Origin of the sequence: Neisseria lactamica (assembly GCF_901482445.1) — a bacterium.
In the GTDB taxonomy this organism is placed as follows: domain Bacteria; phylum Pseudomonadota; class Gammaproteobacteria; order Burkholderiales; family Neisseriaceae; genus Neisseria; species Neisseria lactamica.
Genome location: NZ_LR590477.1, coordinates 1,435,495 through 1,546,481, shown reverse-complemented (window position 1 = coordinate 1,546,481; position 110,987 = coordinate 1,435,495). Strand labels below are relative to the sequence as shown.

115 protein-coding genes, 4 tRNA genes, 1 other RNA gene, 13 pseudogenes and 2 riboswitches are annotated in these 110,987 nt (G+C 51.2%); of the genes and pseudogenes, 63 read left to right on the top strand and 70 right to left on the bottom strand.

Annotated elements, in window-relative coordinates:
* Positions 1–256: 256 nt before the first annotated feature.
* A complete protein-coding gene (locus FGL10_RS12120; RefSeq protein WP_155270588.1) occupies positions 257–421 on the top strand; it encodes a hypothetical protein in 165 nt (54 codons plus the stop codon).
* Positions 422–725: 304 nt separating this feature from the next.
* Here the strand turns inward: FGL10_RS12120 and FGL10_RS12115 are convergent, their stop codons facing one another.
* Together FGL10_RS12115 and katA are read right to left on the bottom strand one after the other, a co-directional pair.
* Entirely contained in the window at positions 726–914 is a 189-nt protein-coding gene (locus FGL10_RS12115; RefSeq protein WP_003709286.1) for a hypothetical protein, read from the bottom strand.
* A 75-nt stretch (positions 915–989) separates the two neighbouring features.
* Positions 990–2,504 carry a catalase KatA gene (gene katA / locus FGL10_RS08310; RefSeq protein WP_036469787.1) on the bottom strand — a complete coding sequence of 505 codons (1,515 nt, stop codon included), beginning with the start codon at positions 2,502–2,504 and terminating at the stop codon, positions 990–992.
* Positions 2,505–2,851: 347 nt separating this feature from the next.
* Between katA and rpoN the strand changes: the two genes are divergently transcribed.
* The gene (gene rpoN / locus FGL10_RS08305) at positions 2,852–4,195 is read left to right on the top strand and encodes an RNA polymerase factor sigma-54 (protein ID WP_003709281.1); all 1,344 of its coding nucleotides are present in this window, start codon (positions 2,852–2,854) and stop codon (positions 4,193–4,195) included.
* A 593-nt stretch (positions 4,196–4,788) separates the two neighbouring features.
* Here the strand turns inward: rpoN and FGL10_RS12940 are convergent.
* The 5 genes from FGL10_RS12940 to acpP form a co-directional block, all read right to left on the bottom strand.
* Positions 4,789–5,124, bottom strand: a complete 336-nt coding sequence (locus tag FGL10_RS12940) for a glycosyltransferase (protein WP_332000812.1) — start codon at positions 5,122–5,124, stop codon at positions 4,789–4,791.
* Positions 5,103–5,918: a glycosyltransferase family 4 protein gene (locus tag FGL10_RS08300; RefSeq protein ID WP_003709275.1), complete on the bottom strand. Its 816-nt coding sequence runs from the start codon at positions 5,916–5,918 to the stop codon at positions 5,103–5,105. Before FGL10_RS08300 ends, FGL10_RS12940 begins: the two co-directional genes overlap by 22 nt.
* 328 nt (positions 5,919–6,246) lie before the next feature.
* Positions 6,247–7,461, bottom strand: coding sequence for an MFS transporter (locus FGL10_RS08295; RefSeq protein WP_003709273.1), 1,215 nt, complete (start codon positions 7,459–7,461; stop codon positions 6,247–6,249).
* Between the two features lie 199 nt (positions 7,462–7,660).
* The gene (gene fabF / locus FGL10_RS08290; protein WP_003709269.1) at positions 7,661–8,908 is read right to left on the bottom strand and encodes a beta-ketoacyl-ACP synthase II; all 1,248 of its coding nucleotides are present in this window, start codon (positions 8,906–8,908) and stop codon (positions 7,661–7,663) included.
* Positions 8,909–9,074: 166 nt separating this feature from the next.
* Positions 9,075–9,311 (bottom strand): acyl carrier protein, encoded by a 237-nt coding sequence (gene acpP / locus FGL10_RS08285; protein ID WP_002215574.1) that lies wholly within the window; start codon positions 9,309–9,311, stop codon positions 9,075–9,077.
* A gap of 230 nt (positions 9,312–9,541) precedes the next feature.
* On the opposite strand from acpP, the gene FGL10_RS08280 reads away from it, so the two are divergent.
* Complete coding sequence (locus tag FGL10_RS08280) at positions 9,542–10,549, top strand: quinone-dependent dihydroorotate dehydrogenase (RefSeq protein WP_003709267.1); 1,008 nt, start codon at positions 9,542–9,544, stop codon at positions 10,547–10,549.
* Positions 10,550–10,564: 15 nt separating this feature from the next.
* Positions 10,565–10,744, top strand: coding sequence for a hypothetical protein (locus tag FGL10_RS08275; protein WP_003709266.1), 180 nt, complete (start codon positions 10,565–10,567; stop codon positions 10,742–10,744).
* 132 nt (positions 10,745–10,876) lie between these two features.
* Here FGL10_RS08275 and FGL10_RS08270 read toward each other — a convergent pair.
* The 3 genes and pseudogenes from FGL10_RS08270 to FGL10_RS08260 all read right to left on the bottom strand — a co-directional run.
* Positions 10,877–11,389, bottom strand: a pseudogene (locus FGL10_RS08270) (IS1595 family transposase); the annotation flags it as partial.
* Between the two features lie 153 nt (positions 11,390–11,542).
* Positions 11,543–12,376, bottom strand: coding sequence for a DUF4198 domain-containing protein (locus tag FGL10_RS08265; RefSeq protein WP_003709262.1), 834 nt, complete (start codon positions 12,374–12,376; stop codon positions 11,543–11,545).
* 87 nt (positions 12,377–12,463) lie between these two features.
* Positions 12,464–12,610 (bottom strand): annotated as a pseudogene (locus FGL10_RS08260) (IS1595 family transposase); the annotation flags it as partial.
* Positions 12,611–12,689: 79 nt separating this feature from the next.
* Here FGL10_RS08260 and FGL10_RS08255 point away from each other — a divergent pair.
* The 7 genes from FGL10_RS08255 (at position 12,690) to FGL10_RS08225 (ending at position 20,642) form a co-directional block, all read left to right on the top strand.
* Positions 12,690–13,013: a hypothetical protein gene (locus tag FGL10_RS08255; RefSeq protein WP_003709257.1), complete on the top strand. Its 324-nt coding sequence runs from the start codon at positions 12,690–12,692 to the stop codon at positions 13,011–13,013.
* 86 nt (positions 13,014–13,099) lie between these two features.
* A complete protein-coding gene (locus tag FGL10_RS08250) occupies positions 13,100–13,381 on the top strand; it encodes a hypothetical protein (RefSeq protein WP_003709255.1) in 282 nt (93 codons plus the stop codon).
* A 78-nt stretch (positions 13,382–13,459) separates the two neighbouring features.
* A complete protein-coding gene (locus tag FGL10_RS08245) occupies positions 13,460–13,933 on the top strand; it encodes a DUF2247 family protein (protein WP_003709253.1) in 474 nt (157 codons plus the stop codon).
* Between the two features lie 248 nt (positions 13,934–14,181).
* A complete protein-coding gene (locus FGL10_RS08240; RefSeq protein ID WP_003709251.1) occupies positions 14,182–14,517 on the top strand; it encodes a hypothetical protein in 336 nt (111 codons plus the stop codon).
* A gap of 174 nt (positions 14,518–14,691) precedes the next feature.
* Complete coding sequence (gene glnE / locus FGL10_RS08235; protein ID WP_036469807.1) at positions 14,692–17,382, top strand: bifunctional [glutamate--ammonia ligase]-adenylyl-L-tyrosine phosphorylase/[glutamate--ammonia-ligase] adenylyltransferase; 2,691 nt, start codon at positions 14,692–14,694, stop codon at positions 17,380–17,382.
* 281 nt (positions 17,383–17,663) lie between these two features.
* On the top strand, positions 17,664–19,871 hold the full coding sequence (uvrD, locus tag FGL10_RS08230) for a DNA helicase II (protein WP_003709242.1): 2,208 nt from the start codon (positions 17,664–17,666) through the stop codon (positions 19,869–19,871).
* 231 nt (positions 19,872–20,102) lie between these two features.
* The gene (locus tag FGL10_RS08225; RefSeq protein WP_003709240.1) at positions 20,103–20,642 is read left to right on the top strand and encodes an SMI1/KNR4 family protein; all 540 of its coding nucleotides are present in this window, start codon (positions 20,103–20,105) and stop codon (positions 20,640–20,642) included.
* A gap of 189 nt (positions 20,643–20,831) precedes the next feature.
* Here FGL10_RS08225 and FGL10_RS08220 read toward each other — a convergent pair whose 3' ends face one another.
* The gene (locus FGL10_RS08220; protein ID WP_003709236.1) at positions 20,832–21,047 is read right to left on the bottom strand and encodes a hypothetical protein; all 216 of its coding nucleotides are present in this window, start codon (positions 21,045–21,047) and stop codon (positions 20,832–20,834) included.
* A 105-nt stretch (positions 21,048–21,152) separates the two neighbouring features.
* Between FGL10_RS08220 and FGL10_RS12935 the strand changes: the two are divergent.
* Positions 21,153–21,260 (top strand): annotated as a pseudogene (locus FGL10_RS12935) (IS5/IS1182 family transposase); the annotation flags it as partial.
* A gap of 15 nt (positions 21,261–21,275) precedes the next feature.
* Here FGL10_RS12935 and FGL10_RS08205 read toward each other — a convergent pair.
* Positions 21,276–21,634 (bottom strand): annotated as a pseudogene (locus tag FGL10_RS08205) (immunity 8 family protein).
* Between the two features lie 52 nt (positions 21,635–21,686).
* Here FGL10_RS08205 and FGL10_RS08200 point away from each other — a divergent pair.
* A pseudogene (locus tag FGL10_RS08200) lies at positions 21,687–21,854 on the top strand (IS1595 family transposase); the annotation flags it as partial.
* A 16-nt stretch (positions 21,855–21,870) separates the two neighbouring features.
* Here the strand turns inward: FGL10_RS08200 and FGL10_RS08195 are convergent.
* The 30 genes and pseudogenes from FGL10_RS08195 to FGL10_RS08050 form a co-directional block, all read right to left on the bottom strand.
* Positions 21,871–22,245, bottom strand: a complete 375-nt coding sequence (locus tag FGL10_RS08195; RefSeq protein ID WP_003709227.1) for an SMI1/KNR4 family protein — start codon at positions 22,243–22,245, stop codon at positions 21,871–21,873.
* A 47-nt stretch (positions 22,246–22,292) separates the two neighbouring features.
* Positions 22,293–22,649 (bottom strand): DNA mimic protein DMP12, encoded by a 357-nt coding sequence (locus tag FGL10_RS08190; RefSeq protein ID WP_003709225.1) that lies wholly within the window; start codon positions 22,647–22,649, stop codon positions 22,293–22,295.
* Positions 22,646–23,317: pseudogene (mafB, locus tag FGL10_RS13120) on the bottom strand (polymorphic toxin MafB class 3); the annotation flags it as partial. The pseudogene mafB (FGL10_RS13120) and the gene FGL10_RS08190, both read right to left, overlap by 4 nt.
* 69 nt (positions 23,318–23,386) lie before the next feature.
* On the bottom strand, positions 23,387–23,704 hold the full coding sequence (locus FGL10_RS08180) for a hypothetical protein (protein WP_036475214.1): 318 nt from the start codon (positions 23,702–23,704) through the stop codon (positions 23,387–23,389).
* A pseudogene (locus FGL10_RS13115) lies at positions 23,701–24,312 on the bottom strand (MafB family polymorphic toxin); the annotation flags it as partial. The pseudogene FGL10_RS13115 and the gene FGL10_RS08180, both read right to left, overlap by 4 nt.
* Positions 24,313–24,533: 221 nt before the next feature.
* Positions 24,534–24,689, bottom strand: coding sequence for a MafI2 family immunity protein (locus tag FGL10_RS13110; RefSeq protein ID WP_476737678.1), 156 nt, complete (start codon positions 24,687–24,689; stop codon positions 24,534–24,536).
* A gap of 39 nt (positions 24,690–24,728) precedes the next feature.
* Positions 24,729–25,073 carry a hypothetical protein gene (locus tag FGL10_RS08170; protein ID WP_003709218.1) on the bottom strand — a complete coding sequence of 115 codons (345 nt, stop codon included), beginning with the start codon at positions 25,071–25,073 and terminating at the stop codon, positions 24,729–24,731.
* A 37-nt stretch (positions 25,074–25,110) separates the two neighbouring features.
* Positions 25,111–25,434, bottom strand: coding sequence for a hypothetical protein (locus tag FGL10_RS08165; protein ID WP_003709215.1), 324 nt, complete (start codon positions 25,432–25,434; stop codon positions 25,111–25,113).
* Positions 25,435–25,436: 2 nt separating this feature from the next.
* Positions 25,437–25,613, bottom strand: coding sequence for a hypothetical protein (locus tag FGL10_RS08160; protein ID WP_003709213.1), 177 nt, complete (start codon positions 25,611–25,613; stop codon positions 25,437–25,439).
* A gap of 223 nt (positions 25,614–25,836) precedes the next feature.
* The gene (locus FGL10_RS08155; RefSeq protein ID WP_003709211.1) at positions 25,837–26,238 is read right to left on the bottom strand and encodes a hypothetical protein; all 402 of its coding nucleotides are present in this window, start codon (positions 26,236–26,238) and stop codon (positions 25,837–25,839) included.
* 3 nt (positions 26,239–26,241) lie between these two features.
* Positions 26,242–27,762 carry a MafB family polymorphic toxin gene (locus FGL10_RS08150; RefSeq protein ID WP_080718819.1) on the bottom strand — a complete coding sequence of 507 codons (1,521 nt, stop codon included), beginning with the start codon at positions 27,760–27,762 and terminating at the stop codon, positions 26,242–26,244.
* 39 nt (positions 27,763–27,801) lie between these two features.
* A pseudogene (locus tag FGL10_RS08145) lies at positions 27,802–27,921 on the bottom strand (adhesin); the annotation flags it as partial.
* Positions 27,922–28,255: 334 nt separating this feature from the next.
* The gene (locus FGL10_RS08140; protein WP_002224186.1) at positions 28,256–28,666 is read right to left on the bottom strand and encodes a hypothetical protein; all 411 of its coding nucleotides are present in this window, start codon (positions 28,664–28,666) and stop codon (positions 28,256–28,258) included.
* 3 nt (positions 28,667–28,669) lie between these two features.
* A pseudogene (locus tag FGL10_RS13030) lies at positions 28,670–29,434 on the bottom strand (MafB family polymorphic toxin); the annotation flags it as partial.
* Between the two features lie 96 nt (positions 29,435–29,530).
* Positions 29,531–29,902 carry an SMI1/KNR4 family protein gene (locus FGL10_RS08130; RefSeq protein ID WP_002218307.1) on the bottom strand — a complete coding sequence of 124 codons (372 nt, stop codon included), beginning with the start codon at positions 29,900–29,902 and terminating at the stop codon, positions 29,531–29,533.
* On the bottom strand, positions 29,899–30,150 hold the full coding sequence (locus FGL10_RS12630) for a hypothetical protein (protein WP_003690197.1): 252 nt from the start codon (positions 30,148–30,150) through the stop codon (positions 29,899–29,901). The genes FGL10_RS08130 and FGL10_RS12630 overlap by 4 nt, the downstream gene beginning before the upstream one ends.
* A gap of 203 nt (positions 30,151–30,353) precedes the next feature.
* Positions 30,354–30,692 (bottom strand): annotated as a pseudogene (locus FGL10_RS12625) (MafB family polymorphic toxin); the annotation flags it as partial.
* Positions 30,693–30,775: 83 nt separating this feature from the next.
* A complete protein-coding gene (gene imm40 / locus FGL10_RS08120) occupies positions 30,776–31,078 on the bottom strand; it encodes an Imm40 family immunity protein (protein ID WP_002215106.1) in 303 nt (100 codons plus the stop codon).
* Between the two features lie 25 nt (positions 31,079–31,103).
* Positions 31,104–31,370, bottom strand: a pseudogene (locus FGL10_RS08115) (hypothetical protein); the annotation flags it as partial.
* A 20-nt stretch (positions 31,371–31,390) separates the two neighbouring features.
* The gene (locus tag FGL10_RS08110; protein ID WP_002235294.1) at positions 31,391–31,597 is read right to left on the bottom strand and encodes a CPCC family cysteine-rich protein; all 207 of its coding nucleotides are present in this window, start codon (positions 31,595–31,597) and stop codon (positions 31,391–31,393) included.
* Positions 31,563–32,489: pseudogene (gene mafB, locus FGL10_RS08105) on the bottom strand (polymorphic toxin MafB class 3); the annotation flags it as partial. The gene FGL10_RS08110 and the pseudogene mafB (FGL10_RS08105), both read right to left, overlap by 35 nt.
* 104 nt (positions 32,490–32,593) lie before the next feature.
* Complete coding sequence (locus tag FGL10_RS08100) at positions 32,594–32,809, bottom strand: hypothetical protein (protein ID WP_002215102.1); 216 nt, start codon at positions 32,807–32,809, stop codon at positions 32,594–32,596.
* A gap of 123 nt (positions 32,810–32,932) precedes the next feature.
* Positions 32,933–33,292, bottom strand: a complete 360-nt coding sequence (locus tag FGL10_RS08090) for an immunity 8 family protein (RefSeq protein ID WP_013448295.1) — start codon at positions 33,290–33,292, stop codon at positions 32,933–32,935.
* Positions 33,289–34,821 carry a MafB family polymorphic toxin gene (locus tag FGL10_RS08085; protein ID WP_036475211.1) on the bottom strand — a complete coding sequence of 511 codons (1,533 nt, stop codon included), beginning with the start codon at positions 34,819–34,821 and terminating at the stop codon, positions 33,289–33,291. The genes FGL10_RS08090 and FGL10_RS08085 overlap by 4 nt, the downstream gene beginning before the upstream one ends.
* A 39-nt stretch (positions 34,822–34,860) precedes the next feature.
* Positions 34,861–35,823 carry an adhesin MafA gene (mafA, locus tag FGL10_RS08080; RefSeq protein WP_003708808.1) on the bottom strand — a complete coding sequence of 321 codons (963 nt, stop codon included), beginning with the start codon at positions 35,821–35,823 and terminating at the stop codon, positions 34,861–34,863.
* Between the two features lie 257 nt (positions 35,824–36,080).
* Positions 36,081–36,233 (bottom strand): annotated as a pseudogene (locus FGL10_RS08075) (IS5/IS1182 family transposase); the annotation flags it as partial.
* A 232-nt stretch (positions 36,234–36,465) separates the two neighbouring features.
* Complete coding sequence (gene pyrH, locus FGL10_RS08070) at positions 36,466–37,185, bottom strand: UMP kinase (protein WP_003708812.1); 720 nt, start codon at positions 37,183–37,185, stop codon at positions 36,466–36,468.
* A gap of 425 nt (positions 37,186–37,610) precedes the next feature.
* The gene (tsf, locus tag FGL10_RS08065) at positions 37,611–38,465 is read right to left on the bottom strand and encodes a translation elongation factor Ts (protein ID WP_003708813.1); all 855 of its coding nucleotides are present in this window, start codon (positions 38,463–38,465) and stop codon (positions 37,611–37,613) included.
* Positions 38,466–38,593: 128 nt separating this feature from the next.
* Complete coding sequence (gene rpsB, locus FGL10_RS08055; RefSeq protein WP_036469634.1) at positions 38,594–39,322, bottom strand: 30S ribosomal protein S2; 729 nt, start codon at positions 39,320–39,322, stop codon at positions 38,594–38,596.
* A gap of 172 nt (positions 39,323–39,494) precedes the next feature.
* A complete protein-coding gene (locus FGL10_RS08050; protein ID WP_003708815.1) occupies positions 39,495–39,728 on the bottom strand; it encodes a hypothetical protein in 234 nt (77 codons plus the stop codon).
* 77 nt (positions 39,729–39,805) lie between these two features.
* On the opposite strand from FGL10_RS08050, the gene FGL10_RS08045 reads away from it, so the two are divergent.
* The 3 genes from FGL10_RS08045 (at position 39,806) to FGL10_RS08030 (ending at position 42,888) form a co-directional block, all read left to right on the top strand.
* Positions 39,806–40,387: a 5-formyltetrahydrofolate cyclo-ligase gene (locus FGL10_RS08045; protein ID WP_003708816.1), complete on the top strand. Its 582-nt coding sequence runs from the start codon at positions 39,806–39,808 to the stop codon at positions 40,385–40,387.
* Positions 40,388–40,447: 60 nt separating this feature from the next.
* Positions 40,448–41,038 carry a GNAT family N-acetyltransferase gene (locus tag FGL10_RS08040; protein ID WP_003708817.1) on the top strand — a complete coding sequence of 197 codons (591 nt, stop codon included), beginning with the start codon at positions 40,448–40,450 and terminating at the stop codon, positions 41,036–41,038.
* 383 nt (positions 41,039–41,421) lie between these two features.
* Entirely contained in the window at positions 41,422–42,888 is a 1,467-nt protein-coding gene (locus FGL10_RS08030; protein WP_003708819.1) for a malate:quinone oxidoreductase, read from the top strand.
* A gap of 187 nt (positions 42,889–43,075) precedes the next feature.
* Here FGL10_RS08030 and FGL10_RS08025 read toward each other — a convergent pair whose 3' ends face one another.
* The 7 genes from FGL10_RS08025 to FGL10_RS07995 all read right to left on the bottom strand — a co-directional run bounded on the left by FGL10_RS08025 (position 43,076) and on the right by FGL10_RS07995 (position 47,153).
* Complete coding sequence (locus FGL10_RS08025) at positions 43,076–43,450, bottom strand: ACP-like domain-containing protein (protein WP_002225721.1); 375 nt, start codon at positions 43,448–43,450, stop codon at positions 43,076–43,078.
* 183 nt (positions 43,451–43,633) lie between these two features.
* Complete coding sequence (locus FGL10_RS08020) at positions 43,634–43,933, bottom strand: helix-turn-helix domain-containing protein (RefSeq protein ID WP_003712989.1); 300 nt, start codon at positions 43,931–43,933, stop codon at positions 43,634–43,636.
* A gap of 143 nt (positions 43,934–44,076) precedes the next feature.
* Positions 44,077–44,856 (bottom strand): type I methionyl aminopeptidase, encoded by a 780-nt coding sequence (map, locus tag FGL10_RS08015; protein WP_036469638.1) that lies wholly within the window; start codon positions 44,854–44,856, stop codon positions 44,077–44,079.
* Positions 44,857–44,895: 39 nt separating this feature from the next.
* Positions 44,896–45,537, bottom strand: a complete 642-nt coding sequence (locus FGL10_RS08010; protein WP_036475207.1) for a prolipoprotein diacylglyceryl transferase — start codon at positions 45,535–45,537, stop codon at positions 44,896–44,898.
* Positions 45,538–45,544: 7 nt separating this feature from the next.
* Positions 45,545–46,153, bottom strand: coding sequence for a BON domain-containing protein (locus tag FGL10_RS08005; RefSeq protein WP_003712986.1), 609 nt, complete (start codon positions 46,151–46,153; stop codon positions 45,545–45,547).
* A 54-nt stretch (positions 46,154–46,207) separates the two neighbouring features.
* A complete protein-coding gene (locus FGL10_RS08000) occupies positions 46,208–46,801 on the bottom strand; it encodes a phosphoheptose isomerase (RefSeq protein WP_003708827.1) in 594 nt (197 codons plus the stop codon).
* Between the two features lie 4 nt (positions 46,802–46,805).
* Positions 46,806–47,153 (bottom strand): YraN family protein, encoded by a 348-nt coding sequence (locus tag FGL10_RS07995; RefSeq protein WP_003708828.1) that lies wholly within the window; start codon positions 47,151–47,153, stop codon positions 46,806–46,808.
* A gap of 45 nt (positions 47,154–47,198) precedes the next feature.
* Between FGL10_RS07995 and rsmI the strand changes: the two genes are divergently transcribed.
* The 8 genes from rsmI to FGL10_RS07955 all read left to right on the top strand — a co-directional run bounded on the left by rsmI (position 47,199) and on the right by FGL10_RS07955 (position 54,333).
* Positions 47,199–48,083 carry a 16S rRNA (cytidine(1402)-2'-O)-methyltransferase gene (rsmI, locus tag FGL10_RS07990; protein WP_003708829.1) on the top strand — a complete coding sequence of 295 codons (885 nt, stop codon included), beginning with the start codon at positions 47,199–47,201 and terminating at the stop codon, positions 48,081–48,083.
* 286 nt (positions 48,084–48,369) lie between these two features.
* The gene (obgE, locus tag FGL10_RS07985; protein WP_003708831.1) at positions 48,370–49,524 is read left to right on the top strand and encodes a GTPase ObgE; all 1,155 of its coding nucleotides are present in this window, start codon (positions 48,370–48,372) and stop codon (positions 49,522–49,524) included.
* An 83-nt stretch (positions 49,525–49,607) separates the two neighbouring features.
* Positions 49,608–50,654 (top strand): AAA family ATPase, encoded by a 1,047-nt coding sequence (locus FGL10_RS07980; RefSeq protein WP_003708832.1) that lies wholly within the window; start codon positions 49,608–49,610, stop codon positions 50,652–50,654.
* Positions 50,655–50,664: 10 nt separating this feature from the next.
* A complete protein-coding gene (locus FGL10_RS07975; protein ID WP_003708833.1) occupies positions 50,665–51,180 on the top strand; it encodes a hypothetical protein in 516 nt (171 codons plus the stop codon).
* A complete protein-coding gene (gene cysS / locus FGL10_RS07970; protein WP_003708834.1) occupies positions 51,177–52,598 on the top strand; it encodes a cysteine--tRNA ligase in 1,422 nt (473 codons plus the stop codon). Before FGL10_RS07975 ends, cysS begins: the two co-directional genes overlap by 4 nt.
* Positions 52,599–52,681: 83 nt before the next feature.
* The gene (locus tag FGL10_RS07965) at positions 52,682–53,461 is read left to right on the top strand and encodes an exodeoxyribonuclease III (RefSeq protein ID WP_003708836.1); all 780 of its coding nucleotides are present in this window, start codon (positions 52,682–52,684) and stop codon (positions 53,459–53,461) included.
* Entirely contained in the window at positions 53,448–53,792 is a 345-nt protein-coding gene (locus FGL10_RS07960; RefSeq protein WP_003708838.1) for a hypothetical protein, read from the top strand. The genes FGL10_RS07965 and FGL10_RS07960 overlap by 14 nt, the downstream gene beginning before the upstream one ends.
* 10 nt (positions 53,793–53,802) lie before the next feature.
* On the top strand, positions 53,803–54,333 hold the full coding sequence (locus FGL10_RS07955; protein ID WP_003708839.1) for an alpha/beta hydrolase: 531 nt from the start codon (positions 53,803–53,805) through the stop codon (positions 54,331–54,333).
* 93 nt (positions 54,334–54,426) lie between these two features.
* Here the strand turns inward: FGL10_RS07955 and asd are convergent, their stop codons facing one another.
* Positions 54,427–55,542 (bottom strand): aspartate-semialdehyde dehydrogenase, encoded by a 1,116-nt coding sequence (gene asd, locus FGL10_RS07950; RefSeq protein ID WP_003708840.1) that lies wholly within the window; start codon positions 55,540–55,542, stop codon positions 54,427–54,429.
* A gap of 176 nt (positions 55,543–55,718) precedes the next feature.
* Between asd and FGL10_RS07945 the strand changes: the two genes are divergently transcribed.
* Positions 55,719–56,300 carry an RDD family protein gene (locus FGL10_RS07945; RefSeq protein WP_003708841.1) on the top strand — a complete coding sequence of 194 codons (582 nt, stop codon included), beginning with the start codon at positions 55,719–55,721 and terminating at the stop codon, positions 56,298–56,300.
* Positions 56,301–56,360: 60 nt separating this feature from the next.
* Here FGL10_RS07945 and folD read toward each other — a convergent pair whose 3' ends face one another.
* Positions 56,361–57,215: a bifunctional methylenetetrahydrofolate dehydrogenase/methenyltetrahydrofolate cyclohydrolase FolD gene (gene folD / locus FGL10_RS07940; RefSeq protein ID WP_003708842.1), complete on the bottom strand. Its 855-nt coding sequence runs from the start codon at positions 57,213–57,215 to the stop codon at positions 56,361–56,363.
* A gap of 222 nt (positions 57,216–57,437) precedes the next feature.
* On the opposite strand from folD, the gene FGL10_RS07935 reads away from it, so the two are divergent.
* The 8 genes from FGL10_RS07935 (at position 57,438) to FGL10_RS12620 (ending at position 61,815) form a co-directional block, all read left to right on the top strand.
* A tRNA-Pro gene (locus FGL10_RS07935) sits at positions 57,438–57,515 on the top strand.
* A 24-nt stretch (positions 57,516–57,539) separates the two neighbouring features.
* Positions 57,540–57,616: transfer RNA gene (locus tag FGL10_RS07930), tRNA-Arg, on the top strand.
* A gap of 27 nt (positions 57,617–57,643) precedes the next feature.
* Positions 57,644–57,720: transfer RNA gene (locus FGL10_RS07925), tRNA-His, on the top strand.
* Positions 57,721–57,798: 78 nt separating this feature from the next.
* Positions 57,799–57,939, top strand: coding sequence for a hypothetical protein (locus FGL10_RS07920; protein WP_231844353.1), 141 nt, complete (start codon positions 57,799–57,801; stop codon positions 57,937–57,939).
* Entirely contained in the window at positions 57,932–58,438 is a 507-nt protein-coding gene (rfaE2, locus tag FGL10_RS07915; RefSeq protein ID WP_036469642.1) for a D-glycero-beta-D-manno-heptose 1-phosphate adenylyltransferase, read from the top strand. The genes FGL10_RS07920 and rfaE2 overlap by 8 nt, the downstream gene beginning before the upstream one ends.
* A complete protein-coding gene (locus FGL10_RS07910; RefSeq protein ID WP_003708845.1) occupies positions 58,435–60,210 on the top strand; it encodes a bifunctional biotin--[acetyl-CoA-carboxylase] ligase/type III pantothenate kinase in 1,776 nt (591 codons plus the stop codon). Before rfaE2 ends, FGL10_RS07910 begins: the two co-directional genes overlap by 4 nt.
* Before the next feature lie 112 nt (positions 60,211–60,322).
* Entirely contained in the window at positions 60,323–61,147 is an 825-nt protein-coding gene (locus FGL10_RS07905) for an SPOR domain-containing protein (RefSeq protein ID WP_036469645.1), read from the top strand.
* Positions 61,148–61,635: 488 nt separating this feature from the next.
* Positions 61,636–61,815 (top strand): hypothetical protein, encoded by a 180-nt coding sequence (locus FGL10_RS12620; protein ID WP_232043737.1) that lies wholly within the window; start codon positions 61,636–61,638, stop codon positions 61,813–61,815.
* A 93-nt stretch (positions 61,816–61,908) separates the two neighbouring features.
* Here FGL10_RS12620 and FGL10_RS07890 read toward each other — a convergent pair whose 3' ends face one another.
* The 5 genes from FGL10_RS07890 to FGL10_RS07870 all read right to left on the bottom strand — a co-directional run bounded on the left by FGL10_RS07890 (position 61,909) and on the right by FGL10_RS07870 (position 64,976).
* A complete protein-coding gene (locus FGL10_RS07890; RefSeq protein ID WP_036469647.1) occupies positions 61,909–62,697 on the bottom strand; it encodes a thiazole synthase in 789 nt (262 codons plus the stop codon).
* Between the two features lie 75 nt (positions 62,698–62,772).
* Positions 62,773–62,967, bottom strand: a complete 195-nt coding sequence (thiS, locus tag FGL10_RS07885; protein WP_003708858.1) for a sulfur carrier protein ThiS — start codon at positions 62,965–62,967, stop codon at positions 62,773–62,775.
* Between the two features lie 70 nt (positions 62,968–63,037).
* Positions 63,038–63,244: a hypothetical protein gene (locus FGL10_RS12615; RefSeq protein WP_003708860.1), complete on the bottom strand. Its 207-nt coding sequence runs from the start codon at positions 63,242–63,244 to the stop codon at positions 63,038–63,040.
* Positions 63,237–63,854, bottom strand: a complete 618-nt coding sequence (gene thiE, locus FGL10_RS07875) for a thiamine phosphate synthase (RefSeq protein WP_003708862.1) — start codon at positions 63,852–63,854, stop codon at positions 63,237–63,239. Before thiE ends, FGL10_RS12615 begins: the two co-directional genes overlap by 8 nt.
* A 21-nt stretch (positions 63,855–63,875) precedes the next feature.
* The gene (locus tag FGL10_RS07870) at positions 63,876–64,976 is read right to left on the bottom strand and encodes an FAD-dependent oxidoreductase (RefSeq protein WP_003708864.1); all 1,101 of its coding nucleotides are present in this window, start codon (positions 64,974–64,976) and stop codon (positions 63,876–63,878) included.
* Positions 64,977–65,134: 158 nt separating this feature from the next.
* Positions 65,135–65,238: riboswitch (TPP riboswitch) on the bottom strand.
* 74 nt (positions 65,239–65,312) lie between these two features.
* Here FGL10_RS07870 and tldD point away from each other — a divergent pair.
* The 8 genes from tldD to FGL10_RS07830 all read left to right on the top strand — a co-directional run bounded on the left by tldD (position 65,313) and on the right by FGL10_RS07830 (position 72,756).
* Positions 65,313–66,797, top strand: coding sequence for a metalloprotease TldD (gene tldD, locus FGL10_RS07865; RefSeq protein WP_003708866.1), 1,485 nt, complete (start codon positions 65,313–65,315; stop codon positions 66,795–66,797).
* Positions 66,798–66,947: 150 nt separating this feature from the next.
* Entirely contained in the window at positions 66,948–67,607 is a 660-nt protein-coding gene (locus FGL10_RS07860; protein ID WP_003708870.1) for an amino acid ABC transporter permease, read from the top strand.
* Positions 67,597–68,265: an amino acid ABC transporter permease gene (locus FGL10_RS07855; protein ID WP_003708872.1), complete on the top strand. Its 669-nt coding sequence runs from the start codon at positions 67,597–67,599 to the stop codon at positions 68,263–68,265. The genes FGL10_RS07860 and FGL10_RS07855 overlap by 11 nt, the downstream gene beginning before the upstream one ends.
* 1 nt (position 68,266) lies before the next feature.
* Positions 68,267–68,998: an amino acid ABC transporter ATP-binding protein gene (locus tag FGL10_RS07850; protein ID WP_003708873.1), complete on the top strand. Its 732-nt coding sequence runs from the start codon at positions 68,267–68,269 to the stop codon at positions 68,996–68,998.
* A 73-nt stretch (positions 68,999–69,071) separates the two neighbouring features.
* Positions 69,072–69,926 (top strand): amino acid ABC transporter substrate-binding protein, encoded by an 855-nt coding sequence (locus FGL10_RS07845; RefSeq protein ID WP_003708875.1) that lies wholly within the window; start codon positions 69,072–69,074, stop codon positions 69,924–69,926.
* 309 nt (positions 69,927–70,235) lie between these two features.
* Positions 70,236–71,057, top strand: a complete 822-nt coding sequence (gene prmC / locus FGL10_RS07840) for a peptide chain release factor N(5)-glutamine methyltransferase (RefSeq protein ID WP_003708879.1) — start codon at positions 70,236–70,238, stop codon at positions 71,055–71,057.
* An 85-nt stretch (positions 71,058–71,142) separates the two neighbouring features.
* Complete coding sequence (locus FGL10_RS07835) at positions 71,143–72,531, top strand: Na+/H+ antiporter family protein (RefSeq protein ID WP_003708880.1); 1,389 nt, start codon at positions 71,143–71,145, stop codon at positions 72,529–72,531.
* On the top strand, positions 72,532–72,756 hold the full coding sequence (locus tag FGL10_RS07830) for a SlyX family protein (RefSeq protein WP_002219958.1): 225 nt from the start codon (positions 72,532–72,534) through the stop codon (positions 72,754–72,756).
* Between the two features lie 406 nt (positions 72,757–73,162).
* Here FGL10_RS07830 and FGL10_RS07815 read toward each other — a convergent pair whose 3' ends face one another.
* The gene (locus FGL10_RS07815) at positions 73,163–74,056 is read right to left on the bottom strand and encodes a HesA/MoeB/ThiF family protein (RefSeq protein ID WP_036469665.1); all 894 of its coding nucleotides are present in this window, start codon (positions 74,054–74,056) and stop codon (positions 73,163–73,165) included.
* Positions 74,057–74,101: 45 nt separating this feature from the next.
* Between FGL10_RS07815 and ppc the strand changes: the two genes are divergently transcribed.
* From ppc to rpsI, 7 genes are all read left to right on the top strand, one after another.
* The gene (gene ppc / locus FGL10_RS07810) at positions 74,102–76,804 is read left to right on the top strand and encodes a phosphoenolpyruvate carboxylase (RefSeq protein WP_036469652.1); all 2,703 of its coding nucleotides are present in this window, start codon (positions 74,102–74,104) and stop codon (positions 76,802–76,804) included.
* Positions 76,805–76,926: 122 nt separating this feature from the next.
* On the top strand, positions 76,927–77,916 hold the full coding sequence (locus FGL10_RS07805) for an NAD(P)H-dependent glycerol-3-phosphate dehydrogenase (protein WP_003708892.1): 990 nt from the start codon (positions 76,927–76,929) through the stop codon (positions 77,914–77,916).
* A 54-nt stretch (positions 77,917–77,970) separates the two neighbouring features.
* Positions 77,971–78,300: a hypothetical protein gene (locus FGL10_RS07800; RefSeq protein WP_003708894.1), complete on the top strand. Its 330-nt coding sequence runs from the start codon at positions 77,971–77,973 to the stop codon at positions 78,298–78,300.
* A 10-nt stretch (positions 78,301–78,310) separates the two neighbouring features.
* Entirely contained in the window at positions 78,311–78,616 is a 306-nt protein-coding gene (locus tag FGL10_RS07795) for a cell division protein ZapA (protein WP_003708896.1), read from the top strand.
* A 4-nt stretch (positions 78,617–78,620) separates the two neighbouring features.
* Positions 78,621–78,800, top strand: a non-coding RNA gene (gene ssrS, locus FGL10_RS07790) — 6S RNA.
* Positions 78,801–78,978: 178 nt separating this feature from the next.
* Positions 78,979–79,410, top strand: a complete 432-nt coding sequence (gene rplM / locus FGL10_RS07785; RefSeq protein WP_002215010.1) for a 50S ribosomal protein L13 — start codon at positions 78,979–78,981, stop codon at positions 79,408–79,410.
* A 9-nt stretch (positions 79,411–79,419) separates the two neighbouring features.
* Entirely contained in the window at positions 79,420–79,812 is a 393-nt protein-coding gene (gene rpsI, locus FGL10_RS07780) for a 30S ribosomal protein S9 (protein WP_002227789.1), read from the top strand.
* Between the two features lie 155 nt (positions 79,813–79,967).
* Here the strand turns inward: rpsI and FGL10_RS07775 are convergent, their stop codons facing one another.
* The gene (locus FGL10_RS07775) at positions 79,968–80,897 is read right to left on the bottom strand and encodes a LysR family transcriptional regulator (RefSeq protein ID WP_003712924.1); all 930 of its coding nucleotides are present in this window, start codon (positions 80,895–80,897) and stop codon (positions 79,968–79,970) included.
* 130 nt (positions 80,898–81,027) lie between these two features.
* Between FGL10_RS07775 and FGL10_RS07770 the strand changes: the two genes are divergently transcribed.
* From FGL10_RS07770 to FGL10_RS07745, 6 genes are all read left to right on the top strand, one after another.
* A complete protein-coding gene (locus tag FGL10_RS07770) occupies positions 81,028–81,777 on the top strand; it encodes a Nif3-like dinuclear metal center hexameric protein (protein WP_036469657.1) in 750 nt (249 codons plus the stop codon).
* Between the two features lie 121 nt (positions 81,778–81,898).
* Complete coding sequence (gene petA / locus FGL10_RS07765; RefSeq protein WP_003708902.1) at positions 81,899–82,480, top strand: ubiquinol-cytochrome c reductase iron-sulfur subunit; 582 nt, start codon at positions 81,899–81,901, stop codon at positions 82,478–82,480.
* A gap of 18 nt (positions 82,481–82,498) precedes the next feature.
* Positions 82,499–83,848, top strand: a complete 1,350-nt coding sequence (locus FGL10_RS07760; protein ID WP_003708903.1) for a cytochrome b — start codon at positions 82,499–82,501, stop codon at positions 83,846–83,848.
* Positions 83,849–83,862: 14 nt separating this feature from the next.
* Positions 83,863–84,648, top strand: coding sequence for a cytochrome c1 (locus tag FGL10_RS07755; protein ID WP_003712920.1), 786 nt, complete (start codon positions 83,863–83,865; stop codon positions 84,646–84,648).
* Entirely contained in the window at positions 84,630–84,992 is a 363-nt protein-coding gene (locus tag FGL10_RS12100; RefSeq protein ID WP_147278193.1) for a hypothetical protein, read from the top strand. The genes FGL10_RS07755 and FGL10_RS12100 overlap by 19 nt, the downstream gene beginning before the upstream one ends.
* Positions 84,993–85,451: 459 nt before the next feature.
* A complete protein-coding gene (locus tag FGL10_RS07745) occupies positions 85,452–87,242 on the top strand; it encodes a DNA recombination protein RmuC (protein WP_036475204.1) in 1,791 nt (596 codons plus the stop codon).
* A gap of 67 nt (positions 87,243–87,309) precedes the next feature.
* Here the strand turns inward: FGL10_RS07745 and FGL10_RS07740 are convergent, their stop codons facing one another.
* Positions 87,310–87,942 (bottom strand): MBL fold metallo-hydrolase, encoded by a 633-nt coding sequence (locus FGL10_RS07740; protein WP_003708910.1) that lies wholly within the window; start codon positions 87,940–87,942, stop codon positions 87,310–87,312.
* A gap of 89 nt (positions 87,943–88,031) precedes the next feature.
* Here FGL10_RS07740 and FGL10_RS07735 point away from each other — a divergent pair, with 89 nt between their 5' ends.
* From FGL10_RS07735 to ptsP, 5 genes are all read left to right on the top strand, one after another.
* The gene (locus tag FGL10_RS07735) at positions 88,032–88,856 is read left to right on the top strand and encodes a DNA ligase (protein WP_003708911.1); all 825 of its coding nucleotides are present in this window, start codon (positions 88,032–88,034) and stop codon (positions 88,854–88,856) included.
* A 68-nt stretch (positions 88,857–88,924) separates the two neighbouring features.
* Complete coding sequence (locus FGL10_RS07730) at positions 88,925–89,488, top strand: hypoxanthine-guanine phosphoribosyltransferase (RefSeq protein WP_003708912.1); 564 nt, start codon at positions 88,925–88,927, stop codon at positions 89,486–89,488.
* An 81-nt stretch (positions 89,489–89,569) separates the two neighbouring features.
* The gene (locus FGL10_RS07725) at positions 89,570–90,007 is read left to right on the top strand and encodes a PTS sugar transporter subunit IIA (protein WP_003708914.1); all 438 of its coding nucleotides are present in this window, start codon (positions 89,570–89,572) and stop codon (positions 90,005–90,007) included.
* Positions 90,008–90,075: 68 nt separating this feature from the next.
* Positions 90,076–90,345 (top strand): HPr family phosphocarrier protein, encoded by a 270-nt coding sequence (locus tag FGL10_RS07720; protein WP_003708916.1) that lies wholly within the window; start codon positions 90,076–90,078, stop codon positions 90,343–90,345.
* On the top strand, positions 90,345–92,120 hold the full coding sequence (ptsP, locus tag FGL10_RS07715; RefSeq protein ID WP_003708917.1) for a phosphoenolpyruvate--protein phosphotransferase: 1,776 nt from the start codon (positions 90,345–90,347) through the stop codon (positions 92,118–92,120). Before FGL10_RS07720 ends, ptsP begins: the two co-directional genes overlap by 1 nt.
* Before the next feature lie 443 nt (positions 92,121–92,563).
* Here ptsP and FGL10_RS07705 read toward each other — a convergent pair whose 3' ends face one another.
* The 3 genes from FGL10_RS07705 to FGL10_RS07690 all read right to left on the bottom strand — a co-directional run bounded on the left by FGL10_RS07705 (position 92,564) and on the right by FGL10_RS07690 (position 94,644).
* Complete coding sequence (locus FGL10_RS07705; protein WP_003708921.1) at positions 92,564–93,502, bottom strand: ABC transporter ATP-binding protein; 939 nt, start codon at positions 93,500–93,502, stop codon at positions 92,564–92,566.
* An 8-nt stretch (positions 93,503–93,510) separates the two neighbouring features.
* Positions 93,511–94,386 (bottom strand): NUDIX hydrolase, encoded by an 876-nt coding sequence (locus tag FGL10_RS07700; protein ID WP_003708923.1) that lies wholly within the window; start codon positions 94,384–94,386, stop codon positions 93,511–93,513.
* Positions 94,387–94,567: 181 nt separating this feature from the next.
* Positions 94,568–94,644 (bottom strand) — tRNA-Met (locus FGL10_RS07690).
* A 149-nt stretch (positions 94,645–94,793) separates the two neighbouring features.
* Positions 94,794–94,893, top strand: a riboswitch (TPP riboswitch).
* Positions 94,894–94,983: 90 nt separating this feature from the next.
* Here FGL10_RS07690 and thiC point away from each other — a divergent pair.
* The gene (gene thiC, locus FGL10_RS07685; RefSeq protein ID WP_036475325.1) at positions 94,984–96,885 is read left to right on the top strand and encodes a phosphomethylpyrimidine synthase ThiC; all 1,902 of its coding nucleotides are present in this window, start codon (positions 94,984–94,986) and stop codon (positions 96,883–96,885) included.
* A 265-nt stretch (positions 96,886–97,150) separates the two neighbouring features.
* Here thiC and FGL10_RS07680 read toward each other — a convergent pair whose 3' ends face one another.
* The gene (locus FGL10_RS07680; RefSeq protein ID WP_003708931.1) at positions 97,151–97,495 is read right to left on the bottom strand and encodes a hypothetical protein; all 345 of its coding nucleotides are present in this window, start codon (positions 97,493–97,495) and stop codon (positions 97,151–97,153) included.
* A 469-nt stretch (positions 97,496–97,964) separates the two neighbouring features.
* Here FGL10_RS07680 and FGL10_RS07665 point away from each other — a divergent pair, with 469 nt between their 5' ends.
* Positions 97,965–98,921, top strand: coding sequence for an IS110 family RNA-guided transposase (locus FGL10_RS07665; protein ID WP_003711642.1), 957 nt, complete (start codon positions 97,965–97,967; stop codon positions 98,919–98,921).
* 209 nt (positions 98,922–99,130) lie between these two features.
* On the opposite strand, the gene FGL10_RS07660 is transcribed toward FGL10_RS07665, so the two are convergent.
* The 6 genes from FGL10_RS07660 to ribF all read right to left on the bottom strand — a co-directional run bounded on the left by FGL10_RS07660 (position 99,131) and on the right by ribF (position 108,259).
* The gene (locus FGL10_RS07660) at positions 99,131–100,093 is read right to left on the bottom strand and encodes an IS110 family transposase (RefSeq protein ID WP_003711255.1); all 963 of its coding nucleotides are present in this window, start codon (positions 100,091–100,093) and stop codon (positions 99,131–99,133) included.
* Positions 100,094–100,954: 861 nt separating this feature from the next.
* Positions 100,955–102,067: a zonular occludens toxin domain-containing protein gene (locus tag FGL10_RS07655; RefSeq protein WP_003711253.1), complete on the bottom strand. Its 1,113-nt coding sequence runs from the start codon at positions 102,065–102,067 to the stop codon at positions 100,955–100,957.
* Between the two features lie 9 nt (positions 102,068–102,076).
* Positions 102,077–102,367, bottom strand: a complete 291-nt coding sequence (locus FGL10_RS07650; protein ID WP_003711252.1) for a DUF2523 domain-containing protein — start codon at positions 102,365–102,367, stop codon at positions 102,077–102,079.
* The gene (locus FGL10_RS07645) at positions 102,368–103,714 is read right to left on the bottom strand and encodes an IgG-binding virulence factor TspB family protein (RefSeq protein ID WP_232043758.1); all 1,347 of its coding nucleotides are present in this window, start codon (positions 103,712–103,714) and stop codon (positions 102,368–102,370) included. It abuts the gene before it with no gap.
* Between the two features lie 692 nt (positions 103,715–104,406).
* Positions 104,407–107,196, bottom strand: coding sequence for an isoleucine--tRNA ligase (gene ileS / locus FGL10_RS07640; RefSeq protein WP_003711249.1), 2,790 nt, complete (start codon positions 107,194–107,196; stop codon positions 104,407–104,409).
* Positions 107,197–107,338: 142 nt separating this feature from the next.
* Positions 107,339–108,259 (bottom strand): bifunctional riboflavin kinase/FAD synthetase, encoded by a 921-nt coding sequence (gene ribF, locus FGL10_RS07635; RefSeq protein WP_036470573.1) that lies wholly within the window; start codon positions 108,257–108,259, stop codon positions 107,339–107,341.
* 554 nt (positions 108,260–108,813) lie between these two features.
* Here ribF and FGL10_RS07620 point away from each other — a divergent pair.
* Positions 108,814–109,449, top strand: coding sequence for an opacity family porin (locus tag FGL10_RS07620; RefSeq protein WP_036470799.1), 636 nt, complete (start codon positions 108,814–108,816; stop codon positions 109,447–109,449).
* A gap of 44 nt (positions 109,450–109,493) precedes the next feature.
* On the top strand, positions 109,494–109,676 hold the full coding sequence (locus tag FGL10_RS12610; RefSeq protein ID WP_080549691.1) for a hypothetical protein: 183 nt from the start codon (positions 109,494–109,496) through the stop codon (positions 109,674–109,676).
* Positions 109,677–109,832: 156 nt separating this feature from the next.
* Here the strand turns inward: FGL10_RS12610 and FGL10_RS07600 are convergent, their stop codons facing one another.
* Positions 109,833–110,789: an IS110 family RNA-guided transposase gene (locus FGL10_RS07600; RefSeq protein ID WP_003711642.1), complete on the bottom strand. Its 957-nt coding sequence runs from the start codon at positions 110,787–110,789 to the stop codon at positions 109,833–109,835.
* Positions 110,790–110,987 lie beyond the last annotated feature (198 nt).

Here is a 110,987-nt window from a genome sequence, read left to right as displayed (position 1 = left end):
GCGCGGTAATGACGCGGAAAAGTGGGTTGTGGGCGGGAATGGCGGAATGGTGGGGTTGGTTTGGTTGGATTGGTAGGAATGGTGGGATGACGAAAATATAAGTTTCCGTGCGGACGGGTCCGGATTCCCGCCTGCGCGGGAATGACGCGGAAAAGTGGGTTGTAGGGCAGGTTGTAGGGTGGGCTTCAGCCCACCAATCCGACAAATCCGACAATCTTACCTGTGCCGTTACGCGCCGCCTTGTACCGACAAACCGATGCCGTCTGAAAACGGCGGAAATGATGGGATTGGCGGATTGGCTTGTTTGGGTTGGGTTCGGTTGGTGGAATGGTGGGGTTGGTGGGCTGAAGCCCACCCTACGTCCACCCTATCGCCCGTCCTATGCATCTACCTTACACATCCGCCTTATGTGAATACCTAAACCGTCATTCCCGCGCAGGCGGGAATCTAGACCTGTCGGCACGGAAACTTATCGGGGAAAAAGGTTTCTTTAGATTTTACGTTCTGGATTCCCACTTTCGTGGGAATGAAGCGGAAAAGTGGGTTGGTGGGGTTGGTGGGAGTGGTGGAGTTGGTGGGCTGAAGCCCACCCTACGCCCACCTTACAGCCCATTCTACAGTCCGATACGGCTTATTGAATCGTCAGAAATACCTAAACCGTCATTCCCGCGCAGGCGGGAATCTAGGTCTGTCGGTGCGGAAACTTATGGGGAAAAACGGTTTCTTTAGATTTGACGTTCTAGATTCCCACTTTCGTGGGAATGACGCGGAAAAGTTTTCGTGCCGGTTTGAACCGGTGGGGATGGCGCGGGAATGACGGGATATTTTGCGTTTAATAAAAAACGCCCGCTGAAACGGCGGGGCGGGATGGGGGAATGCCGTCTGAAGCGGTCAAACGACGTTTCAGACGGCATTTTTATGCCCGGTTATTTCTGGTAGCGGACGGCGCGGGACAGGATTTCTTCAATTTCCATCCACATAATGCCTCCTTACAGCAAACCGGGCTGACCCAGTGCGGGGTCGGTCGCGCGGGCGGCTTGTGCGTCTTCGACAGTCAGTCCGAGGGCTTTGGCCACGCCTTCACCGTATGCCGGATCGCAACGGTAGCAGTTGCGGATATGGCGGTATTTGATGAAGTCGGGCGCGTCGCCCATTGCGGCGGCGGTGTTGCCGAACAAAGCCTGTTTCTGCGCGTCGTTCATCAGGTTGAACAGGGCGCGCGGTTGGCTGAAATAGTCGTCATCGTCTTGGCGGTAGTCCCAGTGTGCCGCGTCGCCGTTGATTTTCAGAGGCGGTTCGGCGAAGTCGGGCTGCTGCTGCCATTGTCCGAAGCTGTTGGGTTCGTAGTGCGGCAGGCTGCCGTAGTTGCCGTCGGCGCGTCCTTGTCCGTCGCGCTGGTTGCTGTGTACGGGGCAGCGCGGGCGGTTGACGGGGATTTGGCGGAAGTTTACGCCCAAGCGGTAGCGTTGCGCGTCGGCGTAGTTGAACAAACGGGCTTGCAGCATTTTATCCGGGCTCGCGCCGATACCGGGCACAAGGTTGCTCGGTGCGAAGGCGGATTGTTCCACATCGGCGAAGAAGTTTTCGGGATTGCGGTTCAACTCGAATTCGCCCACTTCAATCAGCGGATAGTCTTTTTTCGGCCAAACTTTGGTCAAGTCAAACGGATGATACGGCACTTTTTCGGCATCGGCTTCGGGCATCACTTGGATGTACATCGTCCATTTCGGGAAGTCGCCGCGTTCGATGGCTTCGTACAGGTCGCGCTGATGGCTTTCGCGGTCTTCGGCGATGATTTTGGCGGCTTCTTCGTTGGTCAGGTTTTTAATGCCTTGTTGGGTGCGGAAGTGGAATTTCACCCAGAAACGCTCGCCTGCTTCGTTCCAGAAGCTGTAGGTATGCGAACCGAAGCCGTGCATATGGCGGTAGCCGGCGGGAATACCGCGGTCGCTCATCACGATGGTAACTTGGTGCAACGCTTCAGGCAGCAGCGTCCAGAAGTCCCAGTTGTTTGTGGCAGAGCGCATATTGGTACGCGGATCGCGTTTGACGGCTTTGTTCAGGTCGGGGAACTTACGCGGGTCGCGCAGGAAGAACACGGGCGTGTTGTTGCCGACCACATCCCAGTTGCCTTCTTCGGTATAGAATTTCAACGCAAAACCGCGGATGTCGCGTTCTGCATCGGCTGCGCCGCGTTCGCCTGCCACGGTGGTAAAACGGGCGAACATCTCGGTTTTTTTGCCGACTTCGCTGAAGATTTTGGCGCGGGTGTATTGGGTGATGTCGTGCGTTACGGTAAACGTGCCGAACGCGCCCGAACCTTTGGCGTGCATACGGCGTTCGGGGATGACTTCGCGCACGAAGTCGGCGAGTTTTTCATTCAGCCACAAATCTTGCGCCAGCAGAGGACCGCGCGGGCCGGCGGTCAGGCTGTTTTGATTGTCGGCAACGGGCGCGCCGTTGTTCATAGTCAGATGGGTGACGGGGCATTTGGAGGTAGTCATCGCTCTTGTTCCTTTTTTCGGGTTGGTCAAATGGGGGTAAACGGCTTACAGTACGATTTGGCGGAAAGCGTATTCGTAACCGGTTTCTTGATTGCAATAAATTTCTTGAATCGACATTTTGTTTTCCTTTTGTAAAAACTATGGGTGCGACTATACGCCAAGATTTTCGCTATTAAAACTATGAAATCGATTTAATATTGTTATAAGCAATCGGTTTTTGATTTTCGTTTGTTTTTTGTTATCGAACGGAATCCGAACCCGCTCATTAAAACCATTTATAATGCAATGACGCTTTGCGGCATTTTTTGCACCGACAGACTGAAAATAACAATTTCCCCCACATTATCATGACCTTACTCGGAATAAAGCTCAAACAGACCCAGCAGCTCGACCGGCGGCTGCAACAATCTTTGCGCGTATTGCAGATGTCGGGTATCGAACTTGAACGCGAGGTCGAGGACTGGCTGTCGGACAATCCTCTGCTCGAACGCAAAGACACGGATGAATTTTCCGATGCCGGGTTTTCCCATTACACCGCGCCCGCGCGCCAAATCGGCGGGGACGAAGGCGAAGATATGCTGTCCAACATCGCCGGCGAACAGGACTTCAAGCAATACCTGCACGCGCAAGTGTGCGAACACCCCCTTTCCGACCAAGAATCCGCCTGCGTCCACATCCTTATCGATTTCCTTGACGAGCAGGGTTACCTGACCGACAGCATCGAAGACATCCTCGACCATACGCCCTTGGAGTGGATGTTGGACGAGGCAATGCTGAAACAAGCCCTGACCGCATTGAAAAAATTCGACCCGGCAGGCGTGGCCGCCGCCGATTTGAACGAATCGCTGATACTGCAGATAGAAAGATTGGGCGAATGTGCCGCCAAATCCGCCGCCCTGCATATCGTCCGAAACGCCCTCGACAGCATTGACGGCAACCGCAGCCAAACCCTCGCGCGAATAAAAAAACGCCTGCCCCAAACCGACGGCGGTACACTCGAAGCCGCACTCGACCTCATTGCTTCGCTCAATCCCTTTCCCGCCGCCGGTTTTGCCTCGTCCACGCTCACGCCGTATATCCGACCGGATGTCCGGGTTGAGGAAAGTAAAGACGGATGGACGGTCAGTTTCAACGAAGATGCCCAGCCCGCCTTGCAGCTCAACCGCGAATATTGCGGACTGATGCCGTCTGAAGGCGTTTCGCCCGAATGGAAGGAAAAAATCGGCGAAGCCCGGCAATACCTCGACGCGCTCGAATTGAGGAAGGCGACCGTTGTCCGCCTTGCCGAATACATCGTCAAACATCAGGCGGATTTTTTCACTTTCGGCGAAATCGGACTCGTCCCCCTGCTGATGAAGGATGCCGCCGCCGAATTGGGCGTGGCGGAAAGCACCGTTTCACGAGCCGCCAACCAAAAATATCTGTCTTGCCCGCGCGGAGTGTTTCCCCTGCACCATTTTTTCACGTCTGCCGTTCAAACAGGAGGCAGTGGCGAAATATTCAGCCAAACCGCCGCCAAAGCCGTCCTTTCGCAACTTATCGATAATGAAGACCGGCACAAACCCCATACCGATGAAACGATAGTCCGCCTTTTGAAACTTCGCGGTATAGAGGTTTCACGCCGCACCGTTGCCAAATACAGAGAATCCCTCGGGATTCCGGCGGCACACAGGCGCAAAACCGCAGAATGATTGCCGGATAATCCCACAATAAAGACGACAAACCAAAAGCCGCCATTCCCGCGAAAGCGGGAATGGCGGCTCAACGTTTCGTAGGGTGGCGTAGGGTGGGCTTCAGCCCACCAATTCCGCCATTCCAACCAAATCCGCCATTCCCCGCCGAAAACCGAAACCGCCGAATCCCGCCGGTTCGCCAAAACCCTTGATGCGGAGGGATTGGTGGAGGTGGTGGGCTGAAGCCCACCCTACGTCCCACCCTGCACAACACCTGACGACCGCTGAAAAAATTTCAGGCGGCATTTTTATCAAATGCAAAAATATTCCGTCATTCCCGCGAAAGCGGGAATCCGGAAACTTAACGCTGCGGCAATTTGTCGGAAACGGCTGAAACTCAAAGAGCCAGATTCCCGCATGCGCGGGAATGACGGGATTTAGCGGGAATGACGGCGGGGGCGGTTTGGTGGTTTGGATTGGTTTCGGTGGGCTGAAGCCCACCCTACAGCCCGCCCTACACATCTGAAACTCAACGAACCTGGATTCCCGCTTTCACGGGAATGACGGGGGTTTATCAGAAATGACCGAAACTCAAAAGCGGGCAGCCTTGTTTACGCCTTCAAAATATCGAGTAATTTCAAATCGACTTTTTCGGCATCGAATTTATCTTTGGCAATCGCATAACTTGCATTCCCCATCAGGCGGACGGCTTCCCTGTTTTCGATAAAATAAATCATTTTTTCGGCCAAGATGCGGGGATTCCAAGGCTCGATCAGGAAGCCGTTGACCTTGTCGGCGACCGTTTCCCTGCAGCCGGGTACATCTGTTGTAATCACCGCCCTGCCGACGGCCATTGCCTCCTGAGTGCTTCGGGGAACGCCTTCCCTATAATAAGACGGCAATACGAATATATGATGCGCCTTTATCACTTCGGAAACATTGTCCACAAAACCGGGGAAACGGATAATATCGCGGGCGGCAAGGCGTTCCAAATCGCGCCCCCCCCGCGTGATTTGTCGATTGCGCCCAAAGCGGTAAAAACCGTATCGGGGTATTTGTCCTTAACCTGTTCCGCCGCCCGAATAAAATCATCAATCCCCTTTTCTTTCAACAATCTGCCGATAAAGAGAAATTTTACGGGTTCTTTTTCATCGGGAATATCCGCCTCGGAATAAGGATATTGCCGCAAATCCAGACCGATTCCGCCCAAAATATGGATGTTTTTTATTTTGATGCCGTATTGATGCAGCAGATCGTCTTTGTCGTCGGGGTTTAATACAATCAGGCTTTCCAACATCGGCAGGGCAATGCGGTACAAGGCAATCAAAATCCCCTTTATGATTTTTGTTTTTAACGGTATGCCTTCCGGCTGCGGGGTAAATGCGAATCCCAAACCTTCCAGCATCCCGACGATTCTGGGCACGCCTGCCAGTTTTGCGGCAAAAGTGCCGAAAATCACGGGTTTTGCGAAATAAGGGAAAACCAAATCCGGCGATATTTTTTTGAGTTCTTTGAATATGAGGAAGGTGGATTTTATATCGGAAAACGGGTTCAGCCCGCTGCGGTTTGAACGGTAGGTAACGGGTGTAACCCCCATTTCCCTGATAATGTCCAACTCATTGTCGGAAAACTCCGATACAAAGGCATACACCTGATGGTTTTTGCCGATTAATTTTTTAATGATGGGGGCGCGGAAACCGTAAATGCTGGATGCGACTGTTGTGATAAAAACGATTTTCATCGTGTTTCCTTTTCGGTTGAACCCCGCCACTCGGACATCTGTCCTTCGGGGCGGTAGAATCAGACTCTATTTGGGAGGGGCGTAACCCCTTCCAAATCAGGGCGGCACATAGGGCGGTGCTTTATGTGTCGTCCCGTGTGTTGAAACATAAGGCGGATACCTTGAATATAGGATTGGAAATGCGGTCTGCTACGGCAGGGCTTGGGTTTGCCTGCGTATTATAAGGCGGTTGTCTGCGGTTTGATAAGGCTGCCTTTCGTGCAGCGGGGTGCCGGAAACGGGTGGGTGTTTGGAAAATGCCGTCTGAAGGTTTCAGACGGCATTTTTATCAGGCGGTTCGGGATTCTCGGATGGGGAGGTTGAGGAGGGCGGCGGTTCCCGCCAGCAGTGCGTCGGCATACCACATCCAGCCGTAGTCGCCGAATTGTGTCATCACGATGCCGCCTATGTATGAACCGAGGAATCCGCCGATTTGGTGGCTGAGCATCGTCAGTCCGAACAGGGTGGCGAGGTAGCGCGTGCCGAAGAGTTTGCCGGTAATGGAGGCGGTCGGCGTGACGGTGGCGAGCCAGGTAAATCCGAGTGCGGCGGCAAAAATATAGAAATTGGAATCGGTCTTGGGCGAAAAAATGTAGATGAGTACCATCGCGGCGCGCGAGGCGTACAGCCAGAACAGGACGTATTTGCCCCGAATGCGGCTTGTGCACCAGCCGGAAAAAATGCAGCCGGCGATGTTTGCCAGTCCGATAATGGCGATGGATGTCGAGGCGACGGTGGCGGGCAGTCCGCAGAGTGCGATTTCGGTGGGCAGGTGGGTAACGAGGAAGGCGATGTGGAAGCCGCAGGTAAAGAAGCCCAAGTGCAGCAAGAGGTAGCCCGGGTTTTTAAAGGCGGCTGCCAGGGCTTGCCGGAGCGTCTGTCCGCTTCCGGCGTGCGTACGGGGTGTGCCGCAGGCGGGGGTTTTGCCGGCAAGCAGCAGGGCGGCGGGCAGAATCAGCAGTGCGATTGCGCCCCAAACGTAAAATGTGCCCGTCCAGCCGACTTGGGGCAGGACAACGAGTCCTTGAACCAGCGGTGCGAACAGGAATTGTCCTGCCGAACCGCCGGCGTTGACCAGCCCGGATGCCAAACCGCGCCTGTGTGCGGGGACTTGGGCGGCAACCTGCCCCATAATGATGGAAAACCCTCCGGAACCGGTGCCGAATGCGAGCAGCAGCCCGACGGCAATCATCAGCCCCCAATAAGTCGGGATGTTGGGGGCAATCAGGCAGGCGCAGACGAGCAGGACGGCGCCGCCGCTTAATACCCTGAACGCGCCGAAACGGTCGGCAAGCGCGCCGGACAATGGTTGCGATACGCCCCACATCAGTTGGAAAACGGCGATGATGAGGCTGAATTGTGCAATGCTCAATTCGGTGGTGTTGACGACGGGTTGGACGAACAGTCCGAGCGTCATCCTCATCCCGATGGTAATCAGCAGGATGAATGCGGCGGCGGCAATGACCGCCCAAAGTTTGGGTGTTTTCGATGCGGTGTGCGTCATAATGTGTATTTTGAGTCGGTTAGGTTTGCGGATTTTAACAAGCCGGATGATGCGGGCTAAATAATTCCTGATTCTTTGGATATAGCAAACGGTATGCCTGCAGATGCCGTCTGAAAGGTTGGAACTTGGACGGACAATAGAAAATGCCGTCTGAAACGGTTTCAGACGGCATTTCGATGTCGGCGGCGGCTTTGCGGAATCAGCCTTTGAAGCGTTTGAAGACCAGCGTGCCGTTGGTACCGCCGAAGCCGAAGGAGTTGGAAATGGCAACGTCGATTTCCGCGTCGCGCGCTTCGTTGGCGCAGTAGTCCAAATCGCAGCCGGCCTCAACGTCTTGTTCAAAAATGTTGATGGTCGGCGGGATTTTGCCGTCGTGTATCGCCAAAATGCTGTACACGGCCTCCACGCCGCCCGCCGCGCCGAGCAGGTGGCCGGTCATGGATTTGGTCGAGCTGACGACGGTTTTGTAGGCGTGTTCGCCGAACGCGCGTTTGAGGGCTTTGGTTTCGTTGGCATCGCCCAAGGGGGTGGACGTGCCGTGTGCGTTGACGTAATCCACATCTTCGGGATTGATGCCGGCATCTTTCAGGGCGCGGATAACGGCAAGGGCGGGACCTTCTTCGTTCGGCGCGGTGATGTGGTAGGCATCGGAACTCATCCCGAAGCCGATGATTTCGGCGTAGATTTTCGCGCCGCGTTTTTTGGCGTGTTCCAATTCTTCCAACACCAATATGCCCGCGCCTTCGCCGATAACGAAGCCGTCGCGGCCTTTGTCCCACGGGCGGGAAGCGGTGGCGGGATCGTCGTTGCGGGTGGAGAGGGCTTTCATCGCCGCGAAGCCGCCCACGCCCAAGGTGCTGATCGCGCCTTCCGCGCCGCCGGCAACCATTATGTCCGCGTCGCCGTATTTGATCAGTCGGGCGGAATCGCCGATGGCGTGCGCGCCGGTGGTACAGGCGGAAACCATCCCATAGCTGGGGCCGCGGTAGCCTTTGAGGATGGTAACGTGTCCGGAAATCAGGTTAATCAGCGAACCGGGGATAAAGAAAGGGTTGATTTTGCGCGCGCCGCCTTCGATTACGGCTTTGCCGGTGGCCTCGATGCTGGGCAGTCCGCCGATGCCGGAACCGATGTTTACGCCGACGCGGTCTTTGTCGAGGTTTTCCACATCGTCCAAGCCCGAATCGGCGATTGCCTGCAATGCGGCGGCAATGCCGTAGTGGATAAATACGTCCATGCGGCGTGCTTCTTTCGCGCTGATGTATTGTCCGATGTCGAAACCGCGCACTTCGCCGGCGACACGGCTGTTGATGTCGGATGCGTCAAAGCGGGTAATCGCGCCGATGCCGCTTTTGCCTGCGAGCAGGTTGTCCCAAGCCTCTGCGACAGTGTTGCCGACAGGGGAAACCTGACCTAAGCCTGTAATGACTACTCTTCTCTGACTCATGATAATCTCGCTGTTGGTTGTCGGAATGGGGGCATATGCGGCTGTCGTGCAGATGCCGTTTGGAATTTGCGGCAGGTATTTAAACGGAGTTTAAGCAGTTTGCCATATAAGGGAAAAGCCTCTATTGCGCGGTGCAGCAGAGGCTGTTGTGTCGGGCGACGACCGGTTAGCCGTTGTGGGCATTGATGTAGTCGATGGCCAGTTGGACGGTGGTGATTTTTTCGGCATCTTCGTCGGGGATTTCGCAGCCGAAGGCTTCTTCCAGAGCCATAACCAGTTCTACGGTGTCCAGAGAGTCCGCGCCCAAGTCGTCTTGGAAGGAAGATTCGTTTTTCACGTCGGCTTCGTTTACGCCCAGTTGTTCAGCAACAATTTTTTTAACTTGTTGTTCGATGTTTGACATATCAGTCGTTCCTTTATGCCTTGCGGCAGGTTGTTTAAGGGAAATAAATCGGTGGTATTGTACCGACTTTTAATAGAGTTTTCTATCTAATGCCTATTATATCAATATTTGCCGATTTGTACATTTTCGGGCGGTACCGGTTTTGCCGTTCAAATTTGATATATGTGCCGTGTCCGGCCGGCGATTTCGGTTAAAATGGCGGCATTTCTATTTGGAACAGAAAGCCCGCTATGTATCCGCTTGCCCGCCGTATCATGTTTGCGCTCGATGCCGAAAAGGCACACCATTTCACGCTCAATGCCCTCAACACGGTTTATAAGCTCGGTCTGATTCCGGTGACCGACAACCGTACCAAACCTGTAAAATTGATGGGCTTGGATTTGCCCAACCCTGTCGGGCTTGCCGCCGGACTCGATAAAAACGGCGAATATATAGACGCATTGGGCGCGCTCGGCTTCGGTTTCATCGAAATCGGCACGGTAACGCCCAAACCTCAGCCCGGCAACCCTCAGCCGCGTCTCTTCCGCGTTCCCGAACACCGGGGCATCATCAATCGCATGGGTTTCAACAACCACGGTATCGATGCGATGATACGCAACATCGAAAAAAGCAAATTCAGCGGCGTGTTGGGCATCAACATCGGCAAAAATGCAGTTACGCCGATCGAAAACGCTGCCGATGATTATTTAATCTGCCTTGAAAAAGCCTACGCGCACGCAAGTTACATCACCGTCAATATTTCCTCGCCCAACACCAAAAACCTCCGCGCCCTGCAAGGCGGCGACGAGTTGGGCGCATTGCTTGGGGCTTTGAAAAACAAACAGGCACAGCTTGCCTCTGCACACGGGAAATACGTTCCGCTCGCCGTAAAAATCGCCCCCGATTTGGACGAAGCGCAAATCGAAGACATCGCCCACGTTGTCAAATCCGTCGAAATGGACGGCATCATCGCCACCAATACCACCATCGACAAATCAAGTCTCGGCAGCCATCCGCTTGCAGGCGAGCAGGGCGGTTTGAGCGGGCTGCCCGTTCATGAAAAAAGTAATCGGGTGTTGAAGCTGTTGGCAGACCACATCGACGGCAAGCTGCCGATTATCGGCGTAGGCGGCATTATGGAAGGCAGGGACGCGGCAGAGAAAATCCGCTTGGGCGCAACTGCCGTCCAGGTGTACAGCGGATTGATATACAAAGGTCCGGCATTGGTCAAAGAATGTTTGAAGGCGTTGGCGCGATGACGCGATCCGCTCAAAATGCCGTCTGAACGCACGTTTTGCCGTTCAGACGGTATTTTCATTTCCTTTTTCCGCCTGCCGCCCCTTGAAAATCCCAAACGCGCTGCCCTGTTTGAAACAAAGCAAACGCCCGCCGCGAACCGGACAATCTTGATACGCAGCCAAAGCAAGTCCGGCGGTAAGTTGTTAAACATATAAATAATTGATATAAAAAATAATTTTATACTGTGGCGGACAGCTTGGGGAAACGCAAAATATGAACGGCGTTGAAATTCATTATGTGGAAAATAAGGATATGGAGATAAAAATAGATGGGACTGTCCTAGATGACTAGGATAAACTCGATTTTACTAATTGTTTTAAGATGGAAATTTGAACTTTTATCTCACTGTTGTTAAAACGCTATTCGCACTCCTTTAAATACAGCCCAAAATGCTCTTTGGGAATGCCGTTAAACTTGCGTAAATGACGTTTTGCCCGGTTCCAAAAGTTCTCAATTCCATTGATATGGTTTTGTCGTTCAGCAAAATGTGTGCTGTGATTGATACGAAAACGAAGTTTCAGCGAAGCTAAAATGGCTAAATTCGCCCACATCTAATACATCATAGCTACGATAACAATCCGTATAAATAATGCTGTCAGGTTTCACTTGTTCACGGATAATAGGAAATAAAGCAGCGGTTTGAGTATTCTATAAACCGTACCATTTTGCTTCAAAAGACCGGATACGGCGACTTTACCGGCAGCACCGCGACCGCGTTTGCCTTTGCGTTGTCCGCCAAAATAACTTTCATCTGCTTCTACTTCGCCATCAAACATTTCTAAATGTGGACTGTTTTGATAAAAGTGTGGTTTTGATCGGCTGCAACCGTGTCCGTTTTGCCCAATTAAATGGTGATGAGTTGGAAACATTCTCCCGTTTTTTTAGAAATTTGGGTTATGAATTAGAATAAACGAAGGCCGTCTGAAAGTTCAGACGGCCTTTTTTAATGGTTGTTAATGATGATGGTGGGCATGGCGTGCGGCTGCGCGTTTGGTACCGACAGGCACAATCAGCGTTGCGTAAGTATTGTCTTTCTGACATACGCTTTTATCGCCGTAATCGGTCTCGTTCACGACTTTGATTTTCCACAAACCGTCAATCAGAGTAATCACATTGACCACGCCGTTTTTATCGGTTTTGCCGGAGAAGCCTTGAGGTTCGCGGTGGTCATGGGTTGATTCCAAGTCCATTTCCGCCAAAGTGTCCGAGCTGGCGGTAACGGTGGCTTTAACCAAAGGCTCGCCTTTGTACAGGACTTTGACGGGCAAAATACCGCCGGCTTTGACTTCGTTCGGATTTTTCAGCGGAACCAGTTCCAGCTCTTGGCCGATAGGGCGGGTCAATACAGCTTCATCAACTGCGCCGTTGCCCACTTGGACAAAGCTCTTTCCGAACATTTGCGCCTGTTCGCAATAGGTTGAACCGGCCAGCTGTTTCAAGGTTTGCTGTTTCCAGCCGTCTTGGTTTTTCGACCAGAAAGTCGGTTTGTAGGTTGCGCTGACCCAGTAGGAGCCTTCAGGCAAAGCGGCTTTGGAAACGTATTGATAGTTTTCGCCTTTATTTACCAAATCAACGGTTTTCTTTGAGCTGCCGGTCAATTGCAGCGGTTTGAAAATATGTACGCGGTCGTCGGCGATTTTTTCGACATTGGGGAAGTCATGGCTGTAACCCAAATCCGCATGCAGGATTTTGCCGGCTGGCTGATGTGTCGGTGCAGCCACCCAAACATCGTGCGCCTGCGCCACTGCGCCCAATCCCAGCAATCCTAAAAGCATCCATTGTTTCATAGTTTCTACACTCCATTTTGTTGTTGAATGAAAGGCTTTGTATTTTGGCGAGTGGAAACATTACTCTTATTTGCATTTTTTGTAAATAATAAGTAATCGTAAACGATGAGAATAATAGGCTGCGGTATTTTTATTAACGCCTACTAACTCTGCTGCTGTTCTTGCAGTTACACCTGCGACAAATAGCTCAATGAGTTTATTTTGTTTATACCGGCTTAGACGACTTTTTCTCATAGGGATAATTCTAACTTAATTTGAATTTCCCTAGTTATCTAGGACAGCCCCAAATAGATTTTAAGTTTAAGGATTCGATATGTTTAAGGACGAACTAAATGAATTTATCCGACTCATATCTGACCCGGAAAGTGAATTGGATGAATGGTATTTGAGTGATTTTAAAGATGAACATATATGGAAAATGCAAAGTTACGAAGCATTTTCATGTTTGCGTGAAGCAGTCCCCTATTTGTTTGCTTATCCCCAACACGGGTATGAACTATTGGAGATAATTTCCGCGTTAAAAGAAACATCTGATACGACAGAATTATTTTATGAGCCGGGTATCGTGCCTTTGCTGATTGATTTATATAAAGAAGATAGTTATCTGATAAATATGGTCAAACGGATATTCAAATGATGAAAGGGGCGCGGGCGTTTGCTTGGCGGAAGGCAGGTAATCCAATTTGAAGGACGCGGAAGCCGATACGTTAAAAAGGATGAAAAATGGAAAACGGGCAACGGAATAACTGGTTTCCTTTGGAAAAACGAATTTTTTATCTGGAGCATTCGGGGCGGTATCTGATGATTTGCGCCTTATCGGATTATTCCCAAAACAAACATACTGTCGTTATGGCAAATTTCATCTATCCGGATGAAAAAACGGATTGGCGGAATTTGGATGATTTATTCAATGAGTTGGTTTTGGAGGAATTGCAGGCTTCATTTATGGATTGGTATCCGACTGTTGAAGAGGCAATCGGCCGTCATTTGGAAGACTTTTCGTAACAGGCATAATCGGAAGGGTCGGAACGACGGGGCAGGAAAACCGACGTGTGAACACGAAGCAGGCAACCGGAGTAAAAAATGAACCTTGATTTAACCGCTCAAAAAGTCCGCCTTTCTTGGAAGGATATTCTGTGGGGGTATGAGAATAAATACTTGGGTTGGACTGATGTGGCAGCTTATGCCCGAAAAATGACGCTTTCAGATTGTGACGAACGCGTGTTCAAGCTATCTTTAACCAACAAATCCAATATTTTTGAATTAAAACCTGTTCTGGAAGATTTGGCTTCAGAAATGAGGGATTATTCCCCTAAAAATTGGCTGTACATCCTCCTAAATGACGTATTCCATAGAAAAGAAGAATTTGACGACCCTCTGGGGGAAGTTGAAAAAATTTATGCGGATTTTGATTACCCGGAAGAAATAGAGTCATTTGTCAGATATATGCCGCCCAAAGACGGTTATATTCCTTCTGCCCACAGCAATGAAGAAAATATTGCCCGGTTATATGTTCATTGGGAACGATATTTGCACAACGGCGGCGGGCAGGATTAAACCGGCAAATGCCGTCTGAAGCGTTATCCGGCTTTCAGACGGCAAACGGATTAGAGCGGAAGATTTGAAAGCGGGGGCGGGCTGCATTCCGGAAGCGGCAAAACCCGAACCGCCCGCATCGTTGCCGATAAACCGATAAGGAAATCGTTTTGCCGGACCGGGTGCAAATGTTTGATAACAATCCTGCCGCCCGGCAAAAATGCTTTAAAGAAAGCAGGATTGGTTCATTCAAAAGAAAAAATTAAAAAATGACGGTTGATAAGGAACAAGTAGAAAAGATGATTTATTCTGAAAATAAACAGAGTGTTATTGACGGTATGCTCGGTATGACCTTTAGTTCGGAAGAGGATGAAATCCCCTGGATTTCCGAGAAGTTGACGGAGTTGTCGAAACATAAAGACTTGGATATTGCCAGCTTGTCATTAACCTGTTTCGGACATCTCGCCAGGATGCATGAAAATATCGGCGATTGCGATAAAGTGGTTGCTTTATTGCGCTCAAAACAAGGTAATCCGGATTTTCAAGGTTTTGCCGAAGATGCGTTAGACGAGATTTCCTTCTTTATATTTAAAAAGCGTCCGTAAGCGCGGATTAAACCTGTCAATCCGATGCCGTCTGAAGCGTTATCCGGCTTTCAGACGGCATCGGAGGTTGCTATGATATAGTGGCGTGACTTTGAACTGGTGCGGCTCCGCCTTGTCCTGATTTGAAGTGAATCCGCCATCCCGTTCCCGCCATTTTTTCAAATGGAATCCGAAATGTCCGACAACCGCCTCGACACCGCCCGCCGTTATTCCCTTTTTCTCGCCCGCAACCTTGATTCCGGCAAACTCAAGCCCGAAATTTTCCTGCCTATGCTGGACAAGGTTTTGACCGAAGCGGATTTCCAAGCCTTTGCCGACTGGGACACAATCCGCACGGAAGAAAACGAGGAGGAATTGGCGCGGCAGTTGCGCGGGTTGCGCCGTTATGTGGTGTCGCAGATTATCGTGCGCGATATCAACCGCATCAGCGATTTGAACGAAGTAACCCGCACGATTACGCTGTTTGCCGATTTTGCCGTCAATACCGCGCTGGATTTCGCCTACGCCTATTATCGGGATATGTACGGCACGCCGATCGGGCGTGGTACGAAATCGCCGCAGCATTTGAGTGTGGTGGCGATGGGCAAGGCGGGCGGCTATGAGTTGAACGTGTCTTCCGACATCGATTTGATTTTCGTCTATCCCGAATCGGGCGACACCGACGGCAGGCGCGAACGCGGCAATCAGGAGTTTTTCACCAAAGTCGGGCAGAAACTGATTGCGCTGCTGAACGACATTACCGCCGACGGGCAAGTGTTCCGCGTCGATATGCGGCTGCGGCCGGACGGCGATTCCGGCGCGCTGGTATTGAGCGAAACCGCGCTGGAGCAATACCTGATTACGCAGGGGCGCGAATGGGAACGCTATGCGTGGTGCAAAGGCCGCGTGGTTACGCCGTATCTGAACGGCATCAAATCGCTGGTGCGCCCCTTCGTGTTCCGCAAATATCTGGATTACGGCGCGTATGAGGCGATGCGTAAGCTGCACCGCCAAATCCGCAGCGAAGTCAGCAAAAAAGGGATGGCGGACAACATCAAACTCGGCGCGGGCGGCATCCGCGAAGTCGAATTTATCGCCCAGATTTTCCAGATGATACGCGGCGGACAAATGCGCGCGCTGCAACTGAAAGGCACGCAGGAAACGCTGGAGAAACTTGCCGAAACCGGGATTATGCCGTCTGAAAACGTCGAAACCCTGCTTGCCGCCTACCGCTTTTTGCGCGATGTCGAACATCGCTTGCAATACTGGGACGACCGGCAAACCCAATCCCTGCCGGATTCGCCCGAACAGCGGCAACTGCTTGCCGAAAGTATGGGATTTGATGATTACGCCGATTTTTTGAACGCTTTAAATCAACATCGAAACCAAGTCAACCGGTTGTTCAACGAAATTTTGAGCGAACCCGGAGAACAAACGCAAAGCAGCGGCGAATGGCAGTGGGTTTGGCAGGAAAAGCCCGACGAAGAAGGGCGGCAATGCCGTCTGAAAGAACACGGGTTCGATGCCGAAACCATCGCCGCAAGGCTCGACCAAATCCGCAACGGGCATAAATACCGCCGCCTTTCCGCCCACGCCCAGCCGCGTTTCGACGCGCTTGTGCCGTTGCTGGTACGGGCGGCGGCAGCGCAAACCAACCCGACCGATACATTGATGCGGCTGTTGGATTTCCTCGAAAACATCAGCCGCCGTTCCGCCTATCTCGCCTTCCTCAACGAACATCCGCAAACCCTGGCGCAACTGGCAGAGATTATGGGCCAAAGTTCTTGGGTGGCGGCGTATCTGAACAAATATCCGATTTTGTTGGACGAACTCATCAGCGCGCAATTATTAGATACGGCGTTTGATTGGGACAAACTCGCCGCCGAGCTTTCAGACGGCATCAAAGCCTGCGGCGGCGACACCGAAGCGCAAATGGACACCCTGCGCCATTTCCAACACGCCCAAGTCTTCCGCCTCGCCGTCCAAGACCTCGCCGGATTGTGGACGGTAGAATCCCTCTCCGACCAGCTCTCCGCCCTTGCCGACACCGTCATTGCCGCCGCCCTTTCGTGCGCGTGGGCGGATATGCCCAAAAAACACCGCGACACGCCGCAATTCGCCGTCATCGGCTACGGCAAACTTGGCGGCAAAGAACTCGGCTACGCCTCCGATTTGGATTTGGTTTACCTCTATGACGACCCGCATCCCGATGCAGGCGACGTGTACAGCCGCCTCGCCCGCCGCCTGACCAGCCGGCTTTCCGCCGCCACCGGCGCAGGCAGCCTCTACGAAACCGACCTGCGCCTGCGCCCCAACGGCGACGCAGGTTTCCTCGCGCACAGCATCACCGCCTTTGAAAAATACCAGCGCGAAAACGCGTGGACGTGGGAACACCAGTCCCTCACCCGCGCCCGTTTTATCTGCGGAACACCCGAAATTCAGACAGCCTTCGACCGCATCCGCACCGAAATCCTCACCGCCGAACGCGACCAAACCGCCTTGGTAGGCGAAATCATCGAAATGCGCGAAAAAATGTTCCCCACCCACCCGCCGGTTGACGGCAACGTCAAATACGCGCGCGGCGGCGTGGTCGATGTCGAATTTATCGTCCAATACCTCATCCTTGCCCACGCCCGCCAATATCCGCAACTTCTCGACAACTACGGCAACATCGCCCTCTTGAACATCGCCGCCGACTGCGGTTTGATTGATAAAACCCTTGCCGGACAAAGCCGCACCGCCTACCGCTTCTACCGCCGGCAGCAGCACAACACCAAACTGCGCGATGCGGAAAAAACCGAAGTAAGCGACGAATTGCTGTCCCATTACGGCAATGTCAGGAAATTGTGGAAGGAAGTGTTCGGCGAGGAAGCGGCAACCGCCTGAACGAAGAATGCCGTCTGAAGCCCGACGATTCGGGTTTCAGACGGTATTTTCGTACCGTGCCGTTTTAAGGTTGCGGCAGAGCTAAAGCGATTTATCGGGAATGGCTGAAACCCAAAAACCAGATTCCCCTTTCGCGGGAATGACGGGATTTCAGGCTTTTGTTTTTGTGGGAATGATGGGATTTGTTACCCAAGCAAAAATCAAAACAAACAAATAAGAACCGTTTAAAACCCCGCTGTTTCCATTAAAATAGCGCATTCCACTTTTCAGACGGCATCCCTATGTTTCCCGACCAATCCGCCCCCAACCTGCTGCAAGGCTTGAACCCTGAACAACTTTCCGCCGTAACCTGGCCGCCGCAATCCGCCCTTGTGCTGGCAGGCGCGGGCAGCGGCAAAACGCGCGTGCTGACCACGCGTATCGCATGGCTTTTGCAAACCGGTCAGGCAAGCGTGCACAGCATTATGGCGGTAACGTTTACCAATAAAGCCGCTAAAGAAATGCAGACCCGTCTAGGCGCGATGATTCCCGTCAACGTCCGCGCCATGTGGCTTGGCACGTTCCACGGACTCTGCCACCGTTTTCTACGGCTGCACCACCGCGACGCAGGCCTGCCGTCTTCCTTTCAAATTCTCGACAGCGGCGACCAACTTTCCCTGATTAAACGCCTGCTCAAAAGCCTCAACATCGCCGAAGAAATCATCGCACCGCGTTCGCTGCAAGGCTTTATCAACGCGCAAAAAGAATCCGGCTTGCGCGCTTCCGTCTTGAGTGCGCCCGATCCGCACACGCGCCGTATGATTGAGTGCTACGCCGAATACGACAAAATTTGCCAACGCGAAGGTGTGGTCGATTTTGCCGAACTCATGCTCCGCAGCTACGAAATGCTGCAAAGCAACGAAATGCTGCGCCAACACTACCAAAACCGCTTCAACCACATTCTGGTCGACGAGTTCCAAGACACCAACAAACTGCAATACGCCTGGCTGAAACTGATTGCCGGCAACCACGCAGCAGTGTTTGCCGTCGGCGACGACGACCAAAGTATTTACCGTTTCCGTGGCGCGAACGTCGGCAATATGACCGCGCTGATGGAAGAGTTCCACATCGACGCGCCCGTCAAACTCGAACAAAACTACCGCTCCGTCGGCAACATCCTCGCCGCCGCCAACGCCGTTATCGAAAACAACGACGAACGCCTCGGCAAAAACCTGCGTACCGATGCCGAAGCAGGCGACAAAATCCGCTACTACTCCGCCTTTACCGACCTCGAAGAAGCCCAATTCATCGTGGACGAAACCAAAGCCCTCGAACGCGAAGGCCGGAATTTGGACGAAATCGCCGTCCTCTACCGCAGCAACGCCCAATCCCGCGTTATCGAACAAAGCCTGTTCCGCAGCGGCATCCCCTACAAAATCTACGGCGGGCTGCGCTTTTACGAACGCCAAGAAATCAAACACGCGCTCGCCTACCTGCGCCTTGCCGTCAATCCCGACGACGACAACGCCCTTTTGCGCGTCATCAACTTCCCGCCGCGCGGCATCGGCGCACGCACCGTCGAGAACCTTCAGACGGCATCGCAAGAGCAAGGCGTTTCACTTTGGCAGGCAGCCTGCAATGCCGGCGCGAAAGCCGCCAAAGTCGCCGCCTTCGTCCGCCTGATTGAAGCATTCCGCAACCAAGTCGGACAAATGCCCCTACCCGAAATCATCGTCGGCATCCTCAAAGACAGCGGCCTGACCGAATACTACAAAACCCAAAAAGGCGACAACCAAGACCGCCTCGACAACCTCGACGAACTCGTCAACGCCGCCATCGAGTTCAAACCCGAAGACAGCAACTTCGAAATCCTGCCCGACAATATTTCAGACGACCCCGCCTTCCCCATCCTCGCCTTCCTCAGCAACGCCGCCCTCGAATCCGGCGAAAACCAGGCAGGCGCAGGCGAAAAAGCCGTCCAACTGATGACCGTCCACGCCGCCAAAGGCTTGGAATTCAACGCCGTCTTCCTCACCGGTATGGAAGAAGGCCGTTTCCCCAGCGAAATGAGCCTTGCCGAACGCGGCGGCCTCGAAGAAGAACGCCGCCTGATGTACGTCGCCATTACCCGCGCCCGCAAACGCCTCTACATTACGATGGCGCAACAACGAATGCTGCACGGACAAACCCAATTCGGCATCGTCTCCCGCTTCGTCGAAGAAATCCCACCCGAAGTATTGCACTACCTGTCGGTCAAAAAGCCCGCCTACGACCGCTACGGCAATACGCGCCAAACCGCCGCGCCCAAAGACAAAATCATCGACGACTACAAACAGCCGCAAACCTACGCAGGCTTCCGCATCGGACAAAACGTCCGCCACGCCAAATTCGGCACCGGTGTCATCATCGATGCCGTGGACCAAGGCGAATCCGCCCGACTGACCATCAACTTCGGCAAACAGGGCGTGAAAGAGCTGGACACCAAGTTTGCGAAATTGGAAGAGATGTAGAAGGGAGATGGCATAGGCCGTCTGAATCTGGTAACAGCAAATTTTGCCCAAACCTCCGCCGTCATTCCCGCGCAGGCGGGAATCCGGACCTCGGTATTTTGGGAACATTTCAAGGCTGCTACAATTTCAAGCTTCTAGATTCCCACCTGTGCGGGAATGACGGGCGGTAAAAACCGGGTATGAATACCCAACCCCCCCTGTTTATAGCTGAAATCAATAAGGAAGAACATTATGTCCCAAGTTTTTAAAGATTTTGATTTGTCCTCTGTATGGGAATCCGACAGTTGGGCGGATGAAAATTACAAAGAAGCCCCGTTTACCCCTGAAATTTTGGCTGCCGTAGAAAGTGAACTGGGCTATAAATTGCCGCAAAGTTTTATTGAATTGATGGCAGTACAAAACGGCGGGATATTTGTCAAAAACTGCTTTCCGACCACGCAGAGAAATTCGTGGGCGGAAAATCATGTGCAAATTTGCGAGGTATCGGGAATCGGTTTTGAAAAAGAAGGGAGTTTGTGCGGCGAAACAGGGCAAAAACTTTGGCTGGAAGAATGGGAATATCCGCCCATCGGCGTGTATTTTGCCAACGACCCGTCAGGCGGTCATGCCCTGTTTGCCTTAGACTATCGGGCGTGCGGCAAAGACGGCGAGCCGAAAGTGGTGTTTGTCGAACAAGAATCGGATTTTGAAATCGTCGAACTTGCCCCCGATTTTGAAACCTTTATCCGCAGTTTGCGGCATGAAGATGAGTTTATTGACGAGGAAATATAAAACGGCGGTTGAAAAACCGGAATCATCAAGGAAAAACGGGCAGAATAACGGGTAACTGTTTGAATCCTTAAGGGAAACAATTTGGTGGAACGTGCCATCCAAGATCTTTGCAAAGAAAAACTGTCCCCGACAGCATTGACATTATTAACAGAATTTATCAAATTTGGAGCTATCTCAAATATAATGCGGTTATCCTTTTGTATCCATTAAATCATATGCTTCAATTAATTGTTGTTCTAGCTCTTGCACTAATTGAGGATTGCGAATTCCTGACACAATCTCAAATTCTTCTGCATCTATGCAAACACCTGCATAAATTTCAATAATAAGGGAACGCAATAATTGAAGCTCTTCTCTTGTTAAAGAAATAATAATGTCATCACCTGTGTAATTGATTATATTCATAATAATTTTATTTTTGCTTGTCAAAGTAAGTTTTGCCTAAGGTTGGTCTAAATGCTCTTCCACCATCTTTTGAATTTAGGTCTCTGATTACAATTGTTCCAGACTTATAGTGGATTAAATTTAAATCAGGACAAGGCGACGAAGCCGCAGACAGTATAGATAGTACGGCAAGGCGAGGCAACGCTGTACTGGTTTAAATTTAATCCACTATATCATCTCAAATTGCTCTTATGTGTTTGGATTGTAATCTTCGAATTCCCAAGAAAAAAATCGTAATAAGTTTGAAAGTGTCAAATCCCAAGTTTCTTTTGAGCAATATTCTAATATTTTATCAATTTCACTTTTAATCATCTTATGATCAAACTGTTCTAATATTAATGCATTAGACCAAAAAAACCTTCTTTATTACAATGATGGGAAATCCATTTAGGAGAACAAATGCAAAGTGAAAAAATAGATGAGCCTTGTTCTCCTTCGATTCCGATATCCAAATCTATCCATCTATGAAAATTATCTGGAATTTCGGGGGTAAATTTTTCAAAATCAATATCATATAAATTTATGCTTTTTAAATCCAATTTAATCATTAGGGCTGTCCTAGATAACTAGGGAAATTCAAATTAAGTTAGAATTATCCCTATGAGAAAAAGTCGTCTAAGCCGGTATAAACAAAATAAACTCATTGAGCTATTTGTCGCAGGTGTAACTGCAAAAACAGCAGCAGAGTCAGCAGGTGTTAATAAAAATATCGCAGCCTATTATTTTCATCGCTTACGATTACTTATTTATCTAGGACAGCCCCATATCTTTTATAGATAGCTGCTTACCAAGTATCCTTAATTGCTAATTCAAGCCACTCTTCAAAACTATTAAAAAATTCATGGTTTTCTATATTATCTAAATTAATGACAATAACCCTAGGATTTCCTGTTGCATCATTACCATCAAAATAAGCTTCCCATTCTCCATTACTAGCGAATGGGATAAGATTTAAATCAGGCAGGATAGAATTTCTAAATATATAAGCTACTTCTGCCCCTTCTGTTCCATAATTCTCAAACCACCAGTGAAAATTATGTGGCTGAATATAAGGTATTAAAGATGTATCGTTAGAGATACGAACATACTTTTCAGGATAACAAAACCCTTCAGGAAGCATATTACTAGGATATAAATTAAATTCATTTTGAATAATCATTTAATGCTGCTTGCTCTGTATCAATATTACTAAAAATTAGATTAGTTTCAAAAATGAAAAATCACTGTTTTTTCATTTTTTATAGCATATTCAAGTACATGAATAATATTTTTCACTAAGGACTCTGTAGAAAAATCTGAATTTTGTAATTTTTCTTTTACAGCCAAAATACTTTCCTTATCTATTAGCCAATCCCCCTCACTTGGTCCAAATAACCAATTATCGGTAATTTCAGAAACAAGCCTCCATAATCCACGATTTTGATATTCAATAATTTGATTTTCCGTAATTTCTACAACTGTTTCAGATTGAATGTTTTTATAAGCCCAATCAACCATTTCAGTATATTCACTAATTGAAACATTGTCTTTTAAACAGAAAATTAACAGGTTGTGTTCATTCATTTGTCTAAGTTCCTGATATGAGTTTGTTGTTGTAAATAATCTTTTGCTTGCTTACCTTGTAAATTACCGGTTTTCACAACATTACCATTTGAATCAAGATACTGTTTTCGTGAATTATCATGGATTCTAAAATAGTTGTTTTCGTTATCTTTTATAATTGTAATTTTTCCATCTAAACTAGTGTATCGAGTTTTAACTTTATCAGGACTTAAAATACAAGGTGCATTGGGAGTTAGTGTTTTGTGCACTGAATCAAAACTTGCTGAACTCCAGTTACTATTAAACTTCTCAAAATTTTGTTTTCTTTTTTCAGCGGCACTGTTTGGTAAAGATTTAATAGGTTTATTCCCACCTGCCATCTCCCCATCTAAAGTCTGCATATGGCGGGCAGCAGGTTTTTTATAACCGGTATTTTTAACCCAATCCCATTTGGTCGGGTTAAGTTCTACTTTTTTACCTCTCCAAACCGTACCTGCGGCCTCTGCTGCGGCAAGGGCAGTTTGGGCTGTTGCAGTTATATTCGGATGGGCATCAGCCCATTGTCTGGCGGAATTGATACCGTCTTTTATCGCAAAAGCACTGTCCTGTAATAGGCTCGCGGCAGCAAGTTGTGCTTCCGGGCTTAATTTTCCTGAATTATTAATACCTTGTAGAGTCTGCTGCGCAGAGATGTAGCAACTGTATTTTTACCCCGTCGGGTAAAAATACAGTTGCTACGGCTGCTGGGAAAGCAGTTACTATTTTCCCAGTGGCTCAAAATTAATTGTTTCAGCAGATATTTTTATAATAATCCCTACATCAATAATAATTTCACTATAAAATTGGTATTTATATAGCTCTATTTCGGGTATAAACAAGGGAAACAAGCTATCTTCCTTATCCTTATAATCTACGAAATTATTTGTATCTAATTTAAAATTCAAAATATTACTGCATTTGATATATCCGAAATAATTACCTTCAATTGTATCTGTAAAAGATAATGTAAGGGTATTTCCATTATCGGAAAAGATTATTTCATAAAGGCTTACATTGTGAAAAATATTTTTTTTCATTTGACAAAATATCCAGAATGATGATGATTATTTGGCAATGGATTGCCTTCATAATCTTGTCGTTGCGGATATTTTCCCTGTACACCATCGGTTCGCGGCACTCTTTGGGTTCTTATAACCTCTCTATTTGGACGAATATCTATTTTCACGCCATCAGGACCTTTCCATGTTTCATATTGAGCCGCATCTGAACCAGTACGTCTAAAACCTTGTTCTTGCAATGCTTGACGTAATTCATCTCGCGTAGTTGGTTTGATAGATTTAACAACTGGCTTGTTTCCTCCTGCCATCTCACCGTCCAACGTCTGCATATGGCGGGCAGCAGGTTTTTTATAACCGGTATTTTTAACCCAATCCCATTTGGTCGGGTTAAGTTCTACTTTTTTACCGCTCCAAACCGTACCTGCGGCCTCTGCTACGGCAAGGGCAGTTTGGGCTGTTGCAGTGATATTCGGATGGGCATCAGCCCATTGTCTGGCGGAATCAATGCCGTCTTTTACCGCAAAAGCACTGTCCTGTAATAGGCTCGCGGCGGCAAGTTGTGCTTCCGGACTTAATTTTCCTAAATCATTAATATCTTGTAAAGTTTGCTGCGCAGAGATGTAGGTCGGATATTTGTATCCGACAAAAATATTTGACGCATCTATCGTTTCCGAAATACCGCTGTTGGAAAATGTCGGATTCGAGAATCCGACCTACGGCTATTTCGTTTAAGTCATAAATAGTCATTCATGTTCCTTCTGAATTTGCTTTTGCTATCCTTAGAACCAATCATATAAACATTATCATCATTAATTAATGTTCTAAGTTTATGAAGCGGTCAAATCTGTCAAACTACCAGAGATGAAGCATATCCTCTTGGAAGTAATTCTGTTCGTGCTGTTTCCATATCTTCTTTGCCATCATCAGTTACTTCTCTGTCTAAATAAAATCTTACGATAAGTTTTTGTCTAATTTCATCAAATTCTGCCGTAATTAATCTTATATTGATATGAATACACGGTTCATACCTGCTATTAGCCAGTCAGGTGTAGTTGGATGGGGATTCATTTTTAATAATATCTTCAAGCAAGTGAAATGTAAGAAAAGCGTAGATACTTGAAAGCCGGCTATCTGATTGGCAAAAAGAAATTTCGGAGATAAAGAATTTCCGTTTATATTTTTCATAAATTAAATCAACACCTTGTTTTACATAAAAACTAACTTCCTCAGGAAGGATATTTATAACATTCTCTCCTTTTACTTTTATAGTTAATGGTTTGATTTTTATATTTTCATGAATATCTGATAGGATTATTTCTAAAAAATTATTTTTATTTCCAGTCATTCTGGCTATTTTATGTATATTTCCATTGTGTTCGATTATCATTTTATTTTTTCCAAGGATTTCCTTCTATATTGATAGTTTATCTAAAGATTTCATTTAAAATATCCTGACTAATTTCTTGTTTATATAATTCTACAATTTTCTGTTTCTGTGAATTTGTATAAAATTTTTCGTTGGTATCTGCTTGATATTTTAATTGTCTCAATATTTCCATGATTTCATATTCTGACTTTTCATCATATTCTTCAATCATGTAATCAACAAATTGTTTTAGAATATCAAAGGCTTCGTAACTTTCCAAAATTTTAATATGTTTATCGGCAAAATTGGACATATACCATTCGTCAGTGATTGGATTAGTATTTAAATCATCTAAAAAAACATTTACATCATCTAAAAACATGACTAATCCTTAAACTTAAAATCTGTTTTCTCACCGGTTCTTGTGTTTTCAATAAACTTAAAATCTGTTTTTTCACCGGTTCTTGTGTTTTCAATGTAATGTATCTCAATTTTGTTTACGTTTTGAACACGCTTAACCCAACCGTCTTTTGCTAACCAACCATTTTTAGTATCGGACATAGGAGGTATTCTCGCAGGAGTTTTGCCCTGTGGGTTTGCCTTAACTTCTGTTCAATGCGGAAGGCGAGAATATTGCGGACGGAATGTAGAAACCAATATACTTAATTGCCATACCATTCTCATCAAAATATCTGTGCTGTTTAAAGTGCGTGGTGCATTACACGAGTAGTTTTATTTTCAGGCTGCCTGAAAGAAAGATAGGCAACTTATTACTCATCTTACGCTAGCTCTCAATAATTGAATACGTTGCACTAGAACCAATTATTTCTATGAATGTTTGCTCAAACATAAAAATATAGTGTTTAAAGAATTCTCTATTCAAAGGAAAATAACTTTCTTTCAATATCCATTCCACATAACGCTCATCAAGAAGTTCAAAAAAAGATTGACCACCATTTTCATGAAGTAAAGCTCTATCTGCATCTTCCGAAATTAAATCCATAAAAGTATCTATAAAATACGATTCATCAACAACCCTAAAATGAATAACATCTTCAATAGAAATTTTTATGGTTTTATCCGTATTTCTATAACCAACTGCTATAACTTCTACTTTATCAAAGTTTATTGCTGCATTATCAAAATAGAAATAGCCAGTTGGGAAATCTAAGCTTTTTAATTTCATAATTTATCGTGTATTTCCATATCTGATTTTTATTTTTCGGTTATTACTAATTGTTATTTCAAGTGTTGGTTCTCCACCACTACTATCATTACGAACATTAACCGCACGCCCATCAGGCAAATTGCCCGTTATCGTTCCATTAGGACGTGTTTGTACATTTCGAACATTCAGACTATTAAAATCATTTAGTGCGTCATTGTAATCTCCCACTTTATCATACTGAACAGCGGAACCTTTTGTTTTACTCCTTTGAGTAGTATTGCTCAAAATGTCTTTGATTTGTAAATCACTGCGCACCTTACCGGCTTCTATGCGAGCTGCCACACTACTCGGGCTATAAGGGTCGCTATCAATCGCAGGATTACCACCGCTGGTTTTTTGTCCGCTAGTCTGTTTCCCAACCTGCTGTACTGTATCGCCAATTTCATCTACCGTACCTAACGCCTTAGTCTGCATAGGGCGAACAGCAGGTTTTTTATAACCGGTATTTTTAACCCAATCCCATTTGGTCGGGTTAAGTTTTACTTTTTTACCTCTCCAAACCGTACCTGCGGCCTCTGCTGCGGAAAGGGCAGTTTGGGCTGTTGCAGTTATATTCGGATGGGCATCAGCCCATTGTCTGGCAGAGTTGATACTGTCTTTTACCGCAAAAGCACTGTCTTGTAATGCGGTTGCGGCCGCAAGTTGTGCTTCCGGACTTAAATTTCCTAAATTGTGAATACCCTGTAAAGTTTTCCGTGCTGCCGCATAGGTTACCGGGTTTACCGCACTGTCTGTAATTGCCCCAACTCCCAATCCCTGAAAACCCGTTAGAAAAGGATTGGCTGCACCTTGGATGATGCCGCGAATATCATCCATACGGTTAGCCCACCAATTTTGATGGGGGTCGTTTTCCCATATCAGTTTTCCTGCTTCATCAGCACGGCTGAAAAAACCGGAAGCGGCACCGGCATTTTCTTTTAGCCAGCGGTCTGAAAAAGGGGCTTGCGGAACAGTGTTTATCTTTGTTTTTGTAGAAGTTCCTTTGACATAGTAGCTGTATATATCCCTTGCCCCTCCGGGGGGCGGATAATCGCTGCCTTGCGGTCCGTCATATCCATCCTCCGGATGGATTTCCGACCCTGTTCGATGAAGTTGGTAAACGGTAAAACCGCCGTCTACACCGCCGCTGAAATCAGAAGTGCTTTTTGAATCATGATGATCGAACGGACTGTGTACTTCATGTCCGTGTCCTGAAAAATGGGTTTCATAGCCGATAACACCTTCAAATCCTGTCCGTTCGTGTGTAATAGGCAGTATGGGGCCGACCGCAGTTGCATCAAATGTTTGGACGGCGTAAACCCGATTTTTAACACTGCCGCGACCATCGCCGAACAGATGGTATTTACCACCCGGTTCGTAGTGTTTTGCCTGCATATCATCGCGCAAACGGGCATCCAAACCGTTCGCATGACTAATGGGGATTTGCAGCAACGATATTGCTGCTGCAAACAGCATCATGAATTTTTGAATAGGCAATTTCATTTTGTTTTCCTTGGTAGCAAGCGGTTATGGTAGTGTGAATTAAGGTTGCCCTTGTCTATGTTGTCGCACTGCTTCATCGCTGTATCCATACCCCTCATGACTGTTATCAGCCTCTACGGATGGGGCAGAGTTACCCGTATGATTGCCGTATGGTCGGATACTTGTATCCGACAAAAATATTTGACGCGTCTATCGTTTCCGAAATGCCGCTGTTGGAAAATGTCGGATTCGAGAATCCGACCTACGGTTGCTGAACAATGTTTTGTAGAACTTGCTCAAAATCCATGTTTCGCCATTTTCCTTTATATATACCTAATGCAGCACGGGTTACGATTTCGTTTAAGTCATAAATAGCCATTTACGTCCTCTGCTAATTTTCAGCGAGTAGATTGGGTTACCAAACCCAACAAAAAAGCAGCCTGAAAAATTTCAGGATGCTTGTTTTATGTTTTTTATCAATGAATTAGGTTTTAATCCAGCCTGCGCTTGCTAGTTAAACAGTATTTACATAAAAATCTTGCACTGAACAAACAAGCGTATCATGTTCATCATGAAATGATGGGCATAACGTTAATCTACAAATGTTTACATTTAAAGATATTTTTTCAGTTTCAATATTTTTAATTTGTAAGGTTAATACATGAGGATATTTGTGATATAGCTGATTTTTTAATTGTTCGTTGTCTAATATAGCAAAAGGTAATTTTGCACACAAATAACCAATAACTTTGTTTTTATGAAAAAAAACTATCCAATTTTCAATTCCTTCATCCCAATCAAAAGTAAAATCCGTTCCTTCTATGATAAATTTAGCACAAGATATTAAATCTAACTTAACCCAAGTGGATTTATACAGACTCAATGCTGATGAAGTTATAATATTATCTAAATTATAAATTTTCATAAATCAACGTTCCTTACTTGGTGTTCCATGCACAGGTCTAATCCCATCTTTATTCGGTTTTCTACGATAAATGTTAATTATATGTGTCGGTTTTCCGTCTGTATAGCCAACTACGTCGTTCGTTGGAACTTTTGCCTTATTTTGACTATCCCATAAATTATGTTTATCTGCATATCTAGCAGCATCTAATGTAGCTTTTTCCGCATCAACATCTGATTTAAATAAACTTTTGCTATCTATCTTGTCTAGACTAGATGCATCAGGTTTGTGTCGTACCATACTGAGAGGGTCAGTAATATATTTGCCATCCGTAATAGCTGATCCACTATTATAGGTAGTATGCGTATAATTTTTTTGTGGAACGAGACTATTTTGCAAAGATTGTTGTGTAGAAACGCCAGCTTTGCCATTAGGAGTAGCTTGCTTCGCTGGCTTATTCCCACCTGCCATCTCCCCATCTAAAGTCTGCATATGGCGGGCAGCAGGTTTTTTATAACCGGTATTTTTAACCCAATCCCATTTGGTCGGGTTAAGTTTTACTTTTTTACCTCTCCAAACCGTACCTGCGGCCTCTGCTACGGCAAGAGCAGTTTGGGCTGTTGCAGTTATATTCGGATGGGCATCAGCCCATTGTCTGGCGGAATCAATGCCGTCTTTTACCGCAAAAGCACTGTCCTGTAATAGGCTCGCGGCGGCAAGTTGTGCTTCCGGACTTAATTTTCCTAAATCATTAATATCTTGTAAAGTTTGCTGCGCAGAGATGTAGGTCGGATATTTGTATCCGACAAAAATATTTGACGCATCTATCGTTTCCGAAATGCCGCTGTTGGAAAATGTCGGATTCGAGAATCTGACCTACGGCTGCTACCAACCATCATTTTCAGCTTCTTTTAGCCAAGTATCAAAATTTTCAAAAGTCTCGTAATATTTTGTATTATCTAAATTAACTACTATAATTTTAGGATTACCTGATTTATCTGAAATATCAAAACAGGCAGCCCACTCTTGGTTTCTAGCAAAAGGTAATAGGTTTGGAATGCCAGTTATTTCAAAATAAATGTCAATTACTTCTGATATATTGCTTTCTGCATTTTCAAACCACCAAGGAAAAGAATATTGTTCATCGTAGTTAATGGCATGAGTGGATTGAGCTAATTTTAAATAACTTTGCGGATATTTAAATCCTTTAGGAAGCATTGCTTCAGGATACGGAACAAAACTATTTTGTTTTATCATTTCCTAAGTACCTTTACATCATAAATACTTCCGTTAGGAAATCTTTTGCTCCACCCTTCTGGAACTCCTTTTTGTGTTTCTTGCTTTCTAATTCGTAGCTGGATAGCTTCTCCCCAAGTTTGAGGCTCAATACCATCATGCTTAAACCTGATTCTCTCTTTTGATGATAATCGGTCATTAAAATTATGAACATTCGCTTCCACTTTTACCCCTGCTTCACGTGCTGCCATAATACGCGTGTTATCCATACTAGTAGGTGCTCCATCAGGCATATTAACAACATCAACCCTGTCGCCAACCCATGATTTTTTTCGTTCATTGCAGCTACAAGAGAATCATAGTTGTAATTTGCACCACGCTTCTGATAGCTAACTGTAGCTTGTGAAAAAGATGTACGAGTAGGATCTATGATTTGTCTGCCTACCGGCAAGACATAATCTCCTGAAGAAGGTTTAATAGGCTTGTTCTTGCCAGCTATTTGCCCATCTAAAGTCTTTCGGGTAACAGTTGTTTCATAGCCGGTATTTTTAACCCAATCCCATTTGGTCGGGTTAAGTTCTACTTTTTTACCTCTCCAAACCGTACCTGCGGCCTCTGCTGCGGAAAGGGCAGTTTGGGCAGTAGCTGTTATATTCGGATGGGCATCAGCCCATTGTCTGGCGGAATTGATACCGTCTTTTACCGCAAAAGCACTGTCTTGTAATAGGCTCGCGGCGGCAAGTTGTGCTTCCGGACTTAATTTTCCTAAATCATTAATACCTTGTAGAGTCTGCTGAGCGGCTGTATCTGAGCCGGTCAGTGTAGGTTGGATTAAAACCCAGCATTTTCAACATCTTGATGTTTTACTATAAATCTATTCTTGTGCTTCCTTTGTTAGATAAATTTCAACACAAAAGATACGTATGCATTCTCTAATTTTATTTGAGATAAATAATGCATTGCTTTGTCGATACTGTTAAATAAATTACTTCCCTCGTAATACCAATTATCATATGTTTGATAAAAATAATTATCTTTCTTGATATAAATATCTCCCCCCAATACAAGTATTCTCTCATTGATAAATAAATTTAATATATCTATTGCAATGGGGACGGGTAATGCGGCTTCTCTAATTCCAATTCCTATCAAAGATTCTCCTTGTCTCGAATAAATTTCAAAAATTTCATTTAACATATTAATCTCTATCTACTATTTTTCAATCGGTATAAACCCTATTCACAGTTTCATCTTGTATTTCTTTATGAATACTTAATATATTGAGATAACTTAGGAATTTTATTTTCTCAGATTGAGGCAACTCATCAAAACCAAGCCAACAATAAAAATTGTTATATGATTTTAAAAAATCAACAATTTTTATTTTTCCTAAAACCAAATCTTCGACTAACTGGGTTGCATAAATAATATCATTTATGATTTTAACAGGTAAATTATTTGATAGGTAACCATGGGATTCCGTCATCATTGATTTCTCTAGGTGCTTATTTATCTGATTGGTAAGCCTTTTGCGTAAGCTTCTTTCGCCTCCGCAAGTGTCATTTCATTAGGGCCACCATCTATATTAGTTTCTCCTGTATTTTGCCACTGACAAACGTCACAGATATCATAGTCCATAACTTCAGTTCCGCAAACAGGACAATGTAGCCATATTTCTCCGTCAATTTCCCATGTCTTTTTTGAATTCTCCATCATAATACTTCTTTCCTAAGTTTGGTTTAAACATTGTTTTGATTTTGAATGTTTTTGGATTGGCCAAAACATAGATATTGTTATTGATATCATAGCGCACTCGTCTATGTTCCGTCTGATAACCTAATATCTTGTCCGATGTCTGTTTTGATAACAAATCAGACGCCATTTTTTGGTAGTCTTCAATGGTTATATCGCCAAATTCTTTTCCATGAGCTTTGAAATGTCCATTTAAAGATTTCTCAGTAGGAAACTTGGACTTTGTCCATCTGATGCGGTCTTGAATTGTTCCTGTCGGAGAAATAGATGTATCAGGTTTAACATATGAGGCAGGTAAGCCGATATTGTTATCAGAGTGTGTAGGGTGTTGCTGCGTACTTGGTTTTGGTGGCTTATTCCCACCTGCCATCTCCCCATCTAAAGTCTGCATAGGGCGGGCAGTAGGTGTTTTATAGCCGGTATTTTTAACCCAATCCCATTTGGTCGGGTTAAGTTTTACTTTTTTACCTCTCCAAACCGTACCTGCGGCCTCTGCTGCGGAAAGGGCAGTTTGGGCTGTTGCAGTTATATTCGGATGGGCATCAGCCCATTGTCTGGCAGAGTTGATACTGTCTTTTACCGCAAAAGCACTGTCTTGTAATGCGGTTGCGGCCGCAAGTTGTGCTTCCGGACTTAAATTTCCTAAATTGTGAATACCCTGTAAAGTTTTCCGTGCTGCCGCATAGGTTACCGGGTTTACCGCACTGTCTGTAATTGCCCCAACTCCCAATCCCTGAAAACCCGTTAAAAAAGGATTAACCGCACCTTGGACGATGCCGCGAATATCATCCATACGGTTAGCCCACCAATTTTTATTGGGGTCGTTTTCCCATATCAGTTTTCCTGCTTCATCAGCACAGTTAGGATTGGCATTGATGCCCACCCAGTTTCAGGCAGCCTGAAAAGGATTTTTAAGATACGGCTAGGTGGGCTGCGAGAACCCACACTCTGCATAACCATTTAGTTAGATGTATCCATTAGATTATATGCTTCAATTAAATGTTGTTCTAGCTCTTGCACTAATTGAGGATTGCGAATTCCTGACACAATCTCAAATTCTTCTGCATCTATGCAAACACCTGCATAAATTTCAATAACAAGGGAACGCAATAATTGAAGCTCTTCTCTTGTTAAAGAAATAATAATGTCATCACCTGTGTAATTGATTATATTCATAATAATTTTATTTTTGCTTGTCAAAGTAAGTTTTACCTAAGGTTGGTCTAAATGCAGTCCCACCATCTTTTGAATTTGGGTCTCTAATTACAATTGCTCCAGACTTATCATCCCAAATTGCTCTTATGTGTTTGGATTGTAATCTTCGAATTCCCAAGAAAAAAATCGTAATAAGTTTGAAAGTGTCAAATCCCAAGTTTCTTTTGAGCAATATTCTAATATTTTATCAATTTCACTTTTAATAATCTTATGATCAAACTGTTCTAATATTAATGCATTAGCCCAAAAAAAACCTTCTTTATTACAATGATGGGAAATCCATTTAGGAGAACAAATGCAAAGTGAAAAAATAGATGAGCCTTGTTCTCCTTCGATTCCGATATCCAAATCTATCCATCTATGAAAATTATCTGGAATTTCGGGGGTAAATTTTTCAAAGTCAATATCATATAAATTTATGCTTTTTAAATCCAATTTAATCATTTTATATTCAAATGTCCATTAGTTAAGGTTTTTCCATCAACACTTCTAGTAACAAAATTAGCTTGCACTCCCGTTGGGTTAAGTGATTCAGGGGTGTTTGGTTTTGTAGTTGGAGGACGATATAGCCTTGTGCCATCTGCACTTAACATACATCCTTGACAAGATGGACTATTAACTGGTTTAGCTCCGTCTCCAACCCAAATTTTTCCTAACTGTTCAGCCTCTTGACGAGTTGCAGAACCAATACCAAAATTAATTTCTCCCTTTTTATTTGGTTGTATTGTTTTCCAATCATTTACAGCACTTGCTAACCTTGAATCTTGTGCAGCAATGTTTTTTAAGTTTTGCTCAGTTAATTGATTAACTAATTGAGGATAAGTTGCAGCATTGGCTTTTCCTTCCGACGTTATAGATTTAGGCGGTCTATTCCCACTTGCCATCTCCCCATCTAAAGTCTGCATATGGCGGGCAGCAGGTTTTTTATAGCCGGTATTTTTAACCCAATCCCATTTGGTCGGGTTAAGTTTTACTTTTTTACCTCTCCAAACCGTACCTGCGGCCTCTGCTGCGGAAAGGGCAGTTTGGGCTGTTGCAGTTATATTCGGATGGGCATCAGCCCATTGTCTGGCAGAGTTGATACTGTCTTTTACCGCAAAAGCACTGTCTTGTAATGCGGTTGCGGCCGCAAGTTGTGCTTCCGGACTTAAATTTCCTAAATTGTGAATACCCTGTAAAGTTTTCCGTGCTGCCGCATAGGTTACCGGGTTTACCGCACTGTCTGTAATTGCCCCAACTCCCAATCCCTGAAAACCCGTTAGAAAAGGATTGGCTGCACCTTGGATGATGCCGCGAATATCATCCATACGGTTAGCCCACCAATTTTGATGGGGGTCGTTTTCCCATATCAGTTTTCCTGCTTCATCAGCACGGCTGAAAAAACCGGAAGCGGCACCGGCATTTTCTTTTAGCCAGCGGTCTGAAAAAGGGGCTTGCGGAACAGTGTTTATCTTTGTTTTTGTAGAAGTTCCTTTGACATAGTAGCTGTATATATCCCTTGCCCCTCCGGGGGGCGGATAATCGCTGCCTTGCGGTCCGTCATATCCATCCTCCGGATGGATTTCCGACCCTGTTCGATGAAGTTGGTAAACGGTAAAACCGCCGTCTACACCGCCGCTGAAATCAGAAGTGCTTTTTGAATCATGATGATCGAACGGACTGTGTACTTCATGTCCGTGTCCTGAAAAATGGGTTTCATAGCCGATAACACCTTCAAATCCTGTCCGTTCGTGTGTAATAGGCAGTATGGGGCCGACCGCAGTTGCATCAAATGTTTGGACGGCGTAAACCCGATTTTTAACACTGCCGCGACCATCGCCGAACAGATGGTATTTACCACCCGGTTCGTAGTGTTTTGCCTGCATATCATCGCGCAAACGGGCATCCAAACCGTTCGCATGACTAATGGGGATTTGCAGCAACGATATTGCTGCTGCAAACAGCATCATGAATTTTTGAATAGGCAATTTCATTTTGTTTTCCTTGGTAGCAAGCGGTTATGGTAGTGTGAATTAAGGTTGCCCTTGTCTATGTTGTCGCACTGCTTCATCGCTGTATCCATACCCCTCATGACTGTTATCAGCCTCTACGGATGGGGCAGAGTTACCCGTATGATTGCCGTATGGTCGGATATCGGAGAAATCGACCATCAATCCTTCCGTTGGTTTGATTTCCTTGCTTACTTTATACGGCCCCATCCACAATGCGTAATTTTCTTTATAGGCAGCTTCAAACGCATTGGTTTTTGGTTTGATGAGCAATTTTTTATTGGTTCTGTCTACTGCGAAATATTCCAGTTTTGTTTGGGCTTTCAGTGTTTCGGCATTGTATAGGTGCATTTCGGTTCTGTTGCGTATCGTTCCGAATACGTCGATGTTAATAAACACATCTGTATCGGCATTGGCAGGAGAAACAACGTCTATGCCGCGCAGGAAAAATACGGTCTGTACCAAGTGGGAAAGAAAGGCAGTGTCGCGCGGGTTAGTCGTCAAGGTTTCATTTCGATAATCCCCCATCCCGCCAATATTTAAGCCTAGACTGCTCCTACTTCCGCTACCGTCTGATTGGGTGCGCGAGAGTGCAGGGGCATTAAGTGTAGATAAAGAAGTGGTTAAACCTGTCAAACCACCTGATGTTGTTTCAGCGGTGGTTTCGTAACGTGGATAGGTGTAATCGGTACGGACGGCAGGGCTGTTTATGTATTCGCCGCGAAGCAGTGCATCAATGGAGTAACGCCCTCCCGTCAAACTGCCTGAACCTTGGTCGCCCATAGTGGCAATGTACAATGCAACTTTTCGTCCGTGTAATGCCTGTAAATCCATGTCTTTAACAGCAGCTCTGGCAGAAGCGGCCACAAGTTCTTGTTCGACCGCAAAGCGTTTGCCTCCGCCATGCGATGGAATACCTGTCAGTGTCCCGCAGGCAGATAAAATAAAAACTGAAAAAAGAATAGGTATCAGCAGCCGTGCTTGCATAGATTTTCTCCTTTGATGAAAGACAAATTGTATCAAAATTGTAAATAAATTATAAATTAAATAAAATATTTCTTTACTGGTTTTGTGGTTTGGTTTTCAATAGGTTGCCCGCACATAGCGGGATTTGCGGTTGCAATGGCGGCGGTGTATTTTATAGTGGATTAAATTTAAATCAGGACAAGGCGACGAAGCCGCAGACAGTACAAATAGTACGGCAAGGCGAGGCAACGCTGTACTGGTTTAAATTTAATCCACTATAGGCTTTTTTCGGTCAGTTGCCGGTTAATCAGTCCCGGCAGTTCGGACAGGGTGTCGCCTTGCGCCAACCGGTTGCGGCATAAGGTGCTGTAATCGGGGATGCTTGGTTTGTCAAAACGGTAAAACAGGTTGAAATCGGTGCGGATGATGAGTACGGTGTTGCCCTTATGCCGATTTTGTCCGCCTGCTGCAAAGCGGTTTGCCCACTGAAAGGCAAAATGCCGTCTGAACATCGTTCAGACGGCATTTTCAAATGGAAGGCAATATAGTCGGCATATGAAAAATTGATGCGTGAGGCAGGATGGGTTTAGGCTTGTTAATCTCCATATAATAAATGGTTGTCTGACACCTATATGCGACTATATCTGCCGACCCTATGGGCAATCAGCAGTGAACCAGCGTGCCTTCGTTTTCACCCGTTACTACACGTTTGAGCGAGCCTTCTTTGGCGATGCCGAAGACGACAATATTGAGCTTGCGTTCTCGGCAGAGGGCAAAGGCGGTCGCGTCCATCACTTTGAGGTTTTTCAACAAGGCTTCGTCAAAAGTAATGGTTTCGTAGCGCGTGGCGGACGGGTCTTTTTTCGGGTCTGCGGTGTACACGCCGTCAACGTTGGTGGCTTTGAGCATCACGTCGCAGTTCATTTCCGCACCGCGCAATGCGGCGGCAGTGTCGGTCGTGAAGAACGGGTTACCGGTACCGGCGGCGAAAATCACGACTTTGCCTTCTTCCAAATATTGAATGGCTTTAGGACGGGCGTAAGTTTCAGCGATTTGCTGCATAGACAGTGCGGATTGTACGCGCGCTTTGATGCCCAAGGTTTCAAATGCGTCTTTGAGTGCCAAGGCGTTCATCACGGTCGCCATCATACCCATGTAGTCGGCAGTGGCGCGGTCCATACTGCCTGCTTGGGCGGATACGCCCCGGAAAATATTGCCGCCGCCGACAACGATGCCGACTTGCACGCCCATTCTCACGATTTCGGCAATTTCGCCGACAGTTTGAACGATGGTATCGTGATTGATACCGAACGGATCGGAACCCATCAGGGATTCGCCGGAGAGTTTCAGTAATACGCGTTTGTATTTGATTTGCTGTGTCATGGGATACCTTGCTTTCTTTGGGTTGGTTAGTGCCGAGTGTTTAGAGCACTGCTTCAATTTGGGGAAAGGGCGTTTGATTTTTCAGACGACCTTTCGGGATGTTTGGCTGACAGGGTAACGCGTTTTCCGTGGGCGTATGGGGTTGGATAAATTATTATTGGTTGGTTATGATGAAATATTTTCTGTTCGACAGTATAGTGGATTAACTTTAAACCAGTACGGCGTTGCCTCGCCTTAGCTCAAAGAGAACGATTCTCTAAGGTGCTGAAGCACCAAGTGAATCGGTTCCGTACTATCTGTACTGTTTGCGGCTTTGTCGCCTTGTCCTGATTTTTGTTAATCCACTATATTTTAAACAGTGTAACTCTCAAAAAAAAGCACCCTGATTCGTTTGGAATCCAGGTGCTTTCTTTTTCATAAGTGCCTTACACTTTAGCAGCGGCGGCTACTTCTGCCGCGTAATCGACGGTTTTTTTCTCGATACCGTCGCCTACTTTGTAGCGTACGAAGCTGACCACTTCAGTGCCGTTTTCTTTAGCGAATTGGGCAACGGTTTGATCGGGATTCATCACGAATGCTTGGCCGTTCAGAGTGATTTCAGCCAAGAATTTGCGGATGCGGCCTTCAACCATTTTCGCGGCGATGTCGGCAGGTTTGCCGGAAGCGATGGCTTGTTCGGTGTAGATGTGGCGTTCTTTTTCAACGGTTTCGGCATCTACTTCGGCTTCGCTTACGCATTGCGGTTTGGCGGCAACGATGTGCATACCGATTTTGCGCGCTACGTCTTCAGAGCCTTTGAACTCGACCAATACGCCTTCGGTCGCCAATGCGCCGTGGATGTAGGCAACCAGTTGGTTGGCAGTGTCGATCACTTGGAAGCGGCGGACAGACATGTTCTCGCCCAATTTGGCGATGATGGCTTTGCGTTCTGCTTCGACCAGTTCGCTCAGTTCTTCAACGGTAGCCGGTTTTTTCTCGGCAGCAGTTTTGGCAACGAAGTTGGCAAATTCTACGAAGCCGGCATCTTTGGCAACGAAGTCGGTTTCGCAGTTTACTTCAACCAATGCGCCGACATTGCCGTTGATCGCGTAAGCCAATACGCCTTCGGCAGCGGTACGGCCGGCGAGTTTACCGGCTTTCGCACCGGATTTGATACGCAGGATTTCTTCGGCTTTGTCGAAGTTGCCTTCGGCTTCAACCAAGGCTTTTTTGCATTCCATCATGCCCAAGCCGGTAGCGGCGCGCAGGTCGGCAACCATTTTTGCAGTAATTTCTGCCATTTTGAATCTCCTAGATTTTTGGGAAATACGGAAAGGATTTTCCGCATTCGGGAATCGTGTGCCGCGAACGGACGTTCAGACGGCATATTTGAGAAAAGGGGCATAACGCCCCTCTTCTGTACACCGAATTACTCGGCAGCAGCTTCTTGGGCAGCTGCTACAGTTTCTTGCAGCGCTTGGTTTTTGCCTTCCAAAACTGCGTCAGCGATGCCACGGCAGTACAGGCGGATGGCTTTGGCGGAGTCGTCGTTGCCGGGGATGACGTATTTCACGCCGTCGGGGCTGTTGTTGGTATCAACTACGGCGATAACGGGGATGCCCAGTTTTTCAGCTTCAACCAAAGTACCTTTTTGGTAGCCGGTATCGATAACGAAAATCGCGTCGGGCAGGCCTTTCATGTTTTTGATACCGCCCAAAGAACGTTCCAGTTTTTCAACGTCGCGTTGCATTTCCAGAATTTCTTTTTTGCTGAAACCGCTTTCGGCAGCGTTTTCCAAAGCGGCAGTTTTTTCTTCCAGGCGTTTGATGGATTGCTTAACGGTTTTGTAGTTGGTCAGCATACCGCCCAACCAACGGTGATCGACGAAAGGCATACCGGCGCGGGTAGCTTCTTCGCGGATGATGTCGCGGGCTTGGCGTTTGGTACCTACGAACAATACTGTACCTTTGTTGGCAACCAGACGGCGTACGGCTTCTTGCGCCTCTTGGAACATCGGCAGGGTTTTTTCTAGGTTGACGATGTGGATTTTGTTGCGCGCACCGAAAATGTATTGTGCCATTTTCGGGTTCCAGAAACGGGTTTGGTGGCCGAAGTGGACACCGGCTTCAATCATCTGACGCATAGTAATTTGAGACATTTTGATTTCCTTGAAAGGGTTAAGGGCACACATTCAATCGCATAGAACTTGATAGGCGATGCCTATTGTCAAGCACCCTTCGGCGAAAGTGGGCATAAGTTTTAAAAATAGTGTGTTTCCGAAATGGAAAACTGACGGATTATAGCGGATAAGATGCCGTCTGAAAAGGGATTCAGGGTTTTGTGCCGCTGTCTTTTTGCCGTTGTGCGCGCTGCTGTTCGAATTCTGCCTGTTCCTGCTGTCTCATCAGGCGGTTGCGGCGGCGGACGGTGATGGTGCAAACCGTGAACACGGTGGGCAGAACCGCCCAGAAAACCAAATAAATCAAGGCGCGCGCAATACTCGGCTGCGCGGCGGAATACATAACGGCAACAAAAAGATAGCCGATGGCGACGATGTGCCACATTGTGTGCGTCCTGTTTGAATGTTAACAAAATCGTTATAATCGCAACATTCTACCGCAATCCCGAAAGGCCGTCTGAAATGAGAAACGAGGAAAAACGCGCCCTGCGCCGCGAATTACGCGGGCGGCGTTCGCAAATGGGGTGGGACGTGCGGGCGGCGGCAACGGTAAAAATTAACCGCCTGCTCAAACGTTATATCAAGCACGGTCGGAAAATCGGCGTGTATTGGCCGATGGGCAAGGAATTGCGTTTGGACGGCTTTGTCCGCGCGGCGCAAAAACGCGGCGCAAAACTTTATCTGCCTTATATCGAACCGCGTTCGCGGCGGATGTGGTTTACGCCGTATCCTGAAAGCGGAATGGAACGGGAGCGCATACGGGGCAGGGCGAAGTTGAACGTGCCGCAGTTTGCAGGGCGCAAAATCCGCGTGCACGGTTTGTCGGTATTGCTCGTCCCGCTTGTCGGCATAGACCGCGAAGGCTACCGCTTGGGGCAGGCAGGCGGCTATTACGATGCGACGCTTGCAGCGATGAAATACCGTTTGCAGGCAAAAACCGTGGGCGTGGGCTTTGCCTGCCAACTGGTCGGCACGCTGCCGCGCGAACCGCACGACCTGCCGCTGGACGGTTTTGTGTCGGAGGCGGGGATATTGTGTTTTTAGCCGTTCAGACGGCATTTCGGGCGGGAATGCCGTCTGAAGGCGGAATATCGGGAGAAAAGGATGTCGGAAAAGATAATACTGCCGGTCTTGTCGTTGGGCGGCGTTCGTCTCGAACCGTTGGATGGGCATCATGAAACGGGTTTGCGCGAGGCGGTTTGCGATGGGGAGGTTTGGAAGCTGAGGGTAACGTCCGCACCTCATCCGGATAGGGTGGCAGACTATATCGGAACAGCATTGGCAACGCGTTTGGCGTTTGCTGTTATCGATGAAGAGGCAGGCAGAGTAGTTGGGACAACGGCGTATTATCATTTTGAACCGCAGATTCCGCGTTTGGATATTGGGTTTACATGGTATGCGGCATCGGCACAGCGGACACGGATAAACACCTGTTGCAAAATCATGCTGTTGGATTACGCGTTCGATGTTTTGGCTTGCTGTTGCGTGGGATGGCGCACGGATATTCTGAACCTTGCCTCGCAACGTGCCATCGAACGGCTGGGCGCAGAAAAAGACGGCGTGCTGCGTATGCATATGCTCCGTAAAGACGGCAGTGTGCGCGATACGGTTGTGTACAGTATGCTGAGGGAAGATTGGCGCAAAAACAGGGAAATCCTGACCGGTAGGTTGGCGGGGTATGGCGTGCAGGTGTGAGGCAGTATTTTCAAATTTAAAAAACTTAACGCAATATGCTGACAATCTTTTAAAAATTAATATATAAACAATTTTGGTTTTTTACCTATTAAAAATTTGATATATATAGATAAATAACTATTTTTATTTTTCATTTCGCAGTTCCCGGGCTTGGCGGGCGACAGAAAAACTTTGCATTTCCCAGTAAAATCCACTACATTCACGATAACATATTACAAGCCCCTGAAGCGGTGTCGGAAGCCATACTTGCAACGCATTCCAACCCCGAAACAGCGTGCTCGGACACACACTATTGCCGGTTTCCCCTGCTTTTGCGATTCAGGCGTTTGTAGTACGGCAAATAACCATAAGGGCAGAAGATGCCTGTTTTTTAGGAGTAAACCATGGCTGAAGCGACAGACGTTGTCTTGGTGGGCGGCGGCATTATGAGCGCGACTTTGGGCGTTTTGCTCAAAGAACTCGAACCGTCTTGGGAAATCACCCTGATTGAACGCTTGGAAGACGTGGCGTTGGAATCTTCAAACGCGTGGAACAACGCCGGCACGGGGCATTCCGCACTGTGCGAATTGAACTATGCGCCGCTGGGTGCGGACGGCGTCATCAATCCGGCGCGCGCTCTCAATATTGCCGAACAGTTCCACATCAGCCGCCAATTTTGGGCGACGCTGGTCGCGGAAGGCAAGTTGGAAGACAATTCCTTCATCAATGCCGTGCCGCATATGTCTTTGGTGATGAACGAAGACCACTGCCGTTACCTGCAAAAACGCTATGATGTGTTTAAAACGCAGAAACTTTTTGAAAATATGGAATTTTCCACCGATCGGAACAAGATTTCCGATTGGGCTCCGCTGATTATGCGCGGCCGGGACGAAAACCAACCCGTCGCTGCCAACTACTCCGCCGAAGGTACGGATGTCGATTTCGGACGGCTGACGCGCCAGATGGTGAAATATTTGCAGGGCAAGGGCGTAAAAACCGAGTTCAACCGCCACGTCGAAGACGTCAAACGCGAATCCGACGGCGCGTGGGTGCTCAAAACCGCCGATACCCGCAACCCCGACGGGCAGCTCACCCTCCGCACCCGCTTCCTCTTCCTCGGCGCGGGCGGCGGCGCGCTGACCCTGCTGCAGAAATCCGGTATCCCCGAAGGCAAGGGCTACGGCGGCTTCCCAGTGTCCGGCCTGTTCTTCCGCAACAGCAACCCCGAAACCGCCGGACAACACAACGCCAAAGTGTACGGGCAGGCCTCTGTCGGCGCGCCGCCGATGTCCGTCCCGCACCTCGACACACGCAACGTGGACGGCAAACGCCACCTTATGTTCGGCCCTTACGCAGGCTTCCGTTCCAACTTCCTCAAGCAAGGCTCGCTTATGGATTTGCCGCTGTCCATCCATATGGACAACCTCTATCCTATGCTGCGCGCCGGCTGGGCGAATATGCCGCTGACCAAATACCTGCTGGGCGAATTGCGTAAAACCAAAGAAGAACGCTTCGCCTCCCTGCTGGAATACTACCCCGAGGCAAACCCCGACGACTGGGAACTCATCACCGCAGGGCAACGCGTCCAAATCATTAAAAAAGATTCCGAAAAAGGCGGCGTGCTCCAGTTTGGTACGGAGATTGTCGCCCACGCCGACGGCTCGCTCGCCGCATTGCTGGGAGCGTCGCCGGGCGCATCGACCGCCGTGCCGCTGATGATCCGGCTGATGCACCAATGCTTCCCCGAGCGCGCCCCGTCTTGGGAAGGCCGTCTGAAAGAGCTGGTACCGGGTTACGGCATCAAGTTGAACGAAAACCCCGAAAGGGCGGATGAAATTATCGCCTATACCGCGAAAGTGTTGGATATTTAAGCCGAATCTTTCAAGAAAAGCCGTACCCCCATATGGTGTTGATGCCGTCCCTGCTGGTTGTGCCCTTCATCCGGCAGGGCAGGTTTTGATACACGGGGCAGGTAATCGTTTTTTCCCTTTTGCGAATAATGGAACGGTCAAAAAAACAGCGTTTTCATTTCTGAAAACGCTGTTTTTTGTTGCCTGATTAACGTGGGGAACAGTCTTTGAAGACGATTTGGTTGTCAGGTGCGGTAATCATAATGGGCTGTTTGCGGTAGGATTTGCCATCCATCACGCCGGTACCCAAAACATAACCGCCTTCTTTGCCGTAGAATGTTTCCACATTGTCGGATTTGTCCAAATTGACAGGCATTTGCACGCGTTTGCCGTTGATGACGGCGGAGGCGTATGTGGTCAGGCCCTGTTTGTTGAAGCCGTAGGTTACTTTGACTTTTTTACCTTGCTGGCAGACGTAGCTGACGGTTTTTTTGGCAACGGTGGGGTTGTCCGTGCCGGCGGCGGCAGCCATACTGCTGAGCGCGATTGCGGAAGACAGGATTGCGGTGGTCAGAAGTTTCATTTTTATTCCTTTGGATAGATGTGGAGTTTGCCCGTTTCGGGTTGTTTGACATTCTAATGTCGGCGTATCCCGAAATAAACAGGAAATTGGATAAAGTTTGTAAAAAGGCAGGTTCGGCGTTTCAGACGGCATTGTTGGCGTTTTTCGGAAATGAAAAACCTCCGGATGTCCGGAGGTTGCGGTTTAACCTTGTTTTTTTCTTTCGGCCTTAGTCTGTTTGGACAATTCGGCATACAGGTCGGGATGGTGTTTTTTCAACAGGGCGGCGATTTCCATATCTTTTTTGTTGACTTTCGCCAAATCGAGGCATTCGATATGGACGAGGCGGAGCAGTTCGCGTACGGGTTTGGGCATCTTGCGGCCGGTTTCGTAGCGCGAGCCTCCGGATTGGGTAACGCCGACCTTGCCCCAAAAGTCTATCTGGTTCAGCCCGGTCTTTTTGCGGATGGCTTTAACATCTTCAATCTCTTCAAATACTTTCATGGGAATTCCTTTTAGAGTTTGTTTGGTTGCCGCGTAAATTTTAATTTACTTTATTTTTGTAATGTGCCGAGTCAAACCTATTTTTATATTGCATATTATATCTTCGTTTCTTTCAGACGGCATTGTTTATTTCTATAGGGGGGTTAGGGTTTGCCGGTAGCCGGGCTGACGGTGAGGATTTCGTAGCCGGTTTCGGTCACCAAGACTTCGTGTTCCCATTGGGCGGAGAGGGAGCGGTCTTTGGTAACCACCGTCCAGCCGTCGTTGAGGATACGCAGGTGGCGTTTGCCTTGGTTGATCATCGGTTCGACGGTAAAAATCATACCCGGTTTTAGAACGGGGCCCTGTCCTTTTTTTCCGTAGTGCAAAACTTGCGGGGCTTCGTGGAAACCGCGCCCGATGCCGTGTCCGCAAAATTCCTGTACGACGGAATAGCCGGCGTTTTCGGCAACCTGTTGGCAGGCGTAGCCTACGTCGCCCAGTGTCGCGCCGGGTTTGACGGCTTCGATGCCCGCCATCATAGAGGCGTGGGTTACGTCGATCAGCCGTCGGGCGATGGGGGAAACTTTGCCGACGGTAAACATACGGCTGGAGTCGCCGTGGAAGCCGTCTTTTTTGATGGTGAGGTCGATGTTGATAATGTCGCCTTCTTTGAGCGGTTTGTCGTCGGGAATGCCGTGGCAGATGACGTGGTTGACGGAGGTGCAGCAGGATTTGGGGTAGGGCGGGTTGCCGTAGTGCAGGGGGGCGGGATAGCCGCCTTGGACGTTGACGTGGTAGTCGTAAACGAGTTTGTCGATTTCGTCGGTGGTGATGCCGGGTTTGACGAATTGTCCGATGTAGTCGAGGGCTTCGGCGACGAGTTTGCCCAGTTCGCGCATTTTTTCGATTTCTTCGGGGGTTTTGATGATGATGCCGTTCATAATGCTTCCTTGTATTGCGGGTGTGCCTGCCGCGCCGGGTCAGAAGAGGTTGTCGAGAATCTCTTTATGGGGTTTGGGCGGCGTGTTTTTCGGGGTGTCCGGTTTGGTATGGTTTTCTTTGGGCGTTTCTTTTTCTTTGGGTGTTTCTTTGGGCTGCGCCTGTTCTTCGGGTGTTTCTTTTTTGGTCTCGGGACGGGGGATGTTTGTGGGCAGTACGGGGGTTTCGTTGAGTGTTTTTTCAGCTTGTGTTTCGGCGGCGGTTAACGGATCGGCAGCCCGGACCGCATCCGAAGGACGCGGTTTGGCACGGTTTTTTTTGGCAGGGGCGGGAAGGGGCGGTTTGCCGCCGCTTTCGTTTTCATCGTCCGCACTTTCGGGTTCAGACGGGGCCGGTTCGGGATGTGCCGCACCTTGTCCGACTGCGCCGTTTGGCAGCCAGAATTCGGTTTCGCTGGGGCTGTCGGTGTGCTGCGGTTCGGTTTGGAGGGTTTTGCCGCCGTTCGGGTTGAATGTGCTGACGATGCCTACTGCCAATGCGCCGATGGCGGTGATACAGATGAGCAATACGGCGCGTATCAGGAATTTGGGGGTCAGCCTGAAGGGTTTGTTCGGTTTTTTTGCCATTTTGATTGTGCTTTTGGGGTGTCGGGCAATGCCGTCTGAAGGCGGTTCAGACGGCATTGCCGAGTCAGCGTTGGACGTAGTTTTGGTAGAGGGTAATGACTTTTTGTACGCCGACGGTGGTGCTGACTTTTTGGGTAATCTGCGCCTGTTCTTCGGGGGTGAGGATGCCCATAACGTAGGTTACGTTGCCGTAGGTAACGATTTTGACGCGCGCCTGTGTGGCGGGGCTGATGCCCAGCAGCGTGGCGCGGACTTTGGATGTGTTCCAAGTGTCGCCGGCGATGTCGCCCGCAGTGCGCGGCAGGGAGGCGACGGTAATGTAGTTGTACACGCCTTCGGCGGCCTGTTCGGAACGTGCAATCTGACCGACGAACTGTTTCTCGCCTTCGGTGGCGACTTGTCCGAGCAGCAGCAGGTGGCGGTTGTAGCCGACGACGGAGATTTGGGGCGTGTAGCCTTTGGTTTGGTTGTTTTGGCGCAGGTAGGAACGGGCGGTGGTTTCGATACGCAACGCCATAACGTTGTCGTCGGTTTGCGCGCCGGTGGTGCGGCGGTCGACGGCGGATTTCGCGCCGACGGCGGCGCTTCCGATTACTGCGCTGACGCAGCCGCTAAGGGCAAGGCTGAAAATGGCGGTAATGAGTATGCGGACGGTGTGCGGTTTGAATTTCACGGGATTTCCTTTCTTCATCGGTTCGGACGGCATTGCGGCGCGGCGGGAAAAGGGTCAGATGCCTTCCAGCAGCACGGAGTCGATACAGTCGCATATGGCGTGTATCAGCAGGATGTGGTTTTCCTGAATGCGGGCGGTGCGCGGATGGGGGACGTTGAGCAGTACGTCGGTGTCTTTGAGCATCGCGGCGATTTTGCCGCCGTCGCGGCCGGTCAGTGCGACGACGCGCATATCGTGTTCGTGGGCGGCTTTGACGGCTTCGGCGACGTTGGCGGAATTGCCGGAGGTGGAAATGCCGACGAGAATGTCGCCGGCGCGTCCGAGGGCGCGCACTTGTTTGCTGAAGATGTAATCGAAGCCGTAGTCGTTGCCGATGGCGGTCAGGGCGGACGTGTCGGTGGTCAGGGCGACGGCGGCGAGTTCCATACGTTCTTTTTCAAAACGCCCGGTCATTTCGGCGGCAAAATGTTGTGCGTCGGCAGCCGAACCGCCGTTGCCGCATATCAGGATTTTGCCGTCGTTCATCAGGCATTGCAGCATCATCTCGGCAGCCTGCGCGGCGGGTTCGGCGAGCACTTTCCCGGCTTCCTGTTTGGCGCGGATGCTTTCGGCAAAATGGGCGGCAACGCGTTCTGGTAATGTCGTCATATCGTCAACCTGTAATATTCTGTATCCACTCGGGCGGGCGGTTTCCTTCGATGAGTACCGCATCTAGGCGGCACGGTACGTTGGTCAGCCTGTTCTGTTGCAGATAATACTCTACACTTCGTTGCAGTTTCAATAATTTGGACGGCGAAATGCTGTATGCCGCGCCGCCGAACCGTTGGTCTTTGCGGTATTTTACTTCAACAAACAGAATCATGCCGCCGTTTTTGACAATCAGGTCGATTTCGCCGTAGGCGCAGTGCCAGTTGCGGGCAAGCAGCGTGCAGCCTTGGGATTGGAGGAAGGCGAGCGCGGCATCTTCGCCTGCCTCGCCCTGTTTGTGGTTTAAGCGCATAATCGGTTTAACCTTTATAATGTCTGTTTTTCAGACGGTATTCTTATGTTTCAGAAACACTTGCAGAAAGCCTCCGACAGCGTCGTCGGAGGGACATTATACGTGGTTGCCACGCCCATCGGCAATTTGGCAGACATTACCCTGCGCGCTTTGGCGGTATTGCAGGCGGCGGACGTTGTTTGCGCCGAGGACACGCGCGTGACCGCGCAGCTTTTGAGTGCGTATGGCATTCAGGGCAAACTCGTCAGTGTGCGCGAACACAACGAACGGCAGATGGCGGACAAGATTATCGGCTATCTTTCAGACGGCATGGTTGTGGCACAGGTTTCCGATGCGGGTACACCGGCCGTGTGCGACCCGGGTGCGAAACTCGCCCGCCGCGTGCGCGAAGCGGGGTTTAAAGTTGTCCCTGTTGTCGGCGCAAGCGCGGTGATGGCGGCTTTGAGCGTGGCCGGTGTGGAAGGATCTGATTTTTATTTCAACGGTTTTGTGCCGCCGAAATCGGGCGAACGCAGGAAACTGTTTGCCAAATGGGTGCGGGCGGTGTTTCCCGTCGTGATGTTTGAAACGCCGCACCGAATTGCGGCGACGCTTGCCGATATGGCGGAACTGTTCCCCGAACGCCGATTAATGCTGGCGCGCGAAATCACCAAAACGTTTGAAACGTTCTTAAGCGGCACGCCGGGGGAGCTTCAGACGGCATTGGCGGCAGACGGCAACCAATCGCGCGGCGAGATGGTGTTGGTGCTTTATCCGGCGCAGGATGAAAAACACGAAGGCTTGTCCGAGTCCGCGCAAAACATCATGAAAATCCTCACAGCCGAGCTGCCGACCAAACAGGCGGCGGAGCTTGCCGCCAAAATCACGGGCGAGGGTAAAAAGGCTTTGTACGATTTTGCCTTGTCTTGTAAAAACAAAGATTTGCTTTAGTCTTTTGCCGCTTCGGGCGGTGTGCGGAGGGATGGCTTTCCGTCCGGAAAGACCCGGTTAACGCTATATCGGCAAGGCGCGCCTGTACCGAAGGCGGCGGCATATTTTGCCTCCGGGGCGCAGATTTGTTTCAAAACCATCGGGGCAGGCAGGGCGAATCGCCGCCCCACGGTATGTGAAAAACCGCTTATACCTTATAATACCGGCGGAAAATCTGTTCAGACGGCATCAAACAGACGGCAATCCGCCTGAAACCCTATTTGAAACCAACAAACAAGAGCATTGAATGAAATTCATCGACGAAGCAAAAATCGAAGTCGCCGCAGGCAAAGGCGGTAATGGCGCAACCAGTTTCCGCCGCGAAAAATTCGTACCGCGCGGCGGCCCGGACGGTGGCGACGGCGGCAAAGGCGGTAGCGTCTGGGCGGAAGCCGACGAAAACACCAACACCCTCGTCGAATACCGCTTCGTCAAACGCTACCAAGCCAAAAACGGCGAAAAAGGCCACGGTTCCGACCGTTACGGCGCAGGTGCGGACGACATCGTCCTCAAAATGCCCGTCGGCACACTCATCCGCGACCTCGACACCGGTGAAATCGTCGCCGACCTTACTTACCACGGTCAGCGCGTCTGCCTAGCCAAAGGCGGCAAAGGCGGCTTGGGCAACATCCACTTCAAATCCTCCGTCAACCGCGCCCCGAAACAATCCACGCCCGGCGAAGAAGGCGAAACCCGTTCCCTGCAACTTGAGCTCAAAGTCCTTGCCGATGTCGGCTTATTGGGTATGCCCAACGCCGGCAAATCCACCCTGATTACCGCCGTTTCCGCCGCCCGCCCCAAAATCGCCAACTACCCCTTTACCACCCTGCATCCGAACCTGGGCGTGGTACGCATCGACGAAAACCACAGTTTCGTGATGGCGGACATTCCCGGCCTGATTGAAGGCGCGGCAGAAGGCGCGGGTTTGGGGCATCGTTTCCTCAAACACTTATCGCGCACCGGATTATTGCTGCACGTCGTCGATTTGGCGCCCTTCGACGAAACCGCCAACCCCGCCGAAGAGGCACTCGCCATCATCAACGAATTACGCAAATACGATGAAGAACTTTACGGCAAACCGCGCTGGCTGGTGCTGAACAAACTCGATATGCTCGACGAAGAAGAAGCCCAAGCACGCACCGAAGCTTTCCTTGAAGCCATCGGCTGGGACTGCCCCGAACCGGACGACCGCTTCCAATTCGACATCGAAACCCCGCGCCTCTTCCAAATTAGCGCACTTACCCACCAAGGCACGCAGGAATTGGTACACCAAATCAACCAATACCTGACTGAGAAAAAACGCTTGGAAGCGGAGAAAGCGGAGGCGGAGCAGGCGGCCGCAAAAGCCGAAATTGCCGGGCAGCAGCCGAAAACGGATATGGGCGTGTTTAAACCGGAGTGAAAAAAGAAAGGGTTTCAGACGATATTTGTTCTACAAAAAGGTTGTCTGAAACAATTTTAAAGCAAGATTGAAATGGATTAAAAATGTCATCTAACCAATATATCCAGTCGCTTGAGTTGACAAACTTTACCGTTCTTCCAAACGATACTTTTAAATTTTCTGAAAATCTCAATATTATTGTTGCCGAAAACGGTTGTGGCAAAACACATTTGTTAAAAATTTTATACAGCCTGCTAGAAGTAACATCTAACACCAAAAACAGATTACTGAAAACAGAATTGCAAAAAAGTTTTGCCGATAAATTACTGAATGTTTTCCGTCCCGATTCCTTGGGCAGGTTGAGCAAACGTTTGCAGGGGCGAGGGCGTACGGAAATTGTTTTAAAACTGCAAAACGGCACTACGCATAGTAGTCTGAATTTCTCCAGCAATTCATCATCGCAAGTTAATGTTCAAAGCATCGGATTGAAAGAAGATGAATACACTCCGACACCTATCTTCTTACCCAGCCGCGAATTAATTACACTTTGCCCTTGGTTCATTTCCTTATATCAAAACCAAAGCATCCCTTTTGAAGAAACTTGGTTTGATACTTGTACGCAATTAAATCACCCGCTCGCCAAAGGTCCCAGAGAAACAAAAATTCGAGAATTGCTCGAACCTATTGAGAATGCGATGGGGGGAAAAGTATCTGAAGAACAAGGAAGGTTTTATCTATCGCTGACAAACAAGAGTGGTAAGATTGAAGCTCCTTTGGTAGCAGAGGGTTTGCGGAAATTTGTCATGATTGCCCGGTTAATCGCAACAGGGGCTTTGCTGGATAAAGGTTATCTATTTTGGGATGAGCCTGAAGCCAATCTGAATCCTAAATTGATCAAAGTGGCTGCCCGTATTATTTGGTCTTTATCTCAGCAAGGCATTCAAGTCTTTATTGCCACGCACTCTTTATTTTTATTGAGAGAGCTTGAGATCCTCAAAGTAAAGGAGAAAAACATATCAAGCCGTTATTTTTCATTGATTGCAAGTGAAGGTGATGTAAAACTGGAACAAGCCGACGATACAACTGATTTATCAACCATTGTCGCTCTTAATGAAAATCTTGCACAATCAGAAAGATATCTAGATATTTAAGGGAAAACAAATGACAATTACCGAAGGTTCATTGAAATTTGAATTTCCTGAACATTGCATCACCTCAAAATACGATAAATGGTCACACTACCGTAAACAGTTTGAAAATAAATGTTCGACAGGCAATAAAGCCATAGACTTTATCGCAATCGAAGCAAATCAAACACTATGGCTTTGTGAAATTAAAGATTTTAGAATTGGGCAGCGTAATCCGGAAAAGCTGCCTTTAGAACAGGAAATTGCTTTAAAAGTAAGAGATACGCTTGCGGGCATTGTTTCAGCAAAATTTAAAGCAAATAATCCTATTGAAAAAAACTTTGCTGAAGAATCCCTAAAATGTAAAAACATCCGTATCGTTTTACACATAGAGCAGCCAAACGGAATACGTCAAATCTATAATTTGTCGGACTTAAAGGATAAATTAAAAAGGTTATTGAAAGCTATTGATCCTCATGTTGTTATCTCAACCTGCTTAAACCAAAAGTATGTTCCTTGGACGATTACAGAAAGTTCAAATACCCCATGACCACCACCTACAACACCCTAACCCGTCAAAAAGAACCCTTTTCCCCCATCGACCCTGAAAACGTGCGTATGTACGTCTGCGGTATGACCGTTTACGATTACTGCCATTTGGGACACGCCCGCGTGATGGTTGTGTTCGACATGATTGCCCGCTGGTTGCGCGAGTGCGGCTATCCGCTCACTTATGTGCGCAACATCACCGACATCGACGACAAAATCATTGCCCGCGCGGCTGAAAACGGCGAGACCATTGGCGAACTGACCGCGCGTTTCATTCAGGCGATGCACGAAGATGCCGATGCTTTGGGCGTGTTGCGTCCGGACATCGAACCGAAGGCGACGGAAAACATTCCGCAAATGATTGCCATGATTGAAACCCTGATTCAAAACGGCAAGGCTTATCCTGCCGCCAACGGCGACGTTTACTACGCCGTGCGCGAGTTTGCCGCTTACGGCCAATTGTCGGGCAAATCGCTGGACGACCTGCGCGCGGGCGAACGTGTGGAAGTGGACGGTTTCAAACGCGATCCGCTTGATTTTGTGTTGTGGAAAGCGGCGAAAGCAGGCGAGCCGGCATGGGAAAGCCCGTGGGGCAGGGGACGGCCGGGCTGGCACATCGAATGTTCTGCGATGAGTGAAAACCTGTTCGGCAATACCTTCGACATTCACGGCGGCGGCGCGGATTTGCAGTTTCCGCACCACGAAAACGAAATTGCCCAAAGCGTCGGCGCGACGGGGCATACCTGCGGTCATCATCACGCGCAAACCCACCACGGGCAAAGCATCGCCAGCCACGTCAAATACTGGCTGCACAACGGCTTTATCCGTGTGGACGGCGAAAAAATGTCCAAGTCGCTGGGCAACTTCTTCACCATCCGCGAAGTGTTGAAACAATACGACCCGGAAGTCGTGCGCTTCTTTATTTTGCGCGCCCACTACCGCAGCCCGTTGAACTATTCCGACGCGCATTTGGATGATGCGAAAGGCGCGTTGACGCGTTTGTATACGACTTTGAAAAATACGCCGCCCGCCGATCCGATGCCGTCTGAAGCCGGCGATGACTACACGCGCCGCTTTTATGTTGCGATGAATGATGATTTTGATACGGTGAAAGCGGTGGCGGTGTTGTTCGAACTTGCCGGCGAAGTGAACAAAACCAATAACGCGCAACTGGCAGGCCGTCTGAAGGCTTTGGGCGGCATCATTGGTTTGCTGCAACGCGATCCGACCGAGTTCCTGCAAGGCGGCGCGGTTTCAGACGGCCTGTCCAACGAGGAAATCGACGACTTGATCGCCCGGCGCAAACAGGCGCGCGCGGATAAAAACTGGGCGGAATCCGACCGCATCCGCGACCTTCTGAACGAACACAAAATCATTCTGGAAGACACCGCCGGCGGTACGACTTGGCGGCGCGGTTAAAATCCATCGAAAAGGGTAAATGTGCCGCATTTTGCCCTTTTTTTGTTCAGACGGCATTTTTATTGTGAGAACTTATTTTTATTATGCTTAAAATCATTTCCGCCAACGTCAACGGCATCCGCTCCGCCTACAAAAAAGGTTTTTACGAATACATCGCCGCATCGGGCGCGGATATTGTCTGCGTGCAGGAACTCAAAGCGCAGGAAGCAGATTTGTCTGCCGATATGAAAAATCCGCACGGGATGCACGGCTATTGGCATTGCGCCGAGAAGCGCGGTTACAGCGGCGTGGCGGTGTATGGCAAACGCAAACCCGATAATGTGCAAATCGGTATGGGCATTGAAGAATTCGACCGGGAAGGGCGGTTTGTGCGTTGCGATTTCGGCAGGTTGAGCGTCATTTCGCTTTATTTGCCCAGCGGCAGCAGCGCGGAAGAACGCCAGCAGGTAAAATACCGTTTCCTCGATGCGTTTTACCCTATGCTCGAAGCGATGAAAAACGAAGGGCGCGACATTGTCGTCTGCGGCGACTGGAACATCGCCCACCAAAACATCGACCTGAAAAACTGGAAAGGCAACCAGAAAAATTCGGGCTTCCTGCCCGAAGAGCGCGAGTGGATAGGCAAGGTTATCCACAAACTCGGTTGGACGGATATGTGGCGCACGCTTTATCCCGACAATCCGGGCTACACTTGGTGGAGCAACCGCGGGCAGGCGTATGCGAAAGATGTCGGGTGGCGTATCGATTATCAGATGGTTACGCCCGAACTTGCCGCCAAAGCCGTGTCCGCACATGTTTATAAAGACGAAAAATTTTCCGACCATGCGCCGCTGGTCGTGGAGTATGACTATGCTGCCGAATAAGGTTTTGGGTAAATATGATTGGAATGTGGACGGAAAAACGGGAATAGGCGCGGCGTGGGTCGTGGCGGCATTTGTGCTGCCTATGTCGGTGTGGGCGGTGTTTATGCTGGCGCGGATGCAGGGCTGGCTTGCGCCGACCAAGGCTAATCCGCTTTGGGCGTTGGTGTGGCTGCTGATTTGCCTGCCCTGCCTGCTGATTGCGTCCAAATGTTTGGGTTGGAAAGGCTGGCGGCTGTTGGCAAACGTTCTTGCCTGCCTCGCCGTGTGCGCCATATTGAGCGTACCCGCTTCGCTGCTCATCGCCTTTACCCTCCGGGACCTGCTGAAATAGGCGCGGCGGTATGCAGGGTTTCGAACTCGAAGATTTGACGCTTTGGCTGATACGCGATGCCGGAGAGGATCAGATGTGGATAGACCGTTGGGCGGTCAGTTATCCCGTCGTGCAGATGTCCGAAGCATCCGCAAACAGCAGCACGGAAGCGTGGCAAACCGCGCTTCAGACGGCATTCGAACGGATACAGGGCAGACATATCGCCGTTGTTGCACACGGAGCGGGCGCGGCCGCATTTTTGGCGTGGCTGTATCGGGCAGACATCCTGACACGGAAGAAAATCGCCAACATCATCCTTGTACCGCAGCGTCCCGATGTTTTTCCCGACGATGCGGAACACACTTTCCAACGCGTCCGCTGTCCCTGCCGTGCCGCATTGGTGGTGTCCGAACACGGCGGCGTGCCGCACGGTTGGGCGCAAAAACAGGCGGATTTGTGGAACGCCCGCCTGTTGGTTTCCCCGCATTCGGGCAGTTTGAACGGTATGCTCGGCGGCTGGCAGTGGGGTATGAAGCTGATGCAGGAAATGTTGCTGGCGTGAACGCTTGCCTTATCGGAATTTCGGTCAACCGGGGTTGCAAGGAAAATGCCGTCTGAAACAGGCTTCAGACGGCATTTTTTATTCACATCCGGTTTACAGGCTGCCCAACACGATACGCAGCACGCGGCGCAGCGGTTCGGCCGCGCCCCACAAAAGTTGGTCGCCGACGGTGAACGCGCTGATGTATTCGCCGCCCATACCCAGTTTGCGGATGCGTCCGACGGGGACGGACAGCGTGCCGGTAACTTTGGCCGGGGTCAGCTCGCGGATGCTGGCTTCTTTTTCGTTGGGGATGACTTTCACCCAGTCGTTCGCGCCTGCCAAAATCGCTTCGATTTCGGAAACGGGCAGGTCTTTTTTCAACTTCAGGGTAAGGGCTTGGCTGTGGCAGCGCATAGAACCGATGCGGACGCATAAGCCGTCGATTACGGTCGGATTGCCGCTGCGGCCGAGGATTTTGTTGGTTTCCGCGCCGCCTTTCCATTCTTCTTTGGACTGGCCGTTGCCCAAGTCCACGTCGATCCACGGAATCAGGCTGCCGGCGAGCGGTACGCCGAAATTGGCTTTCGGATAGTCTTCGCTGCGCAGGAAATCGGATACTTTGCGGTCGATGTCGAGAATCGAGCCGGCAGGATCGGCAAGCTCATCCGCCACTTGGGCGTGAACCGCGCCCATACCGTTGATGAGTTCGCGCATATTTTTCGCGCCTGCGCCGGAAGCGGCTTGGTAGGTCATACTGGTCGCCCATTCGACCAAATCGTTTTGGAACAGGCCGCCCAGCGCCATCAGCATCAGGGAAACGGTACAGTTGCCGCCGATGTAGTTTTTCACGCCGTTTTTCAAACCGTTGTCGATGACGTTGCGGTTGACGGGGTCGAGGACGATAATCGCGTCGTCTTTCATACGCAGCGAGGATGCCGCGTCAATCCAGTAGCCGTTCCAGCCGCTGTCGCGCAGTGCTTGGAAGACGGATTTGGTGTAATCGCCGCCTTGGCAGGTAACGATGATGTCCATTTTTGCCAGTTCGGCAACGTTGTTCGCGTCCAATAACGTTTTAGCCGCCTGACCGAAATCAGGGGCTGCGCCGCCGACGTTGGAAGTGGTAAAGAAAAATGCTTCGGGAATGTGGGCGAAGTCGTTTTCTTCTTTCATACGCTGCATCAAAACCGAACCGACCATACCGCGCCAGCCGACGAAACCTACTTTCATTGTGTTGCTCCTTGAGGAAAAATCGTTAATAAAATTATGTATGGCGTAAAGGAAGCGTTTTAACGCCGTATTGGGAAAATGTAAAGTTCTTTATCGAATTTTCTTTTTGGGATTGGCGTTTGCAGCAGCAGGGCGGTAGAATGCCATCTGTTTAAGAACAATTATCAGGAACGGATATGGAAGAAAAAAACGACTACACCGACGCGGCATCCGACAACCGCAACGGGCAGGAAATTGAAGTCGGAATTGCCGGCGCAGGCGACCGGATACTTGCGGCCTTGCTGAACCAATTGTTTACCTTTTTAGTTTTGTTGGTGCCGTTTGTCGGACTGATTGCCTTCGCCATCAAGAATGAAGGCAGAATCGTCGGCAGTGAGGAAATAGTCGGACTGCTTTTGGGCACAACTTCCTTTTGGGTAGGACTGGCGGGCATTTTGGCGTACACCGTCGTCCAAATCTACTATATGAGCCGGGACGGGCAGTCATTGGGTAAGAAAATCATGAGAATCAGGGTGTTGAAAACCGACGGCCGCAATCCCGGTTTTGTCGGCACGGTTTTGGTACGCGAAATCGCATGGTCGGTTTTGGTTGCCATTATTGCCGCCGTTATCGGTCTTGCAGTAGGTGACAACGGAGAAAACGCTATCAACCTGCTGGCATTTCTTGCCAACTTTGTCCTGCTCTTTATGGTCAAACGCGACCGCCGCACGCTTTACGACATACTGGCGGATACGGTTGTCGTCAAGCTGCCCAAATAAACGGACACGGCAAAATGCCGTCTGAAAGCCTTTCAGACGGCATTTTATCTTCAGAACCGCTCAAGCATCGTGCAGCGAAGCCGCGTGCAGGGTATTTTCCATCAATGTGGCAATCGTCATCGGGCCCACACCGCCGGGAACGGGCGTAATCATCGCCGCCTGTTCTTTTGCCGTTTCAAATTCCACGTCGCCGCACAGGCTGCCGTCGTCCAAACGGTTGATGCCTACATCGATAACGACCGCGCCGGGTTTGATCCATTTGCCTTTGACAAAGTTCGGAATCCCCACGCCGACCACCAAAATATCGGCGGCGGCAACCTCGTCTGCCAGATTTTCGGTCGCGCTGTGGCAGATTGTTACCGTTGCGCGCGCCAGCAGCAGTTCCAAAGCCTGCGGGCGGCCGACAATATTCGATGCGCCGACCACGACCGCTTTTTTCCCCTTCGGATCAATGCCGTAAGCTTCCAAGAGCGTCATCACGCCCTTGGGCGTACACGGGCGCATCAGCGGCATTTTGACTGCAAGCCTGCCCACATTGTAAGGATGGAAGCCGTCCACGTCCTTATCCGGCGAAATACGTTCCAAGACTGCCTGGCTGTCGAGATGCTTCGGCAGTGGAAGCTGAACCAGAATACCGTCCACTTCGGAATCGGCATTCAGGCGGTCGACCAATGCCAACAGTTCTTCCTGCGATGTTGATTCGGGCAGCTCATAAGACAGTGATTTGATGCCGCATTTTTGGCAGGCTGTTTTCTTGTTGCGCACATAAACCGCGCTGGCAGGGTCGCCTCCGACCAAAACCACGGCCAGGCAAGGCGTGTGCAGATTGTCCTGTTGGCGTTGCGCCACCGCTTCGGCAACCGCTTCCAAACGCTTTTGTGAAACTTCCTTACCGTTGATTAATTGTGCCGACATATCCGTCCTTTTGTTAAACAGGTAGAAAATGCTGAAAATTATCGCATTTTCCGTATATTTTTACAGCAGGATGCGGGAAATAAATTGATCCGGAAATAGGGCTTGGGTTTTGAATCGGGTTAAATGTTTTTCCAAATCAAAATACTATGCCGCTTATACGGGAATTTCAAAAATAAGCGTTGACGCGTTTTCCCCGCCATTGTATGATTCAGTTCTTCAAGTCGGGGCGTAGCGCAGCCCGGTTAGCGCATCTGCTTTGGGAGCAGAGGGTCGTGAGTTCGAATCCCACCGCCCCGACCAATCAATCAGCACGAATCGGCATGAGCGCCCGTAGCTCAACCGGATAGAGCACCGACCTTCTAAGTCGGGGGTTACAGGTTCGATTCCTGTCGGGCGTGCCAAGAATTTGATTGAAAACCGTTTTTATGGTGGCTGTAGCTCAGTTGGTAGAAGCCCCGGATTGTGATTCCGGTTGTCGTGGGTTCGAGCCCCATCAGCCACCCCAGATAAAGGCCCGTACTTTTCGGTACGGGTCTTTTTCCGTTTGCGCGTACTGTCCGCGCCGTCGTACCGGTGCGGCGGTATGCCGTCTGAAAGCCGGGCCGGTCATACGGAAACCGCTTCAGACGGCATTTGCGCCGCCGGCTTTGCCTTTCGCATATGCTTCTGTATCATGTGGGTTTTTCTGTCTTTTATGGTTTTTGTCGGAGGCTTTGATGGTTGACGCTTGGTCTGTCCCTGATTTTGAATCGAAAATCTGTCCGCCCGAGTCGTTGGCGGCGCGTTTGGCGTTGTTGCCGCGCCCGCTGGTGTTTACCAACGGCTGTTTCGACATCCTCCACAGGGGGCATGTTACTTATCTGGCGCAGGCGCGTTCGATGGGGGGTGCGTTGGTGCTGGCGTTGAATACGGATGCTTCGGTACGCCGTTTGGGCAAGGGCGGCGACCGCCCGATTAATCCTTTGGAAAACCGTGCCGCCGTTGCCGCCGCGTTGGAAAGTGTGGATTTGGTAACGTGGTTTGACGAGGATACGCCGGCGGCGTTGATTGAGGCGGTCAAACCTGAGATTTTGGTCAAGGGCGGCGATTGGGCTGCGGATAAGATTGTCGGGGCGGCGGAAACGCTGGCGCGCGGCGGCAAGGTGTTTTCAATTCCGTTTCTGCACCAGACTTCGACGACGAAGACTTTGGCGAAAATCCGTGCGGCAGAGGGCGGAAAATGACGGTTTTAACCCCCCGGCAATGGCGGATTTTGGCGGAACTTGCGGACGGGCTGCCGCAACACGTTCTGCAATTGGCGCGTATGGCGGAGATGAAGCCGCAACAGTTGAACGGTTTTTGGCAGCAGATGCCGGCGCATATACGCGGGCTGCTGCGCCGGCACGACGGTTATTGGCGGCTGGTGCGCCCGCTGGCGGTTTTCGATGCCGAAGGTTTGCGCGCGTTGGGGGAAAGGTCGGGTTTTCAGACGGCATTGAAACACGAGTGCGCGTCCAGCAACGACGAGATATTAGAGCTGGCGCGGACTTCGCCGGACAAGGCGCACAAAACCGTATGCGTGACCCACCTGCAAAGTAAGGGCAGGGGGCGGCAGGGGCGGAAGTGGTCGCACCGTTTGGGCGAGTGCCTGATGTTCAGTTTCGGCCGGGTGTTTGACCGGCCGCAATATGAGCTGGGTTCGCTGTCGCCGGCAACGGCAGTGGCGTGCCGCCGAGCTTTGTTGCGTTTGGGTTTGGACGTGCAGATCAAGTGGCCCAACGATTTGGTCGTGGGGCGCGACAAATTAGGCGGCATCCTGATTGAAACGGTCAGGGCGGGCGGCAAGACGGTTGCCGTCGTCGGCATCGGCATCAATTTTGTCCTGCCCAAGGAAGTGGAAAACGCCGCTTCCGTGCAATCGCTGCTTCAGACGGCATCGCGGCGGGGCAGTATCGGTGCCGCCGTGTTGCTGGAAACATTGTTGGCGGAACTGGACGCGGTGTTGGAACAATATGCGGAAGAAGGGTTCGCGCCGTTTTTAAAGGAATACGAAACGGCCAACCGCGACCACGGCAAGGCGGTATTGCTGTTGCGCGACGGAGAAACCGTGTGCGAAGGCACGGTCAGGGGTGTGGATGAAAAAGGCGTATTGCATTTGGACACTGCGGCGGGCAGGCAAACCGCCGTCAGCGGCGAAATCAGCCTGCGGCCCGATGACAGGCCGGTTTCCGTGCCGAAGCGGCGGGAGCCGGAACGTTTGCTGCTGTTGGACGGCGGCAACAGCCGGCTCAAGTGGGCGTGGGTGGAAAACGGCACGTTCGCAACCGTCGGCAGCGCGCCGTACCGCGATTTGTCGCCTTTGGGCGCGGAGTGGGCGGAAAAGGCGGATGAACGCGTCCGTATTGTCGGTTGCGCCGTGTGCGGGGAATCAAAAAAGGCACAGGTTCAGGAACAGCTCGCAAGTACAATCGAGTGGCTGCCGTCTTCCGCACAGGCTTTGGGCATACGCAACCACTACCGCCACCCCGAAGAACACGGTTCCGACCGCTGGTTCAACGCCTTGGGCAGCCGCCGCTTCAGCCGCAACGCCTGCGTCGTCGTCAGTTGCGGCACGGCGGTAACGGTTGACGCGCTCACCGATGACGGACATTATCTCGGCGGAACCATCATGCCCGGCTTCCACCTGATGAAAGAATCGCTCGCCGTCCGAACCGCCAACCTCAACCGCCCCGCCGGCAAGCGTTACCCTTTCCCGACCACCACAAGCAACGCCATCGCCAGCGGTATGATGGATGCGGTTTGCGGCTCGATAATGATGATGCACGGGCGTTTGAAAGAAAAAATCGGGGCGGGAAAGCCGGTCGATGTCGTGATGACCGGCGGCGGCGCGGCAAAAGTCGCAGAAGCCCTGCCGCCTGCATTTTTGGCGGAAAATACCGTGCGTGTGGCGGACAACCTCGTCATCCACGGGTTGTTGAACATGATTGCCGCCGAAGGCGGGGAATCGGAACATTAAAAAATACACCCTTTTTCAACACGGGGCGGCATCCGTCCGAATCCGTCCGGATTCTGCCGCCCGACAGACTGCCGCCCGGGCGGGCGGGGTTTCAAACATTGAGGAAATTCTAATGAAATGGCTCTTTACCCTTTTGGCGGTACTCAATATTGCCGTATTCGGCGGCACGGTGGGTTATAAATTAGCCGTTAAAGCGGCGGGCGGCGTGCCGGAAAACCGGGCCGTCGAAAACACGCCCCTCGCAACGCCCGCCGCCGGCAATGCGGCTGCATCCGTGGAGGATACGGCGGCACTGCTCAAACAGGGCGACATCCTGAGCGAAGAACAGGCGGAGCAGTTGCGCTTGAAGAAAGAAGCGGAGCAGAAAAAGCTCAAAGAGAAAAAACAGCGCGAGGAAAAAGCCCGCCGCGAAAAACTCGCCGCCGAAAAGGCGCAGGCGGAACGCGAAAACGGTGCGGCGGATGCCTTATGCGCCGCGCAGGCAAGCCTCACGATGGACGAAGACGACTACCACCGGATCAAAGGGCTTTTGGGCAAATGGTCGCACGTTGCCAGCAGAAGCGTCGAAAAACGCACCGCCCAAGCCAAATCCGCCGGCAAAATCTACCGCGTCGTCCTGCCCGTTTCCGCCGATGCCGAAAATCAGGCGGCGGAGCTGTCTGCCAAAGGTTTCAACCCCATACCGTTTGACGGCGCATTAAGTTTGGGTGTCGGCAGCAGCCGGGAAAACGCCCAAGCCCTGCAAAACCGGCTTGCCGGCGCGGGATTCGGCGGGGCGCATATTGTCGAACGCGCTGCGGAAACCGGCCGGCAGGACGATTCTTTGAGCGTGTCGCGTATGACGGTTTTGTTTACCGGCGTGAATGCTTCCGATGCGGACGAAATCCGTAAAATCACGTCCCCATACGGCAAACTGAACCTCAAGTCTTGCAAATAGGCGCGAAAGCCTGACGATAAACGCCAAACCCACCGCGAAGGTGGGTTTGGCGTTTCGGTTTTGAGTATCTGATATATAAAAAGGAATGTATGTCTCGTATATGCCGACTCCAAGTGTAAAAGTGAATGATGAGGGAACACGGTGTTTAATGGTTCGGAATGGACGACTTCCGAGTGGTTTTGATTATACGCTAATAATAATAATTATCAATAAAAATTTAAAAATAAATGTGGATTTTTTGTAATACGATGAAAAATAAACAAATTAAACTATTTGCCGATGTTGGCGATTCGGATTGGCAGACTTTCATTGTGCCGGACAAATCGGGGTCGGCAGGCATAACCGGGGGCTTCGTGCCTGTCGGAAAGAAGCCTGCCGTGTTTGAAACGTCTGTCCGATTTGGCGCGGACAGGGTTGTCATTCGGGGGTGTTTGAGCGTGGATTCGGGATGCGAAAGCGGTGAAACCGTTGCGGATGAAGACTTACGGATGGCTTTAGGTATTTTTAAATGTATTCAAACAACAACAAAACGCTTCTTCTGTTGCCGTACTTGGGGCTTGCGCGGCAGCCTGCGCACCGTGGAGGCCGGGTGTTTCGTTGGTTGCGGCATCGGGGCGGGCGGCAAGGTTTTCCGGCCGGTTTCCCTGTTCCTCACGACAAAGCCGTGATGCCGGGGAATGGCGGTTTGTCCGTTTCAGGCTGCCGCCGTTTTGAGCCGCGATGCCGTCTGAAGCCTTCAGACGGCATTTTTGCCGCCTTTTTCAATATTCCGCCGAATGCCAAAACGGCTGCCCCACGGTCGGCGTACTCGCTTGCGCTTTGGTGCGCGCCTCGACCGGTTCGGCTTCAAATGCCAGCCGTCCGGATTCGACGGCGAGTGCGAAGGCGCGCGCCATATTGACCGGATCGCCGCTGCGGGAAACGGCGGTGTTCAAAAGCACGCCGTCAAAGCCCCATTCCATCACTTGCGCCGCTTGAGAAGGCAAGCCCAAGCCCGCGTCGATAATCAGCGGCGTGTCGGGCAGGCGTTCGCGCAGGACTTTGAGCGCATAGGCGTGAACCGCGCCCAAACCCGTGCCGATCGGAGCCGCCCACGGCATCAACGCCTGACAGCCCGCGTCGAGCAGGCGGCGGCAGGCAATCAGGTCTTCGGTGCAATAAGGCAGCACTTTGAAGCCGTCTTTAATTAGGATTTCCGCTGCTTCGACAAGTTGGAACACATCCGGCTGCAAGGTGTCGTCGTCGCCGATGAGTTCGAGCTTAATCCAATCGGTTTCAAACACTTCGCGCGCCATCTGCGCCGTCGTAACCGCTTCCTGCACGCTTTGGCAGCCTGCTGTGTTCGGCAGCATCGGGATACCGCTTTCTTCCAATAGCGACCAAAACCCCTGACCGTGTGCCTCCCCACCGCTTCCCGCGCGGCGCAGCGAGACGGTAATCATCGCAGGCTGGGCGGTTTGGATGGATTGTTTGAGGATTTCGGGGGTCGGGTAGGCAGCCGTACCGAGCAGCAGCCGTGAAGGGAAAGTTTCTCCGTATAGGGTGAGCATAAAAATTCCTTGATATGTTTGGGATACGATGCCGTCTGAAAGCCGGAGGCGTGCCTTTGGGGCTTCAGACGGCATTCAGCCGCCGACGACGGGGCGGACGATGTCGACTTTGTCGTTTTCGTTCAAAACCGTTTCCGCATACGCGCCTTTGGGGACGAAAACGGTGTTGACCGCCACGGCAAAGGGCTGTTGCGGTGCGGTTTGGGCGATGAGGTCGGCAACGGTCGTGCCGTGAAGTTCGGCGGGTTCGCCGTTTAAGATGATGTTCATAGTTTTTTGATATTTCTGTATTTATCTGGTCAAATTGCTTTATTTCGGATACGCGGCTTACCGGTTGCCGTCATTCCCGCGTAGGCGGGAATCCATTTTTGAAATTCGGAAACTGTTTTTCAAATGATGGTTTCTCAAGTTTTACGGCGGATTCCCGCTTGCGCGGGAATGACGGAATTTGATGATATGCCATATTTAAAACTAAGCATATTTGCGATAACGGGCTAAGTTTCGCCGACACGGCAAATTGAATTTTCTTCGTTTCGGTTTTATCCATTCCACAAAGCCTGAAACGCTTTAACCGCCGCTTCGGGATTTTCCGCTTCGGTAACGGCGCGGACGGCGGCGAGTGAGGATACGCCTGTTGCCAGCACGGCTTGGGCGTTGTTCAAATCGATGCCGCCGATGGCGACGACGGGCGTGCCGCGAGCCTGTTTGACGTATTCGCGCAGTTTGTCCAAGCCTTGCGGGGCGGTGGGCATTTGCTTGGTCGTGGTCGGGAAAATCGCGCCGCTGGCGACGTAGCTGGGATGTACGGACAGGGCGCGGTCGAGTTCGGCGGCGGAGTGCGTACTCAAACCCAAACGCAAACCGGCGGCGGCGATGGCGGCAAGGTCGGCGGTGTCCATGTCTTCCTGCCCGAGATGCACGCCGTATGCGCCTGCTTCTATCGCTTCGCGCCAGTGGTCGTTGATGAAAAGCTGCGTACGGCTGCCCTGACAGGCTGCGGCGCAACGTTCGATTTTGCGTTTCAATTCATCGCCGTGCAGGGTTTTGCAGCGCAGTTGCACCGTGTCGGCACCTGCTTTGACCATGCGCTCCACCCAATCGGCGGTGGGGACGACGGCGTAGAATTTGAGCGGGGATTTTAGGGGCGGGAAGGTCATGGGGTGTCCTTTCGGGCGGCTTTAATCTTGTCTTCGGATATACGCCAAACCGCTTTCTTCATCACGTTCGGGCGCGTCTTTTCCGTTAAAAAGGGCGACTGCCAATCTGACGGCGGCGGCGGTTACGGCGGGGGAAATCATGAAGCCGTGGCGGAAAAGGCCGTTGATTTCAATCAGGCGGCGTTCGCGGCTGTAACGGATTTCTGGGTTGTGGTGGTTGAGCGTGGGGCGCAGGCCGGCGGCGATTTCGAGGATGTCGGCTTCGCCAAAAGCGGGGTGGACGGCATAGAGCGCGGACAAGAGTTCCAGCCCGGAACGCACGCCGGCAGGGGCTTGGCTTTCGCTTTCGATTTGGGTCGCGCCGATGACGAAGACGTGGTTTTCTTTCGGGGCGATGTAGAGCGGATAGCGCGGGTGCAGCAGGCGCACGGGGCGGTTGAGCGTGATTTCGGGCGTGTAAACCCGCGCCACTTCGCCGCGTATGCCGCGCAAGGTGCTGGTGTGTTCGGGGGCTTGGTTCCACGCGGTTTTTGCGCCGTAGCCGCGGCAGTCAATCAGCCAGTCATATTGGGCTTGCAAGTCGTCGGGGGCGCATTCGTGTTCCCAATGGCAAGGGACGTTCAGTTCGTCCAAAGCGTCGGCAAGTGCAGACAATATTTGCCGCCCGTCGAGCTGGCCTTCGGTCGGCAGGTAAAGGCCGTCTGAAAACCGTCCGCCGAGTTGCGGTTCGTGTTCGGCGATGTCGTCGGCGCGCCAACGGACGATTTCCTCATCCGCTACGCCGCCGCGTTTGAGATGGCGGACGAACTCGTTGGATAAAGGCTTGTCCTGCCCGTGCCACACAATCAGGCTGCCGTTTTCCTGCATCATCGTGTGCGTGTTCAGACGGCATCGGATGCCGCGCCAAAGCGGAATGCTCTGCCTGCCCAGCCTGACCACTTCAGGCGTGGCTTCGACCGCTTCCGCCGCAGGCGCGAGCATCGCGGCGGCAACATAGGCGGCGGCGTGTTCGCCCCGGCGGCTGCCTTTGTCGAAAAGTGCAATCCGATAACCTTGTTCTGCAAGCTGTAATGCGGTCAGCCTTCCCGAGAGGCCGCCGCCGAGGATGGCGATACGGATCATAAGGAATTCCTTTGCGGGTATGGCGATTTGTCGGAAAAAAGGCGTGCCGCCGCTGCGGCGGGTGAGGGTTGTTGTGAGGCATTGCCCGACATATCAAGTCCTTAAAAAACATGAAAATGGGGCGGGGAAATGCGGAAAAGGGAACGGAAGCCCGATAAGGCATTTGACGGTTTGTTTCCTACGCAGGCATTACCCCGACAGGTTCTACGGATTTTGCTTTCGCAATCTCAGCCGCCCGGCGGCGGCACTCCGACAAGAAAGATTGAAGTTTACACAAAGCAACGTGCGTTGGCAAAATTCTTACATTTTCGGCGGCACGGCGCATTTCTATAACAAATGCCGTATAATCAAGCCCCTGATTTTTTATGCGCCGACACTATGCATCCTACCTATTCCGCCGTACGAGAGCGGCTGCTCGAAGCCAACCGCCTTTCCCCCGAACTGCTCGCCAAAAGCCTGTGCATCATCGGCGCGCACCACGTCGATTATGCCGACATCTACTGCCAGCGTACCGCCTATGAAAGCTGGCATTTGGAAGAGGGCATCGTCAAATCGGGCAGCTTCCAAATCGATCAGGGCATGGGCGTGCGCGCCGTTTCGGGCGATAAAACCGCCTTTGCCTACGCCGACAGCCTGTGCATCGATTCGATAAACCGTTCCGCCCGCGCCGTCCGCGCGATTGGGGCGGCAGGCGGCAAGGTGTCTGCCAAAATGCCGTCTGAAACGCGCGGCAAGCCGGTTTGTTCCGCGTCCGACCCCATTGCCGGCCTCGATTCCGCCGCCAAAGTCGCGCTGTTGAACAAAGTGGAAGCAATCGCCAAAGCCGCCGATCCGCGCATCGTGCAAGTGATGGCCGGTTTGACCTGCGAATACGATATGGTTTACCTCGCCCGTCTGGACGGCAAACACGCCGCCGACATCCGCCCGATGGTGCGCCTGAACGTTACCGTCATCGCCAGACAGGGCGAACGCCGCGAACAGGGCAGCGCGGGCGGCGGCGGACGCTACGACTTGGCTTATTTCGATGAAACTTTGGTACGGCAGTTTGTCGATGCCGCCGTCAAACAAGCCCTGACCAACCTCGAATCCCGCCCCGCGCCCGCCGGCGAAATGACCGTCGTTTTGGGTAACGGCTGGCCGGGCGTGTTGCTGCATGAAGCGGTCGGACACGGTTTGGAAGGTGATTTCAACCGCAAGGGAACCAGCGTCTTTTCCGGCCGGATCGGCGAGCGCGTCGCCGCCAAAGGCGTTACCGTCGTCGATCAGGGCGATATTGCCGGCCGGCGCGGTTCGCTCAACATCGATGACGAAGGCAACGAAACCCGCCGCACCGTATTGATTGAAGACGGTATTTTGGCCGGCTATATGCAGGACGAAACCAACGCCCGCCTGACGGGTACGCAACCGACCGGCAACGGCCGCCGCGAAAGCTACGCCTCCGTCCCGATGCCGCGTATGACCAACACCTTTATGGAAAACGGCGGCTACGAACCTGACGAAATCATCGCGTCCATCGACAAAGGCATTTACGCCGTCAACTTCGGCGGCGGACAGGTGGACATCACCGGCGGCAAATTTGTCTTCAGCGCGTCCGAAGCGTGGTGGGTGGAGGGCGGCAGGCTGCAATACCCCGTCAAAGGCGCGACCATTATCGGCAACGGCCCCGAAGTGTTGAAACACGTTTCGATGATAGGCAACGATACCGCGCTCGACAGCGGTGTCGGCGTGTGCGGCAAAGAAGGGCAGAGCGTCCCCGTCGGCGTGGGGCAGCCGACCTTGCGGATTGATGCCGGACTGACCGTCGGCGGCAGCGCAATCTGACGCGGAATCCGGCGCGATGCCGTTTGAAAGGTTTTCAGACGGCATCGCCTTATTCTTTTTTTCGATGTTTGATATTCCCAAGCATTCTTTAACATTATCTTACAAGTTTATTAAAATACCGCCTTTCGTTAAGCTGATTGTCTGATTCTGATGAACTGGTCTTATCTGATCGATGCCGTACCCAAATTCTCCGATGCGGCAAAGCTGACGCTGGAATTGTCCGTTTACGGCGTTGTTTTGTCGTTGCTGTTCGGCCTGCCCGTCGCCGTGGTAACGGCATACCGCATCCGACCCTTCTACGCATTGGCGCGCGCCTATATCGAACTGTCGCGCAATACGCCCCTGCTGATCCAATTGTTTTTCCTGTATTACGGCCTGCCGAAAATGGGCATCAAATGGGACGGTTTCACCTGCGGCGTAATCGCGCTGGTTTTCTTGGGCGCAAGCTATATGGCGGAAGCTGTCCGCGCCGGCATCCTCGCCGTACCAAAAGGGCAGGTCGAAGCGGGCAAGGCAATCGGTTTGAGCCGCTTTCAAGTGTTCCGCTATGTCGAATTGCCGCAGGCTTGGGCGGTCGCTTTTCCGGCTGTCGCCGCTAATATATTGTTTTTAATGAAAGAAACATCCGTTATTAGCGCGGTCGGCATTGCGGAATTGTTGTTTGTTACCAAAGATGTGATTGGTATGGACTACAAAACCAACGAGGCTTTGTTTTTGTTGTTTGCCGCTTATTTGATTATCCTGCTGCCTGTTTCTTTGTTGGTACGGCGATTGGAAAACCGCATACGGAGTGCGAAATATGGCATTTGAATGGCTGTTTGAAGGAAAAAATGCGGCACGGTTGGGCGAAGGCCTGCTCTTAACGGCACAAATTTCTTTAATCTCTGTTGCGGCTTCTTGCGTATTGGGAACGCTGTTCGGTCTGGTTTTGCGTTCGCGCAACCGGCTTGTCCGCCTTATCGGACGGTTTTATCTCGAAACCATCCGCATCGTGCCGATTTTGGTGTGGTTGTTCGGACTGTATTTCGGTTTGTCCGTGTGGACGGGCATACACATCGGCGGATTTTGGGTCTGCGTTTGGGTTTTCACGCTTTGGGGCATCGCCGAAATGGGCGATTTGGTGCGCGGCGCATTGGAATCGATTGAAAAACATCAGGTGGAATCGGGCTTGGCACTGGGTTTGAGCCGCCGCCAAGTGTTCCGATACATCGAATTGCCGCAAAGCGTCCGCCGCGCTTTGCCGGGGGCGGTTAATTTGTTTACGCGAATGATTAAAACCAGTTCGCTCGCCTCGCTTATCGGTGTGATTGAAGTGGTCAAAGTGGGGCAGCAGATTATTGAAAACTCGCTGCTGACGCAGCCCAATGCCTCATTTTGGGTTTATGGACTGATTTTTATGCTGTATTTTTTATGTTGCTGGCCGCTGTCGCTGTTGGCGGCAAAGCTGGAACAAAAATGGGAACACTGATATGGCTTTACTGAGCATCCGCAAGCTGCACAAACAATACGGCGGCGTAACCGCCATCCAATCCTTAGACTTGGACTTGGAAAAAGGCGAAGTGATTGTGTTGTTGGGCCCGTCCGGCTGCGGCAAATCCACCCTCCTGCGCTGCGTCAACGGTTTGGAGCCGCACCAGGGCGGCAGCATCGTGATGGACGGCATCGGCGAATTCGGCAAAGACGTTTCCTGGCAAACCGCCCGGCAAAAAGTCGGTATGGTCTTTCAAAGCTATGAACTGTTTGCCCATATGACCGTCATCGAAAACATCCTTTTAGGCCCGGTAAAAGTACAAAACCGCAACCGCGCCGAAGCAGAGGCTCAAGCCGACAAATTATTGGAACGCGTCGGTTTGTCCGACCGCAAAAACGCCTATCCGCGCGAACTCTCCGGCGGACAAAAACAGCGCATCGCCATCGTCCGCGCCCTGTGCCTGAATCCAGAAGTCATCCTGCTGGACGAAATCACCGCCGCACTCGACCCCGAAATGGTGCGCGAAGTCTTGGAAGTGGTTTTGGAACTCGCCCGCGAAGGGATGAGTATGCTGATTGTTACCCACGAAATGGGATTCGCCCGCAAAGTTGCCGACCGCATCGTCTTTATGGACAAAGGCGGCATCGTCGAATCGTCCGACCCCGAAACCTTCTTCTCCGCACCAAAAAGCGAACGCGCCTGCCAATTTCTGGCAGGTATGGACTACTGATTTACCGCAAACCGTCCGAACCCCTTTCAGACGGCATTTCATCCCAAGCAAACATTCAAAAAGGAGATTCCCAATGAAACTGAACGCCAAATTTAAAGCCCTGTTGGCTTCCGCCGCCATCGCCGTCGGTCTGACCGCCTGCGGGGGCGGCTCCGGCGATGCCCAATCTTCACAAAGCAGCGGTGCGGCAACCGTTGCCGCCATCAAGGAAAAAGGCGTGATCCGCATCGGCGTATTCGGCGACAAGCCCCCGTTCGGCTATGTTGATGCCAACGGCAAAAACCAAGGCTTTGACGTTGAGATCGCCAAAGACCTGGCAAAAGACCTGCTCGGCAGCCCCGACAAAGTCGAATTTGTCTTAACCGAGGCCGCAAACCGTGTCGAATACGTCCGTTCCGGCAAAGTCGACCTCATCCTCGCCAACTTCACCAAAACACCCGAACGCGCCGAAGCCGTTGATTTCGCCGATCCCTATATGAAAGTGGCGTTGGGCGTGGTTTCCCCCAAAGGCAAACCGATTACCGACATTGCGCAACTGAAAGACCAAACCCTGTTGGTCAACAAAGGCACGACCGCCGACGCTTTCTTCACCAAAAGCCATCCTGAAGTCAAATTATTGAAATTCGACCAAAATACCGAAACCTTCGACGCACTGAAAGACGGACGCGGTGCGGCACTCGCCCACGACAACGCCCTGCTGTGGGCGTGGGCGAAAGAAAACCCGGATTTTGAAGTCGCCATCGGTAATTTAGGCCCTGCCGAATTTATCGCCCCCGCCGTTCAAAAAGGCAATGCCGATCTTTTGAACTGGGTCAACGGCGAAATCGCCGCCATGAAAAAAGACGGCCGTCTGAAAGCCGCCTATGAAAAAACCCTCTTGCCCGTGTATGGCGAAAAAGTCAAACCGGAAGCATTGCTGGCCGAATAAGTTTGTTTGACAAGAAAATCCGTATCCGCATTTGAAGGCGGGTGCGGATTTTTTTCAGCCGCCGCAAATATCGCAAATTCAAAGGAAAACCAACTATGTCATTGTTTTTTTATTTATTCCGTTGTTGCCGCTTGCGCGGAATAACGGCGGAGCGTTTCTGTTATTCGGATAAATTCCTACGGTATTGAAACGGCGATAAGGTGTTTTTCTTTATTATATAATTTCAATGCAAAATGATATTTTTTGAACAAGCGTGCCGCAAAGCTGGAAAAAATGTTCAAGCCGCATCGGCGGCAGACGGGATAAAAAATGACGTTTGACGAATGGTTGGGCTTGTCAAAACTGCCTAAAAATGAAGCAAGAATGCTGCTGCAATATGTTTCGGAATATACGCGCGTGCAGTTGTTGACGCGGGGCGGGGAAGAAATGCCGGACGAAGTCCGACAGCGGGCGGACAGGCTGGCGCAACGCCGTCTGAACGGCGAGCCGGTTGCCTATATTTTAGGTGTGCGCGAATTTTATGGCAGACGCTTTACAGTCAATCCGAGCGTGTTGATTCCGCGTCCCGAAACCGAGCATCTGGTCGAAGCCGTATTGGCGCGCCTGCCGGAAAACGGGCGCGTGTGGGATTTGGGGACGGGCAGCGGCACGGTTGCCGTAACCGTCGCGCTCGAACGCCCCGATGCGTTTGTGCGCGCATCCGACATCAGCCCGCCCGCCCTTGAAACGGCGCGGAAAAATGCGGCAGATTTGGGCGCGCGGGTCGAATTTGCACACGGTTCGTGGTTCGACACCGATATGCCGTCTGAAGGGAAATGGGACATCATCGTGTCCAACCCGCCCTATATCGAAAACGGCGATAAACATTTGTTGCAAGGCGATTTGCGGTTTGAGCCGCAAATCGCGCTGACCGACTTTTCAGACGGCCTAAGCTGCATCCGCACCTTGGCGCAAGGCGCGCCCGACCGTTTGGCGGAAGGCGGTTTTTTATTGCTGGAACACGGTTTCGATCAGGGCGCGGCGGTGCGCGGCGTGTTGGCGGAGAATGGTTTTTCAGGAGTGGAAACCCTGCCGGATTTGGCGGGTTTGGACAGGGTTACGCTGGGGAAGTATATGAAGCATTTGAAATAATTGTTTGCAAAATTGGCGGGTTTCCCGTTATTGGGTTATGATGTGTTTCGATATGTAAACATTTATAGGTTTGGAGCGATAAATAATGAATGCAGTCGTAGTTGCCGTAATCGTGATGCTGGTGCTGTCGCTGTCGCGCGTGCACGTGGTATTGAGCCTGACGATCGGCGCGTTTGTCGGCGGCGCGGTGGCGGGTATGCCGCTGCAAAACATTGCCGATGCGGTGGGACAGGTCAGTCAGGCGGGGATTATCCCCGTGTTCAACAAAGGTTTGGAAGGCGGTGCGAAGATTGCGCTTTCTTATGCGATGCTCGGCGCGTTTGCAATGGCGATTACCCATTCCGGTCTGCCGCAGCAGCTTGCCGGCGCGGTCGTCCGCAAGCTGAACCGGGGCGGTATGCCCGACAGCGTGCGTTCGGGCGAGGGCGCGGTCAAATGGCTGCTGCTTTCCATCATCCTTGTGATGGGCATTATGAGTCAGAACATCATCCCCATCCACATCGCCTTTATCCCGATGATTGTTCCGCCTCTGCTTTTGGTGTTCAACCGCCTGAAAATCGACCGCCGTCTGATTGCGTGCGTCATCACTTTCGGGCTGGTTACGACTTATATGTTCCTGCCTTACGGCTTCGGCGCGATTTTTTTGAACGAAATCCTGTTGGGCAACATCCATTCCGCCGCGCCGCAGCTTGATGTGAAAAACATCAACGTGATGGCGGCAATGGCGATTCCCGCGTTGGGAATGCTGGCCGGACTCCTGCTGGCGTTTGTCCATTACCGCAAACCGCGCCTGTACCAAAGCAACAATGCCGATACGGCGGGTAACGCCGATGCGGCAAACCGTCCGCAGCCGTCCGCCTACCGCAGCCTGGCCGCCGCCGCCGCCATTGCCGTATGCTTTGCCATCCAGTTGATGTATGAAGACTCGCTGGTGTTGGGCGCGATGCTCGGTTTCGCCGTATTTATGATGTTGGGCGTCATCAACCGCGACAAGGCAAACGACGTATTCGGCGAAGGTATCAAGATGATGGCGATGGTCGGCTTCATTATGATTGCCGCGCAGGGTTTTGCCGCCGTGATGAATGCGACCGGGCATATTCAGCCGCTGGTGGAAAGCAGTATGGCGATATTCGGCAACAGCAAAGGTATGGCGGCATTGGCGATGCTGGTTGTGGGGCTTTTGGTAACGATGGGCATCGGTTCGTCCTTTTCCACTTTGCCGATTATTGCCGCGATTTATGTGCCTTTGTGTGTCGGTTTGGGTTTTTCGCCGCTTGCCACCGTCGCCATTGTCGGCACGGCGGGGGCGTTGGGCGATGCCGGTTCGCCCGCGTCCGATTCCACGCTGGGCCCGACGATGGGGCTGAACGCCGACGGGCAGCACGACCACATCCGCGATTCCGTTATCCCGACCTTCATCCACTACAACATCCCGCTGCTGATTGCCGGCTGGATTGCCGCGATGGTGCTGTAAATGGACGCGGTTCAAGAGTTGGAACGCCGTATTGTCGAATTGGAAATCCAATCCGCGCTTCAGGAGGACGTAATCGCCGGCCTGAACGCGATGGTGGCGGAATTGCGGCAGACGCTGGATTTGCAGCAGGCTCAGTTGAGGCTGCTGTATCAAAAAATGCAGGACAGGAATCCCGACGCGCAAGAGCCGTATTCCCTGCGCGACGAGATTCCGCCGCATTATTGATGCGCCGCCGTATCCGGATTTCCTTAAAAAAGGCTGTGTTTGAATATTCCGCCGATGCAAACCTAAGATGTAACTTTAATCAGTCGGACAAAATGCCTTTTATCCGATGGAACCGTTTTCCGCCCGAACGGAAATAAGCGGCTTCCCCCGTTGCAAACAGATAAAACCAACCGGGTATTCATACACAGCCAAAAAAAAAGCCGTCCGAACCCAAAGGGGACAGACGGCCAAACACATTACGGGGAAAACGTCTTACTCAATGAGTCTGCGAAACAGACATTGCTAAAACAACTGCAATTATAAGGTAAGTTTATTTTTTTTTTTTTTTTTTTTTGCAAAGAAATGTAAATTTTTAAAACCGTTCCGCCGAATCCGTTTTTATGCCGTCTGAAACGGCGGCAGGGTTTTACCGCGCCACGCCGCAAACCGGGCATTCGGGGTTGCGCGGCAGGTCGAAATATTGCCAGCCCCCTTCCAAGGCGCGGTAAACCGCCAGCCTGCCGTGCGACGGTTCGCCCGCATCCAGCAGGATTTTCAGTGCCTCCGCCGCCTGTGTGCAGCCGATGATGCCGACCAGCGGCGAGAATACGCCGAAAAGGGAACAGATGCCGTCTGAAGCCGATCCGCCGTCAAACAGGCAGGCGTAACACGGCGAGTCGGGCAAGTCGGGCCGGTACACGGCAAGTTGTCCTTCAAAACGTACCGCCGCCCCTGAAACCAGCGGTGTTTTCGTGTGCACGCAGGCACGGTTGACGGCTTGCCGCGTGGCGTAGTTGTCGCAGCAGTCTAAAACGATGTCGGCGGCTTGAACCAAACCGGTCAGGCGGCAGCCGTCGAGTTTTTCGTTGACGGCGCGGACGTTGACGGTATGGTTGATGCGGCGCAGGCGGTCTGCCAAGGCTTCGGCTTTGGGTTTGCCGACATCGCCCTCGTCAAATGCGACTTGGCGTTGCAGGTTGTGCAGTTCGACCGTGTCGGAATCGGCTATGGTCAGCGTGCCGACACCCGAAGCGGCAAGGTAGGGCAGGGCGGCGGCACCCAAACCGCCGCAGCCGACGACCAAAATATGCGCGTCGGAAAGTTTCTGCTGCCCTTCGATGCCGATTTCGTCCAAGAGGATGTGGCGGCTGTACCGCAGCAGGAATGCATCGTCGTTGTCGTGTTCGGTCGTGGTCATGATGATGTTCGGAAAAAACAGTTGCGGGCGATTGTAACGCTGCCGTCGGGCGGCGTTCAACTTCAGACGGCATTTCGGGACACGGGCGGTTAAAGTGTGAACGGTTTGGCACGGATGCGGCATTTGGGGTACATTTACAATATTTACGGCAAACGAGAGAGAAAAATCATGCAACTGCATATCCTGAACAATCCGAAGGACGCGGCTTTGGCGGCGGACGCGGAATTTCTGAAACAATCCCTGTTCAACCTCCTGCACGAAGAAGCCTCGCCGTTGGTTGTCGAAACGGTCAAACTCTTGTCCACTTCCGACGACAGCGCGGCATTGATTGAAAAAGTATTGCCGCAATTGGACGAACGGCAGACCTACGACCTGACGCTTGCCTGCGGGCTGTTCGCCCAGATTTTGAATATCGCCGAAGACGTGCACCACGAACGCCGCCGCCAAATCCACGAAGAAGCCGGACACGGCGGCGCGGAAGGCAGCCTGACGGAAACCGTCCGCAGGCTCAAGGCGGGGAAAGCCGACGGCAAATCGGTGCAGCGGCAGTTGGACAATACGTCCGTTACCGCCGTTTTGACCGCGCACCCGACCGAAGTGCAACGCCAAACCGTTTTGAATTTCAACCGCCGCATCCGCGCGCTGCTGCCGCAACGCGAACGCTGCACCAATGCCGACGCGCTGGCACGGCTGCGCCGCGAAATCGACACCGTGCTTTTGGGCTTGTGGCAGACCAGCGAAACGCGCCGCCACAAACTCAGCGTCAACGACGAAATCAACAACGGCGTGTCCATCTTCCCGATGAGCTTTTTTGAAGCCCTGCCCAAACTCTACCGCAAGATGGAACACGACTTTCAGACGGCCTATCCCGATGTCCGCGTTCCGGACATCCTCAAAATCGGCGGCTGGATCGGCGGCGACCGCGACGGCAATCCGTTCGTTTCTGCCGAAACCCTACGCTTTGCCTTCCGCCGTCATGCCGATGCCGTGTTCCGTTTTTACCGTGGCGAACTCGACAAACTTTACCGCGAACTGCCGCTCTCCATCCGCCGCGTCAAAGTCAACGGCGATGTGATGGCGTTGTCCGACAAATCGCCCGACGAAGAAATCGCCCGCACGGAAGAACCCTACCGTCGCGCCATTGCCTACATTATGGCGCGCGCTATGGGCAAAGCGCGCGCGCTCGGTTTGGGCATGGGCTGCAAATTCGGCTTTCTCGAGCCTTATGCTTCGGCACAAGAATTTCTCGATGATTTGGAAAAATTGCAACGTTCCCTTATCGACAACGGCAGCCGCCTGCTTGCCGAAGGCCGTTTGGCAGACCTCATCCGCTCCGTGTCCGTGTTCGGCTTCCATATGATGCCGCTTGATTTGCGCCAACACGCGGGCAAACACGCCGATGTGGTTGCCGAGCTTTTCCAACACGCAGGCTTGGAAGACTACAACAGCCTGAACGAAGAGCAAAAACAAGCCGCCCTGTTGCGCGAACTGGGCCACCAACGTCCGCTGTACAGCCCGTTCATCACATACAGCGAACACACCCGCCGCGAACTGGCGATTTTCAACGAAGCGCGCAAAATCAAAGACGAATTCGGCGAAGATGCCGTAACACAAAGCATTATTTCCAACTGCGAACAACCCGGCGACCTGCTCGCCTTGGCATTGCTGCTGAAAGAAAGCGGCCTGTTGGCGGTGGAAAACGGCAAACCAAAAAGCCGTATCAATATCGTGCCGCTGTTTGAAACCATCGAAGCGTTGGAAAACGCCTGCCCGGTGATGGAAACGATGTTCCGCCTCGACTGGTACGGCGCACTGCTCGAAAGCCGGGGCAACATCCAAGAAATCATGCTCGGCTACTCCGACTCCAACAAAGACGGCGGCTACGTTACCAGCTCATGGTGCCTCTATCAGGCGGAATTGGGATTGGTCGAACTCTTCAAAAAATACGGTGTCCGCATGCGCCTGTTCCACGGACGCGGCGGCAGCGTCGGACGCGGCGGCGGCCCTTCTTACCAAGCCATTTTGGCGCAACCGGCCGGCAGCGTGGCGGGACAAATCCGCATTACCGAGCAGGGCGAAGTCATCACTGCCAAATACGCCGACCCCGGCAATGCCCAACGCAACTTGGAAACCCTGGTTGCCGCCACTTTGGAAGCCGGCATCCCGACAGACAAAAAAGACCCCGATGCCAAGCTGATGCAGGCATTGTCGGACGTATCGTTCAAATACTACCGCGAACTGATTACCCACCCCGACTTCATCGACTACTTCCTGCAAACCAGCCCGATTCAGGAAATCGCCACCCTCAACCTCGGCAGCCGTCCCGCCAGCCGCAAAACTTTGGCGCGGATTCAGGACTTGCGCGCGATTCCGTGGGTATTCTCTTGGATGCAAAACCGGCTGATGCTGCCGGCTTGGTACGGTTTCGGCAGCGCGGTGGAAACCTTGTGCGAAGGCAGTCCCGAAACCCTCGCCGCCCTGCGCGGACACGCCCGAAACAACCCGTTCTTCCAAGCCATGCTCTCCAATATGGAGCAAGTGATGGCGAAAACCGACATCACCCTCGCGGAAAACTATGCCGGCTTGAGCGAATCGCCCGATAAGGCAAAAATCATCTTCGGGATGATCAAGGAAGAATACCGGCGCAGCCGCAAAGCCCTGCTCGACCTGCTGCAAACCGAGGAACTTTTGCGCGACAACCGCAGCCTTGCCCGCTCGCTCGCCTTGAGGATTCCCTACCTGAACGCCCTCAACGGCCTGCAGGTCGCTATGCTCAAACGCCTGCGCAAAGAGCCCGACAATCCGCACGCGCTGCTGATGGTCCACCTGACCATCAACGGCGTGGCGCAAGGTTTGCGCAATACAGGCTGACGGTGCCGCATCGGGGCAAAATGCCGTCTGAACACCTTTCAGACGGCATTTCCCTGACCGCACTTGCAGAGAAACAGCGATTGTTTTAAAGTGAACGGCAGTGATATGTTGAAAGACGACCAATGAAAATTACCGTTATCGGCGCAGGTTCGTGGGGTACGGCGCTCGCCCTGCATTTTTCCCAACACGGCAACCGCGTATCCCTGTGGACGCGCAACGCAGACCAAGTCCGCCAAATGCAGGAAGAACGTGAAAACAAACGCGGGCTGCCCGGCTTTCCCTTTCCCGAAACGCTGGAAGTGTGTGCGGATTTGGCAGACGCGCTCAAAGACAGCGGACTTGTCCTTATCGTAACCTCCGTTGCCGGATTGAGAAGCAGCGCAGAGCTGCTCAAACAGTACGGCGCGGGACACTTCCCCGTCCTCGCCGCCTGCAAAGGATTCGAGCAGGATACCGGGCTGCTGACCTTCCAAGTATTGAAAGAAGTATTGCCCGACAATAAGAAAATCGGCGTACTCTCCGGCCCGAGTTTTGCACAGGAACTCGCCAAACAACTGCCCTGTGCCGTCGTCCTCGCTTCCGAAAACCAAGAATGGGTCGAGGAACTTGTCCCACGGCTCAACACTTCGGTTATGCGGCTTTACGGCAGTACCGACGTTATCGGCGTGGCAGTCGGCGGCGCGGTAAAAAACGTTATGGCAATCGCTACCGGATTGTCCGACGGTCTGGAGTACGGGCTTAACGCCCGTGCCGCACTGGTTACGCGCGGACTGGCCGAAATCACCCGCCTTGCCTCCGCAATGGGCGCGCAGCCCAAAACCATGATGGGGCTGGCCGGTATCGGCGACCTCATCCTCACCTGCACCGGCGCACTTTCGCGCAACCGCCGCGTCGGCTTGGGTTTGGCAGAAGGCAAGGAACTGCATCAGGTGCTTGTCGAAATCGGACACGTTTCCGAAGGCGTAAGCACGATAGAAGAAGTTTTCAATACCGCCTGCAAATACCAAATCGATATGCCGATTACCCAAACCCTGCTGCAACTCATCCGCAAAGAAATGACCCCGCAACAGGTTGTCGAAAGACTGATGGAACGCAGCGCGCGTTTCGAATAAACAACAAACAGATGCCGTCTGAAGCCTTCAGACGGCATACGGACAGGTAAGGTTATGAAACAAAATATCGAAAAACTCGAAAGCAGCGTTTATACGTTGGTACAGAAATTCGAAACCCTCGTCAGCGAAAACCGCCGTCTCAAAGAAACCGTTGCCGAGCTCAAACGGGCGCACGAGCGGCAAAAACTCGAACACGAAACCGCCGTCGACGAACTCAGCGAAGCCCTGCTCGTCCAAGTCGGCAAACTCAAAGAAGACCTGCAAAACAAAATCGACAGCCTGACAGAAGAAAATGCACGATACCGCAGCCTGCTCGAACAGAGCAGGGAAAAAATCAGCGCACTGGCAGCGCGCCTCCCCCAACGGCAGGAAACGCAGCAATAAGGATTAAAGGATGAACATCGAACAAGTCCATATCGAAGTCATGCACGCCCGGCTGACCGTCAACACGCCGGCAGAAGAAAAAGACACACTGTTGCAGGCAGTCGGAATGCTCAACAGAAAAGCCGAGGCCATCCGCGAAGGCGGACGCGTCGCGGACAGCGAGAAAATCGTCATTATGGCCGCGCTCAACGTCGTCCACGACCTGTTGAAAATCTCCCTTGACGGCGGAGATTTGGCAATCGGCGATTTTGCGCGTAAAATAACCGATATGGACAACGCCTGCCAAAAAGCACTATCCCGCTTGGGGCAGGAATAACAGTTTTTCCCTGCGGTGTCCGCGAAGGCATATATTCCTTTGAACCAATAAGTTCGCTTAAGGCTGCCGGGAGCAGTAGTGGGCGCGAGCGTCCCCTTGCGGACGCACCCGAAACTACCCGGGGCAGCCGCCTTGTCAGCAAGGTTCAAGCGGATTCGGCCGAAACGGCTCTCGTGGGGATTCCCATAAAAGGCCGCATCTCAAGATGCGGCCTTTCTTTCGTCAAACCGCCTTGAAAAACACAAAATATCCGGAACCGGCGGCATAACGGGAAAACCTTTGCGTAACGCAGTAATGCGATTGACAAAATCGAATCCTGTCTTTAAAATCCATAACTTTCTATATCTATCTGGATTTCCACTATGAAAACCTTTTCAGCGAAACCCCACGAGGTGAAGCGCGAATGGTTCGTCATCGATGCCCAAGACAAAGTCTTGGGTCGCGTTGCAGCCGAAGTCGCCAGCCGTCTGCGTGGCAAACACAAACCTGAATACACCCCCCACGTCGATACCGGCGATTACATCATCGTCATCAACGCGGACAAACTGCGTGTAACCGGTGCCAAATTCGAAGACAAAAAATACTTCCGCCATTCCGGTTTTCCCGGCGGCATCTACGAGCGCACCTTCCGCGAAATGCAGGAGCAGTTCCCCGGCCGCGCTTTGGAACAAGCCGTAAAAGGTATGCTGCCCAAAGGTCCTTTGGGCTATGCGATGATTAAAAAACTGAAAGTGTATGCGGGTGCGGAACACGCCCACGCGGCACAACAACCCAAAGTTTTAGAATTGAAATAAGGACGCGACATGAACGGCAAATACTACTACGGCACAGGCCGCCGCAAAAGTTCAGTGGCTCGTGTATTCCTGACCAAAGGCACCGGCCAAATCATCGTAAACGGCCGCCCCGTTGATGAATTCTTCGCACGCGAAACCAGCCGCATGGTTGTTCGCCAACCCTTGGTTCTGACTGAAAACGCCGAATCTTTCGACATCAAAGTCAATGTTGTCGGCGGCGGTGAAACCGGTCAGTCCGGCGCAATCCGCCACGGCATTACCCGTGCCCTGATCGACTTCGATGCCGCGCTGAAACCCGCCTTGTCTCAAGCCGGTTTCGTTACCCGCGATGCCCGCGAAGTCGAGCGTAAAAAACCGGGTCTGCGCAAAGCACGCCGTGCAAAACAATTCTCCAAACGTTAATGTTGGAAATTCAAAAAACCCTGCTTATCGCAGGGTTTTTTATTTGTAGCAGGAGGTTTCCCATTGGCAATCTAAAGATTACAGATTGGGCAAAAATCAAAAACAGTACATGAAAAAATAGAAAAACCGCCCGGGTATGGTTTGAACAAGGGAAATCAGACCGGTTCCAACTCACTTAATCCGGGCAAGTCCGCGAAGCCGCGTTCACGTATGATTTGGCAAAAGTTGTTCAGATAACTTTTATCTGTGTCTTCAGTGCGGATGGCGGCATACAGTTTGCTTTGCAGTCCGTCGCCGGTAATCTGTCGGTGAACGATATAGCCTTTTTCAAGATAGGGCATGACTGTCCAATAGGGAAGGGCGGCAATGCCACGTCTGCTGGCAACCAGTTGGATAATGGCGATGGTCAGTTCGCTGTGCCGGCGGGGCGGGTTGATGTTTTTCGGAATTAAGATTTTTTTGGGTAAATCCAGCATTTCATCGGGAACGGGATAGGTAATCAGGGTTTCCCCGATAAAGTCTTCCGCCGTCCAAACGTTTTTGGCGGCAAGCGGATGGTCCGGTGCGCAAATGCCGACCATTTCGTAGGCAAACAGCGGTTGGAAAGAAATACCGTTTTGTTTTTCCGCTTCGGAAACAATGGCAAGATCGGCGCGGTGTTGCAGCAGCAGCCCGATGGGGTCCGCTTGGAATCCCGATACGATATCCAATTCGACTTGGGGCCATATCGGGCGGAATTCACCCATTGCGGGCATCAGCCAGTCGAAACAGGTATGGCATTCGACGGCAATCCGCAATTCTCCTGCCTCTCCTTCTATAATGCGCGCCAAATCACGTTCTGCATCGGTAACTTGCGGCAACAGTTCGTGGGCGAGGCGCAGCAGCCTTTCTCCGACCGGGGTAAAGCGCAAAGGCGTGGATTTTCGTTCGAACAACGGTGCGCCGTAGTGGTTTTCAAGCATACGGATTTGGTGGGAAAGTGCGGATTGGGTAAGGAAAACCCGTTTGGCGGCAAGGGAGACGCTGCCGGTTTCTTCAAGTGCCAGCAGGGTTTTGAGGTGGCGCAATTCGATGATGGAATCCATAAGGCTTCAGACGGCATATTGAACCGGCGCATATTAAAATAATTCATATGCGGGCGCAAATCGGGAAAATGTGAATTTCGGATATTTTGCGGTTAGAATGCCGGCTTGTTTGGAAAGGATAGGAAAACAAATGGTATCGCGTAAGGATTTTTCAGACTGGTGCGCCGGGACGCTTCAGACGGCATTGTTCAAAGATTATGCCCCCAACGGTTTGCAGGTTGAGGGGAAAGCATATATCGGCAAGATTGCCACATCGGTTACGGCGAGCAAGGCGGCGATTGATTTTGCTGTGGAGCAGAAGGCAGATTTGCTTCTGGTCCATCACGGTATGTTCTGGAAAAGCGAGCCGCCGACCGTTACCGGTTGGAAAAAAGAACGGATTGCCGCATTGTTGGACAATGACATCAATATGGCGGCTTATCATCTGCCCTTGGATGCACACCCCGAGTTGGGCAATAACGCCCAACTTGCCGAAAAACTCGGTTTTACAGTCGAAAGGCGTTTTGGCGAACAAAACCTGCTCAACTCGGGCAGCCTGAAACAAGTCAGGACACTCGGCGCATTGGCGGCGCATATTGAAGCGGTTTTGCAGCGGAAGCCTGCCGTTGTCGGCGACTTGAACCGTGAAATCAGAAAGGTCGCGTGGTGCAGCGGCGGCGCGCAGGGATTTTTTCAGACGGCAATAGACGAAGGTGTCGATTTATATCTGACGGGGGAAATTTCCGAAGCCCAATACCACCTCGCCAATGAAACGGGCACGGCTTTTATTTCGGCAGGCCATCACGCGACGGAACGTTACGGCGTACGCGCGCTGGGGGAAGCGGCAGCGGCGGCATTCGGGTTGGAGGTGTGCCATTTTGACGAAAACAACCCGGCTTGAGTATTGAGAAATATCATAAAACTTTACCTTATTTTAAATAATGCTTTGAGTATCACTGCAAACCGGGTAAAATTGCAATGTTTAATGGCTCGGTATTCCCAAAATATTAGGACGACTAATAATGGATAATCAAGAAATCAATAACGGCCGCCGCCGTTTTCTGACACTTGCGACCTGCGGCGCGGGCGGAGTGGCGGCATTGGGCGTGGCAACGCCGTTTGTGGCCAGTTTTTTCCCCTCGGAAAAAGCCAAGGCCGCAGGTGCCGCCGTCGAAGTGGATGTCAGTAAAATCGAAGCGGGTCAGCTGCTGACTGCCGAGTGGCAGGGCAAACCGATTTGGGTGCTCAACCGTACGGATCAACAGCTTAAAGACCTGAAAAGCCTGAACGGCGAACTTACCGATCCCAATTCCGATGCGGAACAGCAGCCGGAGTATGCGAAAAACGAGACCCGTTCGATTAAGCCGAACATTCTTGTCGCCATCGGTATCTGCACCCATTTGGGTTGTTCGCCCACCTTCCGTCCCGACATTGCGCCCGCCGATTTGGGTTCGGCTTGGAAAGGCGGTTTCTTCTGCCCCTGCCACGGTTCGAAATTCGACCTGGCCGGCCGCGTATATAAAGGTGTTCCTGCCCCGACCAACCTGGTTGTCCCGCCATATAAATACTTGAGCGACACAACTATCTTGGTGGGCGAAGACTAAGAATAAGGAACGATAATTATGGCAAACCAAACCAATAGCAAAGCAAAAGCATTGTTAGGCTGGATGGACGCTCGCTTCCCCCTGTCTAAAATGTGGAATGAGCATTTGGCGCAATACTATGCGCCGAAAAACTTTAATTTTTGGTACTACTTCGGCTCTTTGGCTCTGCTTGTCCTCGTGATTCAAATCGTCAGCGGCATTTTCCTGACCATGAACTACAAACCCGACGGCAACCTGAACGCCTACCATCTGCCTGCCGCCTTTACCGCAGTAGAATACATTATGCGCGACGTGTCCGGCGGTTGGATTATCCGCTATATGCACTCCACCGGCGCATCGTTCTTCTTCATCGTCGTTTATCTGCATATGTTCCGCGGCCTGATTTACGGTTCGTACAAAAAACCGCGCGAATTGGTGTGGATTTTCGGTTCTCTGATTTTCTTGGCATTGATGGCGGAAGCCTTTATGGGCTACCTGCTGCCTTGGGGTCAGATGTCCTTTTGGGGCGCGCAGGTAATTATTAACCTGTTCTCCGCCATCCCGGTTATCGGTCCTGATTTGTCCACTTGGATTCGCGGCGACTTCAATGTTTCCGACGTTACCCTGAACCGCTTTTTCGCCCTGCACGTTATCGCCGTACCTTTGGTATTGCTCGGCTTGGTCGTGGCGCACATCATCGCCCTGCACGAAGTGGGTTCCAACAACCCCGACGGCGTGGAAATCAAGAAAAACAAAGACGAAAACGGCATCCCGCGCGACGGTATCCCGTTCCATCCTTACTACACCGTTAAAGACATCTTGGGTGTCGTCGTATTCCTGATTGTCTTCTGTGCCGTGTTGTTCTTCGCACCGGAAGGCGGCGGCTACTTCCTCGAAGCGCCGAACTTCGATGCGGCGAATGCGCTGAAAACCCCTCCGCACATTGCGCCGGTATGGTACTTCACTCCGTTCTACGCCATTTTGCGTGCGATTCCCTCGTTCTTGGGAACACAGGTTTGGGGCGTAATCGGTATGGGCGCGGCGGTCGTATTGATTGCCCTGCTGCCTTGGCTGGACAGGGGCGAGGTGAAATCCGTCCGTTACCGCGGTCCGATTTTCAAAACCGCGCTGGTCTTGTTCATCATTGCCTTTATCGGTTTGGGTATTTTGGGTGCGATGGTGGCAACCGATACGCGTACTTTGGTCGCGCGCATCCTGTCCTTCGTCTATTTCGCATTCTTCCTGGGTATGCCGTTCTACACCAAACTGGATAAAAACAAACCGGTTCCCGAGCGTGTAACTATGAGTACCGCCAAACAGAAAATTATGTTTTTTGTTTACGTAGGCATTACGGCGGTTTGTGCATATCTGTTTGCAACCAATATCTGATGAGGGCAGCGAAAATGAAACAAACTCTGAAAAACCGGTTTGCTGCCTTGCTGTTGGCAGTGCCTATGAGTGCCGCATTCGCCAGCGGCGGCGGACACTATGAAAAAGTCGATATCGACCTGCGCGACCAAGTAAGTTTGCAGCGCGGCGCACAAATCTTTACCAACTACTGCCTATCCTGCCACTCGGCAAGCGGTATGCGTTTCAACCGTTTGAAAGACATCGGTTTGACTGACGAAGAAATCAAGAAAAACCTGATGTTTACCACCGATAATGTCGGTGATGTCATGCATTCGGCGATGAACCCGAAAGATGCGGCAAAATGGTTTGGTGCTGCTCCGCCCGATTTGACGCTGATTGCCCGTTCCAGAGGCGCGGACTACCTTTACGCCTATATGCGCGGCTTCTATAAAGATCCGACCCGTCCGAGCGGCTGGAACAATACCGTATTCGATAAAGTCGGTATGCCCCACCCGTTGTGGGAACAGCAAGGTGTTCAGGCGGTCGAGTTGGATGCCAAAGGCCAGCCCGTTATGGTGAAAGACGAACACGGCGAGATGAAGCCCAAGCTGTATTGGGAATCTACCGGTCTGCACAGCCGCCGCCTGCCGAACGGCAAAGTCATCCAAAAAGAGTATGACGCATATGTACGCGATTTGGTCAATTACCTCGTGTATATGGGCGAACCTGCACAACTGCAACGCAAACGTATAGGCTATGTCGTGATGATTTTCTTATTGGCGGTTATGCTGCCTTTGGCGTATTTCCTGAAAAAAGAATATTGGAAAGACGTACACTAAACAGCCGGAACAAAAGGCAAATCCTTTGTGGTTTGCCTTTTCTGTCGTGTTTGTTGTTTGATTGGCTTGAATGCCGTCTGAATAGGCCTGCGGCGCTTCAGACGGCATTGTTGCGTGAAAAAGTGGGTGGTATTGGTGGCAAGCTGATTTTGAGATGTGGAAATTTATCGCAAATTAAAATAGAAAATGCTTATATCGTCATTCCTGCGAAAGTGGGAATCAGGAAATTTAATGTTATGAGTATTTATCAGAAAAGGCTGAAATCGAACGGCCCGGATTCCCGCCTGCGCGGGAATGACGAGATTTTGGGTTTCTGTTTTGGGTTCGGATTTTTGTGGGAATGACGAGATTTCAGGTTTCGGGCATTTGTCGGGAAAACAGAAAACCCTCCGCCGCCATTTTCACAAAAGCGGGAAACCGGAAACATCAGGCTAAGGCGTTATCCGAAATGGCTGAATCAAAAAACCGGATTTCTGCCTGCGTTGGGTTGGCGGAATGAAAGTTTCAGAATTTATTTGGACTAACCGGAACTAAAAAACCGGATTGCCATCTTTGTGGGAATGACGATTCAAAAAATCCCCGAAACTCAAAAAACTGAAACTCAAAAACTGAAACTCAAAAACTGAAACTCAAAAACTGAAACTCAAAAACTGAAACTTAAAAAAACGAAACCCCAAAAAACCGGATTTTTGTCTAAACGAAACGAACGAGATTTGGATTTTGGAATTTTCCGGGTATGTGGGTAGAATCATTCGGGTGCTTGCTTGTTTGATGTGGCAATGTGTGAATATTGGAGGCGTTTGATGGGATTGATGGCGTTTGTGTTGCCTTTGGCAACTTTGTTGCCGGGTGTGTTGATAACGTGGTTGATGATGAAAAATCAGCTTCAGGGCAAAATTTCCGGTTTGAACGCGCAATTGGCGGAAAAGGCGGCAAGATGTGATTTTGTCGAACAGGCGCACGGCAAAACCGTGTCGGAATTGGCGGTATTGGACGAGAAATACCGGCATTTGCAGGACGAAAATTATGCTTTGGGCAACCGTTTTTCCGCAGCCGAAAAGCAGATTGCCCATTTGCAGGAAAAAGAGGCGGAATCGGTTCGGCTGAAGCAGTCGTATATCGATTTGCAGGAAAAGGCACAGGGTTTGGCGGTTGAAAACGAACGTTTGGCAACGCAGCTCGGGCAGGAACGGAAGGCGTTTGCCGACCAATATGCCTTGGAACGCCAAATCCGCCAAAGAATCGAAACCGATTTGGAAGAAAGCCGCCAAACTGTCCGCGACGTGCAAAACGATCTTTCCGATGTGGGCAACCGTTTTGCCGCAGCTGAAAAACAGATTGCCCATTTGCAGGAAAAAGAGGCGGAAGCGGAAAACTTGAGACAGTCGTATCTTAAATTGCAGGAAAAGGCGCAGGGTTTGGCGGTTGAAAACGAACGTTTAAACACGCAAATCGAACAGGAACGCCTTGCTTCTGAAGAGAAGCTGTCCTTGCTGGGCGAGGCGCGCAAGAGCTTGAGCGATCAGTTTCAAAATCTTGCCAATACGATTTTGGAAGAAAAAAGCCGCCGTTTTACCGAGCAGAACCGGGAGCAGCTCCATCAGGTTTTAAACCCGTTAAATGAACGCATCCACGGTTTCGGCGAGTTGGTCAGGCAAACCTATGATAAAGAATCGCGCGAGCGGCTGACTTTGGAAAACGAATTGAAACGGCTTCAGGGGTTGAACGCGCAGCTGCACAGCGAGGCAAAGGCCCTGACCAACGCGCTGACCGGTACGCAGAATAAGGTTCAGGGAAATTGGGGCGAGATGATTCTGGAAACGGTTTTGGAAAATTCCGGCCTTCAGAAAGGGCGCGAATATGTGGTGCAGGCGGCGGCTGTCCGAAAAGAGGAAGACGGCGGCACACGCCGCCTTCAGCCCGACGTTTTGGTCAACCTGCCCGACAACAAGCAGATTGTGATTGATTCCAAGGTTTCGCTGACGGCTTATGTGCGCTATACGCAGGCGGCGGATGCGGATACGGCGGCGCGCGAACTGGCGGCACACGTTGCCAGCATACGCGCGCATATGAAAGGCTTGTCGCTGAAGGATTACACCGATTTGGAAGGTGTGAACACTTTGGATTTCGTCTTTATGTTTATCCCCGTCGAACCGGCCTACCTGTTGGCGTTGCAGAATGACGCGGGCTTGTTCCAAGAGTGTTTCGACAAACGGATTATGCTGGTCGGCCCCAGTACGCTGCTGGCGACTTTGCGGACGGTGGCGAATATTTGGCGCAACGAACAACAAAATCAGAACGCACTGGCGATTGCGGACGAAGGCGGCAAGCTGTATGACAAGTTTGTCGGCTTTGTACAGACGCTCGAAAGCGTCGGCAAAGGCATCGATCAGGCGCAAAACAGCTTTCAGACGGCATTCAAGCAACTTGCCGAAGGGCGCGGGAATCTGGTCGGCCGCGCCGAGAAGCTGCGTCTGTTGGGGGTAAAGGCAAACAAGCAGCTTGCACGAGATTTGACCGAGCGTGCCAACGAACAGACGGCATTTGCTTTGGGCAAACCTTCGGAACAGGAAGCGGCTGACGAAGCCGAATAGGAAAGGCGGATGCGTTTCAGACGGCATCAGTGAAGATGATGCCGTCTGAAGACCGTAGGGAAGGCGGTTAGAAAAACGGATTGTGCCGTTTTTCGTGTCCGATGGAAGTCATACGCCCGTGTCCGGCGACAACTTGCACGGTTTCGGGGAGGGCGAATAATTTGTTGCGGATATTATTGATTAAGTCGGCGTGGTTGCCGCGCGGAAAATCGGTTCTGCCTATGGTTTCGTAAAACAGCACGTCGCCCGCAATCAGCAATTCCGCCTCGGCGCAATAAAAGACGATATGTCCCGGCGTATGACCCGGAATATGCAGCACTTGAAAGGCATAGCGTCCGACCGTGAGCGTTTCGCCTTCTTCGAGCCAACGGGTCGGCGCAAAGGCGGGCGAGGCGGGGAATCCGTATTGCGCGGTGGTTTGCGGCAGCGATTGGAGCAGGAATTCATCTTCGCGGTGTGGGCCGAGGACGGGGACTTTATGCGTTTTCAACATTTCGACCACGCCGCCCGCGTGATCGAGATGGCCGTGCGTCAGCCAGATTGCCGTGAGCGTAAGTTTGCGGTTTGCCAACGCTTGCAGCAGGAACGGCACGTCGCCGCCGACATCGGTCAGGACGGCTTCGCCGCTTTCGTCGTCCCAAATCAGGGTGCAGTTTTGGCGGAAGGGGGTAACGGGGAGGATTTCGTAACGTAGGGTCATGGCGTGTTCCTAAACGGTTTTTCAGACGGCATCGGGTTTACCGTTTGTTTTATGGCGGTTTGCCGCCTGTTCGGATAGTGGGGAATCAGATGATTAAGAAGATAATCAAGGGCATCATACCGATTTTTACGGCGGTTTTCATCCCGGTATCGGCAGGCGCGGCGGATTTGATGCTGGCGCAGGAATACAAAGGGCAGGACATTGCCGGCTGGGCGATGAGCGAGAAACTCGACGGCGTGCGCGCCTATTGGGACGGAAAGCACCTGATAAGCCGTCAGGGTTATGCGTTTGCGCCGCCCAAAGGTTTTACCGCGCAGTTTCCGCCTTATCCTTTGGACGGCGAATTGTATAGCGGACGCGGTCAGTTCGAGCAGATTTCCGCTACCGTGCGTTCTGCTTCTTCAGACTGGCGCGGTATCCGCCTGCACGTTTTCGACGTACCCAAGGCGCAGGGCAATCTCTACCAACGTTTGGCAGTCGCAACGCAGTGGCTGAAAACGCATCCGAACGCGCCGATTACCATCATCCCGCAAATCAAAGTGCGCGACCGGCAGCACGCGATGGACTTTTTAAAACAAATCGAAGCGCAGGGCGGCGAAGGTGTGATGTTGCGCCATCCTGAATCCCGTTACAGCGGCGGCAGGAGCAGCCAATTATTGAAGCTGAAAAGCCAATACGACGACGAATGCACGGTAACGCGGCACTATGAGGGCAAAGGGCGAAACGCCGGACGGCTGGGCGCGGTCGGCTGCAAAAACCGGCACGGCGAATTCCGCATCGGCAGCGGTTTCAAAGACAAAGACCGCGACAATCCGCCAAAAATCGGCACGCTGATTACCTACCGCTACCGTGGTTTTACGCGGAAAGGCACGCCGAAATTCGCCACGTTTGTGCGCGTGCGTACCGACCGCTGAGCAGGACGGTTCAGACGGCAGCCGATACTTTGGTTTATAATTTTCCCTTTACCGACCGATTCCGATATATGACTGATTTAGAAACCAAACGCCTTGAAACACAGGCGATGCTTGAAAACGCCGAGCTTTTGTTCGACCAAGGGCAATGCCGCGCCGCGCTGCAAAAAGTGGCGGACGAGATTACGCGCGATTTGGGGGATAAATATCCGTTGCTGCTGCCCGTGATGGGCGGGGCGGTGGTGTTTACGGGGCAGTTGCTGCCGCTGTTGCGCTTTCCCTTAGATTTTGATTATGTTCACGTTTCCCGTTACGGCGACAAGCTGGAGGGCGGCGCGTTCAACTGGAAGCGTATGCCCGATGCGGAACAAATCCGGGGCAGGCACGTCGTTGTGTTGGACGATATTTTGGACGAAGGGCATACGATGTCCGCCATTCAAGCCAAACTTTTGGAAATGGGTGCGGCAAGTTGCCGTTCGGCGGTGTTCGCCAATAAATTAATCGACAAAGAAAAACCGGTCAAAGCCGATTATGTCGGACTGGATGTGCCGAACCGTTATGTGTTCGGTTACGGTATGGACGCGGCGGGCTGCTGGCGCAATTTGGGCGAGATTTACGCATTGGGCGGAAAATAAGGATGCAAATGCCGTCTGAAGGCCTTTCAGACGGCATTGCGCCCATACGCCGGCAGGACAACGGGGAACAGGACGCATAATATGATAGGGCTTTTAATCATCACACACGAAACCATAGGCGAAGCCTACCGCAAGCTGGCGCATCATTTTTTTCCGGGCGGGCTGCCTGAAAACGTCCGCATACTCGGCGTGCAGCCGACGGAAGACCAAGACGACATCATCAACAACGCCATTGCCGCGCTGCAAGAATTTCCTGAAAACCACGGCGTATTGATTATGACCGACATCTTCGGCGCAACCCCCTGCAATGCCGCCCGCCGCCTCGTGCGCGAAAACAAATCGGCGATTTTGACCGGGCTGAACGCGCCGATGATGATTAAGGCCGTCCAACATTCGCCGGCGGCGGAAGACCTTGCCGCCTTTACCGAATGCGTTAGAGAGGCGGCGGTAAAGGGCATTTTCGCCATCACGTCCGCGCCCGAAGATTTGGTGTGCCGGCGCAGCGGCGATGCCGTCTGAAGAAGCGGCAGGGCAGGAAAATATTTTAAACGGCATCTGCTGCCGATATACATAAAACGGGAATCGAAATGCTCAAACAATCCATCGAAATCATCAACAAACTCGGACTTCACGCCCGCGCGTCCAGCAAGTTCACCCAAACCGCGTCCCAATTCAAAAGCGAAGTCTGGGTTACGAAAAACGGCAGCCGCGTCAACGGTAAAAGCATTATGGGGCTGATGATGCTCGCCGCCGCCAAAGGTACGGTCATCGAACTGGAAACCGACGGCGCGGACGAGGCGGAAGCGATGCGCACCCTGACCGACTTAATCAACGACTGTTTCGGCGAGGGCGAATAATGAGTATCGTGCTGCACGGCGTGGCGGCGGGCAAAGGCATTGCCGTCGGTTGCGCCCACCTGATTGCGCGCGGTACGGAGGAAGTGCCGCAGTATGATGTTGCGGAGGCGGACACCGATGCCGAAGCCGAACGTTTCGATGCCGCCGTCAAAGCCACGCGCAAAGAGTTGGAACAGCTCCGCAGCGCGATTCCCGAAAACGCCCCAACCGAGTTGGGCGCGTTTATCTCGCTGCACCTGATGCTGTTGACCGATGTAACCTTGTCGCGCGAACCCGTCGATATTTTAAGGGAACAAAAAATCAACGCCGAGTGGGCATTGAAGCAGCAGAGCGACAAACTCGCCGCCCAATTCGACAATATGGACGATGCCTATTTGCGCGAACGCAAACAGGATATGCTGCAAGTCGTCCGCCGCATCCACAACAACCTGATCGGGCAGGGCAACGAGTTGGAAGTTGCCGACAACCTGTTTGACGAAACCGTGCTGATTGCAAACGACCTTTCGCCCGCCGACACGGTTTTGTTTAAAGAGCAGCGCATAGCCGCCTTCGTTACCGATGCCGGCGGTCCCACCGGGCATACGGCGATTTTGGGCAGGAGTTTGGACATCCCGTCCGTCGTCGGGCTGCACAACGCGCGCAAACTGATTACCGAGGGCGAAACCGTCATCGTGGACGGCATCAACGGTATCCTGATTATCGCGCCCGATGAAACCGTCTTGGACGAATACCGCCGCCGCGCCCGCGAATACCGCAGCCACAAACGCGAGTTGAACAAGCTCAAAAAAACCGCCGCCGCCACCGCCGACGGGGTCTGCATCGAGCTTCTGGGAAATATAGAATCCGCCGAAGACGTGAAACCGCTGCACAATCTCGGTGCAGACGGCATCGGGCTGTTCCGCAGCGAGTTCCTTTACCTGAACCGCGATACGATGCCGTCTGAAGACGAGCAGTACGAAGTGTACAGCGCGATTGTCAAAAAAATGAAAGGCAAAAGCGTGACCATCCGCACCGTTGATTTGGGCGTGGATAAAAACCCGCGCTGGTTCGGGCAAAACAGCACGCCCAACGGCAGCCTCAACCCCGCGCTGGGGATGACCGGCATCCGGTTGTGCCTTGCCGAGCCGGTGATGTTCCGCACGCAGATGCGCGCCATCCTCCGCGCCGCCGCCCACGGCCCCGTGCGGATGATGTGGCCGATGATTACCTCCGTATCCGAGGTGCGCCAGTGCCTGATCCATTTGGACACCGCCCGCCGCCAGCTTGCCGAACGCGGCGATGCCTTCGGCGATGTCGGTGTCGGCTGTATGATTGAAATCCCGTCTGCCGCGCTGACCGTCGGCAGTATTTTGAAACCGGTTGATTTTATTTCCGTCGGCACCAACGACCTGATTCAATATATCTTGTCCGTCGACCGCAGCGACGACAGCATCGGACACCTCTACCGCCCCGGCCATCCCGCCGTATTGAAAATGCTGCAACACATCATCCGCACCGCCAACCGTATGGAAAAAGACGTGTCCGTGTGCGGCGAAATGGCGGGCGACACGGCGTTTACCCGCGTTTTATTGGGTATGGGGCTGCGCCGTTTTTCGATGAATCCCAACAACATCCTGCCTGTCAAAAACATCATCCTGAACAGTAATATCGCACAGCTCGAAAACGAGATTGCCAAAATCGTCCGCTGCGAGGACGAGGAAAAGGCGGAAAAGCTGATCAAACAGATGAACAGCGTGCCGGCAGGGGAGGAGGCCGAAGCCAAAGGGCGGAAATAAATACGGCAGGTGAAAAATAGAAATACTTAACAATGCCCGCAATCTGAAATTTTGCCATTCCTGCAAAATAGAAAACCAAAACAGAAACCCAAAATCCCGTCATTCCCTCAAAAACAGAAAACCAAAATCAGAAACCTAAAATCCGTCATTCCCGCGCAGGCGGGAATCTAGGTCTGTCGGTGCGGAAACTTGTCGGGTAAAACGGTTTCTTTAGATTTTACGTTCTAGATTCCCGCTTTCTCGGGAATGACGATGAAAAAATTTTTGTTGTTTCGGATAAATTTTTGCCGCGTTGGGTTCTAGATTCCCGCTTTCGCGGGAATGACGGCAGAGCGGTTTCTGTTGTTTCGGATAAGTTTTGCAGCCCTGATAAAAAATATGGCTGCTTTGGTAAAAAAATGCCGTCTGAAAGGTTTTCAGACGGCATTTGTTTTTAAGAAGCATCAGCGGAAGCGGACGATTTCCCGGTCTTCGATATGGATGCGTACCGTACCGTTGCCCGAGACCTCTCCGGCGTGCCGCATATCGAGGTTCAGCCACAGGATGCCGTGTTCCGGATGGAGGACGGACAGGCTGAACGATTCGGGCAAACAGGTACGGGATAATACGCGGCACTCCATGCCGTCTTGGTCGAAACGCACCGCATGTTGCGGAATATGGCGGTCATCGTCGGTGTTGGGCAGCCCCATCAGACGGGCGGCCTGCACGCAGGACGGTGTTTTGACCAATGTTTCGGGCGTGCCGTATTGTAGAATCCTCCCTTCATGCATCACGGCGATTTCGTCCGCCGCCGTGCAGGCCTCTTCGGGCGAATGCGTTACCAAAACGGCAGGGATGCCGCCGTTTCGGATACGTTCGGCAGTCATACGGCGCAGCCGGTCGCGCAAATGCGTGTCCAAACTGGAAAACGATTCGTCCAGCAACAGCAGGGAAGGGCGGACAACCAAAGCGCGCGCCAACGCCAGCCGTTGCTTCTCGCCTCCGGAAAGTTTTTCAGGCTTGCGGTGCGCTTCGTTTTCCAGCCCGACTTCGGCAAGTGCCGACAAGGCGAGGCTTTCGGCTTCGGCTTTCGGCATTTTTTGCATTTTCAAACCGAATGCCGCATTTTCCAGCGCACTCATATGGGGAAACAGCGCGTAATCTTGAAACATCAGAGAAATACGGCGTTTTTCGGGCGGCATACGGGTAATGTTTTCCCCGTTCAGCCATATTTCCCCGCCATCGGGACGGACAATCCCCGCAATCATATTCAGCAGGGTGGATTTTCCGCAGCCAGACTGTCCCAAAACGGCAAGTATTTTGCCGTGCCCGACAGTCAGGCAGATGTCATCGGCGACGGTTTTATTGCCGAAGCGTTTGCAGACTTTGTTCAATTTGAGCATACCGGTTCCTAAGTCCTGATACCGCGAAGCCAGCCCGACAGAGGGTGGTTCGGGGCGATTAATCCGTAACGGTCGAATGCGTCCAGCGTAACCAGTTGGGCATCGTGCATCATGCGTCCGGACAACATAGCATCCGACAGGCCGCCAATGTCCATCTTTTCAAAACCCGCCACTTCGCCATCCTGATTTTCAGGCCGGAAGGTTTCGGGCAGGACGGCATCGAATACATACAGGATTTCATTGTGTACACCCCGGCTGACGGGGCGCAGGCTGTGCAGCCGCGATACCGGGCGGATAAACGGAAACAGCGTTTTATCCAAACCGGCTTCTTCGCTGCTTTCGCGGCACACGGCTTCAGACGGCATTTCGCCGCCGGAAACACCGCCGGCGGCAGTATTGTCGAGCTTGCCGGGATCGACTGCTTTGTGCGGACTGCGCCTGCCTATCCAGAAATGCCATCGGCCGTCCGATTCGGTCAGACCGTTGAGATGGACGGCGCGGCTGAGCAGTCCGAACGGACGGAAAGCGGCGCGTTCGAGCGCGAACAAGGGATTGCCGCCGCCGTCGGTCAGGTCGAAACACTCGTCGCGCCAGCCGTGAAGCAGTCCCGCTTCTTTCCATATTCGGGCGAGGTGCTGCAAGCGTCTGCCCATATCCGGCCAGCCGTCCGCATTCAGAAAAATGCCGTCTGAAGACTCCGAGCAGCCTGCCTCCCAGTCTTTCTGAACGCGCTCCGCCCATTCTGGCGACAGGTTTCCCAAAGGCAGGCCGTTCAGATACAGCGTTTTCCAGCAACTTTCCGCACCGTAACTTGCCTTTGCCCACTCGAATAGGGCATCAAGGTCGTGTTTGCTGACGGATTCGGTAAAACGGACGGTCGGCATAGTCGGCTTTCTTGAACATAATGCGGAAGATTGTAATCAAACCGCCTGAATTTGCAACCGCAAACAGACGGCGGGCTGCCGTTCCGATATTGCGGCAGGAAGGAAAATCCGGCAAAAAACGGAGGCGGCAGGAAACAGGCAAAACAAAACCCCTCGGCATTGAACCGAGGGGTTTGATATTTGGTTGCGGGAGCAGGATTCGAACCTACGACCTTCGGGTTATGAGCCCGACGAGCTACCATGCTGCTCCATCCCGCGTCAGAAAGTGAAACTATACAGAAGGCAGTATACGGTGTCAAGCATTCTTTCCGCGAAAAATCATGAAATCTTGTCCGAGGCCGGTTTATGTTTGATTTGAAATATTATTTTCTTTACAAAAGTTCATGTTCGTGATTTAATTTTGGTTAACATTGAAACAGGGGTGCTGCCTGATGTTCAGGCGGCTGAGAAATACCCTTTACACCCGATCGGGATAATACCTGCGTGGGGAGTTTTCACGGATTCTGCCTTTCAGACGGCATCGGTTTTCAAATGCCGTCTGAAAACGCGAAACGCTCCTGTTTCTTTATTCTAAACGAGAAAACAGGAGCATTTTTTATGACTACGCCAAAAAAAACCGCCAAAACTTCCGGCAACGAAGCGCGCGAACTTGCCGACTTGAGCGAAGACATCGGCATCCGTTTCAAATATCCGAACTCGGAACGCGTGTATCTGCAAGGCAGCCGCGACGACATCCGCGTGCCTTTGCGCGAAATCCGTCAGGACGACACCTACACGGCGCAAGGTACGGAAGCCAATCCGCCGATTCCCGTCTACGACACCAGCGGCGTGTACGGCGACCCGGCGGCACACATCGACCTGAAACAAGGCTTACCGCACATCCGCACGGCGTGGCTGGACGAACGCGGCGATACCGAAATCCTGCCCAAGCTCTCCAGCGAATACGGCATCGAACGCGCACACGATCCGAAAACCGCCCATCTGCGTTTCAACCAAATCACCCGCCCGCGCCGCGCCAAAGCCGGCCGCAACGTAACCCAGCTCCACTACGCGCGCCAAGGCATTATCACGCCGGAAATGGAATTTGTCGCCATACGCGAACGTTTAAAATTAGACGAATTGTCCCAAAAACCGGAATACGCCAAACTTTTGGAACAACACGCAGGGCAAAGTTTCGGCGCGAACATCCCGACCCGTCCCGACCAAATCACGCCCGAATTCGTGCGCCGGGAAATCGCCGCCGGACGCGCGATCATCCCCGCCAACATCAACCATCCCGAACTCGAACCGATGATTATCGGCCGCAACTTCCGCGTCAAAATCAACGGCAACTTGGGCAACTCCGCCGTAACCTCCAGCCTGACCGAAGAAGTCGAAAAAATGGTGTGGTCGCTGCGTTGGGGCGCGGACACGATTATGGACTTATCCACAGGCGCGCACATCCACGAAACGCGCGAATGGATTATCCGCAACGCGCCCGTTCCCATCGGCACAGTGCCGATTTACCAAGCTTTGGAAAAAACCGGCGGTATTGCCGAAGATTTGACTTGGGATTTGTTCCGCGACACCTTAATCGAACAGGCGGAACAAGGCGTGGACTATTTCACCATACACGCGGGCGTGTTGCTGCGGTATGTGCCGATGACCGCCAACCGCCTCACCGGCATTGTATCGCGCGGCGGTTCGATTATGGCGAAATGGTGTCTCGCCCACCACAAAGAAAACTTCCTCTACACGCATTTCGACGAAATCTGCGAAATTATGAAGGTGTATGACGTATCGTTCAGCTTGGGCGACGGCCTGCGCCCCGGCTGCATTGCCGATGCCAACGACGAGTCCCAATTCGCCGAACTGCATACCTTGGGCGAATTGACCGCCAAAGCGTGGGAACACGACGTACAAGTGATGATCGAAGGCCCCGGCCATGTGCCGCTGCAACGCGTCAAAGAAAATATGACCGAAGAGCTGCAACACTGCTTTGAAGCGCCGTTTTACACCCTCGGCCCGCTCGTTACCGACATCGCCCCCGGCTACGACCACATCACCTCGGGCATAGGCGCGGCCAACATCGGCTGGTACGGCACGGCGATGCTTTGTTACGTTACCCCCAAAGAACATTTGGGGCTGCCCGACAAAGAAGACGTGCGTACCGGCATCATCACCTACAAACTCGCCGCCCACGCCGCCGACCTCGCCAAAGGCTGGCCGGGCGCGCAATTACGCGACAACGCCCTGAGCAAGGCGCGTTTCGAATTCCGCTGGCGCGACCAATTCCGCTTAAGCCTCGACCCCGAACGCGCCGAGAGCTTCCACGACGAAACCCTGCCCGCCGAAGGCGCGAAAATCGCCCACTTCTGCTCGATGTGCGGCCCCAAATTCTGCTCGATGAAAATCACGCAGGAAGTGCGCGACTACGCCGACAAGCAAAAAGCCCAACGGCAGGGTATGGAAGAAAAAGCGGTCGAGTTCGTCAAAAAAGGCGCGAAGATTTACAGCTAAAACGTCAAGCAAAAAATGCCGTCTGAAGCCCGGATGTCGGGTTTCAGACGGCATTTTTGTTTTCAAACGGGGTACGGTTCTGAGCCGGTGTGCGGACGGAAGCCTATTTTGCAGGAGTCGATCCGCTTACGGACGATTCGCTGCCGGAGGCAGGCTTTTGCACTCTTTTGTCGGTAAATACGCAGACACCGCCGGCATTGTTGTAGGTAATGTTCCTGAATGTTATTGCAGTAAATGCCAAAAAAGTTGCTCACGCTACTGCCTATTAGCTACAAAGCGATTGCAAGTTTATTTGGATACGTGGTTTTATTCTTATGCTAAAACTACTAACATCGTTATTTTGTTTTAATTCAACATAAAGATATTCACTTATCTCATCATTTTTTATTTTCATTTCAATAATTTGCTCTAAATAATATGAGCAAATCATTCCAATGGATGAAAAAACTTTTATGGATACATACGGCAAAGCATATCCAAAGGCAATTTCAAAATTATTGATACCGTCATTTAATTTGAAAATAACACAACTTTCATCTTCGCTAATTACTGGTTCTTTTTCAAAAAACCACATTAACTCATCTGCGTTAAGTAACATATTTTTATACATTATTGTCCACCTTTGGGAATTACTGTATTAAATACCCTTGTTCCGTTTGGTAATACTTGATATGTGGTTTCAAATTTTACAAAATTTCCACTTGGACTTGCAAACAACGATTCTCGAACTTCAAAATTACCGTATTGTGTAGAAAAAGGCTGTAGGGTGGGCTTCAGCCCACCGATTCCGCTGAAGCCCACCCTTGTATATTGGAATCACCGTATCATAGCAACAAACCGCCCGGCCGCCACCCGCGCCCACCCAAGGCACACAACCGTTGCGCAGCTCAGGGAGCGGCAGGGCAACCCATCGACACAACCGGACAGTTGCCGGACAACACAACCGAATGCAAGGCAGGTTGATGATGAGTACCCGATACCATTACGCAGGCATAGTGAATTAACAAAAACCAGTACAGCGTTGGCTCGCCTTGCCGTACTATTTGTACTGTCTGCGGCTCGCCGCCTTGTCCTGATTTTTGTTAATTCACTATATCGACATCGCCAAACGAAACTTCGTCATCGCCGTTTCGTCTTTGTCTAAAACCAAAACCGAAACCAACAACCCAAAAGGTATCGCCCATACTGTCGAATACCTTAAAAAGCACAACGTCGCCCTCGTCGTGACGGAAAGCACCGGCGGTCTCGAAATCCCCGCCGCCAAAGCCATCCGCCGGGCAGGCATAGCCGTGATTATCGCCAACCCGCGTCAGACGCATCAGTTTGCCCAGTCGCAGCCGCTGACCAAAACCGATGCCAAAGATGCCAAAATGCCCGCCTTCTTCGCGCAGATGATGATGCAGAAAGAAGGTTGGCAAACCATGCCCTACCAACCGCCCACCGAAGCGGAAGAAGTGTTGGAAGCCTTGGTCAACCGCCGCAACCAACCGGTGGATATGCGGACTGCCGAGAAAAACCGTCTGCATCAGGTTCACGAAACGCAAGTCGGAAGCGTCAAACAACTGATTGCCCATTTTGACCGGCTGATTGGCGAATCGGACAAACAAATCGACGACCACACCCACACGCATTTTGACGGCAAAGCCCAAGTGGCAGAGCAAATCAAAGGCATCGGTTCGATAACGACGGCTACGCTGATGGCGATGCTGCCTGAGTTGGGGCGGCTGAGCCACAAACGGATAGCGGGTTTGATCGGCATTGCCCCGCACCCGAGGGAGAGCGGGGAAACCAAATTCAAAAGCCGCTGCTTCGGCGGAAGGTCTGCGGTGCGTAAGGCGCTGTATATGGCTGCCGTGGCAGCGGCACGTTTTGAACCGCTTATTCGGGATTTCTACCAACGCCTGCTGTCCGAGGGTAAGCCGTATAAGGTTGCCGTTACGGCATGTATGCGCAAACTGCTGACGATATTGAATGCCCGGATACGTGATTATTTTGCCGAAAACGATACCGCCGAAAACGATATCCGGACGGCTTGATTTGAGTTTTGGTATTTTTGCCCGACGGGGTGAAAAATACAGTTGCTACGGCTCGCTGTTTTTTATGAAAATGACGAGATACTACTTTAATTGACAACAGCATCTTTACAATTCATTTTCAACTCATTGAATTTCAATATTTAAAAATTCACTGAATTTCAGACACGGCAAAGCAGGCATTTAAAAAATGCCTTTTTTCCTTTCAGGATTTACGCCGATTTGTAACGCGATGGATCGTAATCTTCGCCTTTCTTGTGTACGTGATACGCAAGAACGGCGAGTTTACGCATCAATGCGGCGATGATGACTTTTTTAGGCTTGTTCTTGGCTTCCAGTCTTTTGATGAAATCGGGAAATGCCCTTATGCGGTATGCAACCATGGCGGGCATAAACAAGACGGCGCGTAATTTCCTGTTGCCAAACTTAGTCAGTTTGCCTTTTCCTCTTACGCTTGTCCCGGATTCTTTTTGTTGCGGACTCAATCCGGCAAATGCAGCAAACTTGTTTGATGTTTCAAACGCCAAAGATGTCAGATATTGAAACAATACGGCTGCGGTCATTCTTCCAATTCCCGGTATGGTTTCAAGACGCCTCACGCCTTGCTTGCATTTCGGCTTCTCCGTCTGCTCTTTTATCTTCGCCTTTAAAAATTCAATCTGTTCATTCATGGCTTTGATGATTTCTGCATATGCTTTGGCCGCTTCTTCATCTTTTGCCACCTGATAACGGTTTTTCATTGCCGCGCATTCGCTTTTTATTTGCGTATATGCTGAGGTCATCCGTGAAAGCCTGTATTGCTCGTCTGTCGGCTTTTGCCTTTTTACAAGCTCGCTTTCCTGCGCCGACCGGCAATACTCCGCTATCAGTTTTGCATCCTGTTTGTCTGTTTTGGTGCGTTTGAATCTGCTTTCTGCATACTTGCTTATTTTCAGCGGGTTCACTACGTAAACGCTGTAATATTCCGCGAAGTAGTCGGCAACGTCTTCATAATAGTTGCCTGTTGCCTCCATGCATATATGCAAATTCTCGCATCCCAAGCTTTTCAACCAGTCCGAAAACTGATTTAAACCTTTTGAATTGTTGTCAAACTTTGCCGAATATTCGGCATTGCCGACCATGGCGAATGCGTCAAATGTCAGCTTTGATATATCCAATCCTACGGCATTACGCATGGGATTACCCTTATCTATTCAGAATCTATGTTCTTTGATACTACTCAATTTCACAAACAAGAAAACCGCCCGCCTATTCTCGTCATCAAACTTTAAGTTTGTGGTTTATTCAGGCTGGACGGTTTCGGCAAAGGGTAGCTATTCCTTTGCCGTTTCTGATTTTATTAGGGTTACTGGTTTTGGTAAAGATTTCTGTTGCGACCCGAATGTCTGATTTTTTTAGGCGTATCTCACTCCGGTATCACTCCGTTAGTGGGTTTCCGGTATTGAAAAACAGTTCATAAAAAAGGAAAAGGGGGTATTCGTAAAGATTGGGCAAAAAGCGCGCCCAATCTTTACAAAGCTTCCCCCTTTTCCTTTTTTCTGCCCTATTTTCCTGCACCTACAACCCCCGAACGAAGCGATTCCAGACTGAGACACTTTAAAAAAAAACAGCCATTCTAGCAGTTAACCCCCTTCACTCCGCTCAAGCCATCCTGAGGGGGCGGGGGCTGAAACCGAAAGATTTTTATTTTGAATGAAAGGAACTTTATGACATAGATTCAGGCGCGAGAGGCGCGAACTTTAAAAAGAGCGGCGGGGATAAGCAAAAATCCCCAAGCTGACAACAAGGGGATTTTTGCATTCCTGCCAAGTGTGAAACTTACAGGAAAATCAAATGCAGATAACTTTGAAATTTGGCAAACTGCTTTTGACTATCACGATTGATATACGGTTTATTCTAGCCGTTATCATACTGATAAGTCAATAACCCACGACAAGAACCGCCCGATTAAGGGCGGTTTTCTAATTGAAAACGCCTCCGCCCGAATCTTCAAATATCTTGCCCTTTTCTTCCCAGTTGTCATACATCAAGTTTTGTTAGGGCTTTCCGCCCATTACGAGAACTTGGGGCTTTCCGCCCATTACGAGAACTTGGGGCTTGTCCGCTTTCGCGGACTGTGCCGCCTGTTCCGTCCTTTGCTGTTCGTCCTTGTAGGGATTAAAGGGTAAGCCGTTTCTTGCGTAATCTTTGCACATTGCCTTTGTAATTTCCTTCAAGGGCGTTCCCTGTTGGGAATAACATGTGCAATCTGATTTTCCGCCTTCTATGCATCCTGCGATTTGCTCAAAGGTTTTTACTTGTCGGACTGTGTTATAAATAGGCTTGCTTTCGGGCTTTTCGGATAAAGTCGGCACAAAGTCTTCGGGTTTCAGATTGTCGGAATGCTCAAAAGGCGCTGTCTCTGATGATGCCGTCTGCTCCGTCATCGTCTGCACAACGCTTTCTTTTTGTGCTTCCTGCTCAATCTGGCCGCCTGTGTTTTTGCTGTAAACTTGAAACATACCGTAACTTTTCCAGCCTATAAACCCTATAATCGCAATCAACGCCCAAACCGCCCAAGGTACTTTTTTCTTAAACTTTTGGTGTTGGCTTGCGGATTTATAGTATTTGAAGGCTTCTTTAGGCGGTTTCCAACTTGCGACTTCCACGCCGCTTACACCTGCCGGATTGTCCAACGAGGTTACGCATTTATACCAAGAATACTGTTTCATGCCGATTGCCTTGCGTTCAAGGTGTACATGCTTTGAAACAAGGTTGCGGACAAATATATCAAGTTGGCTCGGGTGCTGCGTCATCAAAATGACGGTATGCCCGTGATGGCGTAATTCTGTCAGTTCCTGAATATAGGGCGGAACGGGACGGCCTGCCGCGCGTACCGGGTAAGTGTAGTGCGCTTCGTCAACAATCAGCACCGCGCCTTCCGGTATGACATCACGAAGCGGGGCGGACATGATTTGTTCTTCCGTCAGTTCGTGGGCATTGAACTTGCGTTTGTCCAATCCGTCGATATGGCAGAAATAAAGCGGCCTGTCTACCTCCGTGCCGTCTTCCAATTTCATTTTGAACAATCCGTCTTCGTTGTTCAAAATCATAGAGACGACACGAGAGGTTTTGCCCGTCCCCATATTTCCCGTAAACAAATAAATCATGTTTCTGCCTTATCTCGGAAAGACAAACGTCAGTTTTTTCAATGCGTGCATACCAATAAAGAATGAAAACGCGCCGAACAGATAGCCCAAACCCTGCCCGAATCCCGAAATTAAAAGAAGGTTCAATATGTCGGAAGGCATGGAATTGATCGCGTTGGCCGTGTAATCCTTGAACTTGTTCAGTGCGATGAGATACCCGGCATAGGTTACAAATGTCATACCCGTTGCAATGATGATTCTGACAATCAGCATTTTCAGGAGTATGCCTAAAAGTGGAATGAGACCGGCGAGCAATGGCATTTATTTCCCCCTCAACGAACCGAAAACGACAAAAGCCGACATAATGATAAAGGCGAGCAGTACGGCAAATCGGATTTTTTCCGCAAACACGCATAACGGCTCATAGCTTGCCTGATATTGCCTACCGAAAACATGAAAGGTTTTCGGCTGCGGACATACGCCGTTAGACGGTAAAAAGTTATCTGAAGACCATGTTTTATCGTCTGTAACCTGCGGTATTCTTATATCGTCAAACATGCCGTCTGAAGGTTTGCCCATCTCCTGACAGGCTAGGATTTTCGGAAAATACTTGCATAAAAAACCACCGTCTTCGCCTTCTTTCCTTTCTTTGCCGTCCCTGCCGTTTGTGCGCCCCGGAACGGCGGGGGAATCGGGGCTTGTGCCGGGCTGTACGTCCGTATCGGGATTTGCATCGGGATTCAAATCGGGGTCGGGTTCGGGGTTGGGGCGCGTGCCGGGGTGCTCATTGGGGTTCGGGTTGTTTGCAGGGTTTTCGGCGGGCGATACTTCGGGCAGCGGGCGGACATTAGGGGCTTCCGCGCTTCCGGGTGTGAGATCGGGACGCGGGACTACTTGAACATCGACCGTGTTATTGCCTTGCGCATCCCTGCCGAATGTTGCGACAACTTGAACGGGATTCCCGTTCCTGTCCGTGACGGGCCCCATATTCACTTTTGTTCCGGGTGCAACTTCTACTTTTTCGGAATAACCGGGATATCCGGTTGCCTGTATATATTTGTCGGGATTGGCATCGACTTTTAAAGCCAAAATCTCTTCCAGCTTTTTGGCATCCATTTCTTCTTTGTATTTTGTATTGCGTCTAAGGGAAAAACTGATGAAAGATCTTGCGTCATTTATATCTTCACCGACAGTGCAACTACCGCCGTTCCAGTCGAAATAACAACGGCTAAAATTGTAATTTTTAAAATTAACAATATCAGGATTATGCCTATTCTTTTCCCAATACGAATTGAATTCGATTTCAAAGCGCGTCCAAATGCTTGTTTTATCGCCAAGCTGCTTGCCTTTTTCATAGATTCGTACATATTTTGAAGACTCACGCGAACCTATGCCGTAGGTTTTACCCCTCGTCATTTTGGCTTCGTCTTCTTCCTCCCAGTCAGAGCCTAGGCACTCGCCCTTCGGTTTAACGTGATGGCACGTAAACAAACCTTTGTTGCGGTCTTCTCTTGCCTGATTCGGGCTGTACTCTCCGTTGAAAAAGTCTTTTGCGATGTCAACGCGCGTTATTTTTGGACGAATCGCATTTGTCAGAAAATCAAAAAGCCTTGATTCCCATCCAATATTTGCAGCATTGCAGCCTACCGCCGTCAATTCAAAAAGCATCGTGTTGTTTTGGCCGCCGAAATGGACGCGCCCATATTGGGCATTTTCCGTTCCCATCAGCCAGCAGCCCTCATAGAAACGCCCGCCTGAATGCTTAGCTTTTTCAATGATTCCGAATCCGAAAATTTCTTCCATCTTGTCTGAAGCCGCGCGGATGAAATCGTCATCATCGAACAAATCAAACGAAAGTCCATAAACATGGAAAAACGTGTCTTCATGAATTGAAAATGTGATTTGGTCAATGAAAGCCGAATCTGATACACCGCGCCGAAGAGGAACGCCTAACAGTTTTCCTTTGCCGTCCGTTATGTACGTTTCGTAACATTCGAAGACTTCCTGAACCCTGCCCGCCGTTTCGGTTTCTGTACCCCCCCTGTTAGATAAGGGGGGAAGGTTTGAAGCGGTTGCCGGCTTCCTGCCGTCCGCTAAAGCGTCCGTCATCACGCCGGCAACCGCCTTTTTCATCCCTTGCCTATCTTCCATGGTGCGAATCCTCAAAAACGGGCAAAAAAAAAGCCCTGTTACTTGTAGAAAGTAAAGGGCGTTAATTTTTGTTAATCGTCCCTTCTTAGGGACGAAATATATAAGGTTTTAGATTGCGCGAATTTATCCCCTCCGCCATTATGAAGACAAATCGCGGCACAAAAAATGCCGTCTGAAACTTCTTTCAGACAGCATTTGTCCAAACCCCGTCAGGCGTAATGGCGCGTTTCGCCTTCTCCGCCGACATTCTCTGCACAGCGTTTGCAGACGGTTTCATAGCCTGCAACCGCGCCCACATCGCGGGTGTAGTGCCAGCAGCGTTCGCATTTTTCGCCGCTGCCGGCTTTGGCGGCAACGGCAAGTTCATCACCGACTTTCACTTCTGCTTTAGACACCAGCATGGCAAAGCGCAATTCTTCGCCCAAGGCGTTCAGGTAGCCGGCCATTTCTTCCGGCGCGGTGATTTCGGCTTCGGCTTGCAAGGACGAACCGACGGTTTTGTCGGCGCGCAAAGGCTCGATGGCGGCGGTAACGGCTTCGCGCGCTTTGCGGATTGCCGTCCATTTTTTCACCAGTTCGGCTTCGGCCTTTTCGTTGATGGTCGGGAACTCGTGCCAAGTGTGGAAGAGGACGCTGTCTTCTTCGCCGCCGCCGATGATGTCCCACGCTTCTTCGCCGGTGAAGCACAAAATCGGTGCAATCAAGAGAACCAAACTGCGTGTGATGTGGTACAGGGCAGTTTGTGCGCTGCGGCGGGCGCGGCTGTCGGCTTGGGTGGTGTAGAGGCGGTCTTTGAGAATATCAAGGTAGAACGCGCCCAAGTCTTCCGAGCAGAAAGAAACAATGTCTTTTACGGCGAAGTGGAAGGTATAACGCGGATAAAAATCACCGGCAACGCGTTCTTGCAGCCGCCTCGCCAATACCACGGCGTAGCGGTCGATTTCCACCATATCCGCCTGTTGCACGGCATCTTCAATAGGATTGAAATCGCTCAAGTTGGCAAACAGAAAGCTCAAGGTGTTGCGGATACGGCGGTAGCTTTCGGTTACGCGTTTGAGGATTTCTTTGGAAATCGCCAATTCGCCGCTGTAATCGGTGGATGCCGCCCACAGGCGCAGGATGTCCGCGCCGAACTCGTTATACACTTCTTGCGGCGCGACGACGTTGCCGATGGATTTCGACATTTTGCGCCCGTTTTGATCCACCACGAAACCGTGGGTCAGAAGCTGTTTGTACGGCGCGCGACCCATTGATGAGGCACAGCCGGTCAGCATAGACGATTGGAACCAGCCCCGGTGCTGGTCGCTGCCTTCGAGATACAAATCCGCCGGCCATTCCAATTCTTCGCGTTGTTTCAAGACGGAATAATGGGTCGAGCCGGAGTCGAACCATACGTCCATCGTATCGGAAAGTTTGTCGTAATGTTCGCAATCTTCCGTGCTCAAGAGTTCGCTCTTATCAAGAGAGAACCACGCTTCGATGCCTTTTTCTTCGATTTTTTGGGCAACTTTTTCCAACAACTCGGCAGAGTTCGGATGCAGTTCACCGGTTTCTTTGTGAACAAAGAAAGTCATCGGCGTGCCCCAGTAACGTTGGCGTGAAACCACCCAGTCGGGACGGCCTTCAATCATCGCTTCCAAACGCGCGCGCCCCCAAGACGGGAAAAACTCGGTATCGTCAACGGCTTTGATGGCTTTGTCGCGCAGGGTTTTGCCGTCGGCACCGGCTTTGTCCATACCGATAAACCATTGTCCGGTCGCGCGGTAAATCAGCGGCGTTTTGTGCCGCCAGCAGTGCGCGTAGCTGTGTTCGATTTTGCTGCTTGCCAAGAGGTTGCCGGTTTCTTCCAGCCATTGCAGGATGACAGGGTTCGCCTCCCAAACACGCATACCGGCAACGCGCGGCGTTTCGCTAATGTATTTGCCCTCGGCGTTGACGGGGTTGTAAAGCCCGATGCCGTATTTGTTGCAGACGGCGTAGTCTTCCAAACCGTGCGCGGGAGCGGTGTGCACCAAGCCGGTACCGGCATCGGTGGTAACGTGGTCGCCGTTGAGCATAGGAATATCGCGTTCCAAAAACGGATGGTTCATGTGCAGGTTTTCCAGCTTGTTGCCGGTGGTTTCGGCAAGGATAGCGATGCCGTCTGAAAAGCCGTAGCGTTTCAAAGCGTCTTCCGCCAAATCTTTCGCCAGCACCAATTTGCCTTTGGGCGTATCGATTAATTGATACACCACGTCCGCCCCGGCCGACACGGCTTGGCTCGCCGGCAGCGTCCAAGGCGTGGTCGTCCAGATAACGGCAAACGCTTTGCCTTCGATACCTGCCAAACCGAATGCGGCGGCAAGCGCGGCAGTGTCTTTAAACGGATAGGCAACGTCAATCGCAGGCGATACTTTGTCTTTGTATTCCACTTCCGCTTCCGCCAGCGAAGAACCGCAGTCCAAGCAGAATTGAACCGGTTTCGCGCCCCGGTAGAGATAGCCCGATTTGTAGATTTCGCCGAGCATACGCACGGTATCTGCTTCGGTTTTGAAATCCATGGTCAGGTAGGGCTTGTCCCAATCGCCCAACACGCCCAGACGGATAAAGTCTTTTTTCTGACGGGCAACTTGTTCGGCGGCGTATTCGCGGCACAATTCGCGGAAACGCGCTTTGGGCATGTCTTTGCCGTGCAGCTTTTCTACCATCACTTCGATAGGCAAACCGTGACAGTCCCAACCCGGCACATAAGGCGCGTCAAAACCGGCTTGGGTTTTGCTGCGGATAATGATGTCTTTGAGAATTTTGTTGACGGCATGACCGATGTGGATGTCGCCGTTGGCATACGGCGGGCCGTCGTGCAGGATGAACTTCGGACGGCCTTTGGCGATTTCGCGCAGTTTTTGGTAGCGTTTTTGCTCGTACCAGCTTTTCAGCCATGCAGGCTCGCGCTTGGCAAGATTGCCGCGCATCGGAAACGGGCTTTCGAGCAGGTTTACGGTTTTACTGTAATCGGTCATTTTTTAATCTCTATTGTTACAATAATTTCGGTTTCAGACGGCATTGCGCCCCAAACAGTATTTCACAACGGGAAAACCCTGTGCCGTCTGAACAGTTAAAAGATTGATTGTAGCCCAATCGGATGGTTTGTATAAGGTTTTTCTACCAACGCCTTGCGGCTTCCATATCGGCTTCAATCTGCCTTTTCAGTTCTTCCATACCGTCAAACTTTTCCTCATCGCGCAGTTTGTGCAGGAAGCGGACGTTCAGCCCCTGCCCGTACAAATCGCCTTGAAAGTCGAACAAATGGACTTCAAGCTTTTGAAAACGCCCGCCGCCGACGGTGGGATTGAAGCCGAAGCTCGCCACGCCGCGCCGCGTGCCGAACACGCCGTCTGCTTCGACGACAAACACGCCGCCGAGGGCATAACGGTGGCCGGGCAGGCGGATATTGGCGGTCGGGGCGTTTAGGGTGCGCCCGAGTTTTCTGCCGTGCACCACCCTGCCCCCCAAAACGTAGTCGTGTCCCAAAAGTTTTTTCGCATAGGCAAGGTTGCCGTCTGAAAGAGCCTGGCGCACGGCGGTACTGCTGGTGCGGATGTCTTCGACGATGACGGAAGGCGTGCGCTCGGTTTGCATATCAGGCTGTTGTGCCAAAAGTTCAAAACAGCCTTCCCGCCCCGCACCAAAACGGAAATCGTCGCCGACGAGCAAATAGCGCGTATTCAAAGTTTGACGCAGCAGGCGGTCGATAAACCCCTGCGCGGATATTTCGGAAAAATGCCTGTCGAAACGCAAAACCCAGACGGCATCGACGCAGCCCGTGCCTTCCAGCAATTCCAGCTTGGTACGCAGGGGGCTGATGCGGCACGGCGGGGTTTTGCCGGTGCGGCTTGCAAAAAATTCTTTAGGTTGCGGCTCGAAAATGACGGCAACGACGGGCAGGCCGCGCGCATCGGCTTCGAGGCGGAGTTTTTGGAGGATGTGTTTGTGTCCGAGGTGTACGCCGTCGAAATTGCCTATGGTAACGGCGGCACCCTGTGGAAAGTCGGGCGCGTTGTGCCGCCCAAGCCTGATTTTCATCGTATTCCCTTTTCGGTTGAAACCCCGCCACTCGGACATCTGTCCTTCGGGGCGGTAGAATCAGAATTTATTTGGGAGGGGCGTAACCCCTTCCAAATCAGGGCAACACATAGGGCGACGCTTTATGTGTCGTCCTGTGTGTTGAAACATTGTTGCGTTCGGGAGTGTGGTCAAACAGGCGGCCATTGTAAACGGTATTGCGGTTTATAGACAGTGTGCCGCCCGTTCCGCCCGAAGCGGAAAATACCCGAAAATTTACCGCCGCCGAACGCCCCGGAGCACACAAACGCGCATCAGGCGCAACCCTATGTGTTGAAACATCACCCCAAACCCGATACAATCCGCCCTTGAACCATCAGTGAAAATCGTTCTTTTTTAATCAGTTAAACCGAATCTCGGAGCCGAAAAATGAATCCAGCCCCTAAAAAACCCCTTCTCTTCTCTTCTCTTCTCTTCTCTTCTCTTCTCTTCTCTTCTCTTCTCTTCTCTTCTCTTCTCTTCTCTTCTCTTCCGCAGCGCAGGCGGCAAGTGAAGACAATGGCCGCGGCCCCTATGTGCAGGCGGATTTGAACTACGCCTACGAACACATTACCCACGATTATCCCGCCGACAACGCCAAAGTCTTCGACGACTACCGCGACATCAAAACCCGCTCCACACACCCACGCCTTTCCGTCGGCTACGATTTCGGCAACTGGCGCATCGCCCTCGATTACGCCCGCTATAATAAGTGGAAACACGGCAAGCATATTCGCACAGAACAAAACAAATCAGTTCAAAACGGCACTTCTGTCAAACTAATTGCCGACCACACCGACAAAGGCACATTCAAAGCCGAATCCAACTACGGCATCTCCGCCATCTACGATTTCGATACCGGCACCCGCTTCAAACCCTATGCCGGCGTACGGGTTGGTTTAGGCAAAATCAGACACAGCATTGCTTTAGAAGATAAAGCTGAAATAATTATTGGCAATATTCCTAACGGAGGGTTGAAAGATGTCCACCCGCCCGTCCACGAAAGCCACAGCATCCGCCGCGTGGGCTTCGGCGCAGTGGCAGGCGTAGGCATAGACATCACGCCCAAGCTGACCTTGGACACCGGATACCGCTACCACTACTGGGGACACTTGGAAAACACCCGCTTCAAAACCCACGAAGCCTCATTGGGCGTGCGCTACCGCTTCTGATTCCCCGATACCGATGCCGTCTGAACCTTCAGACGGCATTTTTGATGCACTCGCCGTTTCAGGCGCGGGGCGGACGTGGAAATACCCGAACCGTCATCCCCGACAACACCGTAATCTTGAAACCCGTCATTCCCGACAACACCGCAATCTTGAAACCCGTCATTCCCGCGCAGGCGGGAATCCAGACCTGTCGGTGCAGAAACTTATCGGGTATAACGGTTTCTTGAGATTCCGCATCCTAGATTCCCGCCTGCGCGGGAATGACGGCATCGGTTTGTCGGCGTTTCATTTGCCCCCATCCCGAAAACGCAAACAATGCCGTCTGAACGCTCTTGTAGCAACTGTATTTTTCACCCCGTCGGGCAAAAATACCAAAACTCAAATCAAGCCGTCCGGATATCGTTTTCGGCGGTATCGTTTTCGGCAAAATAATCACGTATCCGGGCATTCAATATCGTCAGCAGTTTGCGCATACATGCCGTAACGGCAACCTTATACGGCTTACCCTCGGACAGCAGGCGTTGGTAGAAATCCCGAATAAGCGGTTCAAAACGTGCCGCTGCCACGGCAGCCATATACAGCGCCTTACGCACCGCAGACCTTCCGCCGAAGCAGCGGCTTTTGAATTTGGTTTCCCCGCTCTCCCTCGGGTGCGGGGCAATGCCGATCAAACCCGCTATCCGTTTGTGGCTCAGCCGCCCCAACTCAGGCAGCATCGCCATCAGCGTAGCCGTCGTTATCGAACCGATGCCTTTGATTTGCTCTGCCACTTGGGCTTTGCCGTCAAAATGCGTGTGGGTGTGGTCGTCGATTTGTTTGTCCGATTCGCCAATCAGCCGGTCAAAATGGGCAATCAGTTGTTTGACGCTTCCGACTTGCGTTTCGTGAACCTGATGCAGACGGTTTTTCTCGGCAGTCCGCATATCCACCGGTTGGTTGCGGCGGTTGACCAAGGCTTCCAACACTTCTTCCGCTTCGGTGGGCGGTTGGTAGGGCATGGTTTGCCAACCTTCTTTCTGCATCATCATCTGCGCGAAGAAGGCGGGCATTTTGGCATCTTTGGCATCGGTTTTGGTCAGCGGCTGCGACTGGGCAAACTGATGCGTCTGACGCGGGTTGGCGATAATCACGGCTATGCCTGCCCGGCGGATGGCTTTGGCGGCGGGGATTTCGAGACCGCCGGTGCTTTCCGTCACGACGAGGGCGACGTTGTGCTTTTTAAGGTATTCGACAGTATGGGCGATACCTTTTGGGTTGTTGGTTTCGGTTTTGGTTTTAGACAAAGACGAAACGGCGATGACGAAGTTTCGTTTGGCGATGTCGATATAGTGAATTAACAAAAATCAGGACAAGGCGGCGAGCCGCAGACAGTACAAATAGTACGGCAAGGCGAGCCAACGCTGTACTGGTTTTTGTTAATTCACTATGCCTGCGTAATGGTATCGGGTACTCATCATCAACCTGCCTTGCATTCGGTTGTGTTGTCCGGCAACTGTCCGGTTGTGTCGATGGGTTGCCCTGCCGCTCCCTGAGCTGCG

What these genes read in the sequence shown, in the direction of transcription:
- FGL10_RS08010 (WP_036475207.1), bottom strand. Translation starts at nt 45,537, where the DNA reads ATGCCGTCTGAACCGCCTTCAGACGGCATTGCCCGACACCCCAAAAGC.
- FGL10_RS07700 (WP_003708923.1), bottom strand. Translation starts at nt 94,386, where the DNA reads ATGCCGACCGTCCGTTTTACCGAATCCGTCAGCAAACACGACCTTGAT.
- FGL10_RS07870 (WP_003708864.1), bottom strand. Translation starts at nt 64,976, where the DNA reads ATGATCCGTATCGCCATCCTCGGCGGCGGCCTCTCGGGAAGGCTGACC.
- FGL10_RS12620 (WP_232043737.1), top strand. Translation starts at nt 61,636, where the DNA reads ATGGCTTTAGGTATTTTTAAATGTATTCAAACAACAACAAAACGCTTC.
- FGL10_RS07660 (WP_003711255.1), bottom strand. Translation starts at nt 100,093, where the DNA reads ATGCGTAATGCCGTAGGATTGGATATATCAAAGCTGACATTTGACGCA.
- FGL10_RS08160 (WP_003709213.1), bottom strand. Translation starts at nt 25,613, where the DNA reads ATGTCCGATACTAAAAATGGTTGGTTAGCAAAAGACGGTTGGGTTAAG.
- rpsI (WP_002227789.1), top strand. Translation starts at nt 79,420, where the DNA reads ATGAACGGCAAATACTACTACGGCACAGGCCGCCGCAAAAGTTCAGTG.
- FGL10_RS08030 (WP_003708819.1), top strand. Translation starts at nt 41,422, where the DNA reads ATGGCTGAAGCGACAGACGTTGTCTTGGTGGGCGGCGGCATTATGAGC.
- rsmI (WP_003708829.1), top strand. Translation starts at nt 47,199, where the DNA reads ATGTTTCAGAAACACTTGCAGAAAGCCTCCGACAGCGTCGTCGGAGGG.
- FGL10_RS07650 (WP_003711252.1), bottom strand. Translation starts at nt 102,367, where the DNA reads ATGCCATTGCTCGCCGGTCTCATTCCACTTTTAGGCATACTCCTGAAA.
- FGL10_RS12615 (WP_003708860.1), bottom strand. Translation starts at nt 63,244, where the DNA reads ATGGATAAAACCGAAACGAAGAAAATTCAATTTGCCGTGTCGGCGAAA.
- FGL10_RS08025 (WP_002225721.1), bottom strand. Translation starts at nt 43,450, where the DNA reads ATGAAACTTCTGACCACCGCAATCCTGTCTTCCGCAATCGCGCTCAGC.
- FGL10_RS07910 (WP_003708845.1), top strand. Translation starts at nt 58,435, where the DNA reads ATGACGGTTTTAACCCCCCGGCAATGGCGGATTTTGGCGGAACTTGCG.
- FGL10_RS08020 (WP_003712989.1), bottom strand. Translation starts at nt 43,933, where the DNA reads ATGAAAGTATTTGAAGAGATTGAAGATGTTAAAGCCATCCGCAAAAAG.
- asd (WP_003708840.1), bottom strand. Translation starts at nt 55,542, where the DNA reads ATGAAAGTAGGTTTCGTCGGCTGGCGCGGTATGGTCGGTTCGGTTTTG.
- FGL10_RS12120 (WP_155270588.1), top strand. Translation starts at nt 257, where the DNA reads ATGCCGTCTGAAAACGGCGGAAATGATGGGATTGGCGGATTGGCTTGT.
- FGL10_RS08090 (WP_013448295.1), bottom strand. Translation starts at nt 33,292, where the DNA reads ATGATTAAATTGGATTTAAAAAGCATAAATTTATATGATATTGACTTT.
- FGL10_RS08130 (WP_002218307.1), bottom strand. Translation starts at nt 29,902, where the DNA reads ATGATAAAACAAAATAGTTTTGTTCCGTATCCTGAAGCAATGCTTCCT.
- FGL10_RS07975 (WP_003708833.1), top strand. Translation starts at nt 50,665, where the DNA reads ATGACAATTACCGAAGGTTCATTGAAATTTGAATTTCCTGAACATTGC.
- FGL10_RS07680 (WP_003708931.1), bottom strand. Translation starts at nt 97,495, where the DNA reads ATGTATAAAAATATGTTACTTAACGCAGATGAGTTAATGTGGTTTTTT.
- ribF (WP_036470573.1), bottom strand. Translation starts at nt 108,259, where the DNA reads ATGAAAATCAGGCTTGGGCGGCACAACGCGCCCGACTTTCCACAGGGT.
- FGL10_RS08165 (WP_003709215.1), bottom strand. Translation starts at nt 25,434, where the DNA reads ATGTTTTTAGATGATGTAAATGTTTTTTTAGATGATTTAAATACTAAT.
- FGL10_RS08100 (WP_002215102.1), bottom strand. Translation starts at nt 32,809, where the DNA reads ATGAATATAATCAATTACACAGGTGATGACATTATTATTTCTTTAACA.
- FGL10_RS08295 (WP_003709273.1), bottom strand. Translation starts at nt 7,461, where the DNA reads ATGACGCACACCGCATCGAAAACACCCAAACTTTGGGCGGTCATTGCC.
- tldD (WP_003708866.1), top strand. Translation starts at nt 65,313, where the DNA reads ATGCCGTATAATCAAGCCCCTGATTTTTTATGCGCCGACACTATGCAT.
- FGL10_RS07845 (WP_003708875.1), top strand. Translation starts at nt 69,072, where the DNA reads ATGAAACTGAACGCCAAATTTAAAGCCCTGTTGGCTTCCGCCGCCATC.
- FGL10_RS08250 (WP_003709255.1), top strand. Translation starts at nt 13,100, where the DNA reads ATGGAAAACGGGCAACGGAATAACTGGTTTCCTTTGGAAAAACGAATT.
- ileS (WP_003711249.1), bottom strand. Translation starts at nt 107,196, where the DNA reads ATGACCGATTACAGTAAAACCGTAAACCTGCTCGAAAGCCCGTTTCCG.
- petA (WP_003708902.1), top strand. Translation starts at nt 81,899, where the DNA reads ATGGATAATCAAGAAATCAATAACGGCCGCCGCCGTTTTCTGACACTT.
- FGL10_RS07755 (WP_003712920.1), top strand. Translation starts at nt 83,863, where the DNA reads ATGAAACAAACTCTGAAAAACCGGTTTGCTGCCTTGCTGTTGGCAGTG.
- FGL10_RS07855 (WP_003708872.1), top strand. Translation starts at nt 67,597, where the DNA reads ATGGCATTTGAATGGCTGTTTGAAGGAAAAAATGCGGCACGGTTGGGC.
- katA (WP_036469787.1), bottom strand. Translation starts at nt 2,504, where the DNA reads ATGACTACCTCCAAATGCCCCGTCACCCATCTGACTATGAACAACGGC.
- tsf (WP_003708813.1), bottom strand. Translation starts at nt 38,465, where the DNA reads ATGGCAGAAATTACTGCAAAAATGGTTGCCGACCTGCGCGCCGCTACC.
- glnE (WP_036469807.1), top strand. Translation starts at nt 14,692, where the DNA reads ATGTCCGACAACCGCCTCGACACCGCCCGCCGTTATTCCCTTTTTCTC.
- rpoN (WP_003709281.1), top strand. Translation starts at nt 2,852, where the DNA reads ATGACCTTACTCGGAATAAAGCTCAAACAGACCCAGCAGCTCGACCGG.
- ppc (WP_036469652.1), top strand. Translation starts at nt 74,102, where the DNA reads ATGCAACTGCATATCCTGAACAATCCGAAGGACGCGGCTTTGGCGGCG.
- FGL10_RS08180 (WP_036475214.1), bottom strand. Translation starts at nt 23,704, where the DNA reads ATGAAAAAAAATATTTTTCACAATGTAAGCCTTTATGAAATAATCTTT.
- FGL10_RS07860 (WP_003708870.1), top strand. Translation starts at nt 66,948, where the DNA reads ATGAACTGGTCTTATCTGATCGATGCCGTACCCAAATTCTCCGATGCG.
- FGL10_RS07835 (WP_003708880.1), top strand. Translation starts at nt 71,143, where the DNA reads ATGAATGCAGTCGTAGTTGCCGTAATCGTGATGCTGGTGCTGTCGCTG.
- thiE (WP_003708862.1), bottom strand. Translation starts at nt 63,854, where the DNA reads ATGACCTTCCCGCCCCTAAAATCCCCGCTCAAATTCTACGCCGTCGTC.
- FGL10_RS08265 (WP_003709262.1), bottom strand. Translation starts at nt 12,376, where the DNA reads ATGAAACAATGGATGCTTTTAGGATTGCTGGGATTGGGCGCAGTGGCG.
- FGL10_RS07705 (WP_003708921.1), bottom strand. Translation starts at nt 93,502, where the DNA reads ATGCTCAAATTGAACAAAGTCTGCAAACGCTTCGGCAATAAAACCGTC.
- FGL10_RS07980 (WP_003708832.1), top strand. Translation starts at nt 49,608, where the DNA reads ATGTCATCTAACCAATATATCCAGTCGCTTGAGTTGACAAACTTTACC.
- rfaE2 (WP_036469642.1), top strand. Translation starts at nt 57,932, where the DNA reads ATGGTTGACGCTTGGTCTGTCCCTGATTTTGAATCGAAAATCTGTCCG.
- thiC (WP_036475325.1), top strand. Translation starts at nt 94,984, where the DNA reads ATGACTACGCCAAAAAAAACCGCCAAAACTTCCGGCAACGAAGCGCGC.
- FGL10_RS07760 (WP_003708903.1), top strand. Translation starts at nt 82,499, where the DNA reads ATGGCAAACCAAACCAATAGCAAAGCAAAAGCATTGTTAGGCTGGATG.
- obgE (WP_003708831.1), top strand. Translation starts at nt 48,370, where the DNA reads ATGAAATTCATCGACGAAGCAAAAATCGAAGTCGCCGCAGGCAAAGGC.
- FGL10_RS08000 (WP_003708827.1), bottom strand. Translation starts at nt 46,801, where the DNA reads ATGACGACATTACCAGAACGCGTTGCCGCCCATTTTGCCGAAAGCATC.
- FGL10_RS07890 (WP_036469647.1), bottom strand. Translation starts at nt 62,697, where the DNA reads ATGCTCACCCTATACGGAGAAACTTTCCCTTCACGGCTGCTGCTCGGT.
- FGL10_RS08045 (WP_003708816.1), top strand. Translation starts at nt 39,806, where the DNA reads ATGAGAAACGAGGAAAAACGCGCCCTGCGCCGCGAATTACGCGGGCGG.
- FGL10_RS08085 (WP_036475211.1), bottom strand. Translation starts at nt 34,821, where the DNA reads ATGAAATTGCCTATTCAAAAATTCATGATGCTGTTTGCAGCAGCAATA.
- FGL10_RS08280 (WP_003709267.1), top strand. Translation starts at nt 9,542, where the DNA reads ATGTATCCGCTTGCCCGCCGTATCATGTTTGCGCTCGATGCCGAAAAG.
- FGL10_RS08050 (WP_003708815.1), bottom strand. Translation starts at nt 39,728, where the DNA reads ATGTGGCACATCGTCGCCATCGGCTATCTTTTTGTTGCCGTTATGTAT.
- FGL10_RS07795 (WP_003708896.1), top strand. Translation starts at nt 78,311, where the DNA reads ATGAACATCGAACAAGTCCATATCGAAGTCATGCACGCCCGGCTGACC.
- folD (WP_003708842.1), bottom strand. Translation starts at nt 57,215, where the DNA reads ATGTCGGCACAATTAATCAACGGTAAGGAAGTTTCACAAAAGCGTTTG.
- FGL10_RS07960 (WP_003708838.1), top strand. Translation starts at nt 53,448, where the DNA reads ATGCTGCCGAATAAGGTTTTGGGTAAATATGATTGGAATGTGGACGGA.
- FGL10_RS07965 (WP_003708836.1), top strand. Translation starts at nt 52,682, where the DNA reads ATGCTTAAAATCATTTCCGCCAACGTCAACGGCATCCGCTCCGCCTAC.
- FGL10_RS08275 (WP_003709266.1), top strand. Translation starts at nt 10,565, where the DNA reads ATGCCGTCTGAACGCACGTTTTGCCGTTCAGACGGTATTTTCATTTCC.
- FGL10_RS07920 (WP_231844353.1), top strand. Translation starts at nt 57,799, where the DNA reads ATGCCGTCTGAAAGCCGGGCCGGTCATACGGAAACCGCTTCAGACGGC.
- FGL10_RS07730 (WP_003708912.1), top strand. Translation starts at nt 88,925, where the DNA reads ATGACTGATTTAGAAACCAAACGCCTTGAAACACAGGCGATGCTTGAA.
- FGL10_RS07735 (WP_003708911.1), top strand. Translation starts at nt 88,032, where the DNA reads ATGATTAAGAAGATAATCAAGGGCATCATACCGATTTTTACGGCGGTT.
- FGL10_RS08150 (WP_080718819.1), bottom strand. Translation starts at nt 27,762, where the DNA reads ATGAAATTGCCTATTCAAAAATTCATGATGCTGTTTGCAGCAGCAATA.
- acpP (WP_002215574.1), bottom strand. Translation starts at nt 9,311, where the DNA reads ATGTCAAACATCGAACAACAAGTTAAAAAAATTGTTGCTGAACAACTG.
- ptsP (WP_003708917.1), top strand. Translation starts at nt 90,345, where the DNA reads ATGAGTATCGTGCTGCACGGCGTGGCGGCGGGCAAAGGCATTGCCGTC.
- thiS (WP_003708858.1), bottom strand. Translation starts at nt 62,967, where the DNA reads ATGAACATCATCTTAAACGGCGAACCCGCCGAACTTCACGGCACGACC.
- FGL10_RS08220 (WP_003709236.1), bottom strand. Translation starts at nt 21,047, where the DNA reads ATGAATATAATCAATTACACAGGTGATGACATTATTATTTCTTTAACA.
- FGL10_RS08110 (WP_002235294.1), bottom strand. Translation starts at nt 31,597, where the DNA reads ATGATGGAGAATTCAAAAAAGACATGGGAAATTGACGGAGAAATATGG.
- FGL10_RS07995 (WP_003708828.1), bottom strand. Translation starts at nt 47,153, where the DNA reads ATGCGCTTAAACCACAAACAGGGCGAGGCAGGCGAAGATGCCGCGCTC.
- FGL10_RS07805 (WP_003708892.1), top strand. Translation starts at nt 76,927, where the DNA reads ATGAAAATTACCGTTATCGGCGCAGGTTCGTGGGGTACGGCGCTCGCC.
- map (WP_036469638.1), bottom strand. Translation starts at nt 44,856, where the DNA reads ATGAACGGCATCATCATCAAAACCCCCGAAGAAATCGAAAAAATGCGC.
- fabF (WP_003709269.1), bottom strand. Translation starts at nt 8,908, where the DNA reads ATGAGTCAGAGAAGAGTAGTCATTACAGGCTTAGGTCAGGTTTCCCCT.
- FGL10_RS08140 (WP_002224186.1), bottom strand. Translation starts at nt 28,666, where the DNA reads ATGAAAATTTATAATTTAGATAATATTATAACTTCATCAGCATTGAGT.
- FGL10_RS07850 (WP_003708873.1), top strand. Translation starts at nt 68,267, where the DNA reads ATGGCTTTACTGAGCATCCGCAAGCTGCACAAACAATACGGCGGCGTA.
- FGL10_RS08170 (WP_003709218.1), bottom strand. Translation starts at nt 25,073, where the DNA reads ATGATAATCGAACACAATGGAAATATACATAAAATAGCCAGAATGACT.
- FGL10_RS07800 (WP_003708894.1), top strand. Translation starts at nt 77,971, where the DNA reads ATGAAACAAAATATCGAAAAACTCGAAAGCAGCGTTTATACGTTGGTA.
- FGL10_RS07945 (WP_003708841.1), top strand. Translation starts at nt 55,719, where the DNA reads ATGGAAGAAAAAAACGACTACACCGACGCGGCATCCGACAACCGCAAC.
- FGL10_RS12610 (WP_080549691.1), top strand. Translation starts at nt 109,494, where the DNA reads ATGCACTCGCCGTTTCAGGCGCGGGGCGGACGTGGAAATACCCGAACC.
- mafA (WP_003708808.1), bottom strand. Translation starts at nt 35,823, where the DNA reads ATGCAAGCACGGCTGCTGATACCTATTCTTTTTTCAGTTTTTATTTTA.
- FGL10_RS08300 (WP_003709275.1), bottom strand. Translation starts at nt 5,918, where the DNA reads ATGAAAATCGTTTTTATCACAACAGTCGCATCCAGCATTTACGGTTTC.
- FGL10_RS07815 (WP_036469665.1), bottom strand. Translation starts at nt 74,056, where the DNA reads ATGCCGCATCCGTGCCAAACCGTTCACACTTTAACCGCCCGTGTCCCG.
- cysS (WP_003708834.1), top strand. Translation starts at nt 51,177, where the DNA reads ATGACCACCACCTACAACACCCTAACCCGTCAAAAAGAACCCTTTTCC.
- FGL10_RS07740 (WP_003708910.1), bottom strand. Translation starts at nt 87,942, where the DNA reads ATGACCCTACGTTACGAAATCCTCCCCGTTACCCCCTTCCGCCAAAAC.
- FGL10_RS07745 (WP_036475204.1), top strand. Translation starts at nt 85,452, where the DNA reads ATGGGATTGATGGCGTTTGTGTTGCCTTTGGCAACTTTGTTGCCGGGT.
- FGL10_RS07955 (WP_003708839.1), top strand. Translation starts at nt 53,803, where the DNA reads ATGCAGGGTTTCGAACTCGAAGATTTGACGCTTTGGCTGATACGCGAT.
- FGL10_RS08195 (WP_003709227.1), bottom strand. Translation starts at nt 22,245, where the DNA reads ATGATTATTCAAAATGAATTTAATTTATATCCTAGTAATATGCTTCCT.
- FGL10_RS07725 (WP_003708914.1), top strand. Translation starts at nt 89,570, where the DNA reads ATGATAGGGCTTTTAATCATCACACACGAAACCATAGGCGAAGCCTAC.
- FGL10_RS07655 (WP_003711253.1), bottom strand. Translation starts at nt 102,067, where the DNA reads ATGATTTATTTGTTTACGGGAAATATGGGGACGGGCAAAACCTCTCGT.
- FGL10_RS08155 (WP_003709211.1), bottom strand. Translation starts at nt 26,238, where the DNA reads ATGAAATTAAAAAGCTTAGATTTCCCAACTGGCTATTTCTATTTTGAT.
- imm40 (WP_002215106.1), bottom strand. Translation starts at nt 31,078, where the DNA reads ATGTTAAATGAAATTTTTGAAATTTATTCGAGACAAGGAGAATCTTTG.
- rplM (WP_002215010.1), top strand. Translation starts at nt 78,979, where the DNA reads ATGAAAACCTTTTCAGCGAAACCCCACGAGGTGAAGCGCGAATGGTTC.
- FGL10_RS08245 (WP_003709253.1), top strand. Translation starts at nt 13,460, where the DNA reads ATGAACCTTGATTTAACCGCTCAAAAAGTCCGCCTTTCTTGGAAGGAT.
- rpsB (WP_036469634.1), bottom strand. Translation starts at nt 39,322, where the DNA reads ATGTCTCAAATTACTATGCGTCAGATGATTGAAGCCGGTGTCCACTTC.
- FGL10_RS12630 (WP_003690197.1), bottom strand. Translation starts at nt 30,150, where the DNA reads ATGGATAACACGCGTATTATGGCAGCACGTGAAGCAGGGGTAAAAGTG.
- FGL10_RS08040 (WP_003708817.1), top strand. Translation starts at nt 40,448, where the DNA reads ATGTCGGAAAAGATAATACTGCCGGTCTTGTCGTTGGGCGGCGTTCGT.
- uvrD (WP_003709242.1), top strand. Translation starts at nt 17,664, where the DNA reads ATGTTTCCCGACCAATCCGCCCCCAACCTGCTGCAAGGCTTGAACCCT.
- FGL10_RS07905 (WP_036469645.1), top strand. Translation starts at nt 60,323, where the DNA reads ATGAAATGGCTCTTTACCCTTTTGGCGGTACTCAATATTGCCGTATTC.
- FGL10_RS07720 (WP_003708916.1), top strand. Translation starts at nt 90,076, where the DNA reads ATGCTCAAACAATCCATCGAAATCATCAACAAACTCGGACTTCACGCC.
- prmC (WP_003708879.1), top strand. Translation starts at nt 70,236, where the DNA reads ATGACGTTTGACGAATGGTTGGGCTTGTCAAAACTGCCTAAAAATGAA.
- FGL10_RS07775 (WP_003712924.1), bottom strand. Translation starts at nt 80,897, where the DNA reads ATGGATTCCATCATCGAATTGCGCCACCTCAAAACCCTGCTGGCACTT.
- FGL10_RS07645 (WP_232043758.1), bottom strand. Translation starts at nt 103,714, where the DNA reads ATGCTTTTTGAATTGACGGCGGTAGGCTGCAATGCTGCAAATATTGGA.
- FGL10_RS08190 (WP_003709225.1), bottom strand. Translation starts at nt 22,649, where the DNA reads ATGAATGAACACAACCTGTTAATTTTCTGTTTAAAAGACAATGTTTCA.
- FGL10_RS07830 (WP_002219958.1), top strand. Translation starts at nt 72,532, where the DNA reads ATGGACGCGGTTCAAGAGTTGGAACGCCGTATTGTCGAATTGGAAATC.
- FGL10_RS08225 (WP_003709240.1), top strand. Translation starts at nt 20,103, where the DNA reads ATGTCCCAAGTTTTTAAAGATTTTGATTTGTCCTCTGTATGGGAATCC.
- pyrH (WP_003708812.1), bottom strand. Translation starts at nt 37,185, where the DNA reads ATGACACAGCAAATCAAATACAAACGCGTATTACTGAAACTCTCCGGC.
- FGL10_RS12115 (WP_003709286.1), bottom strand. Translation starts at nt 914, where the DNA reads ATGCCGTCTGAAACGTCGTTTGACCGCTTCAGACGGCATTCCCCCATC.
- FGL10_RS07770 (WP_036469657.1), top strand. Translation starts at nt 81,028, where the DNA reads ATGGTATCGCGTAAGGATTTTTCAGACTGGTGCGCCGGGACGCTTCAG.
- FGL10_RS08255 (WP_003709257.1), top strand. Translation starts at nt 12,690, where the DNA reads ATGTTTAAGGACGAACTAAATGAATTTATCCGACTCATATCTGACCCG.
- FGL10_RS08240 (WP_003709251.1), top strand. Translation starts at nt 14,182, where the DNA reads ATGACGGTTGATAAGGAACAAGTAGAAAAGATGATTTATTCTGAAAAT.